Below are 113045 nucleotides of genomic sequence, written 5' to 3' on the forward strand. Positions count from 1 at the left end.
CGGGCTCGGTGAAGAACACGGCCACCGCCACCGGAACGTTGCCGGACGGCAGCCCGGCCCCCAGCACCCCGGGCTCCGCCACGGTCCCTGCCAACAAGGCCGCTAATCCAGGCACCCCATCGACTCCCATAACGCCCGTTTCACCAACGGAACCTGCGTTAGAGCCCTGGTTGGCCTTCACCGGTGCCGGACTCCTGCTCCCTGCCGGATTCGCTGGATTGGTCATTGCGGGATCCGGTGGGCTCTTATTGATGGGAACTCGACGCCGTCGGGACAGCGATACCGCCCGTATAGGAAGGACAGATAGTAGATGAGTGACGTGGTAACGAGGCGTGGCAATCGTCTGATGGCTGGCATGATGCTGGCAGGAACAGCTTTATTGTTGGTTGCTTGCACATCAGGGAGCCCCGATAGTCCATCGACATCCGCATCGGCAACTTCGATCCCGTCCACAGCAATTGTGGGTCAGGACGACGTCCAAGGGGCAGCTACGGACCTCGCGAACAAGGGCTGTATGTTCGCCAACGGCGCCTGGGACTTCACCGGGACCTTGAGCAATTCGCAGAAGGGCGCGCAGTTCTATTCGGTTCGCGTCTGGGTCCGAGACACCAAGACGTCCAGCGTCGTCGCTTCGCAGGTGCTCGAAGAGAAGTTGGATCCAGGCAAGTCCGTGAAACTGGACAGGAAGGCGCTCGTCAAAACCAACGATGCCAAAGGCCTGGATTGCGTTGTGGATGTCATCCGCAAGACCGCATGACGCCGTGAGGTAGCGGAGGGTCCGCCATCAGATGGTGACAGACCTTCCGCCACCACACAGAACAGTCCTATCGTTCCGGAGACCATCGTCTGCTACCACGGCAAGGCCTCCGTTTCACCATGAACCACGGAAGAGCCACCATACCCCGATTTTTGCTCGTTTAGGCGCTATAAGAAAGGGAACGGGGTGTGCGGGCTAATGCCTTGGCATCGGCAGGCGCTCGTGAAGGTGTTGGAGAGGCGCACACCCACAGGGACTCTCGGCGGATCTGGACATGCTGCATGTCCATTTGGTGAACATCTTCGTTCCAACTCGCCTTTCATTTAGCGACATCGCTAGGCGGAGAGCCCCATTAAGAAGCAGGAACCCTTGCGCCCGGTTTTGGCCCATGGCGTGCTGTTCGAGCGCTCGGTGGCGTGCGGATCGGCAGCGAGGCGCGGTCGCGGTCGAAGCCCGGCTCGACGCCGAAGGTTGTGGTTGGACGGCGCCGTCGACGATCATGTCTTCTCTGGCTCCCGACGTAGCCGGCCTTACCGACCTCTTCTAGGATCTGCCAGGCGGGAGGATCTAGCGTTCGGCGACGAGTAGACGCCGGCGTAGCCCTGCATGAAGGACGCCCGGTCCGTGATGATGGCTTCATCCTCAAAAGTAGTCCGCGGCCGCGCCGCCCTTGAACCCATCAGACAACAACTGGCCATGCCATGAGGCTAGTATCTGTGACTTAAGTCACAGATAACTTTGCGTCACTATATCCCTTCTTCAACTACTTCATAGGTGATCCTTCCAACAGGTCGGATCGATGACGGCAGGGGGCTTCGTCTACGAAGGGAAACCTCCTGCCCCTAAAGGAGTAGATATGGAAATACAAACTCCCTTGTTTTGGCGTTCGCGCAGACGGCTCAGGGGCGGCCTTAAGGTCGGAGCCGTCGTTGTCCTTGCTGCCGGTATAGTAGCCTCCGGTGCATCCTTGGCTTCAGCGGCCACTTCGATCTCCCATGGTGATGCCAATCTGGTCTCCGGGTCGGTGTTTGGCACCACTATTGGTTCCATCGGCGCGGTCGATGCAACCAATAACGGTCTGCAGGCACTCGTCACAGCTGGCGCGGAAGGCGGCGTCACGATCCCGGGACCGATCGGGCAGATTTTAACCCTGCAGGGCTTCGGACGCTATGCCGACGCTAATCTCAATGGTTCTTCGGATGCCTATGCAGGCGGCGTGACCGCCTCGGGCGCTCCGGGAGCCTCGGCAGCACAGTTCAACATCACGCCGAGCACGGTTGGCTTGCCGGATCTGTTCACGGTGCAATTCAACGTGGGGCAGTTCTCATCCGAGGCACATTTGGCGGCCGATGGCACCCCAACAAGTTCCTCCACCGTTTCGAACGTCAATGCCGTGGTCGGCGGCTCCGTAGTGAATAGCCTCAACGGGCCGCTGACCACCCTGCAGAACGCATACAACGCATTGGGCGCTTTGGTTCCCGGCCTGACTCCTTTCACCAGCCCGGTTGGGCCGAACGGTATCACCATCGGCCAGGATCAGTTCCTTAACGCGATAGGGGTTCCCAGCTGGGAGCAGGTTCCGGCGAACACCGATTTGGTGAAGCTCCTGCCACAGCTGATGGCCAATAAGGTCAACTCGGCTATCGCCACCATGTTGGCGCAGGCTGCGACTGCGGTCAACGCCATGCCCTTCCCGATGAACATCGCCGCTCAGGTAGCTCTGGCCACTCTGCAGGCCGCGGCTAAGACTGTCACCGACTTGGCTGCTACCTCGTTCGGCAGCGTTGCTTCGGTCATTGGTTCTTTCGTACTGAAGCCAACCGCAACCAACAGCAATGGCTCCTACACCCAGTCGGCAATCAAGGCTAGCCTTTTCCCCGGTCTGTCCGGTGGAGCAATGGCTATCTCGCTGGCCAACGCGACTGTTGGACCGAACACGGTGGTTCCGACCGCTCCTGGCCCGATGATCTCTCCTATGGTGCTCGGCGTTGGCGGGGCAACCTTGTTTGCTCTTTTCAGTGTGCTGCTGATCCTTCGGCGTCGTCAGAACGCGGTTTCCGTCCCAGTAACGGAAGTGCGCTGATGTACGGCGGAGTTCCGGGGGGCGGAGGTGGCCCGTTTGTTGGAGCTGCCGCCGGAGGCGGCCTGCTCGCTTCCACTGGTTTCAGTGGCGGCGTCCTGCTCCTTGTGGCGGTCGTTCTGATCGCAAGTGGTCTGCTGCTTTTGCGCGGGCGCCGACTACGCATCTCAAACCAAGTGGACTAAACCGCGGACTCATCGTGTGGGAGGGGCCGCAGAGTCCATCCCACACGATGGGGCCGAACGTCTGCGAACGCTCAAGAGAACGGAAAAGACCTACTGTGACGGGTCAGAGAAAGCACCGAGGCACCCCCCCGATCGGATCACTTCTCGGCTATGTGCCGAGGGTTGTTCTCTCCATACTGCTTGCTTCCACTGCCGTCTTGGCAGTGGTCTTCAGCGGAGTAGTACGAGGTTGGGAGGCCACGATCTCGGCCTTCGCGATCTCTCTGGCGGTACCAGGTAATGCATTGTCCGTCGGCCAGGTCACGTATTTCGGCCTGGGCACACCGCGTCCCCGTGGCATCGATATCACCGAACTGTGTTCCGCGGTCATGATCGTCGCACCGTTGCTTCTACTGTCTGCCTTGCTCTTATTGATGGTGCGATTCAAAATTGGCACAATATTTCGGGCTCTGAGCGCCGGTTTCCTGATCATTGTGCTTGCCAATGTAATTCGTATCGTGATGATTGCCTTCGGCTGGGACAACTTCGGCACGGCGGGCTTCGCTGCGGCCCACCAAGGCTACGGGAGTGTTTTTGCACTGATGGCTTTTACCGCAGGAATGATCGTATTCATCCGCCTCTCCTTTGGCCGGAAAGGCAAACCCAACAAATGAGCATCATCCAAGCGGTTGCGTTCTTCCTGCTCATCGGTTTTCTTACTTACATCACCTCAATCGTTGTTCCCTTCTTTCGGCGAAAGCCGAATCATCCTGGAAACCCTGACGATTTTGTCTGGCATTTCATTATCCCTTGCCGGGATGAGGAAGCCGTTATCGGCAATACCATCGAACGGCTCACCGGAACCTTCTCCGGAGCTCATATCTGGGTGATCGACGACGACAGCGAAGATGCCACCTCCAACATTGTGCAGAGATATTCGGATGAGAACAGGCTCCTACACCTGGTGCAGCGCCGCCGTCCGGAAGCCCGGACCGGCAAGGGCGATGCTTTGAACGCCGCCTATCATCAGATGCTCACGTCACTCGATAGAGACGTCGATCCGGAAAACCTGATCGTCTGCGTTGTCGACGCAGACGGTGAGCTCGCCGCCAACGCTCTTGAGCAGGCCGCTGGCCCCGATGTCTTCGCCAACCCGATAGTCGGTGCAGCTCAGACCTCAGTGTGGATGAAGAACCGCGACGACCCTGGTCCACTGGGCACGGGCAAGCCGATAGGGAACTACTTCGCCCGGGCACTCATCCGGATGCAGGATATAGAATTCCGCACAGTGATTGCGGCCATGCAGAGCCTTCGGGAGAAAACATCCTCGGTGGGTCTGGGGGGAAACGGGCAATTCACCCGGCTCTCGGTGCTGCAGAAAATCGCCGACGAAGCCGGAGAACCCTGGCACGGAGCACTGCTGGAGGACTACGAACTTGGCATCCACGTGCAGCTGGCCGGTTATGAAAACCGCCACATCCTGGAATCCTATGTAGCCCAAGAAGCACTCAGCAGCGCCCGGCGGCTCATTACCCAGCGCACACGGTGGGCACAGGGCAACATCCAGTGCATCAAGTACCTACCGGAGATCATCAAATCCAGGCACATTTCCAACGCCTCGGTAGTCGAGTCGTCGTATTACCTGATTCTCCCCTACCTCCAGCTCCTCGGTATTCTCACGTGGGGTTCCATGACTGTTTTCTTCATCATGGGTGCCACCTCAGGACAGCTGTTCATCGGCGGCTTCGAGGACCTCGGATGGCTCCTGCTGATGACTCTAATCTTCGGCATTATGCCCTTCGCAATGTGGGGCCCGATTTACAAAATCAAATGCGAGCCGACGGCCGGCTGGTGGCGAACCGTTGGCTGGAGTATCGGCATGTGGCTGTATGTGTATTACACCTATATATGCCTAGTCCGCGCGGCATTTAGAGTGACTACCGGACGGAATGGCTGGCTCAAAACTAAACGCAACGCTGAAAAGAACACCAGCGGCCCCGTCGCTAAAGACACCTGATCAATTCGGCTTCAAGAAAGACAACTCGTGAAGAAAATAGCCGTCATCTACGGCACCCGTCCGGAAGCTATCAAAATGGCCCCTCTGATCAAGGCGCTGCAATCCGATCCTCGTTTCGAGGCCCACGTCATTCTCACCGGACAGCATCGCGAAATGCTGGATCAAGTCAACTCCATTTTCGGTATCATTGCAGACTCAGATCTCGATATCAGCGAAGCGGGACAAACCCTTACCTCCATCACCACCAAGGTACTGGAGGGGTTAGCCGGGCAACTGTCCGAGGTGAATCCTGATGGCGTGATCGTCCAGGGCGACACCACCTCGGCTCTCGCAGGTGCGCTTGCAGCCTTCTATCAGCAAATCCCAGTTTTTCACCTGGAAGCGGGACTGCGCAGCGGAAACATTTATAACCCCTTCCCTGAGGAGGTGAACCGGAAGCTGATCAGCCAGCTCGCGAACCTACATTTCGCCCCCACAGAGGCCAATAAGCTTGCGTTGCTACGTGATGGAGTGGCAGACGAGACCATAGTGGTGACCGGCAACACCGTGATCGATGCGCTCCTGCACACCGCGGAGCTTCCCGGCGACCTCGACGACCCGCAACTGCTTGGGGCTACCCGGGACGAGGCGCGGCAGATCATCTTGGTTACTACCCACCGGCGGGAGAACTGGGGCGAACCGCTAGCGCATATTGCCGCCGCCGTGGCAAAGATCTCCACCGGGTTTCCCGAGGCCAGGATTGTCCTGCCGATGCACAAGAACCCGGCAGTTCGGGCGATTCTTCATGAATATCTGGATGGGTTGGACAATGTGTACTTAATCGAGCCTTTGGATTACGCCCAATTTGCCAAGATGCTCAACCGAGCTTATCTGGTTCTCACTGACTCCGGCGGAGTCCAAGAAGAGGCTCCCTCACTCGGCAAGCCCGTGCTTGTGTTGCGGGAGACCACCGAGCGTGGTGAAGGCGTCGAAGCGGGCAATGTGACGCTGGTCGGTACGGACACCGCACGGATTGTGGCCGAAACAACCCGTCTTATGCGGCATCCGGAGCACTATGCGGCGATGACCGCTGCTTCCAATCCTTATGGTGACGGAACCGCCTCGGTACAGTGTATTGGGGCCCTTTGGGCCTATTTTGAGCGTCTAACGGCTAAAAAGAAATTTGACGACAGCTAACACCTCGTCACCGAACCCGTCGAACCCCAGCGCCGTCTGGCCAGTGCATCGAACGGGATCTGCGAGTCCGTGCCGACCACCGGTTCCCGGACCGTCACGACCGGCTGGCGTCACCGTCCCGGGCGCCTCGAACAGGCCCTGGTCAGTAGGCACGACCAGGGCCTTCACCGGAGGCGTGGGCTCGATGTCGACCTCAAGGACACCCTGGGGCCGGATCGTCCAGCAGTTCACGGGCGCGCTAGAGCAGGATGCCGAGTTCGGCATCCGTATGCGCCGACGATCTGCTGCCGACCACCCACATACCTGACAATCCATAAGGAGCTTCCTAAATGTGATTTCCTTTGGAAGATCTATTCGGGAGGAGTGTTGCCTCGATCCCTAGAATCCGCCCCAAGGGGCAGCCAACCTGCCGCCAACGCTCATTTCTAAGTTGCCGTTGACACCAGACACGAACGGTAAGGAATAGGAACCCGTCGGAGGGCAGGACTTGGGTTCTCTTCCCCGCCCTCTACCGTCCTTGCGCAGACCCGAGCCTTTGGTTTCAGTGCCCCCTATCTCCGGCTTCAGGCCCTTCCATTGGTTCGTCGCTGTGCAGGTTGGGGGCACGGTTCAGGGAATTCTCCTACTGCTTCCAGAGCCAACCGTGCAAGCAGTCATCGTCGCCGCATGGCTGTTCTGTCATTGATCCTCCATCTACGCTGCCCCATTTTCCCCCACCGATCCCGGACGAAGCGCCGGGGACCAGTATGAGGTTCTCATCGATTCGGGTCCGCCATAAGGCGCAGTCCTCTTTCCACTTCCCATCACCCCTTCCAAGGTGTCCGAGGAGCGCGTCCGGGAGGTTCCCCTGTGGTAGGGATGCCTCCCGGACGCTGTACCTGTCCATCCGCGATTGCTGGGCGTTCCGGTTGCGGGATTCGTGAAAGACGACGGTCCTTCACGGTCCAGGCACTTGTTAAGTACCGAGTCGCGTCCAAACGTGACGCAAAACACGGCGCGACTTTGACCGGGGCATGCCGAGCGGGCGAATCCAGATCCGGGCACCGTTGCCACTGTAGGTTTTTGCGTGCATTCGTCGCGCATGGGATAGAAATTCAATAACGGACGGCGATCAGCACAAAGGGCCGCCTTGAACGCTGAACGGGTTCAGACGTCTTTCGGTGTTTCTCCCCATCCCGCTTGACTTGAGAAGGTCTAGTTCAAAGGGACGTCGAAGTTCTGCTTCGTGATGTTCTGCCCGTCGGAGGTGCCGGCGGCTTGTCGTTCGTAGCCCAATGTCAGCTTGGTCTGTGGCGTGTGCAGGATGAACACCATCCAGCCTTCGTCGCCGAACAGCGGGCCATACCCGGCGTCTTTGACGGCGCCAAGCAGGTCGTCGAGGCCGCCGGAGATTGTCGGGATAGATGCGCCGCCGTTGGCTCCGACGATGTAGAAGTTGTCGGCTCCGAAGCTGCTATAAAATTTCGAGCCGGTACTGACCTTCGCCGTCACCAGCACAACCTGCCCGCCGTGCAGCGCGGCCCAGTGATGTACAACCGCTGATGGCGGTGTGAAGTTTGCGACAACGGACTCGATCTGGGCGCTGTTACCCATCACCGGGTCGCTGATGCCCTGGTTCACCGCGACCGAGCCGCCGCCCGCAGGAGTGGTGGCCGACGGGCATCTGCCGACGGCACTGTGTTCGACTCGGTGGCAGAGGATAATGCAGGACGCGATGCCGCACTGCTGGTCGCCGTCGCACCGCCCGGGGCGGAGCATGCCCCAATGAGCAATACCAACATCGTGGCCGTGGCGAGCGCGAGTGGAGGAAAATTCATAGGATTCTCCAAGTTGAGACCGCGTGGGCCGTCCCATCGGGGCGGCCCACGGATCTAACCGCGTGCGTGTGCGCCGCATGCGGTGTGCTAGATTATTGCGTGCCCCAAACAGTCGGCATGCACACGTCACCGATGTCTGGGGCACGGCCGGGCTTGTTGCAACGAGTCAGGAATCGATACCCCGCACCTGGCACTATCTAAGTGCCTGCGGGCGGCGGATCGTGACGCGAAAAGGCCGATGGTGTGAGATCAGCTCCTTTGGTCCCCGGCTCATGGCAGGCGACAGGCGCCCAGGCGGAAACGGGGAACCCAACTCGGCGCTCCAGCGCTCACTGAATACGGCTGTCGGCCAGGGCCAAAGCGGGGCGTCCAGGTCGCTTCGCCTCGATTGAAGCGGCAGCCCCTGGAGTCCACCCGCGAGCTCCAACCGGTCAGCTATCAGACGTACGAACGGATCAAGAAAGACCTGTCAGTCAGGGCGACGGCGGGCGGAATCTGGGTTGTTCAAGAAACGGCAGCGTTATGGGTCGTTCCGGAGGGAAAGCGATCATGACGGACCTCAAGGCAACGCTCGACAGCTACACCAAGGACGTAGAGCCCAAGCTCAAGAGCTGAAACCTGTTGGGTGATCGGGTTTGTCGCAATCCCGGGTCTCGACAAGCCCGGCCACCCTGGCCGAAAGACCCGACGTCAGCAACGACGAGAACACCATACGTTTGGGCGATCCACCGACACCGGTACCTGGCCCCTGACCCGGCTCCTGTTGGACTACTTGGCAAACCGCTGCCCAAACCTGGACACCGCAGCCACCCCCGGATGCGAAGTGGCTATTCCCAAGATAGGCGCCGGGATCGCCCTTGCGAATTTCCAGCGTCTAGTCGACGGGTTGTCCGTCCTGGCCGACGCCGGAATGACCCTCAGCGAGATCATCTTAAGCGCGACAGACGTTGCCGCCGAAGCCTCCGGGCTCCGCACAAAGTGACGGCCGCCTCATTGCGGGCCCGAGGACAGACGGGCCGACGCTGGGGAAACTCCAGGCGTTCCACGTCACGATCGGCTCGAATCGCTCACTAAATAGTTGTCCGGATACCAAGGACCGTGCACTGCGATTCGCCCCCGTAACGTCGGTGCATGCGTCTGACGTGAATACGCCAGACGGGTGCGGCCAGCCGATTGAGACCCGGCTGGCCGCACGCCCATAGCGGTCGGCTCGTGCCCGGTCACCGGGGCAAGGGTCGAGTTCTTTGTTGGACTATGGATCGAAGTCGCAGTAGATCGTCCACGAGCCCCTGCCTATACAAGACAACAACGAGGCATTCGCTGCCAACGCCTCGGCTAGGGCTTCCATCACGTCATCAACTTTCACTGTTCGCTCGGTGACTACGCTCGGGTGGAGCCGGCTGCGGTGTAGAACTACTAGATCCATCGGCACGATCCCTAATCGCCTCCTGTCGCGTCACCCATCAGGCCCGGCGTCAGTCCTCCGGTATCAGGTGGTCGAAGACCAGGTTGGTCTGCGTGTTAGCGATGGCCGGGTCGGACCCCAGATGGCCCGCGATAAAATCCCTGAGCTCTTTGGGAGTTCGACAAGCCACGTGCACCAGGAAGTCCTGGTCACCGGCCAGCAGGAAGACGCTCTGCACGTTGGGCAACATCCTCAGATGCTGCCCGATGGCCAGCATCTTGTTGCGCGCCTGAGGGTGCACACGCACCGAAATCAAGGCGTATACCAAAAGGCCCAGAGCCTCGAGGTCCACGGATGTATGGAAACCCCTGATGACCCCGGCGTCGCGAAGGGCGCGCACGCGGCCAAGGCATGTGGACGGCGCAATTCCTGCCTTCGACGCAAGGACATTATTGGGGATCCGCGCGTCCGCCATGAGCTCTCCAAGGATGAGACGGTCTATTTCGTCAAGCCGAATGCGGTTCGGATCCGACCCGTCCTGACGTCTCCATTTTGAACTGACCACGAAATCGCCTCCAAAATCTTCCTGATGATTCAAAATCGTTGACCTCAAATTGACTTCAATTCTATCTTGGAGCGATTCATGGAATGCCCAGCCTGCGGCAGGACCGGGTCGGCCCGAAGACCTGCAGAGGTCCGCACGCGGTTCCGTTCCAGCAGCCGGCCACAGCAGCACACATCAAGCGGAAAGTTCTATCGACAAGGAGGTCGCGATGAACAGTTTCGACAAAATCCAGGCCCGCGAAGGCGGGCTCAAGCGCCAGCTCACAGCCCGGCAGATGACCATGATCGCGCTCGGCGGCGCTATCGGAACAGGGTTGTTCCTGGGCAGCAAGTTCGCCATCGGCTTCGCCGGGCCGAGCGTCATCATCAGCTATGCCATCGGCGGCCTCATCGCCCTGCTGCTAGTGGGCTGTCTTTCCGAGATGACCGTTGCCCACTCGACATCGGGCTCGTTCGGGGCATACGCCGAACACTATGTCAGTCCCTTGGCCGGGTTCCTGGTCAAGTACATGTACTGGTCGTGCATCGTCCTGGCCGTGGGCACGGAGGTCACGGCTATCGGAGAATACATGAAGTTGTGGTTCCCTGACGTCCCGGCGCTGCTTTGGGTGGTGCTGTTCTCGGCCGTGCTGATCGCGGTCAACGCCATGAACGTCAAGGCATTCGGCACCCTTGAATACTGGTTCTCAACCATCAAGGTGTTCGCGATCGTCGCCTTCATCGTTCTCGGCGCCTACATCGTGTTCGGCAGCCACAGGCCGGAAACGGGTCTCCAGAATTACGCTGCAGACGGCGGGTTCTTCCCCCATGGCCTCTCCGGCACATGGTTCGCCGTGATTGTCTCGATTTTCAGCTACCTGAGCATCGAAATGATCGCGGTGGCGGCCGGAGAGGCGAAGGACCCCGCCGCCGCGGTGAAGAAGGCCTTTCGCACCACCATCGTCCGGCTGCTGCTCTTCTACATCGTCACACTGGCCTTCATCCTTGCCATCGCCCCGGTGGGCCAGATCCTCGCCGGTGGCAGCCCGTTCGTCACGGTGATGCAGAACGTCGGCATACCGTACGCGGACAGCCTACTGAACTTCGTGGTGATCATCGCGGCGCTCTCCGCCATGAACAGCCAGCTCTACATCTCCACCCGCATGATGTTCAGCCTGTCGCGCGGTGGCGACGCACCGTCGCTGTTCGGCAGGGTGCGGGCTAACGGCGCCCCCGTCAACGCCCTGATCCTCTCGACGGCAGGCATCGCCGTCGCCACCGTCGTCTATGCGATGTTCCCGGAAACGGCGTTCACATTCATGATGGCCATCTCGATGTTCGGCGCCATGTTCACCTGGCTGATGATTTTTGTGACCCATTGGTTCTTCCGCCGCAGCGCGAAACGGTCCGGAACGGAACTCGCCTTCAAAGTCCCCTTCTTCCCGTTGGGAACGCTCCTGGGCACCGGGCTGATGGCCGCCATCCTCCTGAGCACGCTTGCAACGGAGGCGTTCGGCATGACGCTGGTCTTCGGGATTCCGTTCGTGGCGCTCGTAACGGCGATGTACTTCGTCGTGAAACGTCGCCAACGGACTACTGGCAGCCCAGACGGCCCCGAGAAAGACGGCACGGACGAAAACGCCGCGGTTGCGACCGGCAGGCCCTGACAATTCTAGTGTGAAGCCGCGGACACAGAACCCCTGACGTGCGGACGTGATGACCGGCGCGTTTGTAAGGACGATTGTCGGACCCTGTAGTGGAGCCTTTTGGCGGTTTGCTGCTGTCTTCGGCGCCAGCGGGAGCGTTTGAGAGTATGTTCCACTCCGGCCGCGAGTTCGGTTTTAGAAATTGGTTCTAGAAACCGCGTCATGGTTGGCGGGTTCCAGCCACTACCTACTTAAGGTCAATAATTTCCACGCTCTAAAGGACGGCAATGGCGTCTGGTACTACTCGTTCAACGGCCGACGCTGTCAGCGACGGCCAACTCATCGCCATGGTCCGTAACGGGGATCTGGATGCCTATGACGGGCTGTACGCTCGGCATGTCTCCATCGCCTCCACGGTGGCTCGTAAAAACGTTGACAACTTCAGCGACGCCGACGACGTCGTCGCTGAAGCATTCCAGTCCGTTCTGCAGAGCCTGGTGGCGGGCAAAGGGCCTGAACACTTCTTCCGTGCGTACTTGTTGTCGGCAGTGACCCGGCTTTCCCACCACAAGAACCGGAAAGCCGGCCGCACGCTGCCGACCAGCGACGAGACGGTCCTTGACCACAAAATGACACCGGACGATCCCGCCATCCGGGCCTTCGAGTCACAAACCGTGGCCCGCGCCTTCCGCTCGCTACCCGAGCGTTGGCAGTCGGCGCTGTGGTACCTGGACGTGGAACGGATGAAACCCGCCGCCGTCGCTCCGATCATGGGACTCACACCCAACGCCGTCTCCGCGCTCGGCGTCCGGGCACGGGAAGGGCTGCGGCGGCAATATCTGCAGATGCATGTCAGCGAGACTCCGCAGGGCGACTGCACGGAGTTCGTCTCCCAGTTGGGATCCTATGTTCGCGGTGGTTTGTCCAAATCGGCCGAGGCGAAAGTCCGGGACCACCTTGATGGCTGCGCAAAATGCACTGCCGTGCTGCTGGACCTCAAGGACGTCCAGGGAACCATGCGGGCCGTGCTCCTGCCCTTGATCACGGGCGTCCCCTTGGCTGCGTGGGGAGGGAACGCCTCAGGGCTGGGCGTTGTGGGCCAGCTACGTGCGGCGCCAGCGGCATCCCGGGTGGCCGGAATCTCCCACCCCTTGTTGATGTCCATCTTGGCCGTGCTCGCCGTGGGACTCGTGGTGGGCGCCGTCGGCACCATAGAGGTCCTGACCGGCCAGCCCACACCAAGGGCGTATCAGGGCGCTGAGATACACACCACCCAGCCAGCCCTCCCAACGCCGGCACAGCCCCAGGCGCCCGCGCCCATTCCCTCCGCAGCGCCCGTACCGTCGCCGCCTCCGGCATGGCCGAGCGAACCGGAGACACCGGTGATCGTGGAACCTCCCCTTGCCGCGCCGGCACCTGTGCCAGTTGCAGCGCCGATGCCGACCCTCGCGCCAACCCCCTCACCGACGCCGTCGCCCGTGCCGACTCCCACGCCCACATCGACCCCGACCCCGTCGCATGTGCCCACTCCCACTCCCACTTCGACCCCCACGCCGAATCGTGCGAAAGTCAGCGCTACCACGAGCCGGACCGATTCCGGTACGGATCCCACGACGGCAACACTCCAGACCGTCTTCACCCTGTCGCGAGGATTCGGGAGCGCCACCGCCGACTTCTCGGTCAACACCCCCGGCTCGATTTCGGCCAGCTCAGTCACTGCCCCCGCGGGCTGGAGCTGCGCCGCGAAGCCACTGGATCTCTCGAGCATCAGTTGCACCACGGGTTCGGTGCAACCTGGCGAACTGAAATTCACGTTCAACGTCAATATTCCGGACTACTGGCACGGCCACACCCTGACATATGGCTTGAGTGGACCTGGGATTGCTGCGAATACCTTCTCCTACGGCTTCTGACGGCAGCGGGACATCGCGGAGCCGGTGAACCGCTGGAACCGGTCCTGCGTACCAATTGCACGGTTGCTTTCGGGCCTGGTCGGTCGGGATACAGGCAAACCGGCCCGTGAATTTGACGGAGATCGGTTTGCGCGATTGACCGCAATCTGTCGGACTTTCGGCGACACGATTTCCAAAGTCTCGTTACTAAGCAAGTGGCACACCTTGTCGGGTTTGCCGATCCCTTGCCACATGAAAGGACATGAGAATGCTTCGTCAAATTATCGGGGTCACCATTTCTGTTGCCGCATTGGGACTGGCTGGCTGCTCAGGCGGTGGTTCCACACCGGTATCAAGCGGCACAACCAACGCATCATCCTCTCCGACGGTAACGAGCCCGGCGGCCAGCGCGAGCCCCTCGACCTCGTCCCCGTCCCGGAGCGCACTTGCGGGGGATTTCACCAAGGAGGGAACCCAGCTAAGAATCGGGGAGATCGCAACCATTCCCTACGACTATGCCAAGAAGACGGCCACCCTCAAGGTGGCAGTGGAAAGGATTGAGAAGGGCACCCAGGCCGATCTTGCCCCTCTCCAGCTCGGCGACAAAGCAAAGGGCATGACGCCGTTCTATGTCCGGGTCAGCATCACGGGCGGCGAGAAGGCCAGCGACATGGCCTTCTCAAGCCTGTCTGGCATCCACGGTTTGCTGGCCGATGGGTCCCTGGCCACCCCAGTTTATGTGATGGGCTCATTTGACCGGTGCAGCGATGATTCCTTCCCCAAGGACTTTGCCGAGGGAAAAACCGTGCAATCGTGCTACGTATTCGTCGCCTCGGGTTCCGCCCAAGTCACAGGAGCACGATGGCAGGGCAGCGGCAAAGCATACAGCGGCACCAACACCGGGCTGACCTGGAAATGATTGGAATCCATCGCGCCGACAGCCCGGATCAAGGGGAAGAACAAGACCAGCAAACAAGGGAGTCCCAAATGGACGCAGGATTCAATCTCTACGCTGATGCGGACGCCCGCGTGAGATTCCAACTCGTCACCGAAAATGGAGACGTGTTGCTCGCGTCCAATGCTTTTGAGAACGAGGACGCGGCAATCGCCGCGATCTGGTCTCTGCGCGAGGCCGCGGCCAACGGGCGCATCGTTGATCTCACCGGCGTGAAGCCAGAAAACCACACCGCCGGCTAGCAAAACTTGCTTCCACCCACCCCGCCGATCTCATGGGGATGGTTCTAGGAAGCGGCACTCGCCCCATTACAGGGCGGTCACCTACTTTTGTGCCTTCCTTTTCTGCCATTGCCAGGCGTGCCAGAACAGAAGCGTCGCCAGGATCAAAGCCGCTGCCTGGAGGAGTTGTGGCGTCATGTTCATCAGGACGTACGCGAAAGGCATCGTATTTCCCGGACTGGGGGTGAACGGGGTCATTGCCTCATTGATGATCACCATGATCGCTATGACCAGCAGGAATTCCAGCGCCCATAACCCGATAATGAACGGATTGACGGAAGACCTCCGCTGAGCCGCTTCAGGGGGCTCCAGGTGATGCTCCAGCGAATTCCCGTGCTGGTCGATTTCACGGAATTCAATCCGTGCTTGACCCTCGTCCATCGTCCGTTCCCCCTGGTTCGGTGTGCCGTTGCCACGCCGCTCGGCGGTTTGCAGGGCGCACTTTTGAGGCACTCTACCGCGTGCCGCCCTCCGCAGTCACCACCGCCGTCGTCGTGCGTGAATACCAGCAACCCCACTCGGGGACCATCGGGACTAGTCTGGGCGCATGACAACTCGTGCCAACGAACTCACTGCCTTGGTCACCGGTGCCACCGCCGGCCTCGGGGCGGAATTCGCTCGCCAGCTGGCCGAATCCGGCCACCACCTCGTCCTCGTGGCCCGGGACGAAGGTCGCCTGCGGGCTACCGCGGAGGTGCTCGAACGGGACTTCAGTATCTCGGCGGAGGTATTGCCGGCGGACCTGACCTCAGGCGTCGGGGTTGCGGCTGTCGCGGACCGTTTGCGGGACGCTTCCCGGCCGGTGGACGTGCTGGTCAACAACGCCGGAATCGGTTTGCTGAACTCTTTCGAGAAGAACGATGTGGAAGACGAAAAGCGGCATTTGCGGCTGCATGTCCAGACACCCATGGAGCTGTGCCACGCGGCCTTGGAGGTCATGTTGGCACGCAAGTCGGGCAGGATCATCAACGTCGCCAGCGTTGCGGCATTCGCCAACCGTGGCAGTTATTCGGCAGCCAAGGCCTGGCAAGTGGTCTTCAGCCGTTGGGCAAACATCGCCTATGCCGGCAGCGGGGTGAAAGTCACGGCAGTCTGCCCGGGGTTCACCCACACTGAATTCCACGATCGCATGGGCATGGACAAGTCGGTAGCTCCCCGCTTCCTGTGGCTGAAAGCTGAGCGTGTCGTCCGCGAAGGGCTGGAAGACAACGTCCGGGGTAAGGGTGTATCCATCCCCACCAAGCGCTACAAAGCGATCACTGCCGCCATGCGTTTCCTGCCGCCGAAGCTCACCTCGGGACCGCCCCGCCGCCCCTTGAATTAGCTCGACCCCGTGAAGTAAACCAGCCCCGCGAAGTACCCCTCGGCGCCTGGATCAGCACGGCCACGGCGATCCCGATCACCGCGCCCACGAAAGTCTCCACAGCGCGTTCCAGGACCAGCACCCCAGGATCCGCGGGCGCCGCCAACTGAGTCATGAGCAAGATGACCGGGGTGAAGAACACCATGGCCCAGCCGTAGTGCCGAGCCATGAACAACTCGGTGGGGAATTGGAACCCGATCACCAGCAGAGCCAAGATGACTGCGGTTTGTCCGGGGAAGTATTGCAGCGGCGACAAAGGGCTTGGAAAGAGTACGACGGCGACAATCGCCAAACCGAGGAATGTCCCCACAATGCGATGGATGCCGCGGTGTAGCCGGCTTGGCATATCGGCTCCGGCCAGCGGAACAGCGGCCGCAGCCATGGCCCAGTGCGGGTGGCCGCTTCCCGTGAGCACTCCGCAGGCACCTGCCGCGCCGACGGCGAGCACATACCGTGCCGCGTGCACCCCCGCGGCCTGGCGCAGTTGAGCAGAGAACGCCGGAATATCCCGGATGGCGCCACGTTCCCAGACCCGGTGCCGAAGCCATCCGGCGAAGCCAACCACCGTCGAGAACGCTGCCGAGGCGGCGCAGATCAGCACTGCAGCAAGGAAGGGGATGCTTGCGGGGACGGAGGCGCACGCCCCTAGTGCCAGGATTCCGAAGAAGGGGCCGTTGGGCTTGAGCCGCACCTTGTCCGAGAACAGCGAACCTACACCTGCCAGGAGCGCCTCCACCGCTACCAATCCCCATGAATGGATATGGAAGACGGACAAGAAGGTGCCTACTGAGACGCCGGCCAAGAGCACCGCGGCAGCTTGCGCTTGGTGTTTGAGGCGCAATTGGTGCGACTCGGCACGGCCGTACATGCCGGTCAGGGCGCCGAACACGGCGTAGATGATGAGGTCCGCCCGGCCAACCGTGAGAAGCACAAGTGCCGGCACGGCGACGCTCAGTGCGACGCGGACGGCAGCAAGGTGGTCGTTGCTTGCCGGTGGAATCCTATGAAGGGCGCGGGCATGGGCCATGATTGATCGCAACGGGACACCACCAATCAATTCGGCCGACTATTGGGAAGCTATCAGCACCCCAAGATCCGCGCCATTAGCTGGGTCACAACGTTGCATTGTGTTTCCCCCGCTGGCGGTCGTTCACAAAGTGGGCGCGATTGCCATGGCTGTCATGACAGTGACGACGCGAGGCCAGGTGTGTGTTCGTAGATCAGACCGACGGGAACATGAGGTGCGAGTGCCACGGTGAATCGGTAGTGTCCATCCCGCATTACGAGTATGCCGCAGGTGCCGTTCTGGATTGCTTTCTCGCGTGCCACTGTCACAGCATGATTGAGCTGGGACTCCATGTCAGAAGTATCGCTGGCGTGGAAATCGGCAATGATGTGAATGTCGTTCATTTATGGCCTTTCACAGGCTGATGAGGAAGATGGGAATCGTTGAAGCTGGCTTGAGGTTTGTCACTCAGCTGTGAAATAGATCGCGCGGGAAGATCATTCCTCAGATTCACGTTCGCGCTAGCCGTTCTATGTCTTCAAGGAAATCACGGACAATCGCTTCGGTTACTGTGGCGCGCGTCTGACTGATGGCTTCAAGATAATGCTCGGTGGTCAGTTCCGCCTCCGTCGCAGAAAGACCATGGCGAACGGCGTATTCCAGCGCGTGTTGTGAGGCCTTACGTGCGGCAAACTCTATGTCGGCAGGAGAGAACCGTTCGGTGTTCTCCGCCAAAGTTGAGAGATCGATGTCTGTTGCGGTGGATGGAACGTATCGGGTCCAGATTGCCCTTCGCGCAGCGGCATCCGGCGGCCCAATCGGAAGGACGTAGTCGAAGCGCCCGTGACGCAGGAATGCTTTGTCGAGTGACCGAATGAAATTCGTGGCACAAATCAGGAGACGACCTTGCTGTTCGCGAAAGGATGGGATGATCTTGAGCAATTCATTTGTCACTCCGTGCGATGCCGTGGGGTGTTCGCCCTTTCTGGTTGAGGCTATCTCTTCAACTTCATCGATGAACACCACTGCGTGTTCCAAGTGAGCGATGTCAAGAAAGGCCTGGCGGAGGGCAGACGCCAGCCCTTGCGGATCAGACGCCAGACGGGACGGAAAGACTTCGACAAACGGCCAGCCTAGGCGGGATGCCACGGCTTTGGCGAAGGTCGTCTTTCCGGTGCCTGGTGGCCCGAAAAGGACGACGGCTTTGGGCGGAAGCACTCCCAGGGTTTGGGCCAATTCGTCTTGAGCGAGCGGCAGGATCACGCGTTGTTCGATCAGGTGCTTTTCATCCGTCATCCCGGCCAAAGCATCCCAGAGTCCGCCTGGCAGCAATCTACCTCCGACCTGGCTGAGGCAGCCGGTTTCTTTCGGCCGGCCAGGCACGGCGCGCTCGAAATACATGAGGGTCTCCTCAACCGTGAACCGGCTGTTGCGGAATGCTTCGACCCTGGATTCGGCAGCAGGCAGTAGTGCGGAAATTCGGAGGACGCCGCGCATACTAAGGCGAGACTCAAGTCCGGCGATTAGGGCGCTTCCGAGCCCTTGATCCCGCCAACCAGCTGCCTGCCCCAGCATGAGGACCCATGCCCGATCCTCTTCGATCCGGCAGGCCGCCGCTCCGACAATACGTTCAGCCGAAACGGCCACAACTCCCAACTCGTCTGAACAGGCAGCGATGATCTCGGCGAGACTGTATACGGGGTGGACCCCTGCGGTTCGAGATTCCTGCCACACCTGAACCAGCTGATCCAAATCATCAGGGTGGTAGTTCCGGACTCGCCATGGGTGCATCGTGGCCTCGTTTGCTATCGGTTGGTTAGGTGGGATCCTGACAAGGCTTGACCGAGGTCTGCATGTCGGCGCGTGCGTCTATAGGGCTTCTTGATTTTCGCCACGAGCTGATAAAAGAGCGCAGTCGATCGCGTCTGGGCCGAAGGTAATGTGCGATATTGCTCTGGCGTCATATGCAGAACGGGAACCAAGCCCGTCCAGCCGAGACTCCGCGATCAGTTCTTCTCTGAAGTGGGCTCGGGAGGAGTATCCGGCAGCGAAGGTGTAGTCCTGCCCGATATGCCTGTCATAGCGGGATCGGGCGAGCCTGCGTGACATCATGCGAATCACTTCCTGTTTTCGAAGCTCATAGCTTGTTGATCCCTCGAATTCACACTAGCTACGGCCCACTCAAGGAGTCTGTGCGCGCTGCACATCGGTTTCCTCTTTTCTGTGCTCGTGGACCTCCGCCGGCATGCCATCTTCACCCACACACGGTGCCTCGTCCTCGGCGGACCGGGTGTGGGTTTGATCCGTGCAAGTTCTCCGGCGATCGGCTGGTCCCGGTGGGTCACAGAGCCCGACCGTGCACCGCGCACGGTTTCCTCTACATCGGCGTCCTAGGGTTTTGTCTCGGCGACTATCGGAAACCGACCCGCGAGGAAGTCAATGGACGGTGCCGGATGGTTCAACGAACCCAGCCATCTTGTCGCCCGACGCCCAGCAACTCAACCACCGCGCGGCGGACCTTCCACTACAGAACGGATGAACCACATGAGCCCACTCGACAAACCCAGGGAACGCGCAGAGATTCTCGGCGTGATCCATGGCATGTACGCCAACTACCTCGTAGGGAACCGAGGCGCAATAGATGCGGTTCTTGCCGCGGACTTCACGATGTTCGACTCCGACCATCCAGAGCTGATTGTCGGTTTTGATCAGCTCAACGCTGTGCGAAATTCGCGGCCAGCAGGATCTGAAGTACCCGATGAATCCCTATCCGTGTTTGGAGAGCATCTCTGTTTCGCCGACCGTTTGGCCGTGGCCACTTACTGGCTACGAGTGGATTTCGTGGGTCCCGGAAGCGCTGGCCGCGAGCCGGAACTGGTCCGTAATACGGCTGTGCTCGTGCACGGCGGCTCCGGCTGGAGGATTCTTCACATTCATGAAGACGTGCATGGCCAAACCACCCAGACCGCGTGATGCAGGCCGCCTCGAGTGACCGGGATAGCTGTGCGCCGCGCACAGCGGCTCAAGCATGGCCGTTTGTAGCGTGTGGGGTATTAGTTACTCAGCTCACACACAGGAGGAGCCATGACCTATCGAGTCGCCATGGACATTGGCGGAACGTTCACGGATGTCGTTGCCTACGACGAGAACACGGGGACATTCGAGGCCGCTAAGTCCCCGACCACCCCGAGGGACCTAACCCGCGGCATGCTATCCGCGATCGACAAAGTCGTCGAGAACGCCGGTGAAATCAGTTTCTTCGTCCACGGAACCACCCAGGGGCTCAATGCGCTCCTCGAGCGCAAGGGATCCAAAGTCCTTCTGCTGTCCACCCAAGGAATGCGCGATGTGTACCACATAGCGCGAGGCAACAGGGACCGGATGTTCGATCTGCACTACCGGAAGCAGCAACCGCTTGTACAGCGTGCTGACACAACCGAGGTCCGAGGGCGCCTGAACTGGAAGGGCGAGGAGCTTGAGCCACTCGATGAAGCCGCAGTCGTCGCGGTCGCGGAACAGGTAAAGTGCGGCAGTTTCGATGCTGTTGCCGTCGCGCTGCTCTTCAGCTATCTGAACCCGGCTCATGAGCTACGAGTGGGACAGATTCTCCGTCAAGAGCTCCCTGCGGACATCATGGTTGTCCTTTCACACGAAGTTGCCCGTGAATGGCGTGAATACGAGCGGACCTCCACCGCCGTCCTCGAGGCCTACACCGGTCCTGTCGTCAGAAAGTACTTGAGCAAGGTTCAGGAGAAGTTTTCAGCGGCAGGAATGGATGTCCCGGTTCAGGTGATGCAGTCCTCGGGCGGGGTGGTCAATGCGTCCTTCGCACGGGAGCATCCCCTCCAGACCCTGTTGTCAGGTCCAGTGGGCGGAACGGCCGGCGGAGCCGCTGTTGCGGGTCTGCTCAATCTGAAGAATGCCATTTGTGTCGATATGGGTGGGACGTCGTTCGATGTGTCTTTGGTGCTCGACGGTAAGCCCGATATTTCCCACGAGGGCGATGCAGACGGTTTTCCTCTGCTCACCCCCCTGGTAAAGCTTCACACCATAGGGGCGGGAGGCGGTTCATTGGCTTACGCCGAAGCGGGCGGCCTGCGCGTCGGCCCGGAATCGTCGGGTGCCACACCCGGTCCGGCCTGTTATGGAAACGGTGGCACCCGGGCGACGGTGACAGATGCCAACTGCCTCCTGGGCAGGGTTGACCCCACATGGTTTGCCGGCGGAAGTCTGCAACTTGATGTTGACGCCGCGACCTCCGCCATCGGTTCGCTGGCCGCCGAGCTGAACCTGGATCCGGTTGACCTCGCCGGGGGCATCGTGGATGTCGCGAATGCGAAAATGGCGCAGGCGATTCGGACACTCACCGTCGAGCACGGTCTGGAGCCGCAGGAATTTACCTTCATCGCCTTCGGGGGTGCCGGTCCCATGCACGCCGAGGCAATCGCGCAGGAGCTTGGTATCCGTGAAGTGGTCATACCCAGGTTTCCCGGAGCCTTTTCGGCCTGGGGAATGATCGGCAGCAATGTCCGCCGGGATTTCGTGCATCCATTCTTCATCCAGGGTGAACTTCTTGACCAAGATTCAATGGTTGACGAGCTGAAGGCTCTCGGCCGCCGGGCCGGATCGGCGCTTGAAGACCAAGGGATCGGGCCGGCACACCATGAGTTCGAGTACTCCGTGCAAATGCGATACCAAGGGCAGGACTATGCCCTCACGGTGCCGCTGACGGCCGCCGATGAACCCGCCGAGGAAGATTTCCTCCAAACCATCTGCCACAGGTTCGGTGAACTCCACGAAAGCCGGTACGGACACAGCACACCCGATGCCGGGGTTGAATTCGTCAGCCTTCGCGTGTCGGGCCGAGGGCTCCTCCCCGCCATGACACCCAAACCTTTTGAGCCTGTGGCGGAGGCTGTCGGAAAACGGTCCCAAAGGGTCATCTTCCAGTCCCGATCCTGGGACGCCGCGGTCCTTCGTAGGGAAGAGCTTCCTGTGGGCGAAACCGTCGAAGGTCCGGCCGTCATCGTTGAAGGAACGTCCACAACCGTAATTTCCCCGTCGTCTCGGGCCCGGGTCGACGAAAACGGATTCCTGATCATCGAAGTAGGTGCAAAATAGCCATGCCCAACCCCATTGAAACTGAAATCATCCGCTGCGCACTCTTGCAGGCGGCCGAAGACATGAACACGACTCTCATCAGGTCCGCGTACACCCCGACCATCTATGAGGCCAAGGACTGCGCAGTTGCGCTCCTTGACCGGGAGCACCGGGTTCTCGGCCAGTCGTCGGGATTGCCGATCTTCCTGGGAAATCTTGAGGAATGCACCCGCGCCACCGAGCGGCTCTATGGCCGTGACGTTTGGCAGCCTGGCGACGTGTGGGTTCTCAATGACTCCTACATCGGCGGAAGCCACCTTAATGACGTCACCATTTACGCTCCCATTTTCAACGATTCCGGAGAGTCCGAACCTCAGCTGCTCGGGTTCGCAGCCTCACGCGCTCACTGGATCGACATGGGATCCAAAGATCCCGGCGGATCGATGGACTCGACCAGCATCTACCAGGAAGGCCTGAGACTTGGACCCGTGCTGGTCGAAAAGGGCGGACAGCCGTGCCGGGATGTACTGGAACTGATCTCCAGAAATGTGCGGTTCCCGGAGCCGACGCTGGGCGACCTTCGTGCACAGATCGCCTGCTCACGCATCGGCGCTGCCCGACTGCGAGAAATCGTCGAGCGCTGGGGCCTGGACACTATCGACGCGGCCTCGGCGGAAATCTTTGAGCAAACCGCAACGCTGGAGCGAAATGCCATTGCCGCCATTCCCGACGGGATCTACTGTGCCGAGGGACTCCTGGACAACGACGGAATCGTCCTTGATGTGCCGCTGCCCGTCCGCGTTGCGGTCGCCGTCAGCGGGGACCAGATCAGCATCGACCTTAGCGACAGCGCAGATCAAACGCTTGGTCCGGTGAACTGTGGAGCGGCGCAGGCCGTGTCAGCGTGTCGGGTCGCGTACAAGCTCCTCGTGAGCGGGGACATCCCACTGAACGGCGGCTCATTCGGACCTCTTGACGTTGTTCTGCGGGAAGGATCCATGTTTGCAGCCGTCGAACCGGCCGCGTGCCAGTACTACTACTCCCACCTCGGTTTGCTGATCGATTTGGTCATCAAGGCGTTGGCGGAGGCTCTTCCGCTCCGGGTTGCGGCAGCAAGTTACGGTGACTCCCTCATCACGCAGTTCACAGGGGTTGACCCGAGAACGGACAAAGCCTTCGTCTCGCAGGAGGCCACGGTCGGCGGATGGGGTGCCTGGCATGATTCAGACGGCGAAAGCTGCCTCATCAACAACGTGAACGGCTCGCTACGTGACATGCCCGTCGAGGTATTGGAGACGCTGTTTCCCGTGCGGGTGAATCACTACGGCATCCGCCAAGACTCTGGCGGAGCCGGCAAACATCGGGGCGGAAACGGTGTCATCAGGGAGTACACTTTCGAAGCCGAGCAGCATTTGTCCTTGTGGTGGGAACGGTCCAAGACTCCGGCGTGGGGCCTGTTCGGGGGGAAACCGGGGCTCCCGCCTCAGGTCCTGTTGAATCCGGGCACGGCCAGTGAACAGAGCATCCTCAAAGCCAATGCCGTTTCGGTCCGGAAGGGCGATGTGCTTCGCTGCGAGTCCGGCGGCGGCGGCGGGTATGGCGTGCCGAACGAGCGTGACCAGGCGTCAGTGGACCTTGACGTCGCGCAGGGACTCATCTCTGCTGAGAGTTCTGCGCGCTACGGCGCTTAGGACGGGCAGCGGCCCGGTCCGATTTTGTCGTGGACCATCTAGATCCCACGGACAAGCACAGTGCACGCCAAATGCAGGGCAAACCGCTGTCGCGGGTCCCCGGGACGGGCGGCTTCGGGGGGTCAGTACGCAGGCGCGTCGACCGGTACCGTCGAAAAGTCTGTGCACTAGGCCCTGATCGCTGGAAAGTGCATTTGCAAGCATGGGGACACGTCATCCAATGCGCAAAGGAGTCTGCCGTGTCCAAGGGACCGCTCAAGATCATGTATTTGAATCCCGCTCCCGACGAGTTCGGCGAAGATGCACTCTTCGCCGAACTCGCCACCAATGAAAGCAGCCCGGCACCGAGGTTCACGTGACGTCCCTTCCTTGTTCAGTGGGGCTGTTCTCGCATATCGAGTACCGCTCCTACGAGGCGATGGTGACGCGTGCAATTATCCAGGCGGTGAGGGCTGCGAGTACCGAAGGATTCGATGCACTCGTCATCGGCTGCTTCTACGACACAGCCTTGCTCGACTCGCGGGAGCTCTCAGGCGGGATGATAGTCACCGCGCCCTGCGAAGCTGCCATTGATGTCGCGTCAACATTGTCGAATCGCTTTGGTGTAATCATCGGTCGGGAGAAGTGGGCCCCATCAGATGGGACGCACGATTGACAGCTACGGCAAGGGCAATGCGCTGACCGGCGTCTACCCTCTGTGCCTGGGTGTTGACGACTTTCAGAGGGACCACGCGGAAACCCGCGCCCGCATGGTGGAGGCCGGGCGTATCGCGGTCGAACGGGACCATTCGGAGTCCCTCATTCTTGGGTGCACCATGGAGGCGGGCTTTCACCGCAGTTTCCAAGAAGAAATTGGCGTGCCTGTGATCGACCCGTCCGTCGCGGCGATCGCGCGGGCTGAACATTTCGGCCGTCTGCGCAGAAGCCAAGGATGGGTTCCGAGCCGGAGGTGGTCGTGTGAAGCGCCGCCGGAGGCCGAGTTGGCGGCCATAGGTGTTTTCGATGTGGCTGAACCATTCGGCAATCTCATTGTGGTGCCGGCATGACGAACATCCCACCCTGCCACGATGAAGTCGCCGTCGCACAGGGACTCATCTGTGCCGAGGGGTCTGCGTGCTACTGCGTTTAGGCGGTCAGCGGCTCCGTCCGATTCTGCCAGGACCGTCTAGATCCCGGGGACAAGCACAGTGCACGCCAGATGCAGGGCCAGCCGCTGTCGCGGGTCCCCGGGATCGTAGCCGAGGTCCTTGATCTTTTGTAGCCTGGCGGTGATGGTGTTCCGGTGCACGCCCAGCTGCTGCGCGGCCAGCGACGGCGCCAGTCCGACATCGAGAAGGCATGCCAGCGTCTTCAGCAGAGTACCGTCGACGTCGGCTTCCAGCAGCCCGGCGAGCACCATGCGTGCGGGCTGTGTCATCGCTTGCCTCGGGAGGGTTGCCAGGAGCTGTTCAGGTCCCATCTGGCCCGCGAGAACAACTCGTCCAGCCACCGCGACGGCGACGCTTGCCGCGGTAGTGGCCTCCAGGATCGCTTGGCTGGCCCCGGCCATCGAGGAAAAGCATCCGGAGACGCCCGCGGAGCAGGGCACGGTATTCGCCGCTTTGTTCACCACGGTCCCCACGATCTTGCTAAACGCCTTCAGATCATCGTCAATGGGGGCGTTTCCCTTAAGCCGGTACCACCCGATCCAGACATCCTTGTACCGCATCAATGGGGAGAAGTCCGGCCGCCGCGGCCAGAAGGAGCGGAAAACCATGGCGGGGTCTACAGTCGCCTGCGAGGCGGACGTCAGCCCCAGGGCCGCCATCAGGAACGGTCCTCCGGCAGGCCAGCCGAGCGCCGTGGAGAGCAGTTGATAATCTTCCGAATCCCCGGACAGCAGCTGCTCCAAAAGGAGAGACGAGCGGACACCGGCGCGCTCGTCGTGGCTCCGGGTGCGAGCGGCCCACAGGGAATATGCTGCGGCGGCCAGCTCGAGAACCTCCTCGATCTTCCCGGTGGAGTCGGGAGAATCTGGTGGCGTCTGTACTACGAGGGTGCCGATGGTGAGCCTGTGCTCGTCGGTGACCAAAAGCTGCGTGGACTCCATCCGGTGATCCGTGACAATATGGCCCAGCAGCACGCCGTCGTCGGGCCCGGTGAAATAGATGTTCTTTTGCGGGAGTGCCCTCTCCAGGACAGCCATGATCTGTCGTGGCATTGGATCGCGGAGCGCAGCCAGTTCGTGCGCGACCCGGGCGAGTAGTGCCGCGCGGGTCGCCTCGGGTTGGGCGATCGCGGCGGCGACGCGAACGGCCACCTGAAAGGGGTTTTCGTGGCTGAGGAACATGGGAACACCAAGCCGGTCAGCCAGTGCCCCCACGGACGCTTCGTGGACCGGTGAATGTGGCACCACCACGCATGCTGCAGCCCGCTCCCAGGCGCTGCGAAGAGCCATTTCCACTCGCCACCCGCTCGAGGCCAGGGACTCGGTTAGGACGAGCACCGTGTGCGGGTGGGCTACGGAAATGGCGTCGAGGCTGTCGACGATCTGGACGCTCCGGGCCGCCCCGGTGAAGTCGCCACCGAACGCTTGGCCCAGGCCCATCACGTCCCGGAGCAGGTCTGAGACTGTGAGGTCTTTAGACGGTCGTTCCCTCACGGGGCACCTTCATTCATTGTGTCCTCGGACAGGTTGTAGAAGCCTTCCACGGCGTGCCCGGAAAGCTGCATGAGCAGTCGGCCCTGTTTGGTCTTCCATGCCGGGGACGCCGCGGGAACCATGGCGACATGCACGGGCTCGCCGACCGTTAGGTTTTCCAGGTTGATAACCTCATGGGTCCGCGGGTTCAGGATGAGAATCTGGTCCGGGGCGCTGGCGATGACCCGGCCGTCGGCCAAGGCGAGGAATATTTCATTGTGGGCTTCCAGCCGCAGATGGCTGCGTGGCTCCGCCGACTCGCTGATCAGTATGCTGACTGGCGCCGAGGGCAGGGTCCCGGCTGCGCTGGACCGTGGCTGCCCGGCGATGGACTGTATCGGATACTCGATGCCTGAGATCGTTCCGCGGCAGAGTGTCCGGGAAACCAATGGATCAGGGCCGAAGTCGGGATGCCCGCTTCGGAGGGCGTTTGAAAGGGTGCCCGGAAGGCCTGCCATCGCCAGCTGTTCCGCTGACATGGGATAGCACGCCACTATTGCCCATCCGCCGGCAGCAGCGACTATCGGTCGGATCAGTTCTTCGATCCGCGTGGCCGGCGCGTCCAGGATGAGGTCGTCGCGCATCGGCGTGGCCACGGCGATGGGTCCGACGCTAATGCCGTGGAGGGTGAACGTTGTCTGCTCCAGCAGCGGCAGGACCCGGCCGCAGCCGTCTCCATCAACTAGCGGTTTCCCGCTCGCGGCGGCGGCAGCCGCAGAGATGAGGGGATTTTCCCCCGAACAGTTCAGCGGGACTATGCCTTGGAATTCGGTGCCAACCCAGCGCTCCAGTGTCCTGATTGCCCGTAGTGCCTCGTTTCCTTCAGGAAGCAGTTCTGACAGGGCAGCGGCGGATCCGACAATGCTGAGGGAGCAGAAGCTGCCCCGGGGAAGGTCGTTCAACCGGAGGAGCGGTACAGAGCGGGCGGTCACTTCAGCCCGCGCCCAGTCCAGGGCGGCTTGATATCCAGCCTCGTCAATGCCCGTTGTGAAGCGCCGCACGCCGCGTGCGAAGGCATCGAGATTGTCCGTGTTGATCGCAGGAATGTACTGGCCGTTCATGCCGATCTCGCTGACTTCGGCTCGCCGGCCGCGCCGACGGCGACTCTGTGGAAGCCCGGGGGCAAGTAGGACATGGGCGCGTGCTCCAGCCGCTCAATGCGAATGGTCACTCTGTCCGCGCCCGCCTCGACGGACAGGTTCACCGCGTCCTCCTGCGCCTGCGCCAGGGCCTGGGCCAGTGTCCGGGTCTCGTCAACCCTGATGACGCGCTCCAGTTCGGCTCGAACGGGAGACCGGGCAGCGCCAACCGCGGCCGCGAACAGCGCGTACTCCGGTCCTAGCTCGGGGGCGAGTTCCATGGCTCTCGGACCGACAACAATCATCGGAGAATTGAAGCTGCCAAGCATGAGTGCTGCAGCGAGGTTGAGATGCCTGTTTCTGGGTTCGGATCGGGCGGGTGGCCCTAGATGGTGCGGCGGGAAGGGTCCCAGGTTCAGGTCTTTCCATGCAAGCTGTTCGTAGGCGACCTCGGCGACTGACATCCGTATCGCTGAATCGTAGGAACTCTCCGGCCGGGTCGGCAGCCTCCCGGACTCGAGGATGACGGATCTGATGCCGTCGTGGCCTGCGTCGACCACGACGGCATCAGACAAGTTCGCCAAGTGTGCTGCCCCCGCGAAGAGGCATCCGCTGGCCCCGTCGATGCAGACAATCGGGAACTGTCTGAAGTGCTCCAGGACTACGGCGCCGCCGGATGTCCTGGCCACATAGACGGGGGCGTGTATTCCATGCGACTTCAATGTCTCTTCAAGTGTCTCCGAGAACGCGGCAGCCCAGGGACGCAAGGCTGCGTTGAGGACCGCCGCGTTCTCGCGGTCCCTGAGGCCACTGCCTCCCAGCGTGTGAGACAGGGTAATTGACAGTTCCGGTGCAACAGAGGTGATGGCTTCGGCACAGGATTCCTCCAGATCTGGCCGTGTTGGCGAGCCTGCCCCGCAGACCGCGATGCGCGGCACCCCAGCATCCGTGGCGCGTCGGGCCAGGTCAGCGACCTGCCTCAAGTCCGGGTCCGAGATGCTGGTTCCAGCCAACGTTGCGCCTCCGCGAATGGTTTCTACACAGGTTCCAATCCGGGCCGAAAGTTCTCTTGGCCAGGCTGCAAGTGGGCGCAGCGCTGGGTGAGCCGGGCCGGAAAGACGGAGCACCGCGGTTGGTTGGAGTTGCCCTGCCTGGACCTGATCGTGGATGGCGATCACCACGCAGGAAACGGATTCGATGATTGCGGAAGTCAGACGGGCTAGTCCATTGTTCAGTCCCTCCGTGATGGACGTGTCCGTCATCGTCGCACGGCCGGCCAGCGAGCCCGAACTATCCAGCGCGGCCATCGTGATGGCATCTGATCCGACCTCTATTCCAAGGTGCATAGCTTCCGTCCCCGGCTGGGACACTCTTGCGATGAGTGTGTCCCGCCTATGTGAGTCCCTTGCCCTCGGTTTCCGGCAGCGGAAGCGATACGGCGAGGGTGAGCAGCAGGAATCCGCTAATGATGACCACGGTGCCCGTGAAGTCGACCGACTGACCCAAAAGGAAGCCTACCGTTGAGGGCGCCGCGGCCGTGGCGATAAGCTGCGCCGCCAGCGCCCACGAGGATCCGGTGTTCCGGAGCACCGTTGGGTAGAACTCGCAGTTCCAGGTGTTCCAAATTCCCCAGGCTCCGAGCATAAAGAAGGACAGCGCGAAATTGGCCACATAAAGCACGGTAACGTCCGGCGCGTAGGCGAAGAGCAGCCCGCTCAGCACCGAACCCGCGAGGTAGGCCACGAAGAGTTTTTTGCGCCCGAATTTCCTCGTCAGCAGGGAAGCCGAAACATAACCGGGGATCATGAAGAGTGCACTCAGGGCCACAAAGTCCAAGCTGCTGGAAAGGGAGAGGCCTTTTTGCTGCAGCAGTGTGGGAAGCCAGGTCTGCAGTCCCCAGTAAGCCCAGTTGAACGCGAAGTTCAGGATCAGCATGAGCAAGGTGATCCGGCGCAGCGGACGGGACAGCAGAAGCCAGGGTTTTGCCGCGCTCTTGGAACCCTCCAGGCCGAACACGGCGTCCGGAGAGACGGAGACTCGAAGACGTCCGAGAACCTTTCGGACGTCGGAGAAGCGGCCGCGTGTCGCCAGCCAGTAGGGCGACTCCGGAACCCATGCCCAGACCAGGAAAGTCCAGATGCCGGCGGCGGCGCTGGCAATTGCCACTGCCTGCCATCCGAGGAACCCAAGCATCTGGGAGGAAGCCACAGCGGCCAGGACGCCGATCGGCCACCCGATGGACAACAGCACTGTGGCCCGCCCTCTGACCTTGGTGGGCATCAGCTCTAGAAAGTACGGGAACGTCACTGTGTAGATTCCTGCCAGGGCAATGCCTGACAGGATCCTCAAGCCGGTGAGCATCTCAAAGGAAGTGGAGAACGCCGCCGCCAAGGCAATCAGCGAATAGACGCCTAGACTGATCACCGCCACCGGTTTTCTGCCGAATCTGTCGGCAATAGGGCCCCAAATGAGGACGCCGGGAATCATGCCGGTTGCGACAGCAGAAAGCGCGACGCCGAGTTGTTCGAAATCCAGGCCGAAGCTGGACGCAAGGTTGTCGGAGACGTAGACGAGGGCCAGTTGTTCCCAAGCCTCAATGACAAACGTGATGAACAGGGCGATGGCGATCTTCGCGTGCACACGGCTGAACCGCATGTCTTCAAAGGCACCCGAAACCGTCTGGACCATTTCCAGGCCCGGGGTGCGTGTTCCTGCAGGTATGGAGCTCATCTTTCGTTCCTTTGCTTGACCCGCTATTGCTAATTAAACCCCTCCTGGGGGTTACACAGATCACACTAGAAAGGGCCCAGTACGCGAGGCTGGGCGATGCGCACACCAAAGGCCAAGGGGACTGTGCGCAGCGCTTGGTCGCGGGAAAGTGGTCTCGGCCAGGATGGTCCCGTGAAAGATATCCAGTTATCAGTCAAGGGGCCGCAGCCGCTCTCGGAGCGCGGCGGAAACAGATCACGCCGGCCTGACTCTGAAGCCTTCCGGTCCTTCTTGGCGAACCACTGGCGTGTGCCCACGACAGATCCGACGTCCGATGGCGGTGCCCCCTATGCTGCCCAGCGACGGCTGATGCTCTCGCGGCAGATGGAATCCAAGCGACTCGTGATTCCTGCCGGCACGCTCAAAGTCCGTGCAGGAGACAGTGACTACCGGTTTCGCGCGCACTCCGCGTTTGTCCATCTGACCGGGCTGGGAGCACGCTGTGAACCCGGCTCGGTTTTGATTCTGGAACCTGTGGGGCGCGGGGAAGGTGATAGCGGCGGCCATCATCGCGCCACCCTGTACCTTCCTCCGCCGTCCGGGCCGGGAAATGCCGATTACTATTCAGACGAGATCTTCGGCGGCTTCTGGATCGGAGAACGGCCATCGCTGGCAGCAGTCCAGGCCACATGCGGTATCGTCACGGCTGACATCGCCGAAATTGAGACGGCAGTTTGGAATATTGCCAGCGAAGGCCGGCCGCGAGACGTTCAGATCTGCTCGCTGCGGGGGCTCGACCCCTGGGTGGATGCTCTCGTTGACTCTAGCCGCCGCCGTACTGATGACTCAGTCGGTGCTCACAAGGAACCCTCCTGGCTGGAGTTGGATGACAGCTTGAGCGAAGTCCTGTCAGAACTTCGTCTGGTCAAGGACGCCTGGGAAGTTGAGCAGATACGCAAAGCGGTTGCCATCACAGTTGAAGGCTTCCATGACGTGGTCAAGGCGCTCCCCAGAGCCCTCGCACACCCCCGGGGTGAGCGAGTGGTGGAAACGACCTTTGCAGGACGCGCCCGCGTGGACGGCAACGATGTCGGCTACGAGACCGTCGCGGCATCAGGGAACAATGCGACCACCCTGCACTGGATGTGCAACGACGGTCCCGTGAGGCCAGGCGAGCTCCTGCTCCTGGACGCCGGCGCGGAGACGAATTCCCTGTACACGGCCGATATTACGCGGACGCTCCCGGTCAGCGGACGGTTCTCAGACGTGCAGCGCCTGGTCTACGAGGCCGTGCTGGAAGCCGCGGACGCCGCGTTCTGCGCGGCCTCGCCCGGCCGAAGGTTCCGCGACATTCACGACGCGGCCATGGAAGTCCTTGCAACCCGACTGGAAACGTGGGGAATACTCCCTGTTTCAATCCGGGAGGCACTGGCGCCAAACGGCCAGCATCACCGCAGATGGATGCCTCATGGCGCGAGCCACCATCTGGGTCTGGACGTCCACGACTGCGCACAAGCCCGGAAAGAGCTGTATCTGGACGGAATGCTAGTCTCCGGAATGGTATTCACGATCGAACCCGGCCTCTATTTCAAAGAGGAAGACCTCGCAGTACCGCCTGAATTCCGCGGCATTGGCGTACGAATAGAGGACGACATCCTGATTTCCGATGCAGGCCCGGTCAACCTCAGCGCGGCGCTACCCCGGCGTCCGGAAGACATTGAAGGATGGATGCAGTCGGTTGAGTCCTCGTCGGCATGAGGCAGCGAGGTTAGCGGCATCCCCCGGTATCCCATTTGTAGTCGATCCAAGCGGTGAACCCTTCGCAGCGCTCGAACATCGTGCGGGGCTCGGCGCCGTGTCCCTCGATCCATAGGATGGCTCCGTCCGGGGTGACGCCGTCGACGCGTCCGGTGCGGACTGTCCTGTCATCCACCCGGATCTGGATCACTTCGCCGAGTAGCGCCACCCAGTCGTGCTGGAGGTGCATCCTTCTGGTGTCCGCTTTGACCGTAGCCGAAGTGCCCGAAAGGCGAATCAGGCCGGGAAACATTGCAACGCCGTCGAGCGGGCGGATTCCAGCGCTTCGCTAACGGGACGTGTGCGGTGTTGCTCGGAGAGGATTTCCACGCCCCATGGTCCATTGAAACCGATGGCCTGGAGCGTTTTGATGAACCCAGTGACATCTTGGTCACCTTCTCCGCAGAGACGGCGATTGTCGCGGGTGTCTTCAAAGAGTGTTCCCCTGATTTCCGCGTCCGCGTCGTTGAGCTCCACCCCGAAAATCTGGTCGGCGGTGAGGCTGCGGGACAGTTCCTCCAAGCTCGTTCCCGCCCGGAAGACATGCCAGTAATCAACCACCAAACCGCAGTCCGGCATATCGACAGACCGCATGAGCTCGGCGGCCGCCGGCATCGAGCCGACCATCGAAAAAGGCATGGGCTCGAGCGCGATGCGCGTCCCCCTTTGTGAGGCCCCTTTTGTCAGGCGTCGCAGCGGCTCCACCAGGAAGTCGAGATCATTCAAGGGCTCGCCGAACGCCGTTCCGATCTTGATGAAGCGCGCCCCCAGTGTCTCTGCGGCATCGAGGAGCAGCTCGAACTGCGGCCTCCACTCATGGGAGCGGGATTCGTCCCACCAGTCGCTGAGTAGCTCGACTTCAACGTAGCGGAAGCCGGCTTGGTCGATGAGTCCCTTGAGCCCGGAGAAGCCGATTGAATCCCTTGCGGCGACGAGGTCGTCATACGCCAATCCGAACCCGGCCCATCCCGTGGCGGCGATGGCTGCCAAGCGCTCGGCGAGAAGGACGGGGCTGGTCTCGGGGATGCTCAAAGGCGCGATGTTGCCTGCGCTGGTCCAGCAGGTAGCGATTAGTTCGGGGGTGCTTGAGTACGTCATCGTTCTCCTCGCGACGGTGCGCGGTTCGGTAGCAATTGGGGTGCGAACACCCATCGACCATCTAATTGGAACGCTCCATTGACAATTGGTCAAGCCTTGATTTAGCGTTGGAGCGTTCCATAAAGCGATTTGCATCACATTCGTTCATAGCTAGATGGTTCCGTCCTCCCACCATGTCTTCGAAGGCACAGAAGCGGGGTCGACGGTCGAAGTACGCGACATCAAAGGAGATCTCACGTGGCAAAGTTCAATTGGCGGCGGGGCGCAGTGGCGCTGGCCGTAGTACCGCTTCTGGCGCTGGCAGCATGTTCAGGCGGCGGCAAGCCGGCTGACAACGGCAGCGCCGGGGCGGCCGGGCAGGTGGCTGACACGCCGCGCCTCAAGATCGCGCTGATCACCCACGCTGCGGCCGGGGACACGTTCTGGGACATTGTCCGCAAGGGCGCTGAAACGGCGGCGAAGAAAGACAACGTTGAGCTTCTCTACAGCGGAGACGGGGATGCCGGCCGCCAGGCGCAGCTCGTGCAGCAGGCCATAGACCAGAAGGTCGACGGCATCGCCGTCACCCTCGCAAAGCCTGACGCCCTGAAGGATGTCGTCCAGAAGGCTCTCGCTGCCGGGATTCCGGTAGTGAGTCTGAACGCCGGCGAGGACCAGTACAAAGCAATGGGAGTCATGGCCCACTTCGGGCAGAGCGACAAACTCGCCGGCGTCACGGTGGGCAAGCGCCTAGCCTCAGAGGGCATCAAGCACCCGATCTGTGTCATCCAAGAGCAGGGCCACGTCGGGCTTGAGAACCGTTGCGCCGGCATCAAGGAGAACGTCCCCGGCTCGGAGGTTGTGTACGTCAACGGTGCAGACATGACATCCGTTGCTTCCACGGTCACCGCGAAGCTGCAGTCGACTCCAGACGCCGACGCGATCGTCGGTCTCGGCGCCCCGTTCACGCTGACCATCGTCAAGTCAGTCAAGGACAGCGGCAGCAAAGTCAAGGTGGCTTCCTTTGACCTGAACGGCGATCTGGCCAAGGCGATCGTGGATGGAAGCGTCGAGTTCACGGTGGACCAGCAGCCGTACCTGCAGGGCTACGGATCAGTCGATGCGATCTGGCTCAGCAAGGTCGGTGGCTTCAAGGTCGGTGGCGGCCAGCAGGTCTACACCGGACCGGCCGTGGTGGATAAGTCCAACGCAGCTGACGTCTCCAAGTTCGCTCAGGCCGGTATCCGCTAACCCGCAAGAAAACCGTCGGGATGCCGGGCACAACTACGGCCCGGCATCCCACGCCAAAGGAGTTTAGTAATCATGGCCAATGCCGTCTTAACCGCCACTTCCGATGAGCGGGTCAGCACACGGAACCCCCTCCAGAAACTGCTGGTCCGGCCGGAAATCGGCGCCCTCGTGGGGGCCGTCGTCCTCTTCGTCTTCTTTTCCGCCATCGCCCCTGTCTTCCTGCAGCCCAACTCCCTAGCGACCGTCCTCTACGGAAGCTCCACGATCGGCATTATGGCCGTCGGGGTGGCCCTGCTGATGATCGGCGGGGAGTTCGACCTCTCCACGGGCGTAGCCGTCATCACCTCTGCCCTGTCTGCTTCCATGTTCAGCTGGTACTTCAGCGTCAACATCTGGGTGGGAGTCCTGTTCGCGCTGTTGATTTCGCTCGGCATCGGGTTCATCAACGGCTGGATACTGGTCAAGACGAAACTTCCCAGCTTCATCGTCACCCTGGCCACCTTCCTCATGCTGGCTGGCCTCAACCTTGGTCTCACCCGCATGATCGGCGGTGCGGTAGCTACGCCTTCGATCTCGAGCATCGACGGATTCGATGCGGCAAAGGCGATCTTCGCCTCGAGCGTGAATATCGCCGGGATTGAGGTAAACGTCACCGTTTTCATTTGGATCGGTCTCGTCGCCGTAGCGTCCTGGGTGCTGTTGCGCACCAAGGTGGGCAACTGGATCTTCGCCGCCGGTGGCGACGCGAACGCTGCCCGTGCGGTGGGTGTGCCGGTGACCAAGACCAAGATCGGCTTGTTCATGGCCGTGGGCTTCTGCGGGTGGATCCTGGGCATGCACAACCTGTTCGCCTTCAACACCGTTCAGTCCGGTGAAGGCGTGGGCAACGAGTTCCTCTACATCATCGCGGCGGTCATCGGCGGCTGCCTGCTCACGGGCGGCTACGGTTCGGCGGTGGGCGGTGCGATCGGTGCGTTCATCTTCGGCATGGCCAACAAGGGCATCGTGTACGCGCAGTGGAACCCTGACTGGTTCAAGTTCTTCCTGGGCCTGATGTTGCTGCTGGCCACCATCGTGAACTTGATCGTCAAGCGTCGAGCCGAAAGCAAGTAAAGAACCATGAATGCACAACAGATTAACCAGCAGACCCTGCTTAAGGATGAAAAGGATCCGCTGACCCACACGCCCGTGCACCTACTGTCCCTGGACAAGATTGGTAAGCACTATGGCAATGTCATCGCCTTGCGCGATGTGACCATGGCCGTGGACAACGGCCGGGTCACCTGCGTGCTGGGGGACAACGGTGCGGGCAAGTCCACGCTCATCAAGATCATCGCCGGCCTCCACCAGCACGATGAAGGCTCGTTCAAGATCATGGGCGAGGAACGCAAACTGGGCAGCCCGCGTGAAGCCCTGGACGCAGGCATCGCCACCGTGTACCAGGACCTGGCCGTGGTCCCGTTGATGCCGATCTGGCGGAACTTCTTCCTCGGCTCGGAACTGACCACCGGCTGGGGGCCGTTCAAGTCCATGGATGTCCAGAAGATGAAGGACATCACGCTGAAGGAACTGGCCGAGATGGGCATCGACCTGCGCGATGTGGAACAGCCCATCGGCCAGCTCTCCGGCGGTGAGCGCCAGTGCGTGGCGATCGCCCGGGCCGTGTATTTCGGGGCGAAGGTGCTGATCCTGGACGAACCGACGGCCGCGCTGGGTGTGAAGCAGTCCGGCGTCGTGCTCCGCTACATCCTGCAGGCCCGCGACCGCGGGCTGGGGGTCATCTTCATCACGCACAACCCGCACCACGCCTTCCCCGTGGGTGACCGGTTCCTGCTGCTCAAGCGCGGCAAGTCGATCGGCTACTACGACAAGAAGGACATCACCTTGGACGAACTCACCGCCCAGATGGCCGGCGGCGCCGAGCTCGCGGAACTCGCCCACGAACTCGAGCAGCTCGGCGGACACACGGAGGCCCTCAAGGAAGTCCAGGCCGAAGTCGCCGGGGTAGCCGACGCTGCAGCCGAAAGCAACACCAAGCGCCACTAAGCGCGAACGTACACAACCTGATGGAGCAACCATGGAAATGCTAATAGCTGGAAACTGGCGCGGCGCCGCCGACGGCAGGACCGAAGAGGTCCGCTCGCCCTTCGACGGCCGGACCATCGACACGGTCCCTGTGGCAACAGTCCAGGACGCCGAGGCCGCCCTTGACCGGGCCGAGATCGGTGCCCACGTCCAAAGGACCACGCCGGCCCACGTCCGCGTCGACATCCTCCTGCGTGCAGCCGCCCTGGCGGATGAACGCGCCGAGGACATCGCCCAGACGATTAGCGCAGAAACCGGAAAGCCCATCACGGAGGCGCGGGGCGAGGCCAGCCGCTCCGGCAACATCATCCGCCTCGCTGCCTATGAGGGAAGCCAGCTGTATGGTTCCACGCTTCCCTTGGACGCGAACGCCGGGACAGGCTTGGACAAGATCGGCTTCACGTTGCGGCAGCCGGTGGGCATCGTCGTCGCCATCACCCCGTTCAACTACCCCGCCCTGCTCGTGTTGCACAAAATTGCACCCGCGCTGGCAGCCGGTAACGCCGTCGTACTTAAACCCGCCCGCGCAACGCCGCTGACGGCGCTGAAGCTAGCACAGTGCTTCGTCGACGCCGGCCTGCCGCCTGAAGCTCTGTCCGTGATCACCGGACCCGGCAGCTCCCTTGGCGACGTCCTGGTGACGGACCCGCGGGTCCGCAAGGTGTCCTTCACCGGCTCCACTAGCACCGGGACGCACATCAGTTCGATCGCGGGAGTGAAGAAACTGTCCCTCGAGTTGGGGGCCTCATGCCCGGTGATCATCCTGCCGGACGCGGATCTCGAACTCGCCGCCACCGCGGTGGCTGCCGGCGGCTACGTCAACGCCGGGCAGGTATGCATTTCCGTTCAGCGGGTCATCGTTGACCGTCGGGTTGAAAAGGACTTCCTGGATGCGTTGGTCCCGAAGGTCGAAGCGATCGCCGTGGGCAATCCCAAGGAAGAGGACACCCGGCTTGGTTCGCTGATCTCCGAAGACGAAGCCTCACGCGTCCACGCATCGATCCTCGAGGCCCGCCATTCGGGCGCCCGGGTCCTCACCGGCGGTGACCGTGACGGCGCAGTGGTGACGCCCGCCGTCGTCGCCGGGGTCGACCCCCGGTCGCCGCTGAGCCGGAACGAACTGTTCGGGCCCGCCGTCGCCGTCTCCTCCGCCCAGGACATGGAGAGCGCCATCGCCATGGCCAACGACAACGAATACGGCCTGGGCGCCGGCATTTTCACGAACGACGTCGCCGGAGCGGTCCAGGCCATGCGGCAGATCGACGCCGGCAACATCCACATCAATTGGTCGCCGCTGTGGCGGGCCGACCTCATGCCCTATGGCGGCTTGAAAGGCAGCGGCATCGGCAAGGAAGGCGTCCGCTCTGCTGTCCAGGAAATGACCGAAGAGAAGACGGTCGTCCTGCACGGGCGCCCCTGGTAACCACGACAACGGGAATAAGGCAATGACCACACCATCGCAGACCATCAGGCTCACCACCGCCCAAGCGGTCATCAAGTACCTCTCCGCACAGTATTCGCTGGCCGACGGCGTGCGCCGCCGCCTGGTCCCCGCAGCCCTCGGCATCTTCGGCCACGGCAACGTGGCTGGCCTGGGACAGGCATTGGACGAACTGGCCGACGACATGCCCTTCGTCCAAGGCCGGCACGAACAGTACCTGGCCCACATCTCCACCGCGTATGCCAAGGCAAGCCGTCGCCAGGCAGTCCTCGCCGTCACGGCCTCCATCGGCCCGGGCGCGCTCAACCTCGTCACCGCCGCCGGCCTGGCAACAGTGAACAGGATTCCGCTCCTGCTCTTGCCGGGTGACACCTACGCCACCCGGCACCAGGGCCCGGTGCTGCAGCAGCTCGAACACCCCACCGAGGCTGATGCCACGGTCAACGACGCGTTCCGTCCTGTTTCGCGGTTCTTCGACAGGATCAACCGCCCGGAGCAGCTCCTGACCGCACTTCCGCAGGCAATGCGCGTGCTCACGAGCCCCACGGACACGGGCGCCGTGGTCCTTTCGCTACCCCAGGACGTGCAGTCCCACGCCTACGACTTCCCGGCCGAATTCTTCGAGCCGCGTGATTGGAAGATCCGCCGGCCGCTGCCTGACCTGGAAGAGGTCGACGACGTCGCCCGGCTCATCCGCTCGGCCGAACGTCCGGTGATTATCGCCGGCGGCGGCATCCACTATTCCGATGCCCACGCCGCGCTTGAGGCACTCGCAGGACAGATCGGCATTCCCGTCGTGGAGACCTTCGGCGGCAAGGGCGCCGTGACCAAGGATGAATGGTGGCAAGTGGGCGGCGTCGGCCTGGAGGGCAACTTCGCCTCCAACACCCTCGTCAAGCAAGCCGACCTGGTCCTGAGCGTCGGCACCCGCCTCACAGACTTCGCCACCGGCTCGCAGTCGATCTTCGAAAACCCGGACGTCCGTTTCGCGTCGTTGAACATTGTGGACGCCGATACCCGCAAGCAGGGCGCCACGGGCATCCTGGCGGACGCCCGACTCGGCCTGGAAGCACTCTCCCGCTCCTTGGAGGGCCACAGCACCAGCGAAAGCTGGCAGGAAACCGTCCACACCGAGAAAGCAAAGTGGGCCCCCATCCGGTCCCAGTGGCTCGACGCCGACACTCCCTTCCGCCCGGAAGACCACCCCGACGCGCCGGTCACAGGCGCGGTCCTGACCCAACCGCAGCTGATCGGCCTGATGCAGGAGCACGCCCGCTCCGGCGACACGATCATTGCGGCGGCGGGAGGACCTCCCGGTGACCTGCAAAAAGTCTGGGACGCCACGGGTAACCGCAACTGCCACCTGGAATTCGGTTTCTCCTGCATGGGTTACGAAATCGCGGCCGGAATGGGCGTCCGGCTGGCCGAGGGCAATAACGACAATCGGGTGGTCACCTTCATCGGCGACGGCACGTTCCTCATGGCACCTACCGAAATCCTCACGGCCGCGCAGGAAGGACTCAACGTCACGGTTGTCGTCTCCGAAAACCACGGCTACCAGGTCATCCACCGCCTCCAGATGAACCGCAGCGGCAAGGAATTCGGCAACGAGTTCCGCTACCGCACCACCGGCGGCAGCGTCGCCGTCGAAGACGCGCCCAAGGCGCGCCTGGATGGCGATTACCTCAAGGTGGATCTGCGGCAGATCGCCGAAGGCCTGGGCGCCCTCGCCATCCGGGCAACCACCGCGGCAGAGGTCCGGGAAGCGCTGGCCTCCACTCGCGATACCGAAGGGCCCGTCGTGATCGTGGTGCCCACCGTCCCGCACGTGGACCTGCCCGGCGGAGACGTCTGGTGGGACGTAGCCCCCGCAGAAGTCTCCGGACAGGAATGGGTCCGCACCCTCCGCGCCGATTACGAGCAGGCAAAGAGCCGCCAGCGGTGGTTCGGATGAGCGCGTCATCAGCGAGCGGCGGAAACCACGACGGCGGACCGCTCGACGGCGGTCAGCTGCGGCGCCGCTTGGCCGCCGGAGAGGTGACCGTGGGAACTTTTGTTGGCATGGCTTCGGCGACTGCGGCGGAAGTGTGCGCCGCCGCAGGCGCCGACTGGGTGCTGATCGATCTTGAGCATGGTTCCGGGGGTGAAGATGCCGTCCGCGACGGTGTCCTTGCGGCCGGAAGCTACGGTGTCCCCACCATCGTTCGTGTGGAGAGCGCCGAGCGGATCCGCATCGGGCGTGTCCTGGACCAGGGCGCGGCAGGCATCATGGTGCCCCGACTGAACACCGTTGAAGAAGCCAGCCAAACCGTGAAGCACATGCTCTATCCGCCTTACGGCGACCGCGGCGTGGCAACCTACAACCGCTCCTGCCGCTGGGGCATGGACAGGGCTCCGTTGAGCGCAGATCAGCAGTCAACCGTGGGAATCATCCAGATCGAGACACTCGACGCCCTGGAGCACGTGGAGGAGATCGCGGCGCAGGACGGCGTGGATGTCCTCTTCGTCGGACCGATGGACATGTCCTTCGCTCTGGGTGTGCCGATGCAACTGGATAGCAGTGCTTTCCAAGAGGCGTTGCAGCGAGTGGTCGCGGCCGCGCAACAGCACAACAAAGCGGCGGGAATCCTCGCGGTGGACGGCTTGGCGGCGGCCAAGTATGTCGGTCAAGGGTTCACGTTCGTTGCCATCGGCTCCGACTCCACCATCATGGCTGCGGCATTCCGTGACGCCTTTGACACCGCACGCAACTGACAAGAATTTACAACGAGAAAGGCAATAACGTGAGCCCAGAATCCCGCACAGTCGGTGTAGGCCTCATCAGCGTCGGATGGATGGGAAAGCTCCACTCGCGCGCTTACCAGACGGTCCCCTACGCCTACCCGGAGCTTGGTTTGGCCACCAAGCTGGTCATCGCGGCGGACACGGCGCCGGATCGGGTGGACTATGCCCGCGACGTCCTTGGCTTCGCGGAAGGCACCACCGACTACCACGATGTCCTGAACCACCCGGACGTGGACGTTGTCTCCATCTGCGCACCCAACTTCCTGCATGCCGAAATCGGTATTGCGGCAGCCAAAGCCGGCAAGCATTTCTGGATCGAAAAGCCTGTTGGACGCGGCTATGAAGAAACCGCAGCCGTGCAGGAAGCCGCTGTGGAGGCCGGCGTCGTGACCTCCATCGGATATAACTACCGGCATGCACCCGCGGTAGAGCACGCCAGGAAGCTCATTGCGGATGGCCGCCTCGGCCGCATCACCAACGTGCGCGCCGTGTTCTTCTCGGGGTATGCGTCCGAACCCAACGGCGCCTTGTCCTGGCGTTTTGACCGGAAACTTGCCGGCACCGGCGTGTTGGCGGACCTGTTCAGCCACGCAACGGACCTGTGCCAATATGTAGTTGGGCCCATCGCCGAGGTAACCGCGCTCACAAGCACGGTCTACACGCAGCGCCCCAAGCTGGCGATGGGGTCAGGGACGCACTTCGCGGTGATCGAAAACGGTGAAATGGGAGAGGTCGAGAATGAGGACTACGCTGCAGCGCTTGTCCGCTTCGGCCCGTCCGCCCGCGGGGCAGGCGCCGTCGGCACCATCGAATCCTCGCGCGTTGCCGTTGGGCCGGAATGCGGTTACCAGATCGAGGTCTACGGGACCGAAGGCTCGCTCAAATGGGACTTCGAGCGCATGAACGAACTCAAAGTCTGCCTTGGCCGGAACAACGACGAGCAGGGCTACACCACGGTCAACGCCAGCCCCCGCCACGGCGACTACGCACACTTCCAACCGGGCCCCGGCAACAGCATGGGCTTTGACGACCTCAAGGTCATCGAGGCCAAGAAGTTCCTGGTCGCCGTCACTGGAGGAGCGCAGGAGAACTCCAACATCCACGATGCCGCTTCCGCTGCCGCAATTGTCAGCGCTGCTGAAGCATCCTCGCTGTCGGGTCAATGGCAGAAGATCGAGGAAATCCACGGCACCACGGCAGCGCGGGTGTAACCATGGCACCTCCATCCGCCCGGCGGCCAACGATCATGGACGTGGCAGAACGCGCCGGCGTTTCCAAGTCCTTGGTCTCACTCGTGCTGCGCGACTCACCGCGCGTCAGTGACGAACGCCGCCAGCGGGTGCTCAAGGCCGTTGAGGAAATGGGCTTCGAGTTGAACCTCGCAGCACGGTCCCTGGCAACGCGGGACAGTGGCACCATCGGTGTGCTAGTCAGCGATATGCACAACCCGTGGGCCTTTGACGTCGCCGACGCCGCACGGACCGTACTTGAAGAGGCCGGGCACACCGTCCTCTTCAGCGCGGTCACGGCGGCGGGCAGGGGAGTGGACCAATCCATCCTCCAGGCCTTCCGGGATTTGCGGGTCGCGGGCCTGCTCGTCGTCGGAACGGTGCCTGACCAGCACCCGTTCAGCCGCGCCGTTTCCGGTGGGGCTGTGGTCTTTGCCGGTGGAGGACCGGACTACATCGACACCGCCGATATCGTGCGAAGCGACGACGCCCTCGGCATGGCAATGGTTGTTGAGCACTTGATCGCACAGGGACACGAGAACATCGTGCACCTTGGCGGTCTTGGTGGCTCGGTTGGCCGGGAACGCGTAGACGGGTATTCGGCGGCTATGGAAGAGCACGGGCTGGCCCGTCACATCCACGTGGTCGATGCCGACTTCTTCCAAGAGTCCGGCTATGTTGCCGCTCAAAGGGCCCTCAGCTCCCGCTCCAAGCACCAGCGCCCCACAGCGCTGGCTTGCATCAACGACCTCGCCGCTTTTGGTGCCATGACAGCTGCCGATGAACGCGGCGTCGAAATAGCCGTCACCGGTTACGACAACATCGCGGTGGGTGCCATGCCGCGCCTGGGACTGACCACGGTGGACCCGGATAGCTCCAGCATTGGCGTCACAGGGGCCAAAACCCTCCTGGAACGCATCCATGGCGAGGGCAGCGGGTTCGTCCACCATTCCGTCACGCCCCACTTGGTCGTGCGGAAATCCAGCCTCCTGGGCCTCTAAAACACCAGGCCTTTAAACCCTCCAGACGTATCAGCGGCGCCATATCTGACGCCGCCCCATACCTCCACATCTTCAAGGATGACGATGGCTTCCATAACCACACCCCAAATCTTTGTCGCTCTCGGCAGCGTCGAGCCAGACCTCGTGGAACCGCTCCTCTCCGAACACCAGCGGCTCATCCAGGACCCCAACGACGAGGACCTGGCCAATGCCGATGCCGCGATCGTCAGGGCTGCCTACCGCGTGGACCGGGAACTGTTGGACCGCATGCCCGCCCTCAAAGTCATTGCCAGGACCGGCGTCGGAACCGACCTCGTGGACGTCGCCGAGGCCAACCGGCGCGGGATCCCGGTGGTCATCACGCCTGGAAGCAACACCGCCTCGGTGGCCGAAGGCGTGTTTGCCCACCTGCTGGCACTCGTCAAGAAGCTCTCTCCACTGACCGCGCTGGTCCGCGAGGGACGCTGGGAGCAGCGTGCCGCCGTCGACGTCGGAGACCTGGAGGGATTCACGCTCGGCATCATCGGCTATGGCCGTATTGGCCGACGGGTGGCGCGTATCGCCGAGGCCTTCGAGCTGAAGGTCCTGGCCTACGATCCTTTCGCCGAAATCCCCGCGGCGATCCGTTGCGACAGTGTGGAGGAACTCCTTGCGGGCAGCGACTTCATCACCCTCCACGCGCCCCTGACACCGGAAAACCACAACCTCATCAACGCGGACCGGCTCAAGGCCATGCGACCGGGAGCGATCCTCATCAACTGCAGCCGCGGCGGCCTCGTCGACCTCGACGCCGTCCACGAGGCACTGCAGTCCGGCCATCTTTCCGGGCTCGGGCTGGACGTGTACGATCCCGAGCCGCCCGCTCACCACCCATTGTTCGACCACGAAAACGTCGTCCTGACTCCGCACCTGATGGGATTCACCCGTCAAGGCATGGCCCACACCGTCAGGGATGCCGCCCAAGGCGCGGTTGACGTCCTCGCTGGCCGCACGCCCGCCGCGGTGGCAGCGCCATGACCGCTCTGAAGTTGGGCACGTCCCCGTCAAAACGCCAAAACCAACCCAAGCCCAACTTTTCCCGGGCAACCAGCTAGAAAGGACCCCCACACATGTCCACTGATCGCCCCGTGAAGCCCCTTAAAGTAGCGCTCTTCGGTTCCGGCCGCATCGGGCAGGTTCATGCCCGGAATATCGCCGATCACCCGGACCTGGAATTGGCATGGATTGCCGACCCTTTCATTGATGGAGCCCGAACGTTGGCGGCTGAAACCGGTGCCATCGCTGTCGAGTCAGCCGACGAGGTTTTCGCGAACGGTGACCTTGACGCCGTCGTGATCGGCTCGCCCACCAGCACGCACGTGGACCTCATCTCGCGCGCCATGGCGCGAGGCGTGGCGGCCCTCTGCGAAAAGCCGATCGACCTCGACATCGAGCGGGCGCTCGCGTGCCGCGACGCGATCAAGGGCAACAACACCCCCCTCATGCTCGGGTTCAACCGGCGCTTCGATCCCCACTTCGCGGCTATCCAGTCGCGCGTCGCAGCGGGTGAAATCGGCCGCCTCGAACAGCTGACCATCATCAGCCGCGATCCCGCACCTGCGCCCGCCGCCTACATTGCTACTTCCGGTGGGATCTTCCGGGACCAGAGCATCCACGACCTGGACATGGCCCGGTTCTTCGTCCCTGACATCATCGAGGTTTCCGCCACCGGCGCCAACCTGTTCTGCGACTACATCGAGGAAGCCGGGGACTTCGACTCGGTTGTCATCACCCTCAAGGGCCGCGACGGCGAGCTGGTCACCATCACCAACTCCCGCCACAGCGCCTTCGGCCACGACCAGCGACTGGAGGCATTCGGCAGCGAGGGGATGCTCAGCGCAGGCAACGTCACCCCGACGACGGTGCGCAAGTATGGCGCCGCGGGCACCGAGGAGTCGGATGCCTACCTGCCGTTCTTCCTGGAGCGTTACGCCGCGGCTTACCGGAACGAGTTGGACAGCTTCGCGAAGGCCATCCGCGCGGGCATCCCCTGCAGCCCGGGATTCGACGACGGCCTGCAAGCACTCGCTCTGGCCAACGCGGCCGAAGAGTCCGCCCGTTCAGGCCGCGCCGTCAGGATCGAAAATTCAGTCAAGATCGGGCAGCCGTAGCCATGCCACTTCTCCAGGACAAAGTCATCCTGATCAGCGGAGGCACGCAGGGTTTGGGCGCCGGAGTCGCTCGGCGTGCGGCGGCCGAGGGTGCAGCCGGGATCGCCATCACAGGTCGGAACGCGGACTCGGGTGAACGACTCGCGTCCGAGATCACCGCATCGGGGGTCGAGGCGCGGTTCATCAAGACCGACCTCGCCGACGTCGAACAGGCCCGGAACTCGGTGCTTGAGACGATCAACGGCTTCGGTCGACTCGACTGCGCGGTCAACGCGGCCGGCTTGACCACCCGCGGCACCATGCTGGACACCACGCCCGAGCTCTTCGACGCGCACATCGCAGTGAACCTGAAATCGCCGTTCTTCATCATGGCCGAAACCATCAAGCATCTTTGTAGCAGGGGTGTGCCAGGAAGCATCGTGAACGTCATCTCCATCGCCGAACTCGGCGGGCAGCCGTACTTGGCGCCGTATGTGGCGGCCAAGGCCGGCCTGGCCGGGGCAACCCGTAATGCCGCACATGCGCACCGTTGGGACAAGATCCGCATCAACGGGCTCGACATCGGCTGGACCGCCACGGATGGCGAAGCCGAAACCCAAAAGAAATTCCACGGCGCAGGGGAGGACTGGCTCGAGAAGGCCAACGCGTCCGTCCCGATGGGAAAGCTCGGCCAAGTGGACGAGATCGCCGAATTCATTGTCTTTCTCCTCTCCGACAGGAGCGGAGTCGTCACAGGCTCGGTCATCGACTGGGACCAGAACGTATACGGAGGATCAGATTGAGCACCATCACCAAGCGTCTTGCCGCGGCACCCATTTCGTGGGGGGTCTGTGAAGTTCCCGGGTGGGGCCACCAACTCGAGGCGGACCGGGTCCTTTCGGAAATGACGGCGCTGGGCATCAGCGCTACAGAGTTCGGCCCCGCGGGGTTCCTCCCTGAAGAGGCTGCCCAGCGCGCGGAAGTGCTGAAGCGGCACAACCTCCAGGCGATCGGCGGCTTCTTCCCCGTCATCCTGCACGACCCGTCGAAGAACCCCGTGGACGTCGTAGCGGCTGAGCTGGATGCGTACGAAGCTGCGGGAGCGAGCGTCATGGTCCTCGCTGCGGAGACTGGCGTCGCAGGTTACGATCAGCGCCACGAGCTCGACGCCGAAGGCTGGGAACTCTTCGGCAGGAACCTTGACGCCGTGGTCAAGGCAGCCGCGGACAAGGGCATCCAGGCAGTGGTCCACCCCCACGTGGGAACCATGATCGAAAGCACCTCGGACGTGAACCGGGTCCTGAACGACACCGCCGCAAACCTGTGCTTGGACACAGGCCACCTGCTCATCGGCGGAACCGACCCAGCCCTTCTGGTTCGCGACTACGCCTCGCGAATCGGCCACACCCACCTGAAGGACGTGCGCAAGTCCGTCGCTCAGCGGGTCCAGGCGGGTGAGATCTCCTACACGGACGGTGTCAAGGCCGGCATGTACGTGCCGCTGGGGCAAGGCGACGTCGGCATCGCCGGCATCGTCCGCGACCTGCTGGGCGCCGGGTACGAGGGCTGGTTCACTATGGAGCAGGACACCATCCTTGATTCCGAACCCACCGACGACGGTCCGGTCCGGGACGTCCGCCAGTCTGTTGCGTTCCTGCGCCAGCTCGAAGCGGAGATCGGCTGATGAGCGCCGTCCGCTGGGGCGTGCTGACCACGGCGAGGATCGCCCAAGGTAGGTTCCTGCCCGCCATGAGCCGGGCACGGAACGCGGTTGCGTCGGCCATCAGCAGCCCGAACGGAAAGGCAGCCGAAGTCGCAGAGCGCTTCGGCATCCCGGCGGCCTATTCTTCCCACGAGGAATTGCTGGCCGATCCAAGCATCGAAGCCGTCTACCTGCCCTTCCCCAACTCGCTGCACGCCGACTGGATTGTTGCGGCCGCGGAGGCTGGAAAGGACATCCTCTGCGAGAAGCCGCTCGTCGCCAACACCCACGACTATCGCCGGGTGCTGGAAGCCTGCGAACGCAATGGGGTGAACCTGATGGAAGCGTTCATGTACCGTTTCCACCCCCAGCACCAGAAGGTCCGTGAGTTCATCGACTCGGGCAAGATCGGCGAGTTGGTGTCCATGCATGCCCGCTTCCACTTCGTCATGGACCGAAGCGAAGGCGAGGTCCGCCTCCAGCCGGGAATGGACGGAGGCGCGCTCAATGACGTCGGATGCTACGCCGTCGACATCATGAACATGGTCATGGGCCGCGCGCCGCGAACCGTCTACGGCAAAGGCACAAGCCGCACGGACGCGGTGGAAACGACTATGGCCGCGATCCTGGACTATGGGGACGTCCTGGGAACGCTGGACTGCGGTTTCGAGGGACCGCGCACTAACACGTTCCAGATCATCGGTACGAAAGGCCAAATCACCCTGGACAAGGCGTTCGACCCGGACCCGGGCGAAATTGCCCGCGTTACCGTATCCTTCCGCGATGGCCGGACCGAGTCTGTCGACATCGGGGAAGACCCGTTCAAGACCGAAATCGAACGATTCAGCGCGTGGGTGCGCAACTCCGGACCCGAACTCGTCCACAGGGAATTGACCGAACAGAACCTGGCCGTCCGCCTGGCGCTCCAGGAATCACTCGCCACCGGCTTGCCGCGGGATGTCAACGACGTACATGCCGTGGAGCACCACCTACTACAGGAGCAGTAATGACTATCATCAACCACTTCATCAGCGGAGCCGAGGCTGCCGGCAGCGGCACGGGCACCAAACCCGTCTACAACCCCGCCACCGGGGCCGTAACGGCCGAGTTGCGGTTGGCCAACCGCTCGGATTTGGACGCGACGGTTGCCATCGCCAAGGAAGCCGCGGCGTCCTGGGGCGACATTTCCCTGGCCAAGCGCACTGCCGTGCTGTTCAAGTTCCGCGAACTCGTCGCTTCGCACGTTGAAGAACTCGCCCAGCTGATCACGGCCGAACACGGCAAGGTCCTCAACGACGCCAAGGGCGAGATCGGCCGCGGCTTGGAGGTCATCGAGTTCGCCTGCGGCATCCCGCAGTTGCTGAAGGGCGAGTACTCGGACCAGGTCTCCACCGGGATCGATGTATTCTCCTTCCGGGAGCCCGTTGGCGTTGTCGCCGGCATCACCCCGTTCAACTTCCCCGTCATGGTGCCTTTGTGGATGGCCCCGATGGCGATCGCCACGGGCAACGCCTTCATCCTCAAGCCTTCACACCGCGTTCCCTCGGCCGCAATGTTGTTGGCCAAGCTGTGGAAGCAGGCAGGTCTGCCCGACGGCGTGTTCCAGGTCCTGCACGGTGACCGCGATGTCATCTCCGGGCTCCTGACGCACCCGGACGTGGACGCGATTTCCTTCGTAGGGTCTACCCCCGTGGCGAAGCACATCCTGGAAGTGGCGACGGCGCACGGCAAGCGGGTCCAGGCCTTGGGCGGGGCGAAGAACCACGCGATCATCATGCCCGACGCCGACCTGGACAACGCTGCCGACCACCTGGCCGCCGCCGCGTTCGGTTCCGCTGGCCAGCGCTGCATGGCCATCTCCGTTGCGGTCGCCGTCGGCGATGCCGCCGATCTGCTGGTCAAGAAGGTCGAAGAGCGTGCCCTCGACGTCAAGGTCAAGAACGGCACCGAAGCCGATGCCGACATGGGCCCCGTGATCAGCCCCGAATCGCGCGAGTTCATCGTCAAGACGGTGACAGAGGCAGAGCAGGCCGGCGCCGTGATGGTGGTGGACGGACGCGACCTGGTGATTCCCGGCCATGAAGAGGGGTTCTGGGTCGGCCCCACTGTGATCGACCATGTGAACACGGAAATGAGCGCCTACCAAGAGGAGATCTTCGGCCCGGTCCTCGTGGTGGTCCGGGTGGAGGACCTGGACGCCGGCATCAAGCTGATCAACGCCAACCCGTACGGCAACGGGACCGCGATCTTCACGTCCTCGGGGGCGGCAGCAAGGAAATTCCAGCGCTCCGTGGATGTCGGCATGATCGGCATCAATGTGCCGCTGCCGGTCCCTGTTGCCTATTACTCCTTCGGCGGCTGGAAGGCCTCGCTGTTCGGCGACAAGCACATCTACGGTCCAGAGAGCGTGTCCTTCTACACCCGCGGGAAGGTCATCACGTCCCGCTGGCCTGAGTCCACCCACGCTTCGGGAGCTTCGTACAACTTCCCGTCCAACTAGTCCCCTCCGGCTCCCAACCTTCGCAAGCTCAGGTCGGGGCCCTCGCCGGCGTGGGCCCAGCCTCCCACCCACCCAACTGGCTTGCAGTTGTTGTCGTTTTGAGCCCGCATAACGACAACCACTGCGGGTCAGTTGGGTCGACGGGTGTTTCGAATCAGTGGCAGGATCGAACCATGACTGTGTCGTTCACCTGCCATACCCACATCCGACGTGAACCCGCGGAGCTATTCGACCTCTCGCGCAATGTCGACGCGCACGTCGGCTCCATGGCCAAGTCCCGGGAACGTGCGGTGGCAGGTGTGGTGTCCGGGCTGCTGTCGGAAGGCGACGAAGTCACCTGGCGGGCCTGGCATTTCGCCCTACCCTTGCGGATGAGCAGCCGGATCACCCAGTTTCACTTCCCCGATTCCTTCACGGACGAGCAAGTGCGTGGTCCCTTCCGGTTCTTCCGGCACGTTCATGAGTTCATTCCCGACGACGGCGGCACGCTCATGATCGATCGCGTCGAGTTCGCGGCTCCCTTCGGAGTGGTGGGCAGGCTTGCGGAGAAAGTGATCCTGGGAAGATATTTGCGGAACCTCATCGAACAACGCAATCGATACCTCGCCAGCAGTGGCGCGGCCGCATGATCAGGTCAGCGCGCGCGGACGAATTGGAGCGGTTGCGCGGGATCGAATTCGCCGCGGGCGAGATCTTCCGATCCTGCGGAATGGACGCCATCGCTGATGACGAGCCGTTGACCGTCACCGAGCTGGCACTCTTCCAGGCGCGCGGTGGCGCTCTGGTCTTTACCGATGCCTCAGATGTTCCTGTGGCTTATCTCCTGCTTGAGCGCCTGGACGGCAATGCGCATGTGGAGCAACTGAGTGTCCACCCTTCGCATGCGCGGCGGGGACTCGGGAGTGAGTTGCTCGATACCGCCGAAAAGTGGGCGCAGGCGGAGGGACTGGCGTGGTTGACCCTGACCACCTTCCGCGACGTGCCCTGGAACGCCCCGTACTACCGGAGACTCGGTTTCGAAGAGCTGGACCCGGAACTGCTCGACGATGGACTGCGCGGGATCCTGGAGTGCGAGGCCTTGGTCGGCCTGAGCCGCTGGCCGAGGATCGCCATGCGGCGGCGGGTAGGGCAACATCCGGTCGACGGCAAGTCTGTCAGTCTGTATTGACAGGCATCAGTTGTCAGTTCAAACTGACAACATGAATGGCGATGAACTGATTCCTCCCACCCCGGTGACGGACCCGGCAACTGGCCTGCGCGCCGTCGGTGCCCTGCACCGCCTGGCCGAGAAAGTGGAGTCAACCAACGTGGCCCTTGCTCGGCAGCAGGGTTGGTCCTGGGAGCAGATTGGCGATGCCTTGGGCGTCTCCCGGCAGTCGGTCCACGCCAAATACGGAAAGTGAGTCTGCCATGTTTGAACGATTTGCCGCTGAGGCCAGGACTGCAGTCCACGCGGGCGCAGAGGAAGCCAAGCGGCGTGGTGACCGGCGAATAGGTACGGACCATTTGCTCCTGGGATTGCTCCACGATCCGGCGAGCAGCCGGACACTGGCGGTGGACCTTGAATCTGCCCGCGCCCAGCTCGACGCCCTTGACCAGCAAGCGCTGGAAGCCGTCGGCATCACTCTGGGCGACTTCGGACCACTGAATGCGCCGAAGGGAAGCAGCCGGACCACCTTCACCTCGGCCGCCCGCTCGGTCATTCAGGATTCCCTGATTCTGACCACCGGGGAGAGGGCCCGCAGAATTACCACCCGACATCTCCTGCTCGCCCTGTTGGAACGGCAGGAACCGGATCCGGCTGCCGTCCTGCTCCATAACCTGAGCGTGGATACGGCGGCACTCAAGGCCCGGCTCCAGAATCCGGGGTCCTAAGCTGACTGTCGTTGCGGGCGCCAGTAGTACAGGTCCCCGAAATAGTGGTCCGTCGTAGTCGGCGGGTCCGCGCCGGGTGAATTGCTGGTCACCTGGTGGGGAGCGGACCGGTGGAAGCCGGGCAGGGGCGGGGCTGTTGACTGGTAGTGGTGGCCGGTAGGGGTGCGGATTTCGAGGACATGCCTGCCCCTGGGCCTGGTTTCGGCTGTCCGGGTTTGTGCTGTCCAGCCGGTGAGTTCTTTGGTGTGGTTGCAGGTTTCGCACAGGCCTGCTCCGTTGGCCAGGCTGGTGGGGCCGCCGTCGTGCCAGGGGATGATGTGGTCGAAGTGCCTGATCGGGGCGTCGCAGTAGGGGGTGCGGCAGGTGTCGTCGCGGGCTTGGATGAAGCGCCGCAGCCCTGCCGGGAAGAGCCGCGCCCGCGAATCCGCGCCGACAAGCTCCCCGGTCCCCGGGGCGGTGAAGAGGCGCCGGAGCCAGAGCTTGAGTTCTTGACCGCTCTCCGGCTCGCCTGCCGTGAGCATTGTCCGTGCCCAGGCGGCGGGGACGATGCCGTAGCCGGCGAGACGGGCGGGTTCGCTGTCGCCCTGGAACAGCGTCCGGTCGGTCATGACGAGCTGGACCTCCACGCCCGCGATCCCGCCCGGGGTGCCGGTGGTGCGTTCGACGAGGGTGTCGGCCATGATCTGGCCCCGGGACCGGGGCTCCCCGCCGGAGCGGAGGGTGTCGGCGTGCCGGGACAGGGCCGCGTGCACGGCCACGCCCTGCGCGACGGGGAGCAGGGCGGTGAGGTAGGTCATGGTGTCCGGTGCCGGGCGGAGGCTGACGTGCCGTTCGGTGGCGGCGTGGCTGGCGCGCTGGGTGACGGAGCGGGGGTCCCGCCGGTAGGCCGCGGTCCGGGCCGCGGCGATGATGGCCTTGTCCCCGGCGCCGTCGAAGACTCCCGTGTCGGCGGCGAGTTCCTCGTCCACGGCGCAGCGGTCTTCGGCGGACAGGCAGGCTGTTTCCTTCACCAGCAGGGTGGCGCGCCATTCGCTCAACCGTCCGGTGTCGAGGGCGGTGAGGGTGTGCGGCATTTCCGTCACGAGGGCTTTGGCCAGGCCCAGAAACCGGGATCCGCGGGCGGGGGATTCCCGCCGGGCCAAGGCGATCTGGGCTCCGACGCCGCGTCCCTGTTCGTCGGCCGGGATGCCCAGGTCTTTCTCGGCGCTGCGCTGGGCGGCGTCAAAGGCGACGGTGATCCTGGCTTGCGCGGCGGCGGCCGCCGACTTCAGGTCCTCAAGCGCAGCTACCTGGTCAATCAACGTAGCGCTGTCCGCGCTGGGCCGAATAGAGCTCACCGCAACGATCAGATCCCGCACACTTGCGCCTGCGGTCTGGGCATCCGGCGTTTGGGCGCGCCGGATCTGACCGCCGGGGACAGCAATATCCGGACCCACGCCGCCGATTGGCGCGCCCGCCCCGATCGCCCGGATTCCTTGATTGCCGTCCATAGGTAAACCCTCCCAGAAGGGTCTGACATTTTTAGGCCAGGGAGCCCTGCCAAGCCGAAATACCTCGAAATCAGCAAGAATTCTCTTGAGGCGGACTACTGACAGCTCCCGCCGATCCTCGCCAGAGGACGCGCCGGCCGGCGAAAGCCCGCCAATAGGCCGGAGGGCGCGCCGCCGAACCATGCTCAGCTTCGAATGCCGCAACGGCAGCGAAGCGAAATGCGTCACACACTGATAGTTCGCACGACCGACAGCAGCGTCGGCAAAGAGCAGCTATCCCGCCACCAACTCAACCTCGTAACCGTCGGTGTTCACCAGATAGGCGGCGTAGTGGTCGGGGCCGCCGGCGTGGGGGTATTTGCTTTCGAACATCTCGTACCAGCCGCAATCGGCGCCGAGCTCCCGGAGCCGGTCCACGTTCTCCTTCGTGCCTGCGTGGAAGGCGAGGTGGTTGAGGCCGGGTTCCGTCCTGCGGTGCGTGCTTCCGGTGATCGCCGCGGATTGTTCGATCACAATGTATGTGGCTCCGAGTTTCCAACTGCAGCCGTCTGGCCACTCTTGGAATTGTTCGTAGCCGAGTTCGGCCAGCAGCCAGCCCCATTCCTCTTGTGCACGGGCGATGTGCGGCACCCAAATCTCGACGTGGTGCAGCGAACCCACTGGAACTTCAGCCATGCCGTGAGTCTACGTTTGCCTGAGGCCCGCCGGAATGCCCGGCAACTCCACTACGAACGCCGCGCCTCCCTCAGCAGCCGTGCGAACGCTGATGCGCCCACCCAGCCGCTGCACGATCCTCGCGGCGATCGACAAGCCCAGTCCGCTGCCCACGGGCCGTTCGCCGCTGTACCTGGCAAAGAGCGCACCGCGTTCAAACGCGACGGCGGCATCCGCCTCCGTGAGCCCAGGTCCGCCGTCGCGCACTTCCACGGTGAGCCCGCCGCCGGAAGGATACGCCGCGAGCACCACGGGAGAGTCCTCCGGCGTCACGCGCAGCGCGTTTTCCAGCAAACCGTCCACCACTTGGCGCAGCCGTTGGCCATCGCTACGGATGGGCAATGCTCCAGCAGGCAGCTCGAGCCGCCCCACGATCCCGCTTTGAACGCACACGGCCTGCCAGGCCTGCCAGCTCTCCTGCAGTATCAAAGATGCATCCACGGGCTGAAGTTCTACGCGGAAATCGTCGGACTCAAGCCGCGCCAATTCCAAGAGATCGCGGACGAATCTGTCCAGCCGATTGGTTTCAGCCACGAGGGTCTGCCCGACGCCGCTCACCTCGGCTCCGCTGATCACGCCGTCGGCCAAGGCCTCGGCGTAGCCCCGCAGCGCCGTGAGGGGTGTCCGGATTTCGTGCGAAATGGAGAGCAGGAATTCGCGTTGCCGCCCTTCGCTGGTCCGGAGGGCGGCGTCGAGGGCGGCGAGCGCCCGCGAAACCTCCACCACCTCGGCTGGTCCGCCGGGCACCACCGCGACGGCTCGTTCTCCGGTCGCGAGCCGGTGCGCTGATTGCGCGGTGCGCACCAACGGCCGGCTGAGCCATTGCGCCAACAAGCCGCCAGCCACGATGGAGAACACGAGGCAGGCCGCGAGGGCAATCAGCATGCGGCTCAGCAGGGGAGCGGCGGCCGCGCGGATCTCGGACACGGGCTGCGCCAGCACCACGCCACCACCTGCCGCAACGGGCCGGGCTTCGAGGACCACCGTGTTTTGCGGTCCGTCCACGGTCCTGGATACCGACTTTCCGGCCAACACATCCGCCACGGTCTTCGCATCCACCAACCTGGCGCCGCCACCTGTCACGCGGCCGTCAGCGCTGATCGCAGCGAGCCTCGCGCCGTGGGTCAGCAGATCGGCGCGGAGGTCCTGGAGGCTTCCGAGGCTGGTTTGTTTGCTGAGGGAATCGGCCTCGACTGCGAGATACTTCTTCGCTTCGTCAACCGCCGTGGCGTTCACCAGTTGGGCGGCCAAAAGGCCGGCGAGCACGACGGCGACAGTCGCGACGGCGGCAATCACCGCCGTCGTGCGCCCTGCCAGTGTGCCGAACCAGCGCCTCACGCTGAATCCCCGGAGGATGGCGCAACCGCCGAGTACCCGACGCCGCGGCTCGTCGCGATGGGGGAGTGCTCGCCGAGTTTGGCGCGGAGCTGTGCGATGTGCACATCAACGGTCCGTCCCGCGGCATAACTTGCCTGGCCCCACACAGCCGAAAGCAGCTGCTCGCGCGAAAAGACGCGGCCAGGATGGGCCATGAGATAGGCGAGGAGGTCGAACTCGGTGGCGGTCAGCGTGATTTCGGCCGTGCCCGCGCATGCGGTGCGGTTCAGCGGATCCAGTTCGACGCTGCCCAGCACAAGCGGTTTGGGCCGCGGCGTCCCTTCGGTCCGGCGCAGCACCGCCTTGACCCGCGCGACCAGTTCAGAGGGCGAAAACGGCTTGGTGAGATAGTCGTCGGCGCCCAATTCCAAGCCAAGGACGCGGTCAACTTCCTCATCACGGGCAGTCACGAATAGGACAGGAGTCCAGTCCTCCGCCTGCCGCAATTGCCTGCAGAGTTCGATCCCATCCATGCCCGGCAATCCGACGTCGAGAATCACCGCGACCGGTTTGAGCCGCCTGATCTGTGCCAGCGCGGAAATCCCGTCGCGCTCCACATGTACGCCGAAACCGGCGCGGCTCAGGTACAGGCGCTGGATATCGGCGATTGCCTGTTCGTCCTCGGCAATCAGCACCAATCCGCGGCTGTCTTCCATGCGTCCATTCAACAGCAAGGACGGACGCCCCGGAGCATCCGTGGCCGGTGACAGGGACGGTTTTACATTCCTCGAACATTCGCCGAACAATCAGTTCATGCGGCCGGACGAGAGTGTTGTGAAGAGAGCTGGCGGACGAGCCGCCAGCCGGAACAAAGGACACTGACCATGGACAACGCCGCCCCGAACTCCAGTACCCCAACTCAGCGGCGCAAGGGCAGCAAGGCCCGCACCGCCGTCGTCGGCGTTCTTGCCGCCAGCCTCCTGCTGGGCGGTGGGGTGCTTGCCGCCAATGCGGCGAGCTCGCCCACCGCTACAAGTACGACGGCGGCTGCCACCTCCCAGCCCACGGCGACGGCTGCCGCGGCCAAGTCTGCCCTGGCACGGCATCCACTCTCGGCCGCCCTGCGGTTCTTCGTGAACGGTGACAGCAGCAAGCCCAACTACGGCCAACGCGCCGCGAAGATCGCCACCTTCATCCTAGACAAGCGCCCGAAGCTGGCCGCAAAGCTTCCAGCGGCGTTGCAGGCCGACCTGAAGGCGCTGAAGGACGCGGCGGACGGCGACCGCGTAGCGAAAGCCACTCACATCAAGGACACCGCACTGAATGGCGGCTATGGGCCGAAGATCCAAGCGCAAGCCAAGCGGATGCAAGAGCAGAAAGCGGACCGCAAGGCCTGAGGCGCTGCCTAGGCCGGGACTTCCGAAAGGTCCCGGCTAGGCTTCGCTTCCGCAGGCGTGCCGAGAGGCTCGCTGTCGAACGGCATCTCGTCGAGGTCGATCAACGGGTTGGTGTCCTGGGTGGCCACCAGCTCGCGAGCCTCCGCCTGGGTGTCCACGCTGGGCATGGAACCCGGGAGCGGGCGCTGCGCGGATTCACGCAGGAAGTAGATGGCGACGGCGCCCACGATCGAGGTTGCCATGAGGTAATACGCGGGCATCATGTCGTTGCCGGTGCCCTGGATCAAGGCAGCGACGATGAACGGCGTGGTGCCGCCGAAGATCGCTACGGAGAAGTTGTAGGCGATCCCCATTCCCCCGTAACGGCTTGAGGTCGGGAAGAGTGCCGGCAGCGCAGAGGCGAGGTTGGCTATGTAGAACGTGACCGGGAAGGCGATCAGGGCCAAACCGGCAAGCGTGGACCAAATATCGCCGATGCCGATCAGCAGGAATGCCGGAACGGCGAACACAATGGTGCTGATGGCGCCGATCCACAGGACGGGCCGGCGGCCGATCCGGTCGGAGAGCTTGCCCGTCAGCGGGATACAGACTGCCATGATGACCAACACGGGGATGGTCAGAAGGGTGCCGTGAACGGGGTCGTAGCCCTTGGACTCGGTGAGGTAGGTGGGCATGTAGGAAGTCAGCATATAGCCCACGGTGTTGGCGGCCGCAGCAAGGATCATGGCGAGGATAATCTGGCGCCAGTAAGCCTTGACGATGCCGATGGGGCCCTTGGCTACTGCGGCATCGCCCGCTGCGGCGTCCGCGGCGAGTGCTTCCTGGGCATCCAAAGTGGCCTGGAACTGGGGTGATTCCTCGATCTTGCTACGGAAGTACACGGCGATGACGCCGAGCGGCCCCGCGATGAGGAACGGCAGCCGCCAGCCCCAGTCCTCCATGGCCGATTGGCCGAGGGTGAGCTGCAGGATGGACACGAGGGCCGCACCAAGGGCAAAGCCGATGTACGAGCCCATATCCAGGAAGCTCGCGAAGAAGCCGCGGCGCTTGTCCGGAGCGTATTCGCTCACAAACGTGGTGGCGCCGGCGTATTCACCGCCCGTGGAGAAACCCTGGATGAGTTTCAAAATGACCAGCAGTGCCGCCGCCCAGATGCCGATCTGTGCGTATCCCGGTAGGAGCCCGACGGCGAAGGTACTCGCCGCCATCAGCAGGAGTGTTGTGGCGAGCACCTTTTGGCGACCCACTTTGTCGCCCAGCCAGCCGAAGATTACACCGCCGAGCGGCCGTGCCACGAAGGTTGCGGCGAAGGTTCCCAGCATGAACAGGGTCTGCACGGACTTGTCGGCCTCGGGCAGGAAGACGGGACCCATCGTGGTGATGAGGTAGCCGAAAACGCCGACGTCGTACCATTCCATGGTGTTTCCGACGATCGTGCCGCCAAGGGCTTTTTTCAGCATGGGCTGGTCTACGACGTTGACGTCGGATACTTTGAGTCGACGGCGTGTTGGAAGTTTCAATTTTGAGGTACCGCGTGGTGCGGTTTTGCTCGTTCCAGCGGCGTTCCTAGCGCCTGCTGGAGAGTCAGTGATGCTTTGGTCTATGGGCATTTGGGCCGCTCCTAGGGGGGTCATTTGCTTGCGACGTTTAGCTGCCGCGCTCTGGGCAGGGTTTCAATTTTACGCGAGTTTCGCCGAAACTAAGAGTCGGACTCCCAATTCTCGGCGCTCGAAGGCGCCTTTCGGGCCCAAATGTCTGACATCCAAATGCCGCCCACAGCCCCGGAATCACGCGGATTTTGAGGCGTTCCGTGGCTGCGTTACCAAATTTTTTGGTTCAGGACCACGAAACGCACAGTTTGCTGATCATTTTCGGTGGGTTTACCGTAGTTTTCCGAGCACCACCGTGGCATCGAATTCTTCGGAATGGACCACCCTCGCGGAAAGCTCGGCGAGCTCGAACAAGGCGGCCGTCGTTGGGGCCTGCCGGACGCTCGTTTCGATCAGCAGATGACCCCCTGGAGCCAGCCATAACGGCGCCTCCCCAGCTATCCGGCGGTGCACGTCCAGGCCGTCCGCGCCGCCGTCGAGCGCTATGAGCGGTTCATGCAGACGCGCCTCCGGCGGCATCATTCCGATCGAGTCCGTGGGCACGTACGGGGCGTTGGCTACCAGTACTTCCACGCGGCCGCGAAGGGTCTCCGGGAGGGCCGAGTACAGATCGCCTTCATGCACTTGTCCGCCAGCAGGCCCGATGTTGCGAGCGGCGCAGCGGATCGCGACTGGATCGACGTCGGCAGCGTGCAGCTCGATGCCGCCCACTGCGGCCGCCAGTGCGGTGCCGACGGCACCCGAACCACAGCAAAGATCGACGACGACGGCGCCCGGCCGGGCGATGCGGGCCGCCTCCTGGACGAGGTACTCCGTGCGGCGGCGGGGGACGAACACACCCTGGTCTACGGCAATGTGCTGGCCGCAGAACTCAGCCCAGCCAAGGAGGTGTTCGAGGGGCAGTCCCGAGACGCGCAGTTCGACCATCCGGTCGAGTTCCCCGGGAGCGTGCGCCGCAGCGATCAGGAGCTCGGCCTCGTCTTCGGCGAAGACGCAACCGACCGAACGGAGCCGGGCCGTGATGGCGGAATGGGAAGGCTGGAACGTGCGTTCTGACATGGGAGAGCCTTTCGGGATACCGAGGGGTGCTCTCCGGGCCATGCTAGCCGAGAGCGGACGTGGAGGCGACGCCCGAAGCGCGCTCCGGGAAAGTCAGGGTTCACAAACACGGTCTGGAGTGTCTAGGGTGGGTTCATGGGAACACTGATTTTTGAATAGACCAGCGGGTCCTGGTTCGTCGCAGATGCTGGCCACGCCACTGCTGACGTTGATCCGACGCCGTTGAGTTTGAACCGACAAAAATCCATGCCTGTTGAGGCTTCGCCTCCGCGCTGTTCCTGTTGCTGCTATTTGGACCCTGGGTCTCGCAGAGGACGTCGCAGTCCCGAGGACCTCCTCCGGCAAATCAAGAACTTTAAGGAGTCCACTGCATGACACCGAACGCACCCGAAACCAACGCCGAGCAGGAACCCGCAGAGCAAGCGGCGGCCGTGCAGGAAACTGACGCCCTGGCTGCAGGCATCAAATCGAAACTGACTGACGCCCAGAAGGAAATGCTGGCCCGCAAGTCCAGGGGTGGCGCCGGGGCAGGCTGGCAAAGCACCGGAAAAGGACACAAGCCAACCCAAGCGAGTGGCAAGCAGGCCAAGTCCGAGAAGAAGGTCCGCTGGTAGATCTTGCTGAGGAAGTTCCTACAGACAAGAGGACCGCTCCCACCTAGTATGGAAAATCCCTTCGTTTCACTGCAGAAAGGAAGAACAATGGCTGCGAAGCACGTTGCGCAACAAATCGACTCCGAGGTCGCAAGCCACTTGGTCGAGTCCATGGATAAGACAACCATGCCGGCCCCGGAAACTGTGGCCATGACGCTGGCGTCGAACCAAGGACCATCCTGGCCGGACGGCAGCGGCAAGGCCAAACACCCTAAGGACCGCGGTGCCAATCATGGCCGCGTCGGGCAGCAGGCTGCGGTCACCGCGGTCCACCGCACCAGCCGTCCTCAGATGCCGCACTCGTCCTAGAAATATTCGACACAGAAAATGCCCTGCGACCCCGGAATTCCGGGGTCGCAGGGCATTTTCCGTGTCGCAGGTCCGTTCAGGGAGCGCGCTCGACGTCGTCGGGGGACTTGTCCGGCCGCCACCCGCGCCAGACGGGATGGCGCATCCTCTCGGTGCCGGTCCAATCGCCGAACGTCACCTCTCCCACGAGCTCGGGGGAAACCCAGTGGGCGCCGCGCGCGTCCTCGGCGGGGATGTCGTGGAAGGGAGAGTCCGGGCGATCGAGCCCCTCCAGGCGCTTCAGGATGTCCCGCAGCTGCCAGTCCTTGAAGCCAGTGCCTACCCTGCCCGCATAGCGCAACTTGTCGCCGTCGGGGATCCCCACGAGCAACGCGCCAATGGTCCCGAGCCTCGCGCCGGAGCCCGGCCGCCAACCACCTACCACCACCTCCTGCATGCGTTCCAACTTGAGCTTGATCCAGGACCTGCTGCGCCGCCCCGGCTGGTACCGGCTGTCGGCGCGCTTGGCCATGACGCCCTCCAAGCCAAGCTCGGCGGCGCTGGCCAAGAGGTCGTCCATATCATGCTCCAGCACTTCGGAGATATGAATGGGGGAGCCTTCGCCCGGCATATCGGCATTGAAGTCTGCCAGCCGGTCTCGGCGCTCGCTGAGGGGCAGGGAGGTGAGGTCGGCGCTGCCGCCTTTTTCGGTAGTGTGGCGGGATCCGGCGTCGTACAGGAGATCGAACAGCATCAGCTGCACGGGGACCCCGGCCCGGGCGCGCTCGACGTCGCCTGGCTTGTAGAGGTTCATCCGCTTCTGGAGCAACTCGAAGCTGGGCCGGCCGTTCTTGCTGAGCGCCACGATCTCGCCATCCGCCACAAAATCGTGGTGCGGCCAGTAATGCGGATCCGCCAGCTCGGGGTAGGTGGGCGTCATGTCGATCCCGGAGCGGCTCGTCAGCCTGATCTTGCCACCCGATCCTGAAACGATGGCCCGGAAGCCGTCCCACTTGAGCTCGAACAGCCAGTCCCCGTCCGCCACATCGGCGGTGGTCCCGGACGTCGCGAGCATGGGCGCGTAGCTGGGTGTCCCGTTCGATTGGTGCGCGGCCTCAGGCAACAGCACCGTCCTGTGGCCCGGTTTGTCCTTCATCAGGTGGATCAGCCACTGCGACGGCGACTCTCCCGTGTGGATGAGTGCGAAACGGCGGGTGCCGTGCAATCCGCCGCCGGGCTTGCCGGTGAGGGTGGCGATGACTTCCTTGCCGTCGCGCCATTTTTCGCACTCGAACTCTCCGCTGTCCCAGATGCTGACAGTCCCGGCGCCGTATTCGCCCTTCGGAATGATGCCAGTGAACTCCGCGTACTCCATCGGGTGGTCTTCGGTCCGTACGGCCAAGTGGTTCTTTGCCGGGGTGTCCGGCACTCCCCGGGGCAGCGCCCAGGACGCCAGGACGCCATTGTGCTCCAGCCTGAAATCAAGGTGGAATCGGCGGGCATGATGCTCCTGGATGACAAAGATTCCGCCGGGAGGGTTGGGCTCTGCGTCAGGCTGGAGTGGGCGCGAACCGGGTTGATGGCCGACGGCGGGAAACGGTTCGGGCGTCCGTTGCGGGTCGCGCTTGTCCACATAGCTCGCCAGCCGCGGGTTCACGGCGGTGGCCTCGCCGCCCGAGGTGCCCCCGACGGCGGTGCTTCCGGCCGGGGTGCGCTGGCCTCCCGGACCGGAGGCGCCGTCGTCGTTCTTGCTTTGCGTGCCGCCGGAGCGCTTGGAGCCGTTGCCTGCGTGCGCGGGCGTATGCCCGGACTGCCCGGCGGCCACCGCGGCGAAGGGGTCTTTCCCGTCTTTGACGCGCTTCATGACAGCCGTGAAGTCCAGATGCTCAAGCTCGGGGGAGGCGAGTTCACGCCACGTCCTGGGAGCAGCCACCATGGGGTGGGCGCGTCCGCGAAGGGAGTACGGGACGATGGTGGTCTTGTTCCCGCTGTTCTGGCTCCAGTCCACCAAGACCTTGCCGTTGCGCAGGGTCTTCTTCATGTCGCTGACCACAAGGTCCGGGTGGTCAGCCTCGAGGGAGCGCGCCAATTCGTGGGCAAACGCGGAGACCTGCTCCCATTTGCGGGTGCCATCCAGCCCGGCGTAGAGGTGGATCCCCTTGCTGCCGCTTGTCACAGGGACGGGATCAAGGCCGATGTCCTGCAGAATGCTGCGCGCCAGCTTGGCGACTTCAACGCATTCGGGGAGGCCCGTGCCCGGGCCGGGGTCAAGGTCCAGGACCAAGCGGTCGGGCGGCAACATGGTTCCGTCGGCGTCCACTTGCCATTGCGGCACGTGGATTTCCAAGGCGGCGATCTGGGCCAACCAGGTGAGCGTAGCGAGGTTGTTGACGAGCGGGTAAACGTTGCTGTGGTCCCTGTGCTGGATGGTGACCCGGGGAACCCACGACGGCGTCGAGTCGTCCAGGTTCTTCTGGAAGAACATCTGCCCGGGATTCTCGGTGGTCCCTACTCCGTGCACCCAGCGCTTGCGGGTGGCGGGTCGGTTAGCGGCGGCCGGGATCAGGAATGGTGCCACGGCCGCGTAGTATTCGAGCACTTCGGCCTTGGTGGTGCCAGTCTCCGGGTAGATGATTTTGCCCAGGTTGGTGAGCGTCAGTTCGTGGCCCTCGACGTTGACGCGTTCCTTTTGGCTGGTTGCCACCTCTTCACCTCCGCCTTGTTGTGATGTTCACTTAGTGCATGAGGGCCATATGGAAGGGTTCTATCGCGTTCGGGCTGGTCAACGTGCCTGTCAAGCTCTACAGCGCCACCGAGGACCACGATGTCAGTCTTCACCAGGTCCACAACAAAGACGGAGGCCGCATCCGCTATCAACGGAAGTGCGAAATCTGCGCCTCTGTTGTGGATTACGAGGATATCGACAAGGCCTACGAAGAGGAAGGCCGTACGGTGGTGCTGTCCGCCGCGGATTTGAAGTCGTTGCCCGCGGAGAACAGCCGCGAAATCGAGGTAGTGGAGTTCGTTCCGGCCGAGCAGTTGGACCCCATCATGTATGAGCGACCCTACTACCTGGAGCCCGATTCCAAGTCCCCCAAGGCCTATATGCTGCTCCTGCGCACCTTGCAGGACACCGAGCGCGTGGCAATTGTGCAGTACGCCCTCCGGCAGAAGACCAGGCTCGGTGCGCTGCGGGTGCGGGGGGACGTGCTGATGCTGCAATCCCTGCTCTGGGACGACGAAGTCCGCGAGGCCAACTTCCCGTCGCTGGAGACCGACGTCAAGATTTCGGACAAGGAGCTCGAGATGTCCTCGGCCCTGGTGGACTCCATGGCGCGCGACTTCGAGCCCGAGCAATACACCGACAACTACCAAGTGCAGTTGCGCCAACTCATCGCGGCCAAGTTCGAAAAAGGCGACTCCATCGACACCGAGGAGACCTTCGGCGTCACGGCAAGCGAAGGGGAAGGCGGCGAGGTCATCGACCTCATGGAGGCCCTCAAGCGGAGCCTCGACAAGAAGCGCGGCAAAGCTTCCGCTGGATCGGCCGCTGAAGAGCCCGACGACGGGGCCACCGCCAAGGCGGCCAGCAAGCCCAGGGCGAGGGTCAAGAAAGCCTGACGCGCCGCCGTCGTGCTCCCCCTCCCACGAGCAGTGGACATGTCCCTCGCACGTACACCGCTCCCACGAACACCGCTCCCACGAACACCGCTCCCACGAACACCGCTCCCACGAGCAAGGGACATGTCCCTAGTGCTGGGCAAGGGGTGGGCATAATCCCAATATGTCCACTCCCGGGCCTGGGCGGAGGGCATGTCCCTCCGGGATCCCGGAGCGAAGACTGGACATGTCCCTTGTGCTGGGCAACGGATGGGCATAATCCCAATATGTCCACTCCCGGGCCCGGGCGGAGGGCATGTCCGGTGGATGGTCTAGTGGTTTCGAAGCGCTGAGATCAGCTCGGCTTTCTTCTTGCTTGAGTACCCTGTGAGGCCCAGTTCCTTGGCTCGGGACTTGAGTTGGGGCACAGTCCAGTCCTCGTAGTCGCCCGAGGTGCCGCCACGCCGGCCGATTTCCTTGCGACCTTCCTTGGCAGCGGCATTCGAGATCCTGGCGGCCTTTTCCTTGGATGCGCCATCCTCGCGGAGGGTTTCGTAGAGCTCGGGATCTTTGAGGCTGGGATTTTTCTTATTTGGCATGGGTTCCTCCTTCGGTCACGGTCCGGCTATGAGGGGAGCTCCATCCGAAATCCGCAGCGGCACTGCAACACCTTTGTCGCCAGGTACACGTCGAGCAGATCCACTGCGGGGTCCTCGGTGGACATGGGCGCATACACGCTGTGGAATCCGGTTCCAGAAATTTTCATGGGTTCGCCGCAATGGATGTATTCTCCGCCGAATTGCAGCACACCCGATACTGTTCCACGCTGGTTCAGGATCGCAGCGACGTCCTGGAAAGTTGCAGCATGGGCATAAAACGTATCGCATTCCACGCAGGTGTAGGCGATATCCACGAGTTCTGCCATCGGCGGTTTGAGGGGCTCGATGGAATCAAGAATCACGTGCTCATTGGTGTCGCAAGTGCCGCACCAGATTCGTTCGGCCCCGGGACGCGGTGCGCCGGCGGGGAGAATCGGGTCAGAAATGGTCGGCATTGACTTAACCCCTTGGACCGGGAAGTGCGGCTCCTGCCCACAGCAGGAGCCGCACTCCGAGTGGACTAGTCCTTCTTGAAAGCGTCCTTTACCTTTTCGCCGGCCGCCTTCAGGTCGCTCTTGGCTTGATCCGTCTTGCCTTCGGCTTCGAGCCTTTCGTTACCCGTCAGCTTTCCGGCCGCTTCCTTGGATTTGCCCGCAATCTTCTCACCGGCGTTTTGGATCTTGTCATCTGCACCCATGGACGTACTCCTTTGGTGGTTGTTGTTTTACTTCTTCTCGCCAAGTGGCGGGAGGCAAGCCACTGTAGGGTCGGCTAATCAGCGGCTAGACGCCGTGCGATCTCCGGCCGGAAACAAAGCTGAGAAGCCAGCCGATGGCCGCGACGATCAGGAGAACCAAACCGACCCAGAGGAGCCAGCTCACGGCCTGCGAGAATCCGCCAACGAGCAGAAGGACGATTGCCACAACGCCTGCAATGATCAGAAGAGTGTTCATAGTCACACATTCCTTACTTGAGTGGGGCCACCGGCAAGATGCCCGGCCCCTCGCGGTGTATTCGGTTGTCAGTTCGAGTGCGAACCGTGGTTCCTCACCGGCCCCCCCGGATTCCATGCGAGGTCTTGCTGTAGCGGATGCCGCCCCGTTTTCCGGAGTTTTCGTCCGGGACGGGCTGCTTCCGACTTCCTCCATGGTACTACTAAGCACGCTTATCAAATCAAGTGCTAAGTACGCTTACAAAAAATTCTGGGTATCGTCGTAGGGTGAATGCAGGGTCATGCGCCGGCTTCCGGGGCCGATCCGACTATTGTCAGCAGTCATCTTGGAGGGGAACCATGAAAGCATCGCAAGCTCTGGCAGACAATCTTCAGCTTGTCCTGACGGACCTTATTGAACTCCAGCTACAGGGCAAACAGGCCCACTGGAATATTGTTGGCGCCAATTTCAGGGACCTGCATCTGCAACTCGATGAACTCGTGGCAGCGGCGCGGGAGTTCGCTGACGAGACAGCCGAAAGGATGAGGGCGCTTCATGCGCTCCCGGATGGCAGAAGCAGCACTATCGCTGCCTCAACCCGCTTGGAGCAGTTCCCCGCGGGGCTGACGGAGACCAAGGACGCGGTGAAGCTGATCACCGATCGCCTCGAGCGGACTGTCCAGACCATGCGCGATGTCCACGACCAAGTGGACGAAGAAGACCCCACGACGGCGGACCTGCTGCATGCGTTCATCGCACGTTTGGAGCAGCTCGCCTGGATGGTCAGCGCCGAGATAATGTCTGCCAGTGCGTCCGTGGCAGACCCACAGGAAGCCTAGACAACCCGCGCCACAGCATGCCACGGCTCCGACGCAGTCATCCCGGTACGCCTGGTATCTCCCGGCGAAGGTCCGGCCGCGGTTTCAGCTATCACCGTCCGGACGGATCCCTCGTGGCGGGCGATGAACGAAGGCGTCTTGAGGCGCTCGCAATTCCTCCCGCGTGGGCCGACGTCTGGATATGCCCGTTCGAAAACGGGCATATCCAGGCAATGGGAGTGGACGACGCCGGCCGGAGCCAATACATCTACCACCCCGAGTGGCGGGCACGCCGGGATACTGAAAAATTCGCCCGTGCTGCGCGGCTCGGCGTCGCTATGCCCAAAGCGCGGCGGGCGGTCTCGCGCCATCTGCGCGAGTCCCCTTCGGAAAGGACCAGAACCCTGGCCGCGGCTGTGCGGCTCATGGATCTCGGGGCCTTGCGCGTTGGATCAGAGGACTACACGCGGCGCAACGGATCGTACGGCCTCACGACTTTGAGGTGTAAGCATGTGAAGGTCAGCGGAGACACGGTTTCCCTGCAATTCCCGGGGAAGAGCGGTCAACCGTGGGAATCCACCATCGAGGACCCCGCGCTGGCCCGGTTCCTCAAGCCCCTGGCGGACAGGGCCGGCAGGCAGCCCTTGTTGGCTTTCAACGAAGGCGATGGCTGGGTCTCCCTGAATGCCACGATGGTCAACGAGTATCTCCGCCATATCACGGGCGACGACTACACAGCCAAGGACTTCCGCACTTGGAAAGGCACAGCTGCGGCCGGCATGGCGCTCGCAGGTCCAGCCTCAAAAGTGCCAGCCCGCCAGCGGGTCCTTGAAGCCATCAAGCAAACCGCCGAACTGCTCGGCAACACGCCAACCGTGGCGAGGGCATCCTACGTTGATCCCCGCATCGTGGAGGGTTTTCTGGCCGGCGACCTCGAAAAGCTCAAGGCCACGGAGTCCGACATTGCGGGCTATCTGACGTCTTTGCCGTGAACACAAAAAGAGCATGCTCCCCGCTGGCTGCGAGGAAAGGACATATTAGGAATATGTCCATCCTTCAGTGCCAAGGGAGAGCATGCTCAGTGGGGTTACTCGGCGTCGTGGTCCGTTTCGAGGATCTTCACGAGGCGGTCCAGGGCTTCATCGGCCCCGGTACCCTCGGCGCGCAGCACGACGACGTCGCCGAATGAAGCTCCGAGGCTCATGAGGGACAGGATGCTGGCGGCGTCCATGGCGTCGTCGGCGGGCTCGCCTTCGCGGGCGATGGTGACCTCGAGGTCCAGTTCGCCGGCGGCTTCGGCGAAGATAGCTGCCGGGCGGGCGTGCAGGCCGACGCGGCTGGCAATGGTGGCGGTACGTTCGGACATTGTTGCTCCTTCGATTGTGGGCTTGGGGAAAGTCTAGAGACCCAGCTCGTCCAGGATAGGCAGCTGGGCACGAACGGCTTGGCGCGCGACGGATGCGCTCGGAGCGGCCAGTGCCGCCGTCGCGAGCTTTTGGGCTTGTGCCACGGTAACAGTTGCCAGGACAGCCGAAACGGCGGCCAGGGCGCGGGCACTCATCGAAAGCGTCGCCACGCCGAGTCCAACGAGTACGACGGCGAGGGCCGGGTCCGCTGCTGCCTCGCCGCAGACTCCCACGGGGCGAGCCGTGCCGCCCGCGCTGGCGGCAGCAGCGCCGTCGGCGGTCAACTTCACGAGCTGCAGCACTGCAGGCTGCCACGGATCATTGAGCGTGGCGAGCGGACCGAGTTGGCGGTCCGCGGCCATGGCGTATTGGGTGAGGTCGTTGGTTCCGAGCGATGCGAAGCTCACTTCGCGCAGCACGGTGGCGGCGGTCAGGGCAGCAGACGGGACCTCCACCATGACGCCGGGCACTTTCAAGCCGGCCGCGGCGCAGAGGGATGCGAAGTGAGCGGCTTCCTCGGCCGTGGAGATCATGGGTGCCATAACCCACACCTCGGCTTGGTTGGCGGCCTCTGCAGCGGCTATGGCTTCCAGCTGGCGCTCGAGTACGCCCGGGGAAGTCAAGTCGGTGCGGTAACCGCGGACGCCCAATGCGGGGTTGGGTTCATCCGCGTTGGTGAGGAACGGCAGGGGCTTGTCCGCGCCGGCGTCGAGGGTTCGGACCACCACCTTCTTGCCCGGGAACGCGGCAAACACGGCGCCGTAGGCGGCGATCTGCTCCTCGACGGTGGGTTCGTCGTCGCGATCCAGGAAACAGAATTCGGTGCGCAGCAACCCGACGCCCTCGGCACCGGCGTCGGCGGCTTTGACCGCGTCGGCACCCGTACCGACGTTGGCGAGCAGCGGAACCCGGAACCCGTCGGCCATCACGTTGCTGCCGCTGAAGGCGGCAACGGTACACGCCTGGGTAGCCCAAACCTTGGCCGCAAGACGGAGTTCCTCACCGGGATCCACCGTGATGGTGCCGGCAGCGCCATCGACGTAGATCTCGGTGCCGTCCCCGATCTCATCGACCCCCGGGGCCGCGACGATCGCCGGCAGGCCGAGGGCGCGGGCCAGGATGGCGGTGTGGGACTGCGGGCCGCCACTCGAGGTGATCAGCGCGATCACCTTGGCGGGGTCCAGGGTGGCGGTGTCTGCCGGGGCGAGGTCCTCGGCGGCCAGGATGAACGGAACGTCCGACGCCGGGATGCCCGGCGCGGGCAGACCGCGCAGTTCAGAGACGATGCGGGCACGGACGTCCAGGACGTCGGCCACGCGCTCTGCCATGTAGCCGCCGAGGGCCTTCAACGAGTCCGCAACCGTGGCACCTGCCTCCCAGATGGCCCGTTCAGCGGTACGTGCGCCGCCCGGGGCATCGGGGGAGAGGAGCTTGATGGCCGATTTCACCAGCATCGGATCGGCGGCCATCAAGGCGGTTGCTTCCAAGACCTCTTTGCCTTCGCCGGACGCGGTGGCGGCTCGGGCACGGAGTTCCGCCTGCACGGCCTTGGCTGCATCCTTGATGCGCTGGCCTTGCGATTCGACGGTGACGTCCGCAGGAATGTTGACTGCTCCGGGCAGCTGCGCTGCAGGTTCCCGAACCGGCTTCGGCATCTGTCGAACCGGCCCTAGAACGCGCCCCGGAGCAACGCCTACGCCTGAAAAGGTCTGCATGGATTTAGTCCTCTACTTGCTTGCTGGGGGCTGGTTCAGGCTGCGACGGCGACCGGAGCCTGCTCTGCCTCAACGGGCTTCCTGACTGCATAGCGCTTGAGCGCCAGCAGGAGGAAAGCTGTGATGACGGCGCCGACTGCGATCGAGATGAAGAACATGAGGACGTTGCCGATAGCGAAGAAGACGAAGGCTCCGCCGTGCGGGGCCTGCGAGGTGACCCCGAAAGCCATGCTCAGGGCACCTGTCACTGCGCCGCCCACCATGCTGGCCGGGATCACGCGGAGCGGGTCAGCAGCTGCGAACGGGATGGCGCCTTCGGAGATGAAGGAAGCACCGAGCAGCCAGGCTGCCTTGCCGTTTTCGCGCTCGGCCAGGCTGAAGCCCTTCTTGTTGAGCACGGTTGCCAGTGCCATGGCGAGCGGCGGCACCATGCCGGCCGCCATAACGGCAGCCATGATCTGCCACGGAGCCTGGTTGGCCACGCTTCCGGCCCCAAGGCCGGCCACGGCAAAGGAGTAGGCAACCTTGTTGACGGGGCCACCGAGGTCGAAGCACATCATGAGGCCGAGGATAATGCCGAGAACCACTGCCGCCACGCCAGTCATGCCGGAGAGCCAGTCGTTAAGGGCCTTCGTGAGCCCGGCGATCGGGCTACCTAGGAACAGGATCATGATCCCGGAGGCCACAATGGAGGCCAGCAGCGGGATGATGACCACCGGCATCAGGCCGCGAAGCCAGCGCGGAACCTGGAAGCTCCCGATCCAGTACGCGACGACGCCAGCTAGCAGGCCGCCGACGAGGCCGCCCAAGAAGCCAGCACCCATGAAGACTGCCACGGCGCCGGCCGTGAAGCCGGGAGCAATGCCGGGGCGGTCAGCGATGCCGAAGGCGATGTAGCCTGCCAGCGCCGGGACGAGGAAACTGAACGCCAGGGCTCCGATCTTGAAGAGGACCGCGCCCAGGTAAGCGCCCAGGGGGCCCAAGGCATGCGCCGGGATCTCGGTGGGCAGGTTGAGAAGGTTGTTGGCGCCAAGGATCTTGTCCGCCGTGCCGCCGAGGGCGATTTCGTAGCCGCCCAGCAGGAAGCCCAGGGCGATCAGGAGACCGCCGCCGGCGACGAACGGGATCATGTAGCTTACGCCGGTCAGCAGCACTTTCTTGACCTTGGTGCCGAAGTGCTCGCTGGCGGCTTCGGCCGCGTGCTCGGCGTTTTCTTCGGCGCCAAAGTGCGGAACCCGGTGGGCGTGGGGATCGGAGGCGGCGGCGATGGCTTCCTGCACCATCTTGGCCGGCTCGTCGATACCGCGCTTTACGGGCGCGTTGATGACCGGCTTGCCGGCAAAGCGCTCCTTGCCGCGTACATCGACGTCTACTGCGAAGATCACAGCGTCTGCGGCGGCAATGACAGCCGGGTCCAGCGCGGTGAATCCGCCCGAACCCTGCGTCTCCACCTGCAGGTCCACGCCGGCTTCCTTGCCCGCAGCTACGAGGGAGTCGGCTGCCATGTAGGTGTGGGCGATGCCGGTGGGGCAGGCCGTGACGGCGACGATCCGCTTGGGCGCCATCGCTGAAGCGGCACGGGCCGAAGCCGGGGCGGCCTCCGCAGCGGGCGCTGCCGAGTCGGCTGCGTGCGCGGCCGGCTTGTCGGCCAGTGCAGCGTCAACCAAGTCAACGATGTCCTGCTCGGTGGTAGCCGCACGGAGAGCTGCCGTGAAGTCCTTCTTGATGAGGGAACGGGCCAGCTTGGAGAGCAGCTTCAGGTGCTCCTGGTCCGCTCCTTCCGGGGCTGCAATGAAGAAGATGATGTCCGCGGGGCCGTCCTTGGCACCGAAGTCCACCTTGTGTGAAAGCCGGGCCATTGCCAGGGTCGGCTCAGTCACAGCAGCGGAGCGGCAGTGCGGGATGGCGATGCCGCCGGGCACGCCCGTGGCAGTCTTTTGCTCGCGGGCGAAGGCGTCCGCGAAGAGCCCTTCAACCTCGGAGGCGCGTCCCGCTGCGGCAACTTTGCCTGCCAGGAAGCGGATGACGTCGGCGGGAGAATCGCCGAGGTTCTGGTCGAGGGAGACCAGTTGGGGGGTGATGAGCTGGGTCACTGTTAGTCCTTCTAGAGGGCCGTGATGGTTACGGCGTCGGGAGTTGTTTGGTGTACCGCCGGGACAGTGGAGCCCGGCAGCGAAGCAGCGGCGGCACCGTGTGCCACAGCCTGACGGAGGCAGTCCTGCGCGGAACCGCCGCGAGTGGCGGCCAGCAGATAGCCAGCAAGGGAAGAATCGCCGGCACCAACTGTGCTGACGGCTTGGATCGGCGGATGCGTGGCGAGCCACGCGCCGTCGGCGGTTACCAGGACGGCGCCCTTGGAACCGAGTGTTGCGAGTACTGCACCCACACCGCTGCCGACGACGGCGGCAGCAGCCCTGGCGGCGAGGCCCGGGTCCGCTTCCAGTTCGTCAGCCGTGTGGACGTCTGTGAAGCCGGCCGCGGCGGCCAATTCGGCCAGTTCCTCGGCGTTGGGCTTGAGGAGATCGGGCTTGCCGTTGATGGCGCCCTTTGAATCGCTACTGATAGCGGCCGCCAGCGGGGCGCCGGAGGAGTCAATCGCTATAAGCGGCGGTTCGCCGTCGTTCCCGGAACGGAGACGACGGGCGACAGTGGCGTAAAAATCTGCCGGAACTCCTGGTGGGAGCGATCCGGCCAGTACCACCCAGCTCGCGCCACGGGAGCGGTCAAGCAGCAGCCCGATCAGGGCTTCCTGCTCGTCCAGGCTCAACTTCGGGCCGGGTTCGTTGATCTTGGTGGTGACGCCGTCCGGTTCGGTGAGCGTCACATTGCTGCGCAGCGGCTCACTGATGGGGAGCGCCGCGTACGGGACGCCGTCGTCGAGCAGTCCCGCGAGGACGGGATCGGAATCCGCGCCCGGCAGGACAGCGACGGTGTCCAGGCCCGAGGCGACCAGCGCCCGGGAGACGTTGACGCCCTTGCCACCGGAGTGCTGGTGGACGGCGATGGCGCGTTGGACCTCACCGCGGGCCAAGGGGGCCGGGAGCTCCACGGTACGGTCCAGGCTCGGGTTGGCGGTCAGGGTGACGATCATGCGACCACCACGTCGACGCCGGCCTCGGCCAAAGCCGCGGAGAGCTCTTCAGAGGGTTCGTGGTCAGTAATCACGGTGTCCACATCTTTCAGGGCAGCGAACTGGACGAGGGTTTCCGCGTCCAGCTTGGAGGAGTCCGCGAGGACGACGACGCGCCGTGCGGACGTGACGAAGGCGGCCTTGACGGCGGCTTCTTCGGGGTCAGGGGTGCTGAGCCCGAACGTGGCGTGGATACCGTTGGCACCGACGAAGGCGATGTCCGGGCGGAGCCGGGAAGCGGCTTCGACCGTGGACTGCCCCACCGCGGCCTGCGTGAGGCCGCGGACGCGGCCGCCCAGGATCTGGAGGGAGATGTTCGGGTTGCCGGAGAGCCGCCCGGCAATGGGGATGGCGTGGGTGATGACAACCAGTTCTTCACGGGCGGCGTTTCCGTTGGCGGAGGCGAGGTGTTGGGCCGTGCGTTGGCCCAGCAGGCGGGCCAGAGCCTCCGTGGTGGAGCCGGCGTCGATCAGGATGCTGCCGGCCGCGTTCTCGGGGATGAGCGCAAGGGCGGCCTCGGCGATACGAAGCTTTTCCGGTTGGCGCTGGATGGCGCGCTCAACGACGCTTTCCTCGCGGGTGCTAAGGCGGTCCGAGGGGACAGCCCCGCCGTGCACGCGGCGGAGGTTGCCGGCGGATTCGAGGGCAGCGAGGTCACGGCGAATGGTCTCCGTGGTGATGCTGAATCGGTCCGCGAGGTCTGTGACGCTGACCCGTCCGCGCTCGGCGACGAGCTCGGAGATCAGCTGTTGGCGCTCTTCAGCAAACACATACCCTCCATTGCGTACAAGCGATCTGGTACATCAGTGACAGTCATCACATGATGTGGAATTGCTTGACTCTATCTTTGTTCATGTTGGTCTGTCAACAGAAAACAACATAAACAAAGATTCGGGTGTGTATGGGCGTGTTTGGGAGCGTGCTGACAGTGGTCGCGGGCGGGAAAGCTACAGATTCTGCTGGATCATTCGAAGGCTGGCCGCTTGCGACCCCGAAATGACGGGGGCCACAAGTTTGGATGCCGGAATGATCCAGCAGAATGTGACAGGGGGCGGGCGGGCCGGACGGGCTACAAAAGGCTGGCTGCCGTATCGCCGAGCCGGAAAGTGCCCTACGGCCACTCGATCTCGCTGGGGCCGGGGTAGTCGATGGGGAGGTTGTCAGGGTCGGGAGGGTCCGGCAAACGGAGCTGCGGAGAAGGATCCGCGGCTTTGCGCTGCTTGCTCCGGTGTTTGTCCAATTGGTCGGACTCTTGCCGGGGGTCGCCTTCGAGGCGTCGATTCTGTGCACTTTCGAGCTTCATCATGCTTCCTTTGGTTAATGCTGCGACGCGGTTAAGCAGGTATTTCCAGCTCGAAGCCGCATCTGCATCTCAAGATCTTGGTAGGAGAAGGGGGCGCGGGGAGAACTGCGAGGGCGGGGCCATCCTGAATCCCCCGACGATTCAGGATGGCCCCGCCTGCTGGACAGCGGCTGGGTGGCTGGGTGGCTGGGTGGCTGAATGGCTGTAGGAAAACCCGCAAGACATACATGTGCAGAACGCAGCGAGCCCCGGGCTGAAGGGGTTCGTGGGGTACCGGGGATTCGGAGATGGTCGACATCGACTAGCTCCGCGCCGGTATCAGGAATTTGCTCATGGGGCAGCACCTTTCACGTGAATGAAATGGCGCCCGGCTGCTTGAGCGAAAACAGGCCAATAACTCGGCCCTTGTCCGGTGGTCTGCGCGGACTGTAGAAGAATTGTGCACTCCACATCTCCGGTGCGCAACCCCGTCGGAGAGTTTGTCCAAGTGGTGGACGCTGGATTGGGATGCCCTTTTTCCTCCGTTGCTGGCCTGCAGCTCTTAGACTGGGCCATGGACGAAATCGGCCTGAATGCTTCGGTGGCGGGGCAGCTTCAGGATTTGGTCATCGATAGCGAGGACGTCAGCGGTTTCTTGGAAGACCTTGCGGTGTTCGCTGCGTCGTCAGTGTCTGCTGCGCGCTGCCAAGACGTCCTGTGCGGTATTACTCTGAGCCGGCGACGCCGATCGATGACTATCGCCGGAAGCAGTCACGAAGCCCGTCTCATTGATGAGGTGCAGCAAGCCTACGGAGATGGACCGTGTTTGGAGGCCATGAGAACCCTGAAGTCCGTCCTGGTTTCGGACACGTCCGCGGACCCTCGGTGGCCTGAATACTGCACCACCATCGCGGAGCGTGGACACCTGGCCGTCCTCTGCGTCCCCTTAGGCTTGGAAGAGGGTGCGACGGCGGCGATCAACCTGTTTGCCCCGCAGAGCGAGGCTTTCGATGAGGCCTCCGTCCGAAGCTGCGAACAATTCGCGAGCCAAGCAGAAAAGGCCTTGCGGCTGGCTGTTCGGATCGGTGCCTCGCAACAACGTGCGGAAGACCTTGAGCAGGCCATGCGTTCCCGGACGGCCATCGATCTGGCAACCGGCGTCATTATGGGCCAGAACAGGTGCAGCCAAGAGGAGGCCTTCAGGATCCTGACCAAGGCCTCAAACGGCAGGAACCAGAAACTGAGGGATGTTGCCGAATCCCTTCTCAAGTCCCTGTCGAGTGAAGCGCCGGTCTCGCACTTCGAACCGTAAGCGCCTCAGCTGGGTGGGTCCTGCCCCTAGCTGCGCTCCGCGATATTTTTGACGCTCTCCACGAGGCTGTCCCACATGCCCTTCGAATGTGCGGCTTCATCGGCACTGGCGTTGTTGTCCTGGGACAGGGTCAGCTTGGTGATGCCTTGTTCAGGCTCCAGCGTCCACGTCAGGGTGTGATAGTTCCCAGGTTCGTCGTCTTGGCCAGACAGTGGACTGAAATGGGTGTTTACCAGCCGCCTCCCGGGCTCGAACTCGAGGATGACACCCTTGTCTTCGTACTCTTTTCCCTGCCAAGTGCCGCGCCAAGCAATCGGTCCGCCGACCGTCCAATCGGTGACAACCTCGGTTCCGAACATGAACTCCTTGATGGCCTGTGGGTCGGTGAGCACTGACCACACCCGGTCGGCGCTTGCATGGATCGCGATGGTTGAACTCGCAATGAAATTGCCCGTCATGTCCCTCTCCTTTTTCAAGTGGTCGGCGTCCGGGCGCCGGCGCAACAGAGTCTACGCCTGGGGTGGAGACGCCAACGCGGGGGCTTCCGCCGGTGCAACGTTGGTCTTGCAGCTGCTGTTGCGGCAGTTGCATCCTGAAAGACATTTGTGCGATATGTAAGCCTCCAGGTGTGAAGTGCTGCACTTTGCCCAATGACCTTCGAGTTCCCCACAGATACTGTGCAATGAATCACTCGAAAGGAATGCATGTCATGTCGACATCCGAAATAGGGCACGATGACTACCCCATCACCAGGGTTCCCGCAACGAAGCGGAAACACTGGTTCGGCATCGCAGTCCAGCGCTTTGGTCAGACTTCTGACCTGAGCCAGTTTCTTCTCGGGGCAACCTTTGGCTTCGGAATGACGTTCTGGGACGCTTTCTGGGCGTTCACTGTAGGCGCGCTGATCGTCGAAGCACTCATGATTTTCGTCGGCATTGCCGGCATGCGCCAAGGTCTCACGACGTCCATGCTAGCCCGCTGGACGGGCTTCGGCCGCGGCGGCGCATCCGTGCTCGGCTTAACCATCTGTATTAGCCTCATCGGCTGGTTCGGCATCCAATCAGGGATTTCCGGAGCTGGACTGAACCAGATCGTCCCTGAAATTCCCACCTGGGCATGGTCGCTGGCTTTTGGCTTGGTGGTCACCCTGATCGTGGTCCGCGGCTTTGAATCAATGCAATGGTTGGCCAACATCACCGTGCCGCTGTTCATGATCCTGATCGCTTGGGCGGCTTGGGCCGAACTGAGCAACCACTCCATCAGCCAGCTCATCAACGATGCCCCTCCGGGCGCCAACCTGGATTTTGTCACCGCCACCACCATCGTCGCTGGAAGCGCCGTTCTTGGGGCAGTCATCACGCCCGATATGACCCGCTACAACAGGACCGCTGGCGACGTCGTCAAGCAGACGGTGGTCGGCATTACGCTCGGCAACTACAGCATCGGCATGATCGGCGTCCTGCTGGCACACGCCGTAAAGTCGGCAGATGTCACCCAGATCATCTTCTCCTCGGTGGGCTGGGTAGGCATCCTGATCATCGTCCTGGGCACGTCCAAGATCAACGACTGGAACCTTTACAGCGCCGGGCTCGGCGTCGTGTCCTTCTTCAACAGCGCCATGAACAAACGCCTGAACCGTGCGCACGTCACCCTGCTGATTGGTGTCGTTGGAACTGTATTGGCAGCAATCGGCATCCTTGACAAGTTCATCGACATTCTCCTGGTGCTGGGCGTTGTCTTCCCGCCGGTTGCCGGCATCATCATGGCCGAGTACTTCGTCGTCAAGAAGTGGCGCCCCCTCCTGGAAGCCAGCCGTGCCTCCGGGCTTCCCCCGGTTGAATCGCCCAACTGGATTCCGGCGACGTTCCTCATCTGGGCGATCTCCGCGGCCCTGGGCTACTTCATCAACTTCGGACTCCCAGCCTTCAACTCCCTCGCCGCGGCGTTCATCCTCTACATCGTCGCCGGAAAGCTGAACCTCCTGCGGTCCTACGGCGACAACCAAGCAACAAACCAAACCACCACCAAGGAAGTACCGGTAACCACACCATGAGTAGCCTGAGAATCGGCATTGACGTCGGCGGCACCAACACGGACGCTGTTCTGCTGGACGGCGGGCAGGTGCTCGCTTCCACCAAGGTCCCCACCACTAAGGACGTCACCAGCGGCATCACCCAAGTGCTCAGCGCGCTAAGACACCTGAACGGCTTCAGCCCGGATGACATTCGAGGCGTCATGATCGGAACCACGCATTTCATCAACGCCCTCATCGAGGCACGGGACCTCTGCCCAACAGCAGCGATCCGGATGGGACTTCCCGCCACTGCGTCGCTACCTCCCTTCACGGACTGGCCGGATGCCCTCACCAATGCTGTCAGGGGACGCGCCTACATGGCCCACGGCGGACATGAGTTCGACGGACGCGCCATCAGCCCCTTCGACCCCGACGAAATCCGGCGCCACGCAGCAGACATTGCCGCACACGGCATCCGCTCTGTGGCGGTTTCCAGCGTCTTTTCGCCCGTCAACGATGAATTCGAGCAGCGCGCCCTGTCCATCCTCCGGGAGGAGCTTGGCCCGGAGTTCCCTGTCTCCCTGTCGCACGAAATCGGCCGTGTTGGACTCTTGGAGCGCGAGAACGCGACCATCGTCAACGCTTCCCTTGCCGAAATGGCGAACCGGATTGTCGATGGCCTCGCCAAGGCTGTCCTCGAGCAGGGCATCACGGCACCTTTGTACGTCAGCCAGAACGACGGCACGCTCATGGACATCGAATACACCCGCCGTTACCCGGTGGCGACGTTCGCTTCAGGTCCCACAAACTCCATGCGCGGCGCAGCGGTCCTCTCCGGATTCTCCGACTGCCTGATTGTGGACATCGGCGGCACCACTACCGACGTCGGCGTCCTGGTCAACGGTTTCCCCCGCGAGTCCAGCACCCACGTCCGGCTCGCTGGACTCCGCACCAACTTCCGGATGCCGGATGTCCTTTCGGCCGGCCTAGGGGGCGGTTCACGCGTCCGGTCCGACGAAGGAACTGTAGGCCCGGATTCCGTGGGGTACCGTTTGACGGATGAGTCCCTGGTCTTCGGCGGATCCGTCCTGACAGCCACGGACATCGCGGTCCGCAGCGGAAGGACCGACGTCGGAGACGCGTCGTTGGTGGGCCACATCAGTGACGCTGTGGTTCGGACAGCCCTGGAACAGATCGACCGGACCATCGCGGACATCGCCGACCGGATCCGGACCTCGTCCGCGCCGCTGCCAGTTGTCGCCGTCGGCGGCGGCTCCATCCTGCTGGCAGATAGGCTGGATGGCCTAGGCGCCATCCACCGGCCCGAGAACTTCGACGTCGCCAACGCCTACGGCGCCGCCATTGCCCAGATCAGCGGCGAGGTGGACCAACTGTCCTATCTGGCGCACGGCGACCAAAAGGCCGCCATGGAATCGGCGCGTCAGGAAGCCATTGATCGTGCCGTTGCTGCCGGCGCCAGCCCCGATACCGTGACGATCGTGGACCAGGAAGCGGTGCCGATCCCGTACCTCCCCGGGAATGCCACGCGCATCCGCATCAAGGCCGCCGGCAACCTCAAGCTAGGAATGTGAGCACATGACACTGGAACTAACACACGTCCACAAGCTGACGCGCATCACTGCCGACGACATCGACTCGCTAGCCCGCGGTGCGGCCATCCTGGGGACGGGCGGCGGCGGCGACCCCTACATTGGCGCGCTCCTCGCGCGCCAGGCGATCGAAGAGTTCGGCCCCGTGGAGCTCGTCTCCGTTGAAGACCTGGCCGACGACGCCTTCATCGTTCCTGTCGCGGCCATCGGGGCACCCACTGTTGCCGTGGAGAAAGTGGACTCGGTAGAGAACCTGACCCTCACCATCAAGCAACTGTCGGCCAGCTTTAACCGCGTTGCCACGCACACCGCTTGCGCAGAGATCGGCGGCTCCAACTCCATGCTGCCAATCGTCGCCGCGGCCCAATTGGGCATCCCCCTCGTTGATGGAGACCTGATCGGGCGCGCCTTCCCTGAGATACAGATGGGAATGCCCACCATGTACGGGATTCCGGCGTCTCCCATGGTCTTGGCCGACGAGAAGGGCAACACCCTGGTGATCAAGGGCATCGACTCGTTCTGGGGTGAGCGCTTTGCCCGGCAGGCTTCCATCGAGATGGGGTGCAACGCCTTCAACGCCACGTACGCCATGACCGGCGCCCAGGCGAGGGGCTGCTTCGTGGCGGGTTCAATGTCCCTCGCCATCACCATTGGAGACGCGGTGGTCAACGCGCAGCATAACAACCTCAACCCCTGCGATGTCCTCGCTGAAACACTCAGGGGCCGCATCATCCACGTCGGCAAGGTCACGGACTTGCAGCGCCAAACGACAGGCGGGTTCGCCAAGGGTCAGGCGATGATCGAAGGCATGGGGAGCGATTCCGGAGCGGTCCTCTCCCTGCATTTCCAGAACGAGCACCTGCTGGCAATCAAGGATGGCACCGTGGTCACCACGACGCCGGACCTCATCATTGTGGTCGACGCGGAATCCGCCGAACCGGTGACGACGGAGAACCTGCGCTATGGGCAGCGCCTGTGCATCCTGACCGCGCCTAGTGACCCCCGCTGGCACACCACCGAGGGCCTCAAGCTGGCGGGGCCCGGGTACTTTGGCTACGGCGTTCCGTCACACCGCTGGGATGGGACGCCGGAGGAGCACACGGAGTCCATCGAACGTTACCGCGCCTGACCGCCGTCGACCATCTGCCGGACCGCCGCGCCTCCAAAGAAATTTGGCGGCGCGGCGGTGGCATCATGGGACAGTAGCCAGACCTTCCTCGCGAAGAGGCGGGCATCAAGGAGAACCGGAGTAGCAGAATGATTCCCCCTCTCCCGCTGTGGTACGTCACGAATCACCTCCCTGCGGGCGTGATCGAGTGGGTCGGGGGGCCGGGCGCCAATACGGTATCGTCGCTGGTTGCGTTGACGGGTTCCGTCGCCGAGGTCAATCGCCAGGTCCGCGAACAGCGAAACCTCGACGGCGATCCGCTCAACTTTCAGGACTGCATTCTGCTCCCTCTGGAACCCCTCCCGTCCGGCGTGTCCTGGGACGTCGAGGCGCTGTTGGCGCTGGCCTCTAGCGCCGGCGTCGTTGCCCTTGCCGTTAAGCTGCCTCACGACGTCGGTGCGGTGCCACCTAACATCAAACGCCTCGCCGAACGCTTGGGGCTTGTGGTCCTGGCCGTCCACAACACCTGGCAATTCGGCGTGGCCGCGCAGGAGTTGCTGTCTGGAGCCGCCCATTTGCTGGGCCTGCTCGTCTCCCGCGTGGCTTCCGAATGCCGGACCCCGTATGGCTCCCTCACCCACCTCCTGTCGCGACTGACCCACGCTTTAGGGCACCAGGTGACGCTGGTGGACCCATCCGGAAAGCTCATCTCCGCTGAGGAATCGCTGCAAGAAAGAGGACAGCAGCCGGAAGCCAGCACACTGCCCGACACCACGGAAATCCTTGCTGCCGTCTACAAGGAGCAGGACAACAGTCCGCGGCTCCGGGTGGTCCTCGGTCCCGTCTTGGCGCAGGAACAAGCCGCTATCGGCGCAGCCCTCGCCGTGGCCGCCATTGCCGTTTCGGAACTGCTGTCCCGCCAGCGGCTGGAGAGGGAACGCGATGCCCGGCACCGTATTGCCCTGTTGGGACAGTTGATCGACAGTGCCGGTGACGTCAGTCCTTCATTCAGGGCCAGGGCGCTGGAACTCGGCTGGACGTTGGATGGCTATCACATGGCCTTCCGCGTGATCGCCCGGGAACCGGTGGACATTGTGGCCCGAAAGGCAGACCTGGACCGGGCTCTATTGCGCGAAAAACTTGAAGCCGCAACGGTTGAACAGTCCGACGGTTGGTCCGGGTGGATTACGTTCCCCTCCAAGCCAGGGCCAGCGGATGTCGGCAAGATCAGCAGTGCTTTGCGGCGAGCCCAACGAGAACTCGCTGTAACCATCTCCACCCAATTCGGCGTGGGCCGTATGCAGGCTCAGCCCGAGGGCATCGTCCGTTCCCTCGAGGAGGCCAACGATGCCGCGCGCATCGCTGCGGCCAGGGAAAGCTCTGGCTACTTTGTCCACGTGGACCGCCTGGACATGGCACAGTTGCTGCTGATCTGGACCCGAACGGACACGTTCCGGCCCGCGGCCCGGGAACTCCTGGCCCCACTTCTCAGTGCGGGCCCCGAACTCCTGCTGACCCTCACCACATTTCTTGACTGCGAGTCGTCACTGACGGAAACAGCAGCCATCCTCAATGTCCACCGGAACACTGTCAGCGACCGCATTAGACGCATTCAGTCGCTCATCGCCATCAATCTTGGCGATCCGGAAGCGCGTCTGGCATTGCAACTGGCCTGCCGGAGTCTGCTGATGGACAAACCGGAGTAGCCGGCAAGAACTGCGACTTTTTTGCCGGAAAGGGCGCATAGGCTCTTCCCATGGAAACAGTGGTCTGGTCCAAACCGGAAAGTGAGCGCGCTGGGACGCCGCTGCTTGTGATGATGCACGGATACGGTACGGACGAGCAACGGATGGTGGATCTCTTCCCACAGCTTCCCCAGGAATTCACCTGCGCTGCGCTCCGTGGGCCCATGCCGATTGGGGACCACTACGGCTGGTTCCTGCTGGACTACTTCCTGGCCAACGACTTTGCGGACGTCATCACCGCCACGAACAAGGTGTTCGCCTGGATTGACTCGGTCAAACGCAACCACAGCAGCGTGAGCCTCCTGGGCTATTCCCAAGGCATGGCCATGGCCAGCACCCTCCTGCGGCTCCGTCCGGAAGGCTTCAAGGCGACGGTCGGCCTCTCCGGATTCGTGCTGGAAAACGATCTTCTGGCGCTCAGTGAATCCTTCGAATCGCCACCGCCGTTCTTCTGGGGGAGGGACAAAGCCGATCCCGTGATCTTCAGGGATGCCATTGAGCACACCGAGGAATGGCTCAACAAGAATATGGCTCTCACTGCGAGAACCTATCCCGGCATGGGCCACCGGATCGAGGCGCGGGAAATGGTGGATGTCAGCGCGTTTCTGAAGTACTACGTCCTCCACTGAGGTGAGGTCCGCGTCACATTCGGTGATGCTGGAAAGCAACTCTTGATTGCCAAAATTGTAAGCGCTTACACTCTTCTTCGGCGGTGCAAGGATGTGCCGTCTAATCCAGAAGATGAAAGGGTTGAGGCCGTGTTGAATGGTTAAGACTCAACGCGTGACAATTCAGGACGTCGCAGTCCTCTCAGGCTTGTCCATCTGCACCGTTTCACGCGCTCTGCGGAACCTGCCGAACGTGTCCGAAAAAGCACAGGCGAAAGTGGCCGACGCCGCCGCCAAGCTCGGCTACAAGGCATCCTCCGCCGCGGCCCGGTTGGCCGGCGGAAGCACCGGCTCCATCGCGATCATCGCCCCCACCGCCACCGCCTGGTTTTTCGCCCAGGCCGTCGAAGCGGCCGAGGAAGTCTTCGGAGACAGCGGTTTCGACACAGTTTTGATCAGCCTGCGTGGCAAGTCGAGCGTCAAACGGAAGATCTTCGGCGATCTCCTTGGCCTGTCCCAGCGCGTAGACGGCGTGCTGCTCCTCAACGTTGATCTGAGTGAATACGAGGTTGCCCTTCTGGCCGCGTCCGGCCTCGCAGTTGCGAGCGTGGGGATGACTTCCGTACCGTGGGACAACGTAGGGATCGACGACGAACTTGCGGCTTGGCAGGCCACCTCGCACCTTTTGGGGCTGGGTCATTGGGATCTGGCGGTACTTTCGGGGCGCGAAACCCAGGAGAATTCCGTACTGACGTCCAGCGACCGGCTCAAGGGGTTCGGCCGGGCATTGAAAGACCATCACCTGACCGTTCATCCGGATTTGGTCATCAACTCGGATTCCACGATCGACGGCGGACGCAAAGCCATGAACGAACTCATTGCCCACCGAAGCCTTCCCACGGCGGTCTTTGCGGACTGTGATGAGGCGGCCTTCGGGGCCCTGATGGCCATGCGCGAGCATGGATTGTCTGCGCCGAAGAATGTCTCCGTGATTGGAATCGACGACCACCCCATGAGTTGGTTCCTTGGCTTGAGCACAGTGGCGCAGCCGGTGGCGGACCAGGGTGCCTTCGCCGCCAACCTGCTGGTCGACCGCCTCCAGAACGCCGACGCTCCCAACGAACCCTCCAACCACTTCCTCGACACCAAGCTCATTGAACGCAAAACCACGCGCCGCCAGCGCTGAACGGACCACCTCACACCATGACTGATACCCGAGCAACCCAGAAAACTGCCTGGACGGGCGCGGCCGCGCTCCTTTTCGACCTCGACGGCGTGCTGACGCCCACCGCCGTGGTGCATGAGCAGGCCTGGCAGGAGCTCTTCGACGGCTACCTGGCGGAAACCGGCCATCCGGACGGCTACCAGGAGAGCGACTACTTCGACCACATCGACGGCAAGCCGCGCTTCGACGGGGTGCGGGATTTCCTCACCTCCCGTGGAATCAGCCTGCCGGAAGGACCCACCGACGACGATCCCGCCAACACCAGCGTGCAGGGTCTCGGCAACCGCAAGAACCGGATCTTCAACGAGATCGTGGATTCACGCGGCGTCGAGCCCTACGCGGGCTCCGTCCGCTTCATCCACGCAGCGTTGGAGCTGGGACTCAAGCTCGCCGTCGTGTCCTCTTCGCGCAACGCGCCCGCCGTCCTGAAGGCGGCCGGACTGGATGGCTACTTCCCTGTGGTGGTGGACGGCCAAGTGGCTGCCGCCGTCGGGCTTCCCGGCAAACCGGATCCCGCAACGTTCCGCTACGCGGCCGAGCTGCTGGACGTTCCCGCCGCGGGCTGCGTCGTCGTCGAGGACGCTGTCTCCGGCGTCCAGGCCGGCAGCGCCGGGAACTTCCGCGCGGTGATCGGGGTGGACCGCGGGGCGGGCCACCAGACCCTGCTCGACGCCGGTGCGACCTTCGTGGTCGACGACCTCGACGATCTCCTCTAATCACGCCGTTTCACCAGAAACAGAAGGAACCAATAGTCCATGGCACTCATCAGCTCCGATAGGCTGCGCTTCCCTTGTGAACCGTGGAAGCTCGTGGAGAGCATCCACGTTCCCGGTGACGCCGGTACGCTCGAAACCCTTTTCAGCCTCGGCAACGGCCACCTGGGCATCCGCGGCGCCCACTGGGCGGGGGCGGACGCCGAACTTCCCGGCACGTTCATCAACGGTTTCCACGAAACCTGGGACATCAAGCACGCCGAAAACGCCTACGGTTTTGCCCGCACGGGCCAACGGATCGTCTACGTTCCGGATGCCAACAATTTCAACGTTGTGGTCGACGGCGAGCAGCTGAGCCTCGCCGAGTCCGCGGTGCAGAACTACCGCCGAACCATCGACTTCGCCACGGGCGTGTACGAATGCACCATCACGTGGGAGTGCCGTTCCGGGGCCACCGTCACCACGGTGGAGCGCCGCGCCGTCGGGATCGAATCCAGGGGTGCCCTTGGCATCGAGCTGAGCCTCACCGCCGATCGCCTGGTGTCCGCGGACATCACGTCCCTGGTGATCAACCGGCAGGACCAGCCTGTGGAGGACCACTCGGCCCACGACCCCCGCCGCTCCGGCCGCCACGCCGGCCGGGTGCTGCTCCCGCTCCACCTCCAGGGCTCGGACGGATCCCTGCGCCTGGCCTGGGAAACCGCGGAATCGCGGCAGCGCATCGGCATGGCCGTGGACCACTGGATTTCCGCGGAAGGCCAGCCTTTCGAAACAGTGGTGGGGGAAGACGAGTCCTCGGTCCGGTACGTCATGGCCGTGAATGAGGGCGAGACCTTCCGCCTGGAGAAGAGCGTCAGCTACGTGGTGAACAGCGCCGACGCAAACGCAGAGGAGCCCGGCGAGATCCTGGCATCGGATGCCGAGCTGGGGCTCGTCCCGTTCAGCACGATCCTGGCCGAAGGCGCCGGGCACTACCGCGACTACTGGTCCTCGGCGGACATCGTCATCGGTGGTCAGCCGGAACAGCAGCAGGCCGTGCGCTGGAGCCTGTTCCAGCTCGCCCAGGCCACCGCGCGCGCCGGCGTTGCAGGCATACCGGCCAAGGGAGTGTCCGGCTCCGGCTATGAGGGCCACTACTTCTGGGACCAGGAGGTGTACCTGTTGCCGTACTTGACGTACACCAACCCGGGAGCTGCCCGGCAGGTCCTGGAGTCGCGCCATGCCATGCTTCCCGACGCCCGGATCCGGGCCAAGGAGCTGAGCGTGGATGGTGCACTGTTCCCGTGGCGCACCATCAACGGGCTCGAAGCCAGCGCGTACTACGCCGCCGGCACCGCGCAGTTCCACATCGCTGCTGCCATCTCCTTCGCCGCCAACCGCTACCAGTGGGCCAGCGGCGACGCCAGCTTCCGCGCTGAACTGGGCGCCGATCTGTTGATCGAGACGGCGCGCATGTGGGCTTCGCTGGGCTTCTTCGGCAAGGACGGGATGTTCCACATCCACGGGGTCACCGGCCCGGACGAATACACGGCCGTGGTCAACGACAACCTCTACACCAACGTCATGGCCCGCTTTAACCTGCGAGCGGCCGCGGCCTTGGAACATCCGGATGTCCCGGAAACCGAGCGGATGGTGTGGCACCAGGCAGCCGAGCGGATGTCCCTGCCCTACGATCCGCACATGGAGATCTACAGCCAGGACAACGACTTCATGACCCTGGAGCCTTGGGACTGGTCGACGCCGCGATCCAAGTACCCCCTGCTGCTCAACTTCCACCCGCTGGTGATCTACCGGCACCAAGTCCTCAAGCAGGCGGACACGGTGCTGGCGATGTTCCTGCAGTGGCAGGACTTCACGGCCGAGGAAAAGCAGCGCGCGTTCGACTTCTACGATCCCATCACCACCGGCGACTCCACCTTGTCCGCCTGCGTGCAGGGGATTATGGCAGCCGAGGTGGGCTATTCCGACGTCGCGCTCCAGCACTTCACCGAGGCACTGTTCATCGACCTGGACAACACGCACAACAACACCGTTGATGGCGTGCACATCGCATCCACCGGCGGGATCTGGAGTTCCTTGGTGAGCGGTTTCGCAGGCATGCGGGACCAGGGCCAGGTCCTGCACTTCGATCCGAGGCTGCCCGCCGAATGGGACAGCCTGTCCTTCCGGCTCACGATCCGCGGGCGGCTGTTGTCCGTCGAACTGCGCCCGGGGACCATCAGCCTGGCGCTCGTTGCGGATGCACGTTCGGCGCCCGACGCCGGTGCCGCGCCTTTGGAGGTCACCCCGCCTTTGGAGGTCAGCGCGCCTTTGGAAGTCACAGCGCCTTTGGAGCTCAGCGTGCGAGGGGAGCGGGTCGTCGTCGGCGTCGAACCCGTCACTGTGCCGCTCGACGCGGTGCCGGTCCCTGCGCCGTCGGTCTTCCCGAGCCTCTTCCCGACGGCAGGACTCCCGGTGATTGGAAGCGCGCGGGTCTAATCCATCGATTGATCCCACTCACCGGCCTTCGCACCTAGGCCGGTGGGTGGGTGGGGAGCAGCGGTTTCGGAGTTATTCGGGAGCGGTTCATTCCTGATTCACGGGACGCCGATACGGTCTCCGGAGACCTCTCTGGAAAGGACCATCCCATGGATCGACGTACATTCGCCTCCGCCGCCTTGCTGACCGCGGCGGCACCGCTGCTCACCACTACTCCAGCCCTCGCGGACCCTTCCGAGCGAGGAAAGGATGCCAAGCTCACACGCACCATGTTGGACGCCTTGGAACGCGAATTAGAAGACCGCGCCACGGCCGCCGTCGTGGAGCCGCATATTGAAGACATCGGATTCAACTGGCATCCGCCAACCAAGCCGCTCGAAAGCATTGATTTCATCATTGCCTATGGCTTCGGCAACCGCCGTCCAACAGGAGGCGGAGACCCCAGCCGCGTGCTCTACGAGCCCGGCCCGGTCAACGAGGCCCTTGCGGACACGGTCGCGAAGCTGCGGGCGAGCCGCAAGGTTCCCGTCTACGCCCAGTGGGAAATCGCCAGGTTCCTTGAGTCGAAGTACCACATGAGCGGGGTGACGTCGATTGAACCGGTCATTTCGGCGGACGGCACCATAGTGTATTTGAGCACGGACGGCGTTGCAGCCCAGGTCAAGGAACTGCGGGCCGCTCAGCCTGCGGGGACCGCCGGCATTGTTGGATTCCGGGACCACATCAAGCGTTGTGTCCAGACCACCCGGGACCGCGGGATGGGCGCTTTCGCTCCCCAAGGCATCGACATGCCCGGCGCCTACGATCCCGAGTCCGGCCAGCCGTGGACCCGGCGTCGTGATCTCTATCTGGTGCACGACATGTACGCCCAGCTGGCCGTCCTCCGCGGGAAGCTGATCGCGCAGGCCTATCCCAACGGCTGATTCGCCGGCCGCCCAGGCAGCGACTTTGATTGGGACGCCAGTGCCGTCTCCGCAGCATCCCAATCGATGTGGTGGCGATAGACCCAGTCGAAGCTGTCGGCAGTTTTCCGGGCCAGTGAGCGGAAGACAGCCTTCAGCACAAGGTCTTCGAAGACGCGCTTGAATTGGCCGCGGATCTTCGGAGCTGCGTTTCGGCGGCCCCATTCGACCACCAATTCCGCGCGGCTCCGGCGTTCCTTCTCGTAGCTGGACAGGGCACCGGGAATGTCCTCGCGCGAGATGCCCCGGAGCGATCGGCCCAGCGCGACGGCATCTTCGATGGCCATGGAGGCGCCCTGCCCGGATGACGGCGATGCCGCGTGGGCAGCGTCTCCCACCAGCACCAGGCCGCCTCGATGCCAGCTGGGGATGCTCGGAAAATCGGAGGTCGTGTACGGCCGGATGATGTCATCGGTGGCAGCGATGATCTGAGCCATGGGCGTCCGGTCCCCGGCCACGAGGTGAGTCAGCCAGGACTTGCGGGCGCTGGGATCCAGCGTGGCAGGATCCTCCGATGACCGCTGGAGCGGGTTGGCAAACCACCAGATCCTTCCCCCTGGATCCTGCATGTAGCAATAGAAGCAGCGCTTGCCGAAGACCATTTTCATGCGCCCGGGTTCGACGTCCAGGAGATCGGACGGGAGTAATCCAGCTTCCACGATGCCACCGGTGTTCAGGAGGGGGATATTTCGGGGAGCCGGGGCTGAAGGGTCGATCAGCGGCCGCACGGCCGAGTGAAGGCCGTCGGCGCCTACCACTAGGTGTCCCTGCGCGGAGGTGCCGTCCGCGAAAACGGCCGTGACGCCGTCGGACGCTTCTTTCACGGTAGCGAGCCGCTTGCCATACTCGATGCGGATGCCGCGGCGGTCGGCAGCCTCACGGAACATGCCATACAGCTCGGAGCGCGTCATGGTGCGGGCGGTGGTGCCGTCAGGGAGGGACCCGCCGTAGTCGAAATCGATGAGGTGCTTTCCAGTGCTGCCCAGGTACATCGACATCTGTGGCGTGCTGAAGCCCAGTTTGGTGGCAGCGCCCTTGAGCTCGAGGGTGTCCAGGGCATCGAAGCCATTGACGGCCACGGTGAGGAAGCCGCCGACGCCGTCCGAGGGCTCACGGTAGGCCTCGAAGACTGTGACTTGATGGCCGGCTTTCTGTAGCGAGATGGCGGTGGCGAGCCCGGCGATCCCGGATCCGATGACGAGGCAGTTCAACATGGTGGAGCCCTTTACTATTTATTTCGTTCGATTAAAAGAAATATATGACTCACGCCAAGGCGTGGTCAATCCTTTCGGTGAGGCGAAATAATTTGCTAGCCTCGGAGGATGGAGAACCACCCGAGGGTCAGTGCGCAGCGTCAGGACTTGCTTGAGGCGGTCTTTGCCTCAGGGCGGGAGCTTTCGACGGCGGCCGTCATGTTCCACACAAAGCTCTCCGAGCTGCGCGGACTGTCTGCGACGGAGGGCAAGGCGATCGACATCCTGCTGCGCTTCGGACCCATGACGGCGGGGGAATTCGGCGAACGTTCCGGGCTGGCTCCAGCCTCGGTCACGGGACTGATGCAACGGCTCGAGAGCAAGGGTGTGGCACGCAGGGTCCGGCACGAAGGTGACAAGCGGAAGGTCCTGATCGAACTCGTGGGGGACCAGGTCACCGCCGCAATGCCCCATTTCGTCGACTTCATGGGCGGCCTCGCGAACCTGCTGGAGGGGTACAGCGACGAAGAACTACGCGTCATTGCGGACTATTCCTCGAAGGCCGCGCGGATCCAACAGGACGCGGCGGGGCGGCTGGGTGCAGCGCCCGGCGGGAACGCGCACGACGACGACGGCCGCGCGCCGTCGTCGAACCCCGCCTGAGGTGCTCCCTACTTCGGCGCTATGCCCCGCATGCTGTTGTTCCGCTTCTCATGGGTGAGTTCGGCGAGGCCAAGTGCTTCCAGGAGCGGTGGCATGTACATACCGAAGCGACCGCGGTACCCCTTGCGCAGGCCGTACCAACCGCCCACGGGATTACCGTCGTCGCGACCCCAAGCCTCAACGGTGCCTTCGGCGGCAGGCTTGTTCTCGTCGGCGGCCCCGAGCGGCACCCAATCGCCTTGCTGGAGTAGCCACGCATGCAGGTCCTCGATGGCCCTCAAATGGTATTTGAGGGTCGTGGAACCCACCTGGCAAACGATCGCGGGAGGGTCACCCGCTTCGTCCCGATACATCGTGTATTCGGAGGAACCAGGCGGGGTGGTGAGCTTCCAGGGGTCTTCCTTGGATCCAGCGGCCATGTGACGGCGTCCTTCCTGGGCGTTGCAGCAGGCGTTGCGCGGATGTTGGCTACACGCTACACAGCATCGGGTTGAATGTTTGCGTGGCCCGCCCAGGCTTAGCCGCCCTCGGCTAGCCGAACCGCCAGTGCCCGGCTGTAGCTCGCGGGGTTCCTCCGCGTCACTGCGGAAACGACTAGTTGCCGCCGGCTGATGCGTTTGGCGTAGAAACCGGCGTAGGGGAGGACGATGATTTCTTCCAGGCCGCTCTCCCAGGCCGGAATCAAGGCCTGCAGGCTATCGCGTTCCGCAGTTGGCGGAACGGCAGGGACCAGGGAATTGTGCCAAGCATGGAAAGCCGCCTGGTCCACGCCGTCCCTGCCGTACTCAGAACTCCACAACGGTGGAATGAACGGGTGGAGCGGTTGAGCCGGCCGGGTGACCTGCCGGATCACCTCAGGTGTGGGCCTGTTTTCCGCGGTTCGTTCCCTCATCTCGTACCAGTCCCAGGCACGCTTCCAGGCAGTTTGCCACCTTTCCTCCCACTCGGCGACGCTCGCCGAACCAGGGGTCCGCGAGGCCCCCGGAGCTGGACGGGGTGAGAGCGCCGGAATGTCGGCGTCCGGAGCCAAGTCCCAAGCGTGCCGGATGAACAGAAGCTCGTTCAGCGGCAGGGATCGGTCCTCGACGCTGATCACCATGTCGTGCGGCCACGGGTTGTTCCACGGCATACCCGCGGGAGCATTGATCCAGCGCATGAGGCCCTCCCGTCGCGATGTTGGCTACACGCTACACAGCATCGGGCGGCACTGGAAGGCAGACGGCGGGGGCTCGCAGGAACTCTTCGATGGCGTCGGCGGCTGCGGGTGCGCCCCCGGAACCGCGGATGCGGGCGGTCATCGCCTCGAGATTGCCCCGGATCGCCTGGTCGCCGCTGACTTGGCACCACTTCCAAGAACGGTGGAGGCGTCATTTGGAAAGATCAGTGCCATGGACGCTGCGTCGGCGGGATTTCAGCCCAGTCTCGAGCTTGGTCCGCACCTCGCGTTTCACGCGGGCGGCAAGCTCGGTCTCATGCGATTCCAGGAAGGTTCGAACGGCACGCGGATCCCACGGCACCAAGGAACGCAACGCCCAGCTGGCTGCTTTGACCACCGTGTCGTCGCGGTCGTGGATCAAAATCCCGACGACGGCGAGCGTGCGTTGGGTGTCGCCGGTTCCCCAACGCGACCTGGTGTTGAGCACGGTGGTGGAGACGAGGGCAATACGACGCCACCAGTGGTCCGGGCTCCGTGCCCAGCCGTCGACGTCGGAGTCCGAGATGAGCCCTTCGCGCCACGCGGGGCCCACCAGGATGGTCGCGAAGGCATCGGCCTGGCCCCAGGAAGCGATGCCTCCTCCCAGCTCTTTCAAGCGGGCCGGTGTGAGGGCCGCAAAAGCCGCCTGATGGGAATTGATGAACTCCCATCCTTCCCACTCAAACCCGGCTTCCACCAGACCTTCGGCGAGAGCGAAGACCACGGACGCATCCATCGTGGCGATTTCCGCGGAGACTTTACGGCGGACGGCGCGGAAGCTCGCGGCGTCGTGCTTCTCCAAAGCGCGCAGTTCGTCGAGGACGCGCGCCAACAATTGCCCCGGTTGGGTGTCCCCCGGAGAGACGAGCACGCCGTGCGAAGCCACTTCTAGCCCCAGGATTGCGTGGGCTGAGCGCTATTATTCCGTGGCGTCGTCGGTGTCCGGCCCTTCGGCGGGTTCCTGGCTATGCAGCCCGGTCTCGTGGAGGACCCAGCCCTCAGTTTCCCCTTCGGCAGGGGCGTCGCTGTGGTGGCGGACGTCGTTGGGCTCTGCTGACTTCTTCATTCCGGATACTTCCTGTCCTTCGTTGGACTGCTCCCGTGAACGCCTTAAAGTCTACGCCGGGAAGGCTGGAAGCCTTAGGGTTTGGACCGTTTACCAGGTAACCAGATTCCTTTGACCCGCCAGCTTCGCTTCCTCGACCGCCCTCTTGGCTAAGACTCGTCCGTTGTGTCATTTCCTTAGGGTCGAGCAAGTCTCCCGAAGGCCTCAGCCGGGTGGTTGCCGCCGGCGCGGCGGAGGGCACCAAGGGCGGTCTCAAACGGATCACTACTGGAAAGAGCAGCCCGACCGGCCCCCAGCAGCCAGAGGTCCTCGGTCCACCTCGCCGCAAGCGCGGCACTTTCCCAGAGAAGCACACATTCCAAGGCGAGCCTTCGTGCCGCACTTGTGACGTCACTGCCACGGAGGAGCCGCAACTCGGACTCGAACCCACCCTGTTGCGATAGATTCTTCAGGACCGGATACCATTTCAGCCTGGTCTCTGACTTATCCAGCACTCCACTGAACGAGCGGACGAAGAGGTGAGCAGCCAGGGCTGCGGGCTCGGCCGCTTCAACATGCGCGAATCCATCAAACACCCGTTGAGTACGTTCCATCCCACGAGTCTAAGAGGACAGACGAGCACGTGCAGGCAATGAAGGCCATGACGCAAGGTCGCGCCAACGCTCGGCTGAACCGCGGTGAACCGGACCCGGGCTACGACAAAGGCACAGGGGGCGTCTGGCCTAGGCTAGGCCAAGGAACTACCGAACGAATCCAACGCCTGAATGCAGAGGTGAAGAATGGCAAAGCGAACCAACCCGGCAGTGAAGATTGCGCAGGAAACCGCCCATAACGCCATGTTCGACGCCAACGGCAATGCCAAGCCCGGTGTCCACAACGTGCTGCTCCGCGCCGTCGAGGTCCAACGTCCCCTTGTCCTGGCGAACCTGCGCCGCCTCCAGCGCAAACACCCACATGCCACGGCAGCGCAGCTCGCCGCCAAACTGGAGCGCGACTACCTCGCCGCGGTGACGGGTGGGGGTGCCGCCGTCGGGGCAACCGCCGTCGTGCCCGGAATCGGCACCGCGGCGTCGCTGGGCCTGTCCGCGGTCGCGACTATCGGCTTCCTGGAAGGAACCGCGCTGTACGCCGCTTCCTTGGCCGAACTCCACGGCATCCGCCTGACCGACCCGGACCGTGCACGCACCATGGTCATGGCCATCATGCTCGGCGAAGAGGGTACCGCCCTGCTGGGTTCGCTCAGCGGACAATCGCTCGGCAAGGGCAAAGGCGTGACCCAAGCTTGGGGCAGGACCCTCACCAAGAAGCTGCCTGGCGGAGGATTCGGAGTGGTTCGCGACGCCATCCAGCGCGCCTTCCTCAAGAGGCTGCTGAGGAGCCAGGGCACCGCTTTCCTTGGCCGCGCCCTGCCCTTCGGCGTAGGGGCAGTGGTGGGCGGGGTCGGGAACCGCATCATGGGCCGTGCCGTGGCGGCCGCAGCACGAGAAGCATTCGGTCCTATGCCGGACATCATCCCGGGCGAGCTGCTCCCAGCCGCCCGCCAGAACGCACTGGAAGGCGGAAATAGTGGATCTCAACGCTGATTCGGGGGAGTCGTTCGGCTCCTGGACCATGGGGAACGACGCCTCGATGTTCCGGATTGTCAGTAGCGCCAACGTTGCTTGCGGGTTCCACGCCGGGGATCCGGTGACCATGCTGGACAGTTGCCGCGCGGCCTTCGAGCTCGACGTCCGGGTCGGCGCACATGTGGGCTACCGGGACCTGCACGGCTTCGGGCGCCGATCGATGGACATGTCCTTCGATGAGCTCTTCGGCGACGTCCTCTACCAGCTCGGCGCCCTGGACGGCATGGCCCATGCGGTGGGCGCCTCCGTGGACTACGTCAAACCCCACGGTGCGCTGTACAACAGGATCGTCCACGATGTCGATCAGGCCGAAGCCGTGGTTGCCGCGATTCACGCCTACGATCCGGGGCTTCCCGTCCTTGGCCTGCCCGGGTCGGCGTTCCTGCGCCTCGCCGAAGAATCCGGGCACCCGGTGTTCCGGGAGGCTTTCGTGGACCGCGGGTATTTGCCGGACGGCACCCTGGTGCCGCGCTCGCAGGAGGGCGCAGTGGTGCACGACGCCGCCGCAGTAGTCGAGCGGGCCGTGCGCTTTGCCGTGCGGGGGGAGGTTCTGGCCATAGACGGCACTGTGGTGCGCGTGAAGCCCGACTCCCTGTGCATCCATGGCGATACCCCTGGTGCTGTTGAACTGGCTGCGGCGGTGCGCGCTGGCCTCGAGGAAGCTGGTGTGGAGATTGAATCCTTCGCCTGAGGTTCTTGGTTCGCCGGGCGCCGGTTCGCACGTCGCTGGCGGGCGAATCCTGTTGCCCTGCGGGGACAGCGCATTCTTGGTGGAACTGCCGGACCTCAATGCCGTAGTAGCGTACTACCGCGGGCTGACTGGGGCAGGTGCGGCCGCGAGCCTTTCAGCGCCGTCGGGGATCATCGACGTCGTGCCCGCCGCGCGGACTGTTCTGGTCACCTTCGATCCCGGGGCGATCCGTCCGGCCGAGGTCCGCTACTGGCTAGAATCCGCCGAGCCGGCGCGTGCCCGGGTAAGCTCGGGCCGCGAAGTGATTATCGAGGTGTCCTATGGGGGACCCGACCTTGCCGAAACGGCACAGTTCCTCAGCATGAGCGAGGCCGAGGTTGTCAATCTTCATACGAACTCGGAGTGGACGGCCGCCTTTTCCGGCTTTGCGCCCGGCTTCGTGTATCTGGTGACTACGCATGAGCGGCTCCGCGTCCCGCGCCGGAACACCCCGCGCACCGCTGTGCCGGCCGGGGCTGTCGGTCTCGCGGGCGAGTTCAGCGGCGTCTACCCACGCTCTTCGCCGGGCGGCTGGCAGCTGATCGGAACTACGACGGCGGCACTCTGGGATGCATCGAAAGCGGACCCTGCGCTGATCAGGCCGGGCGACGTGGTGCGGTTCGTGGAGGCCTGATGGCGATTGTGGTGGTGAACCCGGGCCCACTCACCTTGGTGGAAGACCTCGGCAGGCAAGGCTGGGCCTCGTTGGGGCTGAGCCCTTCCGGTGCCTTGGACCGGCAATCTCTTCGCCTCGCCAATCTGCTGGTGGGAAATCCCGTGGGGGCGGCCGGGCTGGAAATCTTGCTGGGCGGGCTGCGCCTGCGGTTCGTCACGGCGTCGACAGTCGCGGTAACTGGCGCGGAAGGAATCGTGACACTCAACGGTGCCGAGATTACGCTCAACCAAGCGATCCGTGTGGCTCCGGGGTCGGTGCTGGATTTCGGGGTTCCGCTGTTCGGACTGCGATACTACCTGGCTGTGCAGGGCGGGATCGATGCGTCCAAGCTTCTCGGTTCAAGCAGCACGGACATGCTCTCCGGTGAGGGCCCGGCGCCGTTGAAATCGGGGGAACAGCTGGGGATCGGCCGTGTTTCCAATGGTTCGTCTGCGGGAACGGGGGCTGGGCATCTCAACAATGTAGCGATCCTCCCAGCCATCCGCCGTGCCCCCGATCCAGGGCGAGCCATCACGGCCCGGGTGGACCGCGGCCCCCGTGCAGACTGGTTCGACCACGACTCCTGGCGCCGCCTTGTCAGCCAGGACTGGACCCTCTCGCCCGATTCCAACAGGATCGGCGCCCGGCTCGTGGGCCGCCCGCTCAACCAGACCCGGCGCGAGGAACTGCCCAGCGAAGGGATGGTTCTCGGCGCACTGCAAGTCCCGCCGTCGGGCCTTCCCACCGTTTTCCTCGCTGATCATCCCGTGACGGGCGGCTACCCCGTAATAGCCGTGGTGCGCCGCGCGGATCTGGACTTGCTGGGCCAAGCCCGCCCCGGCCAGCGGATCCGCTTCCTGGGCTAAGGGTCCCTCTCCACTGGACATGCCCCTCCGAGCCGCTCAAAAGTGGACATGCCCCTCCGTAATGCCCACGCCCGGTTGGACATGCCCCTTGCTCTCTGTGTGGAATGGACATATTGGGATTATGTCCAATGGTGGGCGGCAGAGGTGAGCATCTCCCTTTCCTGCTTCTGGGCGCGAGCGTTGGACATGCCCCTTGCTCCCTGTGAGGAATGGACATATTGGGACTATGTCCACTGGCCGAACACAAAAGTGGGCATGTCCCTCCGAGCTATTCAAAAGTGGGCATGTCCCTCCGAGCTATTCAAAAGGGGGCATGTCCCTCCGTGTTGGTCGAACCGGGTCGGTCGAACCGGTTGGTCGAACCAGGTCGGTCGAACCGGGAAGGGCCGAGCGCGCGTCAGCCGAACACCAAGTGCGCCACCGTGAAGATCGCGAGTCCGGCCAACGACCCTACAACAGTGCCGTTGATGCGGATGAACTGCAGGTCCTTGCCGACTTGGAGCTCGATCTTTTGCGACGTTTCCTCGGCGTCCCAGCGGGCCACAGTATCCGTGATGACGCCGGCGATGTCGGAACGGTACGTTTTGACGAGGTACCCGGCTGCATCCCCGATCCAAGCATTGACCTTGCCCGCCAGTTCGTCGTCGCTGACAAGGCGCGAACCGAAGTCCCGTACGGCGCTCTTGAAACGCTGCGTCAACTCGCTGTCGGGATCGTCGACGGCGGTGAGCAGCGCGTTTTTGATGGTGCCCCACGTGCGGGAGGCAAGTTCGCGGACCTCGGGATCACCAAGGATCTGGGTCTTGATGCCTTCGGCCCGCGCAATCATCGCAGGATCGTGCTGAAGATCTTGGGCGAGATCGCCCAAGTATGTGTCAATCGACTGCCGCACCTGATGGTCCGGATCTTGCTGCACCGCCCGGACGAACTTGGCGATCTCGTTATAGACCCTGTGCCCAACGATGTCATCCACGAAGGACGGAACCCACAGGGGAGAACGGTCGGACACCAGCCGGTTCACCGTGGAGTGGTTCGCTTCCACCCAATCCGCCGCGCGGTCAACCAGCAGGTCGACGAGCTTGTGGTGGTGGCCCTCTGCGAAGATCCGCTCGGCCATCCGTCCCACGGGCGGTCCCCACGGCGGAGTCAGCAAGTGCTTGCGGACCATGCCCTCGATCACTGCCTGGACGTCGTCGTCGTTCAGCACGGTGAACGCTCCGCGGATCAGCGCCGATCCCTCCTTGGCGACCCGCTCGGCGCCCCCCGGAGAAGTGAGCCACGCGCCGACCTTCCGGGCGAGGTCCACGCTCGCAAGCTTCTCCTGGACCACCTGCTCAGAGAGGAAATTTGTCTCCACGAACTCCCCGAGCGAGGCACCGATCTGGTCCTTGCGCCGGGGGATGATGGCCGTGTGCGGGATTTTGATGCCCATCGGGTACTTGAACAGCGCAGTGACGGCGAACCAGTCGGCCAGCGCTCCCACCATGCCGCCCTCGGCAGCCGCCCGCACATATTCCATCCACGGGTACTGCTTTTGCAAGGCGAAAGCGGCAGTAAAAACTACCGCCATGACGATCAAGAGTGCCAGCGCCACCGACTTCATCCGACGCAGGGCAGCCGCCTTTTCGGCGTCACCGTTTCGTTGCCCGACGCCGGGCGCAACCGTAGATCTGTTCGCGGCACCTGCGTGCCGGGTGGCCTCCCCGGTCGGGTCACTATTGCTGTCCGTCACCGGGATTTGTTCAGAGTTCACCTGCATGTGCCCAGCGTAGCCCCGTCGCTGTCATGGGCGTGGGCTACCGTATCCCCATGACGAATGACGATCTCGGCCGTTCTAACAAAAGCTCAGACCAAAGCATGGAGCAAAACACGCGGCCCATGGTCTACGCCCACCGCGGAGCCAGTGCCGCATTTGCGGAGCACACGCGTGCCGCATACCTGAAGGCAATCGCCGACGGCGCCGACGGCGTCGAGTGCGACGTTCACCTGACCCGGGACCAGCACGTCGTCTTGCTTCACGACGCAAACTTGGACCGTACCTCGGACGGCACCGGTCCCGTGGCTGAGAAGACGCTCGAAGAGCTGCGGCAGCTGGATTTCTCCTCCTGGAAAGGCGCCCGGATTCCGGACCAGTACGGCGCAAAGTCGGACCAGCTCCTGACGCTCCCGGAGTTGCTGGAGATCCTGCGCGGCGCTGGCAGGGAGATCGGTTTGGCCATTGAACTCAAGCATCCCAGCCCGTACCAGCTCAAGCTCGAAGACCGCGTATTGGAACTCCTGGGCAGCGAAGGGTGGAACGCGGAGGCCTCCATGCTGGACAACATCCGGATTTCCTTCATGAGTTTCAGCCCGGATTCCATCAAGCACCTCCTCCAGTTCGTTCCGGCGGAACATATTTGCCAACTGGTGGACGATGTCACGGTGGAAGAAGTCCGCGATGAGCTTGGCTTGGGCGTCATCACCGGGGGAGCTGTGGCCAACGTGATGAAGGCTGCCCAGCAGGAAGGCGAACGAATCCTGGATGACTGCGAAGTTGGACTCGCGGGCCCGGGCATCGACTACGTCCGGAAACACGCGCGCACCGTTCAGCGCTGGATGGAATCGGGCCGACGCTTCCGGGTGTGGACCGTTGATTCGGAGAACGATGTTGCCCTGTGCCAAGGCCTGGGCATCCACGAGATCACTACCAACAAGCCGGCGCAGGTCCTTGCGCAGCTTTAGGGCAGCTCAGCTTTAGGGCAACCGCGAGTCAGATGACCGTGTTGCTGAGGGTTCCGATGCCGCCCAGCGTGATGTCCACACGGTCGCCGGGTTGCACTGCCACGAAGGTGTTCGGAGCTCCCGTCATGATGATGTCGCCGGGCTCCAGGGTCAGCCATTCGGTGACGTAGACGAGGCAATCCGTGATGGAGGACGGCAGGTTGAAGGAACCGGAGCTGGCCTTGACCTGGCCGTTGACTGCTACCTCGGTGCTGACGTTGTCCGGGTCCTCGATTTCGGTTTCGACCCACGGCCCCAGCGGCGTGTAGTTGGTGCCGGACTTGCCTTGGAACAATTTTTCGTCGATCTGGTTCTGGTCCACGTTGGTGACGTCGTTGACCACCGTGTAGCCGAGGACGTGGCTCAAGGCGTTCTCGGGAGTGAGTTTCTCCGCCCGTTTCCCGATGACCGCGGCGAGTTCGCCCTCTATGTTCACCGTGCCTGCGCCCCGCACGGCCACAATCTCATCGCCGGGTCCCGCAATGCTGTGGACGGACTTGTGCCAAGCCTGGATGGGCAGCACGTGGTTGTTGTTGCCCAGGTTGTGCCCGATTCCGAGCACCACGGAAGGCTTGACTGGGGCGAGGAACACGGCTTCGTCCGCGGAACTGGACCCTCCGGTGAAGGAAAGAACCGCGGCAAAAGGATCTTCGATGTGGTCCCAGTGTCCGTTGCGTAGGACTGCGTGCTGAGGGCCGGAAGGGGTCTGAACTCGGGCGATGCGCATGGAACTCCTCGTTGAATTTCAGGACAGGGCCGGGAAACGGCCACTAAGAGAAATTTACACCATACTGAACTGGGTTCAATACTCTGAACGCGCGGGTTCGCAGGCACCATTCGGGGACCTTTCCGTTTATCGCACCGGGCGGGGCTGTGGTTGCATGAATACATGCCTTTTTCGTGGTCTGCCCGGACAACCCAGACAATCTCCGCGGCGGCCATGGGCGCACTTTTGCTCGTCAGTGCGCGGAAGCACTTCCGGCAGCCGGAATTCTTCGCCCCGGTCGTCCCGGACTATCTGTGCCGCTACGACCACATGGGCGAGGATGAACCGAAGGCCCACGCAGCCGCACCCAGGAACGGTGCCCTGGCGGTCATGTCCCGGGAGGAATGGATTGCGGTGAGCGGACTGCTTGAGGCGGCTGCCGCCGTCGGGCTCCTGATTCCTGCCACCCGCAAGGCCGCAGCGTGCGGCACTACCCTGATGTTCGCCGCGTTCCTGGCCGGCCATGTGGACGCGCTCCGCCGCGCGTGCTCTCCCGGTGGAACTGCGTCGGAGCGTCGGATTCATAGCCTGCGTCTGCCTCTGCAGCTTCCCTTGATCCTGTGGGCATGGAGCTTGGCTGGAGCGAAACGGGGCGTATGAAACTCCTTGAATCCCCGGCCGTGAAGGTCGGCCTCTCCATCAGCATCGCAACGGGCCTCTACGGCGTTTCGTTCGGGGCGCTGGCCTCGGCCTCCGGGTTCAATTTCTGGCAGACCATGACGTTCAGCCTGCTCATGTTCAGCGGCGGCTCGCAATTCGCATTCATCGGCGTCGTGGCCGGTGGCGGTTCCGGCATTGCCGCCATGACTGCAGCGGCGCTATTGGGACTGCGTAACGGCATCTACGGGATGCAGATGAACGCGCTGTTGCGTCCCGGCGGCTGGCTCAAGTACCCGCAAGCCCACATCACCATCGACGAATCTACGGCCACCGCGTCGGGCCAAAGCGGTCCAGATGAACAACGCCGTGGCTTCTGGACCGCCGGCATCGGCATCTTCGTGCTGTGGAACATTTTCACGGCCGTCGGAGCCTTGGCAGGCGATGCCTTGGGCGACCCCAAGCAATGGGGGCTCGATGGCGCCGCCGTTGCTGCGTTCCTTGGGTTGCTGTGGCCACGACTCAAAGGCCGCGAGCCCTGGGCGATTGCCGCGGCTGCTTCTCTGGCAACCATCATTGCAGTGCCATTAGTTCCTGCGGGCGTGCCCATTTTGGTGGCTGCGGTAGTGGCCGGAGCCATCGGCTGGTTCAGCCACGGACGAAGCGACGAAGGCATGGAGCCCGACGTCGATCCCTACCCGCACGAGCGTTCACGGGCCGACCAGGCGGACCAAGCCAGGAAGCAAAGGAACGCCGAATGAACCTCTGGGTCTGGATCCTCATCGCCTGCGGACTGGCGTACCTCACCAAGCTCTCCGGCTATTTTGTGCCAGCGAAGTTGCTGCGCAGTCCCCGGATGATGCGCGTGGCCGGGACCATGACTATCGGCCTACTGGCGTCCCTGACCGTGGTCAACGCGGTGGCGTCGGGGCAATCCCTCGCCTTCGACGCCCGGCTTGGTGCCCTGGTTGCCGGAGCCATCGCGCTGTGGCTCCGCGCGCCGTTCCTCGTGGTGGTCATCGTCGGGTCAGCGGCGGCCGCTTGCCTCCGGCTGCTCGGCTGGCACTGACGCCACGCGGCGGTTCTAACGGGCGCTGTGGTACGCGCCGCCGTCGGGCGCTGATTCCTCGAAAGTCATCCCCGGGATGGGAGTTTGAGGCGGCAAGGGGCGGGACGGACGCTCGGTGCGGATGGCGTCCTCAAGCAGGGCGACCGGCCGTTCCCAGGCGCGGGATCCCGGCTCCATGGTGTCCACTGCGCCGATCAGCATGGCAACAAGGCGCACCATGTCCTCGATCGAGATATCCCGCCGCAGCGAACCTTGGCCTTGGCCGCGGACGAGCAGCTCAGCCATCGAATCGATCAATCCACCAGTGATGCCCACCAGGAGCCCCCGACGGCCAGCGACGGCGCCCAGGAGGTTCGCGTCTTCACTGGCAACCTCCACCACGGCGTCGATCACCCGAATGAGCCCGACGGCGGCGTCCATGCCCGCCAGGGCGTCTTCCGCGATCGGGTCCACATTCAGCCTGAGCTGCCGTGAAAGTGCGGCCAGGACGAGTTGTTCTTTGTCAGCGAAGTTGCGGAACAGGGTAGCCGGTCCGACACCTGCGGTGGCGGCGATCGTCTGCAGCGGAACCTCGGGACCCAACTCACGGAAGCACTGGCGTGCTGCCGTGATGATCTTGTCTACGTTACGTGCTGCATCAGCTCTGAGTGGCTTGCGTTCTGAGGGCCGGTCCATGCTGCTCACAGTAGCAACGGAGGGGCTCCCAATAGTTTTGTGACATTCTTGCCCATGAAAGACTGGATTCATGTTGCTTGCCTTCTCAGTTGCCCCGTCCGGCCAGCCTGCTGCTGGCACCGTATCGGTTGATGGCTCGGTGCACGACGCCGTTGCCGAGGCCGTGAAGATCGTCCGCGAATCGGGACTCCCCAACCAGACGGACTCGATGTTCACCACCATCGAGGGCGAATGGGACGAGGTGTTCGACGTCGTCAAGCGCGCCACCGAGGCGGTGGGCAAGTACGGGAACCGCGTTTCCCTGGTGATCAAGGCGGACATCCGCCCCGGGTATACGGGGGAGCTCACGGGCAAAGTGGAGCGGCTGGAAAACGCGATCGCGAAAGGCGAATAGCCAGTCCTTCCCTCCGCCTTGGCCCGGTGCCAGACTGGGGCCATGTTTGAACACAAGGCCCAGCCTGCCTGGGTGGCTGTCGAGGAATACTTGTCCACCGCCGTCGTTCGGCCCAATGCGGCGCTGAAGCAGGCGCTGCAGTCCGCGATCGACGCCGGGATGCCGCCCATCGAAGTGGCGCCCAACGCGGGCAAGCTGCTCAAGATGCTGGTGCAGATGTCCGGTGCTCGTCGCGTGCTGGAAATCGGCACCTTGGCCGGCTTCAGCACCATTTGGATGGCTCAAGGACTGCCCGACGACGGCCAGCTGGTCACGTGCGAATACCTCCCGAAACACGCCGAGGTGGCCCGTGCGAACGTGGATGCCGCCGGGGTGGGCCACAAGGTGGACATCCGGATTGGACCGGCGTTGGAGACGCTCGCCGCGCTGGCCGAAGATCCCGCACGGGATAAACCGTTCGACTTCGTCTTCATTGACGCGGACAAGGAGAACGATTCCAATTACCTGGATTGGGCCATCCGGCTCGGCAGGCCGGGAACGGTGATCGTGATGGACAACGTCATCTGGGAGGGCGCCATCCTGGATCCTTCCATGGACGCGGTGAATGCTCCGGGAATCGTGGGCGCATTGGAGATGATGGGCAGCGACCCGCGCCTCGATGCAACGGCTATCCAAACGGTCGGAACCAAAGGCTGGGACGGGTTCGCGATAGCCCGGGTGGCATGACGCTAGGCTGTGCCCATGGAATTTTCCCTCCGTCCAGCCATGGTGGACGATGCCGAGTCCCTGACCCGCATGCATTTGGCCGCTTGGCGTGAAAGTTACCGGCGTCTCCTGCCCGAGGAATTCTTCGCCTTCCGGGAAGCCACTATCAACGCCAGGATCGAGAGGCAGCGGGAGGCTTTGGCGAGTTCCTACAAGCCGATGCTGGCACATGACGTCAACGGCACTTTGGTGGGTATAGCCTCTGCTGGTCAGTCCCGGGATGAGGACCGGCCCTGCGACTTGGAACTGCAGATGATCTACACGCTGCGCCGTGTCCACGGTTTGGGGGTGGGGCGGGCGTTGGTGGATGCGGTGATCGGCGATGCTGCCGCCTACCTTTGGGTGCTTGAAGACAACCCACGCGCCCAGGCCTTCTACCGCAAGATCGGGTTCCAACCCGACGGTGCGCGCCAGCTCTTGCCGCCCGATTGGCACGAACTGCCGGAGATCCGGATGGTGCGCGCCGCCGTCGGGGGCTGACCGCAAAGGCGACTGCGTCAACTAGGGTTGAATCATGACCGGAAAAGGGCGGCTGTAGTGGCGAAGCGCGGCAAAAGCAGGGGCGCCGGGCAGGTTGCCGGAGTCATCGAGGTGCCCGCCGGCACCAGGCCGGACGGTCCCGTGGAAGGCGTCTACTACATCGACACCGGCGACTGCGAACTCGTTGCCGACCCGGACAACTCCAACGGCTGGCTCTTGAAGATCAACGGGGTCATGAGCTCGCACATCGACGTCGCCGAGCCGTTGTTCCTGGACTTCGAGTACATGCGCTGGATTGCCGCCCTGGTCGAATCCAAGTGGCCGCCCGAGTCGAAACCGAAGCTGCGTGCGCTGCATCTAGGCGGCGGAGCGTGCTCCCTGGCGCGGTACTTCCACGCCGCCTACCCGGACGCGCGCCAAGTGGTGGTAGAGCTCGACGGCAAGCTGGCTGAATACGTGCGCGGCTGGTTCGATCTCCCCAAGGCTCCGCTGCTTCGAATCCGCGTGGGCGAAGCCAGGCAGGTCACCGAGAGCCTCACCCCGGACACTCGCGACCTCATCATCCGGGATGTCTTTGCCGGCGCCTTCACCCCAAGGGCGCTCACAACCCGGGAATTCAACGATCATGCACAGAAGGTGCTGGCTCCGGGCGGGCTCTATGTAGTGAATTCCGGAGATGCCCCGGACCTCAAGAACGCCCGCGAGGATGCCGCCACCATCGCCGACACCTTTCCGCACACCATGATCATCGCCGATCCCGCCATGCTCAAGGGGCGCAGATACGGCAACATGATCATGGCTGGCAGCCACAAGCCCTTCGGCGACGATCCCCAACTGGCCCGGAAGCTGCTCGGTGGGGCTGTTCCCGCGCATATCTGGAACGATGCCAAGGTTCGGGCATTCGCCGTCGGAGCCCAGATCCGGCACGACCCCCTTGCTGAAAGCCCGGCGCGAACAGGCAGTTAATGCCCTTAAAGCGCGGATTTGGGGGCATTAGCTGCCAGTTCGCGCGGCCAGCCGATGAGGATCAGTGGCGCGCCAGGAGGAGCTCGCGGTGGGCGGCGGTTTCCTCCTGCAGGGCCTGCACGACGGCGGCAACGGCCGGGCGGCGCATCGAGTCGGGGCGCAGGACCATCCAGTAGGGGAGTAGCTCCGCGAAGTCCGAGGGCAGCAGCCGCACCAGGTCCGGGTGCCTGTCGGCCATGAAGCACGGCAGGAAGCCGATTCCGGCCCCGGCACGTGTCGCTTCCACATGGACGAAGACGTTGGTTGAGCTCAAGCCGTCGCGCATTGAGGGGACCAGCCGGCGAGGGGCGTCGAGATCGTCCACTTGCAGCATGGAGTCCACGAAATAGACCAGCTGATGCTGCGTCAGCTCCTCCACAGTTCCAGGAACACCATGGAAAGCCAGGTACTCCCGCGAGGCATACATCCCCAGCATGTACTCGCCCAACAGCAGCGCCTCCGCCCGGTGTACCTGGGGTTCGCCCACCACCACCTCCACGTCCAGGCCAGAACGCTGCTGGAGTGCCCGCCGGGTCACGGTGATGATCTCGACCGTGAGCCCGGGATGCACTCGGCGCAAGCGCGCCACGGCAGGTGCCGCGATGTACGCGCTGAAACCGTCAGTTGCGGTCATGCGTACGACGCCGGCAATGGGGTCCGGCGCGCGGTCTTCCGGTCCCAGTGTGCCCACCGCGGCTTCGATCCGTTCCGCCACGCCCACGGCTTCGGCACCGAGCTCCGTGACTTCCCAGCCTCCTGCCGCCCGCGCGAGGACCCGGCCGCGGAGCGCCTTCTCCAGTGCGGCGATCCTGCGGGAAACCGTGGTGTGGTTCAACCCCAAGGCTTGGGCCGCCGTCGTGAACTTCCCTGAACGTGATACCGCGAGGAGGACCAGAAGGTCGTCTGGATTCGGATGCATATCTGCAATTCTGCACACACTTGGTGCCATTTTGGCCATTGAAGCACCGAAGATGTGCAGCAATACTCATTGGAGCATTTCGTGTTGTGGATCACAGCGCGTGTCAGCGTAGACACTAAGGAGATGGACATGAGCGTAGGACAACGCTCCGCAGGCGCCGGCCGGCCCACAGGCAAGTCAACAGGCGCAACTGGCACCGGCCCGGCAAGCAAAGGCGCAGGACTCAAGAAGATCGTCGCGGCCTCGATGGTGGGCACGGTAGTGGAATGGTACGAATTCTTCCTTTACGCCACCGCCGCAACGCTGGTTTTCGGCAAGTACTTCTTCCCGCCCACCGGCAACGACCTCGACGGCATCATCCAGGCATTCCTGACGTACGCGGTGGGCTTCGTGGCCCGGCCCCTGGGTGGCATCGTCTTTGGCCAGATCGGCGACAGGCTCGGCCGCAAACCCACTTTGCAGCTCACCATCGTGATTGTCGGGGTTTCCACCTTCCTCATGGGCTGCCTCCCCGGGTTCGCCGACCTCGGTTACTGGGCGCCGGCCATGCTCGTGGCGCTCCGCTTCATCCAGGGCTTCGCGCTGGGTGGCGAATGGGGTGGCGCGGTGCTGCTGGTGGCAGAACACAGCCCCAACAAGTCGCGTGCCTTCTGGTCAAGCTGGCCGCAGGCCGCCGTTCCCGTCGGCAACCTCCTCGCCACGCTGGTCCTGTTCATCATGTCCACCACGCTTAGCAGCGCAGCCTTCCTCGGCTGGGGATGGCGGGTGGCCTTCTGGCTCTCCGCCGTGATCGTCTTCGTGGGCTACTACATCCGCACCCACGTGACCGAGGCCCCGATCTTCCTTGAGGCAAAGGCCCTGGTGGAGAAGGAACAAGCCATCCGCTACGGCGTCGGCGAAGTCATTCGCAAGTATCCCAAGGGCATCCTGCAGGCCATGGGGCTGCGGTTCGCCGAGAACATCATGTACTACCTCGTGGTGAGCTTCTCCATCGTCTACCTGAAGAGCGTGCATAAATACGACACTTCGTCTTTGTTGCTTGCCCTGCTGATTGCGCACGTCATCCACTTCGTGGTCATCCCGCAGGTCGGCAGGCTGGCGGACAGCTGGGGTCGCAAACCGGTTTACCTGATCGGCGCCATCAGCGGTGCCACGTGGCCGTTCTTCGCCTTCCCCATGTTCGACACCAAGAACCCCGTGGTGATCGTTGCGGCCGTGACTATCGGTCTCTGCCTGCACGCCTTCATGTACGCAGGTCAGCCGGCCATCATGACCGAGCTCTTCCCCACCCGCATGCGCTATTCGGGCGTTTCCCTCGGCTCGCAAGTCACCTCGATCTTCGCCGGTTCGCTGGCCCCGCTGCTGGCGACCCAGTGGCTCAAGGACACCGGATCCTGGCTCCCCACAGCGATCTATTTGGTGGTCGCCTGCGCCATCACCGCCGTCGTCGTCTTGACGCTCAAGGAGACCCGCGGGGTGGCCCTGGAAGACGTTGACAACGCCGACGCGGTCCGCCACGGACTGCCCATCGGTGCCCGCGCATGACCCTGGAAGGCCGCAAGGCCCTGGTCACCGGCGGGGCGAGCGGAATCGGGGCAGCATGTGCCAGGGCCCTTGCCGCGCGGGGCGCGAAAGTTGTGGTGGCCGACATCGACGCCGCTGGAGCTGCGGCACTCGCCGACACGCTGGGCGGCACCGCTTGGGCTGTCGACTTGCTCGACACTGAGGCGCTGGCCGGACTCAGCCTCGATTGCGACATCCTGGTCAACAACGCCGGCATCCAGAAAGTTGCTCCCATCGAGGAGTTCGAACCGGCAGACTTCCGCCGCATCATGACCCTCATGCTCGAAGCGCCTTTCCTGCTCATCCGGGCCGCACTCCCGCACATGTACGCCAACGGATTCGGCCGGATCATCAACATTTCCTCGGTCCACGGACTGCGTGCGTCGGCGTTCAAGAGCGCGTACGTCTCGGCCAAGCACGGGCTTGAAGGACTCAGCAAAGTGACGGCCCTCGAAGGAGGCCAGCATGGGGTCACGTCCAACTGCATCAACCCCGGGTATGTGCGTACGCCGCTTGTCGAGAAGCAGATCGCGGACCAAGCCCTGCTGCATGGGATCCCCGAATCCGAGGTCCTGGCCAAGGTCATGCTGACGGAATCCGCGGTGAAGCGCCTCGTGGAGCCGGAGGAAGTGGCGTCGCTGGCCGCGTGGTTAGCGTCCGACGACGCCGGTATGGTCACCGGGGCCAGCTACACCATGGACGGGGGCTGGTCCGCCCGCTGACGCCCGCTAGCGCCCGAGTCCGGCCCGGCATCCACTCAACGGTGGTTGCCGGGACGAACCACCCCTGATGTCGTAGGCTTGTGTCGCACGAAGGGGAGCGTACATGGGTCTCGATCCGGCCAGTCTGAAGATAGCTCTGGGTGTCGTCGCGTTTACCCTCTCCCTGCTGTTTTTCGGATCGTTCCGCCGGACCCGCTCCCCGTATAGCGGCTGGTGGTGCCTCGCCCTCGTTTTCTTGCTTGCTGGGAACCTGGCTTACCTGTTCGCCGGGACTTCCCAGCAGATCTGGGCCGGTCCACTCGGCAACACTTTGCTGGTGACCGGGGCATTCAGCGTGTGGGCCGGCTCGCGTTCGTTGCGGCTGCACCGGACAGCACTATGGCAGCTCCTTGCCGGACCCATCGCCACCGCCGTGGCTGCGGCGCTGGAGAATCCAGCCACGAACGCATGGTCAGGCGGCTTGGTGTATCTGGCCATGATGTCCATGGGCATGACCTTGGCAACCGTTGAGCTTTGGCGGTTGAAGCCCAGCGCTTCACACGCCCAACGGTCCCTGGCGCTGGCCGCGGGAATCCTGGCCGCATTCTTTTTCTGCCGAGGTGTGGCCTACCTCGTGGAAGGGCCCGACGGGCCGGACTTCGGTACCTATCTCAGCTCTGCAGCCACCAGCGTAGTCACCTTGGTGCTCCTGGTCACCGTGTCCTTCAGCATGACGGCGCTGAGCAACGAGCAGCTCATTGACGGGCTCAACGAACGCGCCACCCGCGATGGCCTGACGGGGCTCCTCAACCGCACAGCCTTCATGGAGTTGGCTGCGCGGGAAATCAACAGGTTGCTCTCTGCCGGATCGGTCTCCACCTTGATCCTCGCCGACCTGGACCATTTCAAGGCCCTCAACGACAGCTATGGCCACGCCGCGGGCGATACCGCCATCCAGGCATTCGCCGCCGCCTGCCAGGCTTCGGTCCGCCACACCGACCTCGTCGGGAGGTATGGGGGAGAGGAATTCACCATCCTCCTTCCCGGGGCCGACGTGGAGAGTGCCGAAGTCATTGCGAGCGAAATCAGCCGCCGCTTGGCCGCGGCAAAGAGCCCGGACGGAATCCCTTTCCCCACGGTGAGCTATGGCATCGCGCCGAGCACGATCGCCAACGCCGAAGTGGTCAGCATGATCGCGGCCGCCGACAAGGCCCTCTACAAGGCCAAGTCCCTTGGACGGAACCGCGCGGTCTGCGCAACGTCGTAGCCGCCGTCGTGCGCGTTAGCCCCTGCAGCGCGCGTTCACCGTCGGGAGGCTTGGCCGATCCAGCAACGCCTGCATCACTCGGCTAAATCAATCTGCTAAAACGCTTGATCAAAAATGTGACCTCGGTTACGCTTGCAGTGATCAAACGCTTTAGCAGAAATGGACATCAACGCCGATGACTTACCCAGTCTTCTTCCAGCCCGCCGATGGATGGGTTGGAGACGTGATCCCTTTCCAGAAGGATGGGGAGTTTTGGCTCTTCTATCTGCATGAGGTTCGGAACGATCCGAAGCCGGGGACGTCCTGGAACCTCGTGACCATCAAGGACCTCACCCGGTTCGAGGACCATGGAGTGTCGCTGCGCCATGGCGGGGAGGGCGAGGCCGACTTCAATGCGTACACGGGCAGTGTTGTGTGCGACGAGTCCGGAATTCACCACCTGTTCTACACCGGACAGAATCCTCGGCACCTCGGCTCCGACGGGGCCCCGCTGCAACTCGTCATGCATGCCACGAGCACGGACGGAATGCTGACGTGGGTCAAGCATCCGGAGCTGACCTTCGGCGCCCCGGCCGGCTACGAATCCGCCGACTGGCGCGATCCGTTCGTGTTCAAGGACGAAAATCTCGGAAGGTGGCGGATGCTCCTGGCCGCACGCCACGCGGAGGGTCCGGAGCGTCGACGAGGAGTGATCGCCCAATGCGTCTCCTCGGACCTGATGGTTTGGGAGCACGCAGAGCCGTTCTGGGATCCCCGCCGGTACATCACGCACGAATGCCCGGACGTTTTCGCCTGGGGTGACTGGTGGTACCTGGTCTATTCGGAATTCTCCGAGTCCTTCACCACCCGCTACCGCATGGCGAAAAGTCCCGATGGGCCATGGATCGTGCCGGCTCGGGACAGCGTTGACGGCCGCGCCTTCTATGCATCGAAGACGGCCGAGCGGGATGGCCGCCAGTTCTTCTTCGGTTGGATTGCCAGCAAGGAGGACAACCGCGACGACGGCGCTTGGCAGTGGGCGGGCACGATGTCTGTCCTCGAGGCCCGCCAGAACGACGACGGCACCCTCGCGTTTTCCTTCGCCGACGAACTTGTCGAGAGCTTCTGGGACGACATCCCGCTAACCTTCGGCGACCCCCTTCCGGCGACGCTCCGTGCTCCCGACGGGTATGCGGCCACTGTGTCCGATGAGGTCCTCCCGCGGCAGTTCTACGCCCGGGCGGTGCTGCAAATAGAACCGAATACAAGCGAATGCGGCTTGCTGCTCCGCTCAAGCGCGGACGGAGACGAGTCCTACGTCATCCGCTTGGAACCGAAGCGAGGCCGCATGGTGTTTGACCGATGGCCCCGCGAAATCAACGGCGACGCGCAGTGGCACATCTCGGGGGATGTCCCCTTCGAGATCGAGCTGGAACGCCCCTGTGAGCTCGTCCCCGGAGAACACACCCTCGAACTTGTCGTGGACGGGGACCTCTGTGTCGCCGTCGTCGACCGGCAGGTCGCCTTGAGCGCCCGGATCTATGACTTGCCCGCCGGTCGGATCGGCGTTTTCGCCGGCGAAGGCAGCGCCACTGTCACTGAACTTGAGATACGTAAGCGCACAGACAACTAAATACCCAGCGCCAAACCTCCGTTCCAATCAAAGGAGATTGTCCCCATGAAGAAACTCTTGCGAACGGCCGCCGTAGCAGCGGTCGCCGCCCTTTCCCTTGCCGCCTGCGGCGGTGGAGGCGCGGGCAGCGCCTCCAACGTCAACCCCACCGGAGACATCAAACCGCGGCAAATCTCGTGGCTTCTGTCCCGGCCGGCCGACGGTGCAGTCATCAACATCATGAAAAAGGTCGCCGACGAATACGCCCAGACCCATCCTGGCTTTTCCCTCAACCTGATCACCACCCCTGACCGGCCGTCCTACATCCAGAAGTACGAAACCCTCGCCGCTGCAAACAAGCTTCCTGAGCTGTTCGACACGGATGCCACGCCTTTCGCTCAGCAACTCGCCAAGCAAGGCAAGATGGTCGACGCCGAGAAGCTGCTGAAAGACCTTGGCGTCTACGACACCTACCGGACGAACGCGCTGAATTACCAGCGCTTCGACGACGGATCCCTCTATATGATCCCGTTCCAGTTCGAATTGGAGTACTTCTGGTACAACAAGGCCCTTTTCCAGCAGGCTGGAGTTTCCGTGCCAAAGTCACTTGACGACATCCCCGCGATGTGCACGGCCCTGCGCAAGGCCGGCATCACGCCCCTCGCTCTTGACGGCCAGGACCAGTGGCCCCTTGAACGCTACGTCTCCTACCAGCCCTTCCGTGACGCCGGACCCGACTTCGTGCAGAAACTCAAGAAGGGTGACGCGAAGTTCAGCGACGCCACCGGCCAGAAGACCGTCAACTGGATAAGCCAGCTCGGAACGGCCGGTTGCTTCCAGGACGGATTCTCGTCGCAGGGTTACTCTGACGCCCAGAACCTGTTCACCTCCGGGAAGGCCGCGATGTACAACATTGGCACCTGGGAACTGCCGAGCCTCGCGACGGACAAGCTGAATCCCGCAGTGCGTAACGACGTCGACTACTTCACGCTTCCGGCCACGCCAAGTTCCGCGACGGCCGCCAACGAGTACGTGGCAACCTCCGGGATCGGCATGGCGGTCAACTCAAAGACCTTTGACCCGCTCGTGAGCGACTTCCTGAAGTTCGCTCTCGCCAAGTACCCCTCGGAGTACGCGGCGACGGGCGCCCTCTCGCCGACGACGAACGTGCAGACGACGATTCCCGCCAACGCCACGCCACTGTACAAGAAGGCAATCGACCAGGCGAAGGATCTCGGGTCGAAGCTCGCGATGCCTTGGGACACGCAGCTTGATCCGACCACCAATAGCAGGCTGCAACAAGAGCTCGTGCTTTTGGCGCAGGGCAATGTCAAGCCTGCCGAGTTCACCAGCACGATGGATAGCACCATCGCACAGAACGCTCCCAAGTTCTTCAAATAACACGCAGCGGTGGGGGGCCCAGGCCCCCCACCCGAAAGGCACTCCCATGCTTCCCAATCGATCACGACTCTCGGTCCTGGTCTTCCTGCTCCCGCCGCTGCTTCTCTACGGCGTCGCGGTGCTGTTCCCGATATTGCAATCGCTGTTCCTCAGCTTCTTCTCCTGGAACGGCATCAGTGACATGGAGTTCGTGGGCTTCGCAAACTACGTGCACATGCTCACTGGCGACGGCGTGTTCTGGCGTTCCTTCTTCAACGCCCTCGGCTACCTCGCCATCTGCCTCGTCCTCCAATTGGGCGGTGCGTTGTTCGTCGCCAGCCTCCTGACCTCGCTGCGAAGAGGCCGCGAGCTCGTCAAAACCCTGTACCTCTTGCCTGCGGTGATCTCGACGGTGGCCATCGCCTTCCTCTTCGTCCGTATCTACTCGATTGATCCGGTGGGCCTACTCAACCAGGTCCTCGGCTGGATCGGTCTCGGCAGCCTTGAACGCCCTTGGCTTTCGGACGTCAACACTGTGCTTGCGGCAGTTTCAGCCCCCGAGGGCTGGCGGTTCACGGGCCTCTATATGCTCATCATCTACGCCGCGCTGCTCGCAGTCCCGCAGGAACTTGAAGAGGCGGCACGCCTGGATGGCGCCAACCGATGGCAGCTGTTCACCAAGATCAGGTTCCCCCACATCCGGCCCGTGTGGATCACCACCACGATCATGGCCACAACCTACGGCCTGCGCGGATTCGATATCCCCTACCTCATGACCAACGGCGGCCCGGGCCAGTCCTCGGAGCTCCTGACGACCTACATGTACAAAACCGCATTCACCAGCACGGACTTCGGTTACGCCAGCACCATTTCGGTGTTCATCGTCATTGAGTGCCTCGTCGCCGTCGGATTCATCTTGCTTATGCTCAAACGAAAGGCTGACGCATGACCGCGCAAACAGCCCCGGTTACCCGGCCGATCCCTGCCCCGCCAAGCAGCCCGGCTATGCGGCGTCGGCGTCGTAAGCCAAACGTTTTCCGAAGCTTGTCGAGGGTGCTGATCGTCCTCATCGTCATCGTGCAGGTCTACCCCCTCGCCTGGCTGTTCCTCACGAGCCTTCGCAACGAGCACGACTTCGCCACAGGCGATCCCTTCGCGCTCCCGAGCTCCATCAGTTTCGACAACTACGCCCGCGCATTCCAGACTGGCAACCTCGGCCAGAACATCCTGAACAGTTTCATCGTCACGATGGGTGCCAACCTCCTGATCGTCCTGCTGGGAATGATGGCAGCGTATGCGCTGCAGGTCCTCGGATTCCGGTTCAGCAAATTCGTCCGGGGCCTCTTCCTGATCGGCATCATCGTGCCGGTGCAGATCGCGCTGGTGCCGCTGTTCATCGACTACTCGTCGATCAACCTCCTGGACACCTACCAATCGATGATCATTCCCTTGGCGGGCTTCGCCCTCCCCATGTCCATTTACCTCTTCTCGTCATTCTTCGAGTACATTCCGAGGGAGACCTACGAGGCAGCCTCGCTGGACGGCGCCGGCCCATACCGGATCTTCGGGCTGATCACCCTGCCACTCTCGACCAACACCGTAGTGACCGTGGTGCTGGTGAACAGCATCTTCATCTGGAACGACTTCATCTTCGCGAACACGTTCGTGCTCTCCGAAGGACTCAAAACCATCCCGCTGGGGCTGCAGAACTATATCGGAGCAATGGGCAAGGTCGACTGGACTGCAACGTTTGCGGCCGTCTGCATCACCATCACTCCGTTGCTCCTGGTCTTCCTCGTCCTCAACAAGGCGATGATCCAGGGCCTCGAGAGCGGGGCCACGAAAGGGTGAGGAACGTGGCCACTGGATAGACTGTGAGGGGAGGGCCAATGACGTCTGAAGAAAGCTTTACAGAACCCGAGGTTAACCCCTCGCATCCACCGGCGACTCCGAGGACGAGTCATCCGGTCACGATGCGGGAAGTGGCCGAAGGGGCTGGAGTATCCGTTGCGACGGTTTCCCTCGTCGTCAACAACAAGAAGGACGCAAGGATCGGCGCCGGGACCCGCAAGCGCGTGCTGGACACCATCCGCGAGCTGGGCT

At 63.1% G+C, this 113045-nt stretch carries 113 protein-coding genes (1 of these 113 running past the window's edge); 72 read left to right on the plus strand and 41 right to left on the minus strand.

Going from position 1 to position 113045, the window contains the following annotated elements:
- A partial coding sequence (locus HNP00_RS16040) for a hypothetical protein (protein ID WP_184740724.1) occupies positions 1–226 on the minus strand: 226 nt, incomplete at its 3' end.
- Positions 227–460: 234 nt separating this feature from the next.
- Here HNP00_RS16040 and HNP00_RS16045 point away from each other — a divergent pair.
- The 5 genes from HNP00_RS16045 to wecB all read left to right on the plus strand — a co-directional run bounded on the left by HNP00_RS16045 (position 461) and on the right by wecB (position 6194).
- Positions 461–757: a hypothetical protein gene (locus HNP00_RS16045; protein WP_184740725.1), complete on the plus strand. Its 297-nt coding sequence runs from the start codon at positions 461–463 to the stop codon at positions 755–757.
- 967 nt (positions 758–1724) lie between these two features.
- Positions 1725–2840 carry a hypothetical protein gene (locus HNP00_RS16050; RefSeq protein ID WP_184740726.1) on the plus strand — a complete coding sequence of 372 codons (1116 nt, stop codon included), beginning with the start codon at positions 1725–1727 and terminating at the stop codon, positions 2838–2840.
- Positions 2841–3069: 229 nt separating this feature from the next.
- Positions 3070–3675, plus strand: a complete 606-nt coding sequence (xrtS, locus tag HNP00_RS16055) for an exosortase S (protein WP_260405012.1) — start codon at positions 3070–3072, stop codon at positions 3673–3675.
- A complete protein-coding gene (locus HNP00_RS16060; protein ID WP_184740728.1) occupies positions 3672–5018 on the plus strand; it encodes a glycosyltransferase family 2 protein in 1347 nt (448 codons plus the stop codon). The genes xrtS and HNP00_RS16060 overlap by 4 nt, the downstream gene beginning before the upstream one ends.
- 27 nt (positions 5019–5045) lie before the next feature.
- Positions 5046–6194, plus strand: a complete 1149-nt coding sequence (gene wecB, locus HNP00_RS16065) for a non-hydrolyzing UDP-N-acetylglucosamine 2-epimerase (RefSeq protein WP_184740729.1) — start codon at positions 5046–5048, stop codon at positions 6192–6194.
- A 1194-nt stretch (positions 6195–7388) separates the two neighbouring features.
- On the opposite strand, the gene HNP00_RS16070 is transcribed toward wecB, so the two are convergent.
- Complete coding sequence (locus tag HNP00_RS16070; RefSeq protein ID WP_184740730.1) at positions 7389–7814, minus strand: hypothetical protein; 426 nt, start codon at positions 7812–7814, stop codon at positions 7389–7391.
- 1020 nt (positions 7815–8834) lie between these two features.
- On the opposite strand from HNP00_RS16070, the gene HNP00_RS16075 reads away from it, so the two are divergent.
- Positions 8835–8993 (plus strand): hypothetical protein, encoded by a 159-nt coding sequence (locus tag HNP00_RS16075; protein ID WP_184740731.1) that lies wholly within the window; start codon positions 8835–8837, stop codon positions 8991–8993.
- A 493-nt stretch (positions 8994–9486) separates the two neighbouring features.
- Here the strand turns inward: HNP00_RS16075 and HNP00_RS16080 are convergent, their stop codons facing one another.
- The gene (locus HNP00_RS16080; protein WP_311770593.1) at positions 9487–9981 is read right to left on the minus strand and encodes an Lrp/AsnC family transcriptional regulator; all 495 of its coding nucleotides are present in this window, start codon (positions 9979–9981) and stop codon (positions 9487–9489) included.
- A 208-nt stretch (positions 9982–10189) separates the two neighbouring features.
- On the opposite strand from HNP00_RS16080, the gene HNP00_RS16085 reads away from it, so the two are divergent.
- The 4 genes from HNP00_RS16085 to HNP00_RS16100 all read left to right on the plus strand — a co-directional run bounded on the left by HNP00_RS16085 (position 10190) and on the right by HNP00_RS16100 (position 14694).
- The gene (locus tag HNP00_RS16085) at positions 10190–11626 is read left to right on the plus strand and encodes an amino acid permease (protein ID WP_184740733.1); all 1437 of its coding nucleotides are present in this window, start codon (positions 10190–10192) and stop codon (positions 11624–11626) included.
- Positions 11627–11892: 266 nt separating this feature from the next.
- A complete protein-coding gene (locus HNP00_RS16090; RefSeq protein WP_260405013.1) occupies positions 11893–13518 on the plus strand; it encodes a sigma-70 family RNA polymerase sigma factor in 1626 nt (541 codons plus the stop codon).
- Between the two features lie 247 nt (positions 13519–13765).
- A complete protein-coding gene (locus tag HNP00_RS16095) occupies positions 13766–14416 on the plus strand; it encodes a hypothetical protein (RefSeq protein ID WP_184740734.1) in 651 nt (216 codons plus the stop codon).
- Between the two features lie 68 nt (positions 14417–14484).
- On the plus strand, positions 14485–14694 hold the full coding sequence (locus HNP00_RS16100) for a DUF1508 domain-containing protein (RefSeq protein WP_184740735.1): 210 nt from the start codon (positions 14485–14487) through the stop codon (positions 14692–14694).
- Positions 14695–14775: 81 nt separating this feature from the next.
- Here the strand turns inward: HNP00_RS16100 and HNP00_RS16105 are convergent, their stop codons facing one another.
- Positions 14776–15114 (minus strand): hypothetical protein, encoded by a 339-nt coding sequence (locus HNP00_RS16105; RefSeq protein WP_184740736.1) that lies wholly within the window; start codon positions 15112–15114, stop codon positions 14776–14778.
- A 166-nt stretch (positions 15115–15280) separates the two neighbouring features.
- On the opposite strand from HNP00_RS16105, the gene HNP00_RS16110 reads away from it, so the two are divergent.
- Positions 15281–16057 carry an SDR family oxidoreductase gene (locus HNP00_RS16110; RefSeq protein ID WP_184740737.1) on the plus strand — a complete coding sequence of 259 codons (777 nt, stop codon included), beginning with the start codon at positions 15281–15283 and terminating at the stop codon, positions 16055–16057.
- Here the strand turns inward: HNP00_RS16110 and HNP00_RS16115 are convergent.
- The 3 genes from HNP00_RS16115 to HNP00_RS16125 form a co-directional block, all read right to left on the minus strand.
- Positions 16023–17123, minus strand: a complete 1101-nt coding sequence (locus HNP00_RS16115; protein ID WP_184740738.1) for an FUSC family protein — start codon at positions 17121–17123, stop codon at positions 16023–16025. The two genes, HNP00_RS16110 and HNP00_RS16115, sit on opposite strands and share 35 nt — an antisense overlap.
- 152 nt (positions 17124–17275) lie before the next feature.
- Positions 17276–17506 carry a hypothetical protein gene (locus HNP00_RS16120; protein ID WP_184740739.1) on the minus strand — a complete coding sequence of 77 codons (231 nt, stop codon included), beginning with the start codon at positions 17504–17506 and terminating at the stop codon, positions 17276–17278.
- Positions 17507–17612: 106 nt separating this feature from the next.
- Positions 17613–18893 (minus strand): ATP-binding protein, encoded by a 1281-nt coding sequence (locus HNP00_RS16125; RefSeq protein ID WP_184740740.1) that lies wholly within the window; start codon positions 18891–18893, stop codon positions 17613–17615.
- 753 nt (positions 18894–19646) lie between these two features.
- Here HNP00_RS16125 and HNP00_RS16130 point away from each other — a divergent pair.
- From HNP00_RS16130 to HNP00_RS22965, 5 genes are all read left to right on the plus strand, one after another.
- Entirely contained in the window at positions 19647–20075 is a 429-nt protein-coding gene (locus HNP00_RS16130) for a nuclear transport factor 2 family protein (protein ID WP_221451563.1), read from the plus strand.
- 111 nt (positions 20076–20186) lie between these two features.
- A complete protein-coding gene (locus HNP00_RS16135; RefSeq protein WP_184740741.1) occupies positions 20187–22223 on the plus strand; it encodes a hydantoinase/oxoprolinase family protein in 2037 nt (678 codons plus the stop codon).
- Positions 22224–22225: 2 nt separating this feature from the next.
- Positions 22226–23893, plus strand: a complete 1668-nt coding sequence (locus HNP00_RS16140) for a hydantoinase B/oxoprolinase family protein (RefSeq protein WP_184740742.1) — start codon at positions 22226–22228, stop codon at positions 23891–23893.
- 376 nt (positions 23894–24269) lie between these two features.
- Positions 24270–24548: an aspartate/glutamate racemase family protein gene (locus HNP00_RS23830; RefSeq protein WP_395893830.1), complete on the plus strand. Its 279-nt coding sequence runs from the start codon at positions 24270–24272 to the stop codon at positions 24546–24548.
- Positions 24532–24939 carry an aspartate/glutamate racemase family protein gene (locus HNP00_RS22965; protein WP_221451565.1) on the plus strand — a complete coding sequence of 136 codons (408 nt, stop codon included), beginning with the start codon at positions 24532–24534 and terminating at the stop codon, positions 24937–24939. Before HNP00_RS23830 ends, HNP00_RS22965 begins: the two co-directional genes overlap by 17 nt.
- A 119-nt stretch (positions 24940–25058) precedes the next feature.
- Here HNP00_RS22965 and HNP00_RS23675 read toward each other — a convergent pair whose 3' ends face one another.
- From HNP00_RS23675 to HNP00_RS16165, 4 genes are read right to left on the minus strand one after another with little or no spacing between them, the layout of a single operon-like run.
- A complete protein-coding gene (locus HNP00_RS23675) occupies positions 25059–26534 on the minus strand; it encodes a CdaR family transcriptional regulator (protein ID WP_184740743.1) in 1476 nt (491 codons plus the stop codon).
- The gene (locus HNP00_RS16155) at positions 26531–27634 is read right to left on the minus strand and encodes a DUF917 domain-containing protein (RefSeq protein WP_184740744.1); all 1104 of its coding nucleotides are present in this window, start codon (positions 27632–27634) and stop codon (positions 26531–26533) included. Before HNP00_RS16155 ends, HNP00_RS23675 begins: the two co-directional genes overlap by 4 nt.
- Entirely contained in the window at positions 27631–28998 is a 1368-nt protein-coding gene (locus tag HNP00_RS16160; protein ID WP_184740745.1) for a hydantoinase/oxoprolinase family protein, read from the minus strand. Before HNP00_RS16160 ends, HNP00_RS16155 begins: the two co-directional genes overlap by 4 nt.
- Positions 28999–29044: 46 nt before the next feature.
- A complete protein-coding gene (locus tag HNP00_RS16165; RefSeq protein ID WP_221451566.1) occupies positions 29045–30382 on the minus strand; it encodes an MFS transporter in 1338 nt (445 codons plus the stop codon).
- A gap of 288 nt (positions 30383–30670) precedes the next feature.
- Between HNP00_RS16165 and HNP00_RS16170 the strand changes: the two genes are divergently transcribed.
- On the plus strand, positions 30671–32119 hold the full coding sequence (locus tag HNP00_RS16170; RefSeq protein WP_395893827.1) for an aminopeptidase P family protein: 1449 nt from the start codon (positions 30671–30673) through the stop codon (positions 32117–32119).
- A 10-nt stretch (positions 32120–32129) separates the two neighbouring features.
- Here the strand turns inward: HNP00_RS16170 and HNP00_RS16175 are convergent, their stop codons facing one another.
- Both HNP00_RS16175 and HNP00_RS16180 read right to left on the minus strand, forming a co-directional pair.
- Entirely contained in the window at positions 32130–32348 is a 219-nt protein-coding gene (locus HNP00_RS16175) for a hypothetical protein (RefSeq protein ID WP_184740747.1), read from the minus strand.
- 47 nt (positions 32349–32395) lie between these two features.
- Positions 32396–33256 (minus strand): sugar phosphate isomerase/epimerase, encoded by an 861-nt coding sequence (locus HNP00_RS16180; protein ID WP_184740748.1) that lies wholly within the window; start codon positions 33254–33256, stop codon positions 32396–32398.
- A 237-nt stretch (positions 33257–33493) separates the two neighbouring features.
- On the opposite strand from HNP00_RS16180, the gene HNP00_RS16185 reads away from it, so the two are divergent.
- The 18 genes from HNP00_RS16185 to HNP00_RS16270 all read left to right on the plus strand — a co-directional run bounded on the left by HNP00_RS16185 (position 33494) and on the right by HNP00_RS16270 (position 51232).
- Entirely contained in the window at positions 33494–34486 is a 993-nt protein-coding gene (locus tag HNP00_RS16185; RefSeq protein WP_184740749.1) for a substrate-binding domain-containing protein, read from the plus strand.
- A 72-nt stretch (positions 34487–34558) separates the two neighbouring features.
- Positions 34559–35599 carry an ABC transporter permease gene (locus HNP00_RS16190; RefSeq protein WP_184740750.1) on the plus strand — a complete coding sequence of 347 codons (1041 nt, stop codon included), beginning with the start codon at positions 34559–34561 and terminating at the stop codon, positions 35597–35599.
- 6 nt (positions 35600–35605) lie between these two features.
- Entirely contained in the window at positions 35606–36532 is a 927-nt protein-coding gene (locus tag HNP00_RS16195; protein ID WP_184740751.1) for an ATP-binding cassette domain-containing protein, read from the plus strand.
- Positions 36533–36563: 31 nt separating this feature from the next.
- Complete coding sequence (locus HNP00_RS16200) at positions 36564–37994, plus strand: aldehyde dehydrogenase family protein (RefSeq protein ID WP_184740752.1); 1431 nt, start codon at positions 36564–36566, stop codon at positions 37992–37994.
- Between the two features lie 22 nt (positions 37995–38016).
- Positions 38017–39966, plus strand: a complete 1950-nt coding sequence (gene iolD, locus HNP00_RS16205) for a 3D-(3,5/4)-trihydroxycyclohexane-1,2-dione acylhydrolase (decyclizing) (protein WP_184740753.1) — start codon at positions 38017–38019, stop codon at positions 39964–39966.
- Positions 39963–40766 (plus strand): HpcH/HpaI aldolase/citrate lyase family protein, encoded by an 804-nt coding sequence (locus HNP00_RS16210; RefSeq protein ID WP_184740754.1) that lies wholly within the window; start codon positions 39963–39965, stop codon positions 40764–40766. The genes iolD and HNP00_RS16210 overlap by 4 nt, the downstream gene beginning before the upstream one ends.
- A 29-nt stretch (positions 40767–40795) precedes the next feature.
- Entirely contained in the window at positions 40796–42007 is a 1212-nt protein-coding gene (locus HNP00_RS16215; protein WP_184740755.1) for a Gfo/Idh/MocA family protein, read from the plus strand.
- A 35-nt stretch (positions 42008–42042) separates the two neighbouring features.
- A complete protein-coding gene (locus HNP00_RS16220) occupies positions 42043–43026 on the plus strand; it encodes a LacI family DNA-binding transcriptional regulator (RefSeq protein WP_260405020.1) in 984 nt (327 codons plus the stop codon).
- Between the two features lie 84 nt (positions 43027–43110).
- Positions 43111–44043 (plus strand): hydroxyacid dehydrogenase, encoded by a 933-nt coding sequence (locus HNP00_RS16225; protein WP_184740757.1) that lies wholly within the window; start codon positions 43111–43113, stop codon positions 44041–44043.
- Between the two features lie 92 nt (positions 44044–44135).
- Entirely contained in the window at positions 44136–45176 is a 1041-nt protein-coding gene (gene iolG, locus HNP00_RS16230; RefSeq protein ID WP_184740758.1) for an inositol 2-dehydrogenase, read from the plus strand.
- A 2-nt stretch (positions 45177–45178) separates the two neighbouring features.
- Positions 45179–45958 carry an SDR family oxidoreductase gene (locus HNP00_RS16235; RefSeq protein ID WP_184740759.1) on the plus strand — a complete coding sequence of 260 codons (780 nt, stop codon included), beginning with the start codon at positions 45179–45181 and terminating at the stop codon, positions 45956–45958.
- On the plus strand, positions 45955–46839 hold the full coding sequence (locus tag HNP00_RS16240; RefSeq protein ID WP_221451567.1) for a sugar phosphate isomerase/epimerase: 885 nt from the start codon (positions 45955–45957) through the stop codon (positions 46837–46839). Before HNP00_RS16235 ends, HNP00_RS16240 begins: the two co-directional genes overlap by 4 nt.
- Positions 46839–47864 (plus strand): Gfo/Idh/MocA family protein, encoded by a 1026-nt coding sequence (locus tag HNP00_RS16245; RefSeq protein ID WP_184740760.1) that lies wholly within the window; start codon positions 46839–46841, stop codon positions 47862–47864. Before HNP00_RS16240 ends, HNP00_RS16245 begins: the two co-directional genes overlap by 1 nt.
- Positions 47864–49357, plus strand: a complete 1494-nt coding sequence (locus HNP00_RS16250) for a CoA-acylating methylmalonate-semialdehyde dehydrogenase (RefSeq protein WP_184740761.1) — start codon at positions 47864–47866, stop codon at positions 49355–49357. Before HNP00_RS16245 ends, HNP00_RS16250 begins: the two co-directional genes overlap by 1 nt.
- Positions 49358–49530: 173 nt before the next feature.
- Positions 49531–49986 carry an SRPBCC family protein gene (locus tag HNP00_RS16255; protein ID WP_184740762.1) on the plus strand — a complete coding sequence of 152 codons (456 nt, stop codon included), beginning with the start codon at positions 49531–49533 and terminating at the stop codon, positions 49984–49986.
- Positions 49983–50525 carry a GNAT family N-acetyltransferase gene (locus HNP00_RS16260; RefSeq protein WP_184740763.1) on the plus strand — a complete coding sequence of 181 codons (543 nt, stop codon included), beginning with the start codon at positions 49983–49985 and terminating at the stop codon, positions 50523–50525. The genes HNP00_RS16255 and HNP00_RS16260 overlap by 4 nt, the downstream gene beginning before the upstream one ends.
- Positions 50526–50556: 31 nt before the next feature.
- Complete coding sequence (locus tag HNP00_RS16265) at positions 50557–50760, plus strand: helix-turn-helix domain-containing protein (RefSeq protein ID WP_184740764.1); 204 nt, start codon at positions 50557–50559, stop codon at positions 50758–50760.
- A gap of 7 nt (positions 50761–50767) precedes the next feature.
- Complete coding sequence (locus HNP00_RS16270; RefSeq protein ID WP_184740765.1) at positions 50768–51232, plus strand: Clp protease N-terminal domain-containing protein; 465 nt, start codon at positions 50768–50770, stop codon at positions 51230–51232.
- Here the strand turns inward: HNP00_RS16270 and HNP00_RS16275 are convergent.
- The 4 genes from HNP00_RS16275 to HNP00_RS16290 form a co-directional block, all read right to left on the minus strand.
- Positions 51229–52722 carry an HNH endonuclease signature motif containing protein gene (locus tag HNP00_RS16275; RefSeq protein WP_184740766.1) on the minus strand — a complete coding sequence of 498 codons (1494 nt, stop codon included), beginning with the start codon at positions 52720–52722 and terminating at the stop codon, positions 51229–51231. The genes HNP00_RS16270 and HNP00_RS16275 overlap by 4 nt on opposite strands.
- A 273-nt stretch (positions 52723–52995) precedes the next feature.
- The gene (locus HNP00_RS16280; protein ID WP_184740767.1) at positions 52996–53397 is read right to left on the minus strand and encodes a VOC family protein; all 402 of its coding nucleotides are present in this window, start codon (positions 53395–53397) and stop codon (positions 52996–52998) included.
- Between the two features lie 9 nt (positions 53398–53406).
- On the minus strand, positions 53407–54774 hold the full coding sequence (locus tag HNP00_RS16285; protein ID WP_184740768.1) for a sensor histidine kinase KdpD: 1368 nt from the start codon (positions 54772–54774) through the stop codon (positions 53407–53409).
- The gene (locus tag HNP00_RS16290; protein ID WP_184740769.1) at positions 54771–55469 is read right to left on the minus strand and encodes a response regulator transcription factor; all 699 of its coding nucleotides are present in this window, start codon (positions 55467–55469) and stop codon (positions 54771–54773) included. The genes HNP00_RS16285 and HNP00_RS16290 overlap by 4 nt, the downstream gene beginning before the upstream one ends.
- A 168-nt stretch (positions 55470–55637) precedes the next feature.
- Here HNP00_RS16290 and HNP00_RS16295 point away from each other — a divergent pair, with 168 nt between their 5' ends.
- The gene (locus tag HNP00_RS16295) at positions 55638–56150 is read left to right on the plus strand and encodes a hypothetical protein (RefSeq protein WP_184740770.1); all 513 of its coding nucleotides are present in this window, start codon (positions 55638–55640) and stop codon (positions 56148–56150) included.
- 8 nt (positions 56151–56158) lie between these two features.
- On the opposite strand, the gene HNP00_RS16300 is transcribed toward HNP00_RS16295, so the two are convergent.
- Entirely contained in the window at positions 56159–57760 is a 1602-nt protein-coding gene (locus tag HNP00_RS16300) for an MFS transporter (protein ID WP_184740771.1), read from the minus strand.
- Positions 57761–58030: 270 nt separating this feature from the next.
- Positions 58031–58819 (minus strand): putative protein N(5)-glutamine methyltransferase, encoded by a 789-nt coding sequence (locus HNP00_RS16305; RefSeq protein ID WP_221451568.1) that lies wholly within the window; start codon positions 58817–58819, stop codon positions 58031–58033.
- A 371-nt stretch (positions 58820–59190) separates the two neighbouring features.
- On the opposite strand from HNP00_RS16305, the gene HNP00_RS16310 reads away from it, so the two are divergent.
- Together HNP00_RS16310 and HNP00_RS16315 are read left to right on the plus strand one after the other, a co-directional pair.
- Positions 59191–59433: a hypothetical protein gene (locus HNP00_RS16310; protein WP_221451586.1), complete on the plus strand. Its 243-nt coding sequence runs from the start codon at positions 59191–59193 to the stop codon at positions 59431–59433.
- An 87-nt stretch (positions 59434–59520) separates the two neighbouring features.
- The gene (locus HNP00_RS16315; RefSeq protein WP_184740773.1) at positions 59521–59781 is read left to right on the plus strand and encodes a hypothetical protein; all 261 of its coding nucleotides are present in this window, start codon (positions 59521–59523) and stop codon (positions 59779–59781) included.
- 76 nt (positions 59782–59857) lie between these two features.
- Here the strand turns inward: HNP00_RS16315 and HNP00_RS16320 are convergent, their stop codons facing one another.
- Positions 59858–62464 (minus strand): ATP-dependent DNA ligase, encoded by a 2607-nt coding sequence (locus HNP00_RS16320; protein WP_184740774.1) that lies wholly within the window; start codon positions 62462–62464, stop codon positions 59858–59860.
- A 38-nt stretch (positions 62465–62502) separates the two neighbouring features.
- Here HNP00_RS16320 and HNP00_RS16325 point away from each other — a divergent pair, with 38 nt between their 5' ends.
- Positions 62503–63381: a Ku protein gene (locus tag HNP00_RS16325; RefSeq protein ID WP_184740775.1), complete on the plus strand. Its 879-nt coding sequence runs from the start codon at positions 62503–62505 to the stop codon at positions 63379–63381.
- 311 nt (positions 63382–63692) lie between these two features.
- Here the strand turns inward: HNP00_RS16325 and HNP00_RS16330 are convergent, their stop codons facing one another.
- From HNP00_RS16330 to HNP00_RS16345, 4 genes are all read right to left on the minus strand, one after another.
- The gene (locus HNP00_RS16330; RefSeq protein ID WP_184740776.1) at positions 63693–63959 is read right to left on the minus strand and encodes a Rho termination factor N-terminal domain-containing protein; all 267 of its coding nucleotides are present in this window, start codon (positions 63957–63959) and stop codon (positions 63693–63695) included.
- Between the two features lie 26 nt (positions 63960–63985).
- Positions 63986–64414 (minus strand): hypothetical protein, encoded by a 429-nt coding sequence (locus HNP00_RS16335; protein WP_184740777.1) that lies wholly within the window; start codon positions 64412–64414, stop codon positions 63986–63988.
- A 65-nt stretch (positions 64415–64479) separates the two neighbouring features.
- Complete coding sequence (locus tag HNP00_RS16340) at positions 64480–64656, minus strand: CsbD family protein (protein ID WP_184740778.1); 177 nt, start codon at positions 64654–64656, stop codon at positions 64480–64482.
- Between the two features lie 85 nt (positions 64657–64741).
- Positions 64742–64912, minus strand: coding sequence for a hypothetical protein (locus HNP00_RS16345; protein ID WP_184740779.1), 171 nt, complete (start codon positions 64910–64912; stop codon positions 64742–64744).
- Between the two features lie 338 nt (positions 64913–65250).
- Here HNP00_RS16345 and HNP00_RS16350 point away from each other — a divergent pair, with 338 nt between their 5' ends.
- Both HNP00_RS16350 and HNP00_RS16355 read left to right on the plus strand, forming a co-directional pair.
- The gene (locus HNP00_RS16350; protein WP_184740780.1) at positions 65251–65730 is read left to right on the plus strand and encodes a Dps family protein; all 480 of its coding nucleotides are present in this window, start codon (positions 65251–65253) and stop codon (positions 65728–65730) included.
- A gap of 17 nt (positions 65731–65747) precedes the next feature.
- On the plus strand, positions 65748–66701 hold the full coding sequence (locus HNP00_RS16355) for a DNA topoisomerase IB (protein ID WP_184740781.1): 954 nt from the start codon (positions 65748–65750) through the stop codon (positions 66699–66701).
- Between the two features lie 95 nt (positions 66702–66796).
- Here the strand turns inward: HNP00_RS16355 and HNP00_RS16360 are convergent, their stop codons facing one another.
- The 6 genes from HNP00_RS16360 to HNP00_RS16385 form a co-directional block, all read right to left on the minus strand.
- A complete protein-coding gene (locus HNP00_RS16360; RefSeq protein ID WP_184740782.1) occupies positions 66797–67075 on the minus strand; it encodes an HPr family phosphocarrier protein in 279 nt (92 codons plus the stop codon).
- A 33-nt stretch (positions 67076–67108) separates the two neighbouring features.
- The gene (gene ptsP / locus HNP00_RS16365; RefSeq protein WP_184740783.1) at positions 67109–68830 is read right to left on the minus strand and encodes a phosphoenolpyruvate--protein phosphotransferase; all 1722 of its coding nucleotides are present in this window, start codon (positions 68828–68830) and stop codon (positions 67109–67111) included.
- Positions 68831–68865: 35 nt separating this feature from the next.
- Positions 68866–70923 carry a fructose-specific PTS transporter subunit EIIC gene (locus HNP00_RS16370; RefSeq protein ID WP_184740784.1) on the minus strand — a complete coding sequence of 686 codons (2058 nt, stop codon included), beginning with the start codon at positions 70921–70923 and terminating at the stop codon, positions 68866–68868.
- Positions 70924–70934: 11 nt separating this feature from the next.
- Positions 70935–71921: a 1-phosphofructokinase family hexose kinase gene (locus tag HNP00_RS16375; protein WP_184740785.1), complete on the minus strand. Its 987-nt coding sequence runs from the start codon at positions 71919–71921 to the stop codon at positions 70935–70937.
- Complete coding sequence (locus tag HNP00_RS16380; RefSeq protein ID WP_184740786.1) at positions 71918–72730, minus strand: DeoR/GlpR family DNA-binding transcription regulator; 813 nt, start codon at positions 72728–72730, stop codon at positions 71918–71920. Before HNP00_RS16380 ends, HNP00_RS16375 begins: the two co-directional genes overlap by 4 nt.
- Positions 72731–73071: 341 nt before the next feature.
- On the minus strand, positions 73072–73263 hold the full coding sequence (locus HNP00_RS16385; RefSeq protein WP_184740787.1) for a hypothetical protein: 192 nt from the start codon (positions 73261–73263) through the stop codon (positions 73072–73074).
- Positions 73264–73816: 553 nt separating this feature from the next.
- On the opposite strand from HNP00_RS16385, the gene HNP00_RS16390 reads away from it, so the two are divergent.
- Complete coding sequence (locus tag HNP00_RS16390) at positions 73817–74554, plus strand: GAF and ANTAR domain-containing protein (RefSeq protein ID WP_184740788.1); 738 nt, start codon at positions 73817–73819, stop codon at positions 74552–74554.
- A gap of 26 nt (positions 74555–74580) precedes the next feature.
- On the opposite strand, the gene HNP00_RS16395 is transcribed toward HNP00_RS16390, so the two are convergent.
- Positions 74581–75012, minus strand: a complete 432-nt coding sequence (locus HNP00_RS16395; protein ID WP_184740789.1) for an SRPBCC domain-containing protein — start codon at positions 75010–75012, stop codon at positions 74581–74583.
- Between the two features lie 251 nt (positions 75013–75263).
- On the opposite strand from HNP00_RS16395, the gene HNP00_RS16400 reads away from it, so the two are divergent.
- The 9 genes from HNP00_RS16400 (at position 75264) to HNP00_RS16440 (ending at position 86978) form a co-directional block, all read left to right on the plus strand.
- Entirely contained in the window at positions 75264–76607 is a 1344-nt protein-coding gene (locus HNP00_RS16400) for a cytosine permease (RefSeq protein ID WP_184740790.1), read from the plus strand.
- Positions 76608–76612: 5 nt separating this feature from the next.
- Positions 76613–78160 carry a hydantoinase/oxoprolinase N-terminal domain-containing protein gene (locus HNP00_RS16405; protein ID WP_184740842.1) on the plus strand — a complete coding sequence of 516 codons (1548 nt, stop codon included), beginning with the start codon at positions 76613–76615 and terminating at the stop codon, positions 78158–78160.
- A gap of 4 nt (positions 78161–78164) precedes the next feature.
- Complete coding sequence (locus HNP00_RS16410; protein ID WP_184740791.1) at positions 78165–79307, plus strand: DUF917 domain-containing protein; 1143 nt, start codon at positions 78165–78167, stop codon at positions 79305–79307.
- A gap of 128 nt (positions 79308–79435) precedes the next feature.
- The gene (locus HNP00_RS16415; RefSeq protein WP_184740792.1) at positions 79436–80992 is read left to right on the plus strand and encodes a CdaR family transcriptional regulator; all 1557 of its coding nucleotides are present in this window, start codon (positions 79436–79438) and stop codon (positions 80990–80992) included.
- 50 nt (positions 80993–81042) lie between these two features.
- Positions 81043–81660: an alpha/beta hydrolase gene (locus HNP00_RS16420; RefSeq protein ID WP_184740793.1), complete on the plus strand. Its 618-nt coding sequence runs from the start codon at positions 81043–81045 to the stop codon at positions 81658–81660.
- A gap of 154 nt (positions 81661–81814) precedes the next feature.
- Positions 81815–82825 carry a LacI family DNA-binding transcriptional regulator gene (locus HNP00_RS16425; protein WP_311770596.1) on the plus strand — a complete coding sequence of 337 codons (1011 nt, stop codon included), beginning with the start codon at positions 81815–81817 and terminating at the stop codon, positions 82823–82825.
- A gap of 17 nt (positions 82826–82842) precedes the next feature.
- Complete coding sequence (locus tag HNP00_RS16430) at positions 82843–83580, plus strand: HAD family phosphatase (protein ID WP_184740795.1); 738 nt, start codon at positions 82843–82845, stop codon at positions 83578–83580.
- A 39-nt stretch (positions 83581–83619) separates the two neighbouring features.
- Complete coding sequence (locus tag HNP00_RS16435) at positions 83620–86055, plus strand: glycoside hydrolase family 65 protein (protein WP_184740796.1); 2436 nt, start codon at positions 83620–83622, stop codon at positions 86053–86055.
- Between the two features lie 149 nt (positions 86056–86204).
- Positions 86205–86978, plus strand: a complete 774-nt coding sequence (locus HNP00_RS16440) for a hypothetical protein (protein WP_184740797.1) — start codon at positions 86205–86207, stop codon at positions 86976–86978.
- Here the strand turns inward: HNP00_RS16440 and HNP00_RS16445 are convergent.
- Positions 86963–88231, minus strand: coding sequence for an NAD(P)/FAD-dependent oxidoreductase (locus tag HNP00_RS16445; protein WP_184740798.1), 1269 nt, complete (start codon positions 88229–88231; stop codon positions 86963–86965). The genes HNP00_RS16440 and HNP00_RS16445 overlap by 16 nt on opposite strands.
- Before the next feature lie 108 nt (positions 88232–88339).
- Between HNP00_RS16445 and HNP00_RS16450 the strand changes: the two genes are divergently transcribed.
- Positions 88340–88873: a MarR family transcriptional regulator gene (locus HNP00_RS16450; protein WP_184740799.1), complete on the plus strand. Its 534-nt coding sequence runs from the start codon at positions 88340–88342 to the stop codon at positions 88871–88873.
- 8 nt (positions 88874–88881) lie between these two features.
- Here the strand turns inward: HNP00_RS16450 and HNP00_RS16455 are convergent, their stop codons facing one another.
- The 5 genes from HNP00_RS16455 to HNP00_RS16475 form a co-directional block, all read right to left on the minus strand.
- On the minus strand, positions 88882–89292 hold the full coding sequence (locus tag HNP00_RS16455; RefSeq protein ID WP_184740800.1) for a DUF6855 family protein: 411 nt from the start codon (positions 89290–89292) through the stop codon (positions 88882–88884).
- A 98-nt stretch (positions 89293–89390) separates the two neighbouring features.
- A complete protein-coding gene (locus HNP00_RS16460; protein ID WP_184740801.1) occupies positions 89391–90029 on the minus strand; it encodes a hypothetical protein in 639 nt (212 codons plus the stop codon).
- A 211-nt stretch (positions 90030–90240) separates the two neighbouring features.
- Complete coding sequence (locus HNP00_RS16465; protein WP_184740802.1) at positions 90241–90954, minus strand: DNA alkylation repair protein; 714 nt, start codon at positions 90952–90954, stop codon at positions 90241–90243.
- Between the two features lie 33 nt (positions 90955–90987).
- Positions 90988–91134 carry a hypothetical protein gene (locus tag HNP00_RS16470; RefSeq protein WP_184740803.1) on the minus strand — a complete coding sequence of 49 codons (147 nt, stop codon included), beginning with the start codon at positions 91132–91134 and terminating at the stop codon, positions 90988–90990.
- Positions 91135–91310: 176 nt separating this feature from the next.
- Positions 91311–91727 carry a hypothetical protein gene (locus HNP00_RS16475; RefSeq protein ID WP_184740804.1) on the minus strand — a complete coding sequence of 139 codons (417 nt, stop codon included), beginning with the start codon at positions 91725–91727 and terminating at the stop codon, positions 91311–91313.
- Positions 91728–91913: 186 nt separating this feature from the next.
- Between HNP00_RS16475 and HNP00_RS16480 the strand changes: the two genes are divergently transcribed.
- The 4 genes from HNP00_RS16480 to HNP00_RS16495 are packed head-to-tail and all read left to right on the plus strand — an operon-like array spanning position 91914 to position 95010.
- The gene (locus tag HNP00_RS16480) at positions 91914–92717 is read left to right on the plus strand and encodes a hypothetical protein (protein WP_184740805.1); all 804 of its coding nucleotides are present in this window, start codon (positions 91914–91916) and stop codon (positions 92715–92717) included.
- On the plus strand, positions 92701–93450 hold the full coding sequence (locus HNP00_RS16485) for a LamB/YcsF family protein (RefSeq protein ID WP_184740806.1): 750 nt from the start codon (positions 92701–92703) through the stop codon (positions 93448–93450). The genes HNP00_RS16480 and HNP00_RS16485 overlap by 17 nt, the downstream gene beginning before the upstream one ends.
- Positions 93425–94123 carry a 5-oxoprolinase subunit PxpB gene (pxpB, locus tag HNP00_RS16490; protein ID WP_311770597.1) on the plus strand — a complete coding sequence of 233 codons (699 nt, stop codon included), beginning with the start codon at positions 93425–93427 and terminating at the stop codon, positions 94121–94123. Before HNP00_RS16485 ends, pxpB begins: the two co-directional genes overlap by 26 nt.
- The gene (locus HNP00_RS16495) at positions 94123–95010 is read left to right on the plus strand and encodes a biotin-dependent carboxyltransferase family protein (RefSeq protein ID WP_184740808.1); all 888 of its coding nucleotides are present in this window, start codon (positions 94123–94125) and stop codon (positions 95008–95010) included. The genes pxpB and HNP00_RS16495 overlap by 1 nt, the downstream gene beginning before the upstream one ends.
- 397 nt (positions 95011–95407) lie before the next feature.
- Here HNP00_RS16495 and HNP00_RS16500 read toward each other — a convergent pair whose 3' ends face one another.
- Positions 95408–96769, minus strand: coding sequence for a DUF445 domain-containing protein (locus tag HNP00_RS16500; RefSeq protein ID WP_184740809.1), 1362 nt, complete (start codon positions 96767–96769; stop codon positions 95408–95410).
- A gap of 50 nt (positions 96770–96819) precedes the next feature.
- Between HNP00_RS16500 and HNP00_RS16505 the strand changes: the two genes are divergently transcribed.
- Positions 96820–97731 carry a glycerophosphodiester phosphodiesterase gene (locus tag HNP00_RS16505; RefSeq protein WP_395893828.1) on the plus strand — a complete coding sequence of 304 codons (912 nt, stop codon included), beginning with the start codon at positions 96820–96822 and terminating at the stop codon, positions 97729–97731.
- A 28-nt stretch (positions 97732–97759) separates the two neighbouring features.
- On the opposite strand, the gene HNP00_RS16510 is transcribed toward HNP00_RS16505, so the two are convergent.
- On the minus strand, positions 97760–98497 hold the full coding sequence (locus HNP00_RS16510; protein ID WP_184740810.1) for a fumarylacetoacetate hydrolase family protein: 738 nt from the start codon (positions 98495–98497) through the stop codon (positions 97760–97762).
- A gap of 162 nt (positions 98498–98659) precedes the next feature.
- On the opposite strand from HNP00_RS16510, the gene HNP00_RS16515 reads away from it, so the two are divergent.
- The 3 genes from HNP00_RS16515 to HNP00_RS16525 are packed head-to-tail and all read left to right on the plus strand — an operon-like array spanning position 98660 to position 100202.
- Complete coding sequence (locus HNP00_RS16515; protein ID WP_184740811.1) at positions 98660–99136, plus strand: hypothetical protein; 477 nt, start codon at positions 98660–98662, stop codon at positions 99134–99136.
- Positions 99133–99894 (plus strand): AzlC family ABC transporter permease, encoded by a 762-nt coding sequence (locus HNP00_RS16520; RefSeq protein ID WP_184740812.1) that lies wholly within the window; start codon positions 99133–99135, stop codon positions 99892–99894. The genes HNP00_RS16515 and HNP00_RS16520 overlap by 4 nt, the downstream gene beginning before the upstream one ends.
- Positions 99891–100202 carry an AzlD domain-containing protein gene (locus HNP00_RS16525; protein WP_184740813.1) on the plus strand — a complete coding sequence of 104 codons (312 nt, stop codon included), beginning with the start codon at positions 99891–99893 and terminating at the stop codon, positions 100200–100202. The genes HNP00_RS16520 and HNP00_RS16525 overlap by 4 nt, the downstream gene beginning before the upstream one ends.
- A 15-nt stretch (positions 100203–100217) precedes the next feature.
- Here HNP00_RS16525 and HNP00_RS16530 read toward each other — a convergent pair whose 3' ends face one another.
- Entirely contained in the window at positions 100218–100877 is a 660-nt protein-coding gene (locus tag HNP00_RS16530) for a TetR/AcrR family transcriptional regulator (protein WP_184740814.1), read from the minus strand.
- 70 nt (positions 100878–100947) lie between these two features.
- Between HNP00_RS16530 and HNP00_RS16535 the strand changes: the two genes are divergently transcribed.
- The 4 genes from HNP00_RS16535 to HNP00_RS16550 are packed head-to-tail and all read left to right on the plus strand — an operon-like array spanning position 100948 to position 103482.
- Positions 100948–101271 carry a thiamine-binding protein gene (locus tag HNP00_RS16535; protein WP_184740815.1) on the plus strand — a complete coding sequence of 108 codons (324 nt, stop codon included), beginning with the start codon at positions 100948–100950 and terminating at the stop codon, positions 101269–101271.
- 42 nt (positions 101272–101313) lie between these two features.
- The gene (locus HNP00_RS16540) at positions 101314–101997 is read left to right on the plus strand and encodes an O-methyltransferase (protein ID WP_184740816.1); all 684 of its coding nucleotides are present in this window, start codon (positions 101314–101316) and stop codon (positions 101995–101997) included.
- Between the two features lie 15 nt (positions 101998–102012).
- Entirely contained in the window at positions 102013–102516 is a 504-nt protein-coding gene (locus HNP00_RS16545) for a GNAT family N-acetyltransferase (RefSeq protein ID WP_184740817.1), read from the plus strand.
- Positions 102517–102573: 57 nt separating this feature from the next.
- Complete coding sequence (locus HNP00_RS16550) at positions 102574–103482, plus strand: spermidine synthase (protein WP_184740818.1); 909 nt, start codon at positions 102574–102576, stop codon at positions 103480–103482.
- Between the two features lie 61 nt (positions 103483–103543).
- Here the strand turns inward: HNP00_RS16550 and HNP00_RS16555 are convergent, their stop codons facing one another.
- A complete protein-coding gene (locus tag HNP00_RS16555; RefSeq protein WP_184740819.1) occupies positions 103544–104440 on the minus strand; it encodes a LysR family transcriptional regulator in 897 nt (298 codons plus the stop codon).
- A 129-nt stretch (positions 104441–104569) separates the two neighbouring features.
- Here HNP00_RS16555 and HNP00_RS16560 point away from each other — a divergent pair, with 129 nt between their 5' ends.
- From HNP00_RS16560 to HNP00_RS16595, 8 genes are all read left to right on the plus strand, one after another.
- Entirely contained in the window at positions 104570–105985 is a 1416-nt protein-coding gene (locus HNP00_RS16560; RefSeq protein WP_311770598.1) for an MFS transporter, read from the plus strand.
- Positions 105982–106725 carry a 3-hydroxybutyrate dehydrogenase gene (locus HNP00_RS16565; RefSeq protein ID WP_184740820.1) on the plus strand — a complete coding sequence of 248 codons (744 nt, stop codon included), beginning with the start codon at positions 105982–105984 and terminating at the stop codon, positions 106723–106725. The genes HNP00_RS16560 and HNP00_RS16565 overlap by 4 nt, the downstream gene beginning before the upstream one ends.
- Positions 106726–106828: 103 nt before the next feature.
- Positions 106829–107971 carry a diguanylate cyclase gene (locus tag HNP00_RS16570; RefSeq protein WP_184740821.1) on the plus strand — a complete coding sequence of 381 codons (1143 nt, stop codon included), beginning with the start codon at positions 106829–106831 and terminating at the stop codon, positions 107969–107971.
- A 175-nt stretch (positions 107972–108146) separates the two neighbouring features.
- Positions 108147–109583, plus strand: coding sequence for a GH32 C-terminal domain-containing protein (locus tag HNP00_RS16575; protein ID WP_184740822.1), 1437 nt, complete (start codon positions 108147–108149; stop codon positions 109581–109583).
- Between the two features lie 45 nt (positions 109584–109628).
- Positions 109629–110963, plus strand: a complete 1335-nt coding sequence (locus tag HNP00_RS16580) for an ABC transporter substrate-binding protein (protein ID WP_184740823.1) — start codon at positions 109629–109631, stop codon at positions 110961–110963.
- A gap of 46 nt (positions 110964–111009) precedes the next feature.
- Positions 111010–111891 (plus strand): carbohydrate ABC transporter permease, encoded by an 882-nt coding sequence (locus HNP00_RS16585; protein WP_184740824.1) that lies wholly within the window; start codon positions 111010–111012, stop codon positions 111889–111891.
- A complete protein-coding gene (locus HNP00_RS16590; protein ID WP_184740825.1) occupies positions 111888–112793 on the plus strand; it encodes a carbohydrate ABC transporter permease in 906 nt (301 codons plus the stop codon). Before HNP00_RS16585 ends, HNP00_RS16590 begins: the two co-directional genes overlap by 4 nt.
- A gap of 122 nt (positions 112794–112915) precedes the next feature.
- A protein-coding gene (locus HNP00_RS16595) for a LacI family DNA-binding transcriptional regulator (RefSeq protein ID WP_260405026.1) crosses the window boundary here: on the plus strand, positions 112916–113045 show its 5' portion. The gene runs 896 nt beyond the window's last position; 130 of the gene's 1026 nt are visible here — the first part of the coding sequence; it begins with the start codon at positions 112916–112918; its stop codon lies off the right edge, out of view.

Source organism: Arthrobacter sp. AZCC_0090, assembly GCF_014207375.1.
Lineage (GTDB): Bacteria > Actinomycetota > Actinomycetes > Actinomycetales > Micrococcaceae > Arthrobacter.

Bases quoted from the DNA above. Each gene is read 5' to 3' on its own strand.
- HNP00_RS16255 (WP_184740762.1), top strand. From the start codon at position 49,531: ATGACTGTGTCGTTCACCTGCCATACCCACATCCGACGTGAACCCGCG.
- HNP00_RS16480 (WP_184740805.1), top strand. From the start codon at position 91,914: ATGGCAAAGCGAACCAACCCGGCAGTGAAGATTGCGCAGGAAACCGCC.
- HNP00_RS16420 (WP_184740793.1), top strand. From the start codon at position 81,043: ATGGAAACAGTGGTCTGGTCCAAACCGGAAAGTGAGCGCGCTGGGACG.
- HNP00_RS16585 (WP_184740824.1), top strand. From the start codon at position 111,010: ATGCTTCCCAATCGATCACGACTCTCGGTCCTGGTCTTCCTGCTCCCG.
- HNP00_RS16265 (WP_184740764.1), top strand. From the start codon at position 50,557: ATGAATGGCGATGAACTGATTCCTCCCACCCCGGTGACGGACCCGGCA.
- HNP00_RS16115 (WP_184740738.1), bottom strand. From the start codon at position 17,123: ATGGCCCATGCCCGCGCCCTTCATAGGATTCCACCGGCAAGCAACGAC.
- HNP00_RS16525 (WP_184740813.1), top strand. From the start codon at position 99,891: ATGAACCTCTGGGTCTGGATCCTCATCGCCTGCGGACTGGCGTACCTC.
- HNP00_RS16500 (WP_184740809.1), bottom strand. From the start codon at position 96,769: ATGCAGGTGAACTCTGAACAAATCCCGGTGACGGACAGCAATAGTGAC.
- HNP00_RS16390 (WP_184740788.1), top strand. From the start codon at position 73,817: ATGGACGAAATCGGCCTGAATGCTTCGGTGGCGGGGCAGCTTCAGGAT.
- iolG (WP_184740758.1), top strand. From the start codon at position 44,136: ATGTCCACTGATCGCCCCGTGAAGCCCCTTAAAGTAGCGCTCTTCGGT.
- HNP00_RS16300 (WP_184740771.1), bottom strand. From the start codon at position 57,760: ATGCCCATAGACCAAAGCATCACTGACTCTCCAGCAGGCGCTAGGAAC.
- HNP00_RS16305 (WP_221451568.1), bottom strand. From the start codon at position 58,819: ATGTCAGAACGCACGTTCCAGCCTTCCCATTCCGCCATCACGGCCCGG.
- HNP00_RS16090 (WP_260405013.1), top strand. From the start codon at position 11,893: ATGGCGTCTGGTACTACTCGTTCAACGGCCGACGCTGTCAGCGACGGC.
- HNP00_RS16290 (WP_184740769.1), bottom strand. From the start codon at position 55,469: ATGGAAGACAGCCGCGGATTGGTGCTGATTGCCGAGGACGAACAGGCA.
- HNP00_RS16280 (WP_184740767.1), bottom strand. From the start codon at position 53,397: ATGGCTGAAGTTCCAGTGGGTTCGCTGCACCACGTCGAGATTTGGGTG.
- HNP00_RS16345 (WP_184740779.1), bottom strand. From the start codon at position 64,912: ATGAACACTCTTCTGATCATTGCAGGCGTTGTGGCAATCGTCCTTCTG.
- HNP00_RS16580 (WP_184740823.1), top strand. From the start codon at position 109,629: ATGAAGAAACTCTTGCGAACGGCCGCCGTAGCAGCGGTCGCCGCCCTT.
- HNP00_RS16495 (WP_184740808.1), top strand. From the start codon at position 94,123: ATGGCGATTGTGGTGGTGAACCCGGGCCCACTCACCTTGGTGGAAGAC.
- HNP00_RS16395 (WP_184740789.1), bottom strand. From the start codon at position 75,012: ATGACGGGCAATTTCATTGCGAGTTCAACCATCGCGATCCATGCAAGC.
- HNP00_RS16470 (WP_184740803.1), bottom strand. From the start codon at position 91,134: ATGAAGAAGTCAGCAGAGCCCAACGACGTCCGCCACCACAGCGACGCC.
- HNP00_RS16235 (WP_184740759.1), top strand. From the start codon at position 45,179: ATGCCACTTCTCCAGGACAAAGTCATCCTGATCAGCGGAGGCACGCAG.
- HNP00_RS16310 (WP_221451586.1), top strand. From the start codon at position 59,191: ATGACACCGAACGCACCCGAAACCAACGCCGAGCAGGAACCCGCAGAG.
- HNP00_RS16210 (WP_184740754.1), top strand. From the start codon at position 39,963: ATGAGCGCGTCATCAGCGAGCGGCGGAAACCACGACGGCGGACCGCTC.
- HNP00_RS16355 (WP_184740781.1), top strand. From the start codon at position 65,748: ATGCCACGGCTCCGACGCAGTCATCCCGGTACGCCTGGTATCTCCCGG.
- HNP00_RS16315 (WP_184740773.1), top strand. From the start codon at position 59,521: ATGGCTGCGAAGCACGTTGCGCAACAAATCGACTCCGAGGTCGCAAGC.
- HNP00_RS16200 (WP_184740752.1), top strand. From the start codon at position 36,564: ATGGAAATGCTAATAGCTGGAAACTGGCGCGGCGCCGCCGACGGCAGG.
- HNP00_RS16295 (WP_184740770.1), top strand. From the start codon at position 55,638: ATGGACAACGCCGCCCCGAACTCCAGTACCCCAACTCAGCGGCGCAAG.
- HNP00_RS16140 (WP_184740742.1), top strand. From the start codon at position 22,226: ATGCCCAACCCCATTGAAACTGAAATCATCCGCTGCGCACTCTTGCAG.
- HNP00_RS16360 (WP_184740782.1), bottom strand. From the start codon at position 67,075: ATGTCCGAACGTACCGCCACCATTGCCAGCCGCGTCGGCCTGCACGCC.
- HNP00_RS16270 (WP_184740765.1), top strand. From the start codon at position 50,768: ATGTTTGAACGATTTGCCGCTGAGGCCAGGACTGCAGTCCACGCGGGC.
- HNP00_RS16335 (WP_184740777.1), bottom strand. From the start codon at position 64,414: ATGCCGACCATTTCTGACCCGATTCTCCCCGCCGGCGCACCGCGTCCC.
- HNP00_RS16385 (WP_184740787.1), bottom strand. From the start codon at position 73,263: ATGAAGCTCGAAAGTGCACAGAATCGACGCCTCGAAGGCGACCCCCGG.
- HNP00_RS16475 (WP_184740804.1), bottom strand. From the start codon at position 91,727: ATGGAACGTACTCAACGGGTGTTTGATGGATTCGCGCATGTTGAAGCG.
- HNP00_RS16445 (WP_184740798.1), bottom strand. From the start codon at position 88,231: ATGTTGAACTGCCTCGTCATCGGATCCGGGATCGCCGGGCTCGCCACC.
- HNP00_RS16460 (WP_184740801.1), bottom strand. From the start codon at position 90,029: ATGCGCTGGATCAATGCTCCCGCGGGTATGCCGTGGAACAACCCGTGG.
- iolD (WP_184740753.1), top strand. From the start codon at position 38,017: ATGACCACACCATCGCAGACCATCAGGCTCACCACCGCCCAAGCGGTC.
- HNP00_RS16590 (WP_184740825.1), top strand. From the start codon at position 111,888: ATGACCGCGCAAACAGCCCCGGTTACCCGGCCGATCCCTGCCCCGCCA.
- HNP00_RS16410 (WP_184740791.1), top strand. From the start codon at position 78,165: ATGACACTGGAACTAACACACGTCCACAAGCTGACGCGCATCACTGCC.
- HNP00_RS16510 (WP_184740810.1), bottom strand. From the start codon at position 98,497: ATGCGCATCGCCCGAGTTCAGACCCCTTCCGGCCCTCAGCACGCAGTC.
- HNP00_RS16340 (WP_184740778.1), bottom strand. From the start codon at position 64,656: ATGGGTGCAGATGACAAGATCCAAAACGCCGGTGAGAAGATTGCGGGC.
- HNP00_RS16180 (WP_184740748.1), bottom strand. From the start codon at position 33,256: ATGACGTACTCAAGCACCCCCGAACTAATCGCTACCTGCTGGACCAGC.
- HNP00_RS16060 (WP_184740728.1), top strand. From the start codon at position 3,672: ATGAGCATCATCCAAGCGGTTGCGTTCTTCCTGCTCATCGGTTTTCTT.
- HNP00_RS16545 (WP_184740817.1), top strand. From the start codon at position 102,013: ATGGAATTTTCCCTCCGTCCAGCCATGGTGGACGATGCCGAGTCCCTG.
- HNP00_RS16125 (WP_184740740.1), bottom strand. From the start codon at position 18,893: ATGCACCCATGGCGAGTCCGGAACTACCACCCTGATGATTTGGATCAG.
- HNP00_RS16570 (WP_184740821.1), top strand. From the start codon at position 106,829: ATGGGTCTCGATCCGGCCAGTCTGAAGATAGCTCTGGGTGTCGTCGCG.
- HNP00_RS16325 (WP_184740775.1), top strand. From the start codon at position 62,503: ATGAGGGCCATATGGAAGGGTTCTATCGCGTTCGGGCTGGTCAACGTG.
- HNP00_RS16505 (WP_395893828.1), top strand. From the start codon at position 96,820: ATGACGAATGACGATCTCGGCCGTTCTAACAAAAGCTCAGACCAAAGC.
- HNP00_RS16130 (WP_221451563.1), top strand. From the start codon at position 19,647: ATGAGCCCACTCGACAAACCCAGGGAACGCGCAGAGATTCTCGGCGTG.
- HNP00_RS16515 (WP_184740811.1), top strand. From the start codon at position 98,660: ATGCCTTTTTCGTGGTCTGCCCGGACAACCCAGACAATCTCCGCGGCG.
- HNP00_RS16120 (WP_184740739.1), bottom strand. From the start codon at position 17,506: ATGAACGACATTCACATCATTGCCGATTTCCACGCCAGCGATACTTCT.
- HNP00_RS16440 (WP_184740797.1), top strand. From the start codon at position 86,205: ATGGATCGACGTACATTCGCCTCCGCCGCCTTGCTGACCGCGGCGGCA.
- HNP00_RS16190 (WP_184740750.1), top strand. From the start codon at position 34,559: ATGGCCAATGCCGTCTTAACCGCCACTTCCGATGAGCGGGTCAGCACA.
- HNP00_RS16085 (WP_184740733.1), top strand. From the start codon at position 10,190: ATGAACAGTTTCGACAAAATCCAGGCCCGCGAAGGCGGGCTCAAGCGC.
- HNP00_RS16155 (WP_184740744.1), bottom strand. From the start codon at position 27,634: ATGAACGGCCAGTACATTCCTGCGATCAACACGGACAATCTCGATGCC.
- HNP00_RS16175 (WP_184740747.1), bottom strand. From the start codon at position 32,348: ATGCACCTCCAGCACGACTGGGTGGCGCTACTCGGCGAAGTGATCCAG.
- HNP00_RS16400 (WP_184740790.1), top strand. From the start codon at position 75,264: ATGTCGACATCCGAAATAGGGCACGATGACTACCCCATCACCAGGGTT.
- HNP00_RS16260 (WP_184740763.1), top strand. From the start codon at position 49,983: ATGATCAGGTCAGCGCGCGCGGACGAATTGGAGCGGTTGCGCGGGATC.
- HNP00_RS16375 (WP_184740785.1), bottom strand. From the start codon at position 71,921: ATGATCGTCACCCTGACCGCCAACCCGAGCCTGGACCGTACCGTGGAG.
- HNP00_RS16195 (WP_184740751.1), top strand. From the start codon at position 35,606: ATGAATGCACAACAGATTAACCAGCAGACCCTGCTTAAGGATGAAAAG.
- HNP00_RS16560 (WP_311770598.1), top strand. From the start codon at position 104,570: ATGAGCGTAGGACAACGCTCCGCAGGCGCCGGCCGGCCCACAGGCAAG.
- HNP00_RS16275 (WP_184740766.1), bottom strand. From the start codon at position 52,722: ATGGACGGCAATCAAGGAATCCGGGCGATCGGGGCGGGCGCGCCAATC.
- HNP00_RS22965 (WP_221451565.1), top strand. From the start codon at position 24,532: ATGGGACGCACGATTGACAGCTACGGCAAGGGCAATGCGCTGACCGGC.
- HNP00_RS16135 (WP_184740741.1), top strand. From the start codon at position 20,187: ATGACCTATCGAGTCGCCATGGACATTGGCGGAACGTTCACGGATGTC.
- HNP00_RS16540 (WP_184740816.1), top strand. From the start codon at position 101,314: ATGTTTGAACACAAGGCCCAGCCTGCCTGGGTGGCTGTCGAGGAATAC.
- HNP00_RS16555 (WP_184740819.1), bottom strand. From the start codon at position 104,440: ATGCATCCGAATCCAGACGACCTTCTGGTCCTCCTCGCGGTATCACGT.
- HNP00_RS16415 (WP_184740792.1), top strand. From the start codon at position 79,436: ATGATTCCCCCTCTCCCGCTGTGGTACGTCACGAATCACCTCCCTGCG.
- HNP00_RS16530 (WP_184740814.1), bottom strand. From the start codon at position 100,877: ATGGACCGGCCCTCAGAACGCAAGCCACTCAGAGCTGATGCAGCACGT.
- ptsP (WP_184740783.1), bottom strand. From the start codon at position 68,830: ATGCAGACCTTTTCAGGCGTAGGCGTTGCTCCGGGGCGCGTTCTAGGG.
- HNP00_RS16095 (WP_184740734.1), top strand. From the start codon at position 13,766: ATGCTTCGTCAAATTATCGGGGTCACCATTTCTGTTGCCGCATTGGGA.
- HNP00_RS16430 (WP_184740795.1), top strand. From the start codon at position 82,843: ATGACTGATACCCGAGCAACCCAGAAAACTGCCTGGACGGGCGCGGCC.
- HNP00_RS16350 (WP_184740780.1), top strand. From the start codon at position 65,251: ATGAAAGCATCGCAAGCTCTGGCAGACAATCTTCAGCTTGTCCTGACG.
- HNP00_RS16520 (WP_184740812.1), top strand. From the start codon at position 99,133: ATGAAACTCCTTGAATCCCCGGCCGTGAAGGTCGGCCTCTCCATCAGC.
- HNP00_RS16250 (WP_184740761.1), top strand. From the start codon at position 47,864: ATGACTATCATCAACCACTTCATCAGCGGAGCCGAGGCTGCCGGCAGC.
- HNP00_RS16565 (WP_184740820.1), top strand. From the start codon at position 105,982: ATGACCCTGGAAGGCCGCAAGGCCCTGGTCACCGGCGGGGCGAGCGGA.
- HNP00_RS16220 (WP_260405020.1), top strand. From the start codon at position 42,043: ATGGACGTGGCAGAACGCGCCGGCGTTTCCAAGTCCTTGGTCTCACTC.
- HNP00_RS16100 (WP_184740735.1), top strand. From the start codon at position 14,485: ATGGACGCAGGATTCAATCTCTACGCTGATGCGGACGCCCGCGTGAGA.
- HNP00_RS16225 (WP_184740757.1), top strand. From the start codon at position 43,111: ATGGCTTCCATAACCACACCCCAAATCTTTGTCGCTCTCGGCAGCGTC.
- HNP00_RS16105 (WP_184740736.1), bottom strand. From the start codon at position 15,114: ATGGACGAGGGTCAAGCACGGATTGAATTCCGTGAAATCGACCAGCAC.
- HNP00_RS16110 (WP_184740737.1), top strand. From the start codon at position 15,281: ATGACAACTCGTGCCAACGAACTCACTGCCTTGGTCACCGGTGCCACC.
- xrtS (WP_260405012.1), top strand. From the start codon at position 3,070: ATGGGGCCGAACGTCTGCGAACGCTCAAGAGAACGGAAAAGACCTACT.
- HNP00_RS16535 (WP_184740815.1), top strand. From the start codon at position 100,948: ATGTTGCTTGCCTTCTCAGTTGCCCCGTCCGGCCAGCCTGCTGCTGGC.
- HNP00_RS16330 (WP_184740776.1), bottom strand. From the start codon at position 63,959: ATGCCAAATAAGAAAAATCCCAGCCTCAAAGATCCCGAGCTCTACGAA.
- HNP00_RS16165 (WP_221451566.1), bottom strand. From the start codon at position 30,382: ATGAGCTCCATACCTGCAGGAACACGCACCCCGGGCCTGGAAATGGTC.
- HNP00_RS16245 (WP_184740760.1), top strand. From the start codon at position 46,839: ATGAGCGCCGTCCGCTGGGGCGTGCTGACCACGGCGAGGATCGCCCAA.
- HNP00_RS16435 (WP_184740796.1), top strand. From the start codon at position 83,620: ATGGCACTCATCAGCTCCGATAGGCTGCGCTTCCCTTGTGAACCGTGG.
- HNP00_RS16450 (WP_184740799.1), top strand. From the start codon at position 88,340: ATGGAGAACCACCCGAGGGTCAGTGCGCAGCGTCAGGACTTGCTTGAG.
- HNP00_RS16160 (WP_184740745.1), bottom strand. From the start codon at position 28,998: ATGCACCTTGGAATAGAGGTCGGATCAGATGCCATCACGATGGCCGCG.
- HNP00_RS16575 (WP_184740822.1), top strand. From the start codon at position 108,147: ATGACTTACCCAGTCTTCTTCCAGCCCGCCGATGGATGGGTTGGAGAC.
- HNP00_RS16455 (WP_184740800.1), bottom strand. From the start codon at position 89,292: ATGGCCGCTGGATCCAAGGAAGACCCCTGGAAGCTCACCACCCCGCCT.